At 51.5% G+C, this 115,343-nt stretch carries 108 protein-coding genes (2 of these 108 only partly in view); 84 read left to right on the forward strand and 24 right to left on the reverse strand.

The window, feature by feature from the left end:
* The 14 genes from EYB31_RS07600 to EYB31_RS07665 form a co-directional block, all read left to right on the forward strand.
* Positions 1-28, forward strand: the end of a protein-coding gene (locus EYB31_RS07600) for a response regulator (RefSeq protein WP_131012687.1). The gene continues 1,517 nt to the left of window position 1, outside the view; the window shows 28 of its 1,545 coding nt (coding positions 1,518-1,545); the start codon falls outside the window, past its left edge; it ends in the stop codon at positions 26-28.
* Between the two features lie 79 nt (positions 29-107).
* Positions 108-530, forward strand: coding sequence for an HIT family protein (locus EYB31_RS07605; protein WP_131012688.1), 423 nt, complete (start codon positions 108-110; stop codon positions 528-530).
* Positions 531-640: 110 nt separating this feature from the next.
* Positions 641-2,980 (forward strand): helix-turn-helix domain-containing protein, encoded by a 2,340-nt coding sequence (locus EYB31_RS07610; RefSeq protein WP_165452289.1) that lies wholly within the window; start codon positions 641-643, stop codon positions 2,978-2,980.
* Positions 2,981-3,078: 98 nt separating this feature from the next.
* Positions 3,079-4,056 (forward strand): ABC transporter permease, encoded by a 978-nt coding sequence (locus tag EYB31_RS07615; protein WP_131012690.1) that lies wholly within the window; start codon positions 3,079-3,081, stop codon positions 4,054-4,056.
* Between the two features lie 58 nt (positions 4,057-4,114).
* Complete coding sequence (locus EYB31_RS07620) at positions 4,115-5,011, forward strand: carbohydrate ABC transporter permease (protein ID WP_131012691.1); 897 nt, start codon at positions 4,115-4,117, stop codon at positions 5,009-5,011.
* A gap of 39 nt (positions 5,012-5,050) precedes the next feature.
* On the forward strand, positions 5,051-6,610 hold the full coding sequence (locus EYB31_RS07625; protein WP_131012692.1) for an extracellular solute-binding protein: 1,560 nt from the start codon (positions 5,051-5,053) through the stop codon (positions 6,608-6,610).
* Between the two features lie 84 nt (positions 6,611-6,694).
* Positions 6,695-8,470: a hypothetical protein gene (locus EYB31_RS07630; protein ID WP_131012693.1), complete on the forward strand. Its 1,776-nt coding sequence runs from the start codon at positions 6,695-6,697 to the stop codon at positions 8,468-8,470.
* Positions 8,471-8,488: 18 nt separating this feature from the next.
* Positions 8,489-9,604: an oligogalacturonate lyase family protein gene (locus EYB31_RS07635; protein WP_131012694.1), complete on the forward strand. Its 1,116-nt coding sequence runs from the start codon at positions 8,489-8,491 to the stop codon at positions 9,602-9,604.
* A 207-nt stretch (positions 9,605-9,811) separates the two neighbouring features.
* The gene (locus tag EYB31_RS07640; RefSeq protein WP_240762187.1) at positions 9,812-11,287 is read left to right on the forward strand and encodes a spore germination protein; all 1,476 of its coding nucleotides are present in this window, start codon (positions 9,812-9,814) and stop codon (positions 11,285-11,287) included.
* Between the two features lie 28 nt (positions 11,288-11,315).
* Positions 11,316-12,431 (forward strand): GerAB/ArcD/ProY family transporter, encoded by a 1,116-nt coding sequence (locus EYB31_RS07645; RefSeq protein WP_131012696.1) that lies wholly within the window; start codon positions 11,316-11,318, stop codon positions 12,429-12,431.
* A gap of 22 nt (positions 12,432-12,453) precedes the next feature.
* Positions 12,454-13,557, forward strand: a complete 1,104-nt coding sequence (locus tag EYB31_RS07650) for a GerAB/ArcD/ProY family transporter (RefSeq protein WP_165452290.1) — start codon at positions 12,454-12,456, stop codon at positions 13,555-13,557.
* Entirely contained in the window at positions 13,554-14,774 is a 1,221-nt protein-coding gene (locus EYB31_RS07655) for a Ger(x)C family spore germination protein (RefSeq protein WP_131012698.1), read from the forward strand. The genes EYB31_RS07650 and EYB31_RS07655 overlap by 4 nt, the downstream gene beginning before the upstream one ends.
* Positions 14,771-14,995, forward strand: a complete 225-nt coding sequence (locus EYB31_RS07660) for a hypothetical protein (protein WP_131012699.1) — start codon at positions 14,771-14,773, stop codon at positions 14,993-14,995. Before EYB31_RS07655 ends, EYB31_RS07660 begins: the two co-directional genes overlap by 4 nt.
* A 224-nt stretch (positions 14,996-15,219) precedes the next feature.
* Positions 15,220-16,599 (forward strand): MATE family efflux transporter, encoded by a 1,380-nt coding sequence (locus EYB31_RS07665; protein WP_131012700.1) that lies wholly within the window; start codon positions 15,220-15,222, stop codon positions 16,597-16,599.
* A 70-nt stretch (positions 16,600-16,669) separates the two neighbouring features.
* Here EYB31_RS07665 and EYB31_RS07670 read toward each other — a convergent pair whose 3' ends face one another.
* Positions 16,670-17,563: a ketopantoate reductase family protein gene (locus tag EYB31_RS07670; RefSeq protein ID WP_131012701.1), complete on the reverse strand. Its 894-nt coding sequence runs from the start codon at positions 17,561-17,563 to the stop codon at positions 16,670-16,672.
* Positions 17,564-17,724: 161 nt separating this feature from the next.
* On the opposite strand from EYB31_RS07670, the gene EYB31_RS07675 reads away from it, so the two are divergent.
* The 7 genes from EYB31_RS07675 (at position 17,725) to EYB31_RS07705 (ending at position 26,786) form a co-directional block, all read left to right on the forward strand.
* Complete coding sequence (locus EYB31_RS07675) at positions 17,725-18,309, forward strand: TetR/AcrR family transcriptional regulator (protein WP_131012702.1); 585 nt, start codon at positions 17,725-17,727, stop codon at positions 18,307-18,309.
* Positions 18,310-18,469: 160 nt separating this feature from the next.
* On the forward strand, positions 18,470-19,192 hold the full coding sequence (locus tag EYB31_RS07680; RefSeq protein WP_131012703.1) for an ABC transporter ATP-binding protein: 723 nt from the start codon (positions 18,470-18,472) through the stop codon (positions 19,190-19,192).
* The gene (locus EYB31_RS07685) at positions 19,182-20,219 is read left to right on the forward strand and encodes an efflux RND transporter periplasmic adaptor subunit (protein ID WP_131012704.1); all 1,038 of its coding nucleotides are present in this window, start codon (positions 19,182-19,184) and stop codon (positions 20,217-20,219) included. The genes EYB31_RS07680 and EYB31_RS07685 overlap by 11 nt, the downstream gene beginning before the upstream one ends.
* A 15-nt stretch (positions 20,220-20,234) precedes the next feature.
* On the forward strand, positions 20,235-23,135 hold the full coding sequence (locus tag EYB31_RS07690) for an ABC transporter permease (RefSeq protein WP_131012705.1): 2,901 nt from the start codon (positions 20,235-20,237) through the stop codon (positions 23,133-23,135).
* 3 nt (positions 23,136-23,138) lie between these two features.
* Positions 23,139-24,023, forward strand: a complete 885-nt coding sequence (locus EYB31_RS07695; RefSeq protein WP_131012706.1) for an ABC transporter ATP-binding protein — start codon at positions 23,139-23,141, stop codon at positions 24,021-24,023.
* Between the two features lie 18 nt (positions 24,024-24,041).
* The gene (locus EYB31_RS07700; RefSeq protein ID WP_131012707.1) at positions 24,042-26,156 is read left to right on the forward strand and encodes a hypothetical protein; all 2,115 of its coding nucleotides are present in this window, start codon (positions 24,042-24,044) and stop codon (positions 26,154-26,156) included.
* Between the two features lie 126 nt (positions 26,157-26,282).
* Positions 26,283-26,786 carry a DinB family protein gene (locus tag EYB31_RS07705; RefSeq protein WP_131012708.1) on the forward strand — a complete coding sequence of 168 codons (504 nt, stop codon included), beginning with the start codon at positions 26,283-26,285 and terminating at the stop codon, positions 26,784-26,786.
* Here EYB31_RS07705 and clpP read toward each other — a convergent pair.
* A complete protein-coding gene (gene clpP, locus EYB31_RS07710) occupies positions 26,774-27,358 on the reverse strand; it encodes an ATP-dependent Clp endopeptidase proteolytic subunit ClpP (RefSeq protein WP_131012709.1) in 585 nt (194 codons plus the stop codon). The two genes, EYB31_RS07705 and clpP, sit on opposite strands and share 13 nt — an antisense overlap.
* A gap of 374 nt (positions 27,359-27,732) precedes the next feature.
* On the opposite strand from clpP, the gene EYB31_RS07715 reads away from it, so the two are divergent.
* The 19 genes from EYB31_RS07715 (at position 27,733) to EYB31_RS07805 (ending at position 42,799) form a co-directional block, all read left to right on the forward strand.
* A complete protein-coding gene (locus EYB31_RS07715) occupies positions 27,733-28,506 on the forward strand; it encodes an RNA polymerase sigma factor (RefSeq protein WP_131012710.1) in 774 nt (257 codons plus the stop codon).
* Positions 28,507-28,646: 140 nt separating this feature from the next.
* Entirely contained in the window at positions 28,647-29,153 is a 507-nt protein-coding gene (locus tag EYB31_RS07720; protein WP_131012711.1) for a metallophosphoesterase family protein, read from the forward strand.
* Positions 29,154-29,282: 129 nt separating this feature from the next.
* Complete coding sequence (gene ytxJ / locus EYB31_RS07725) at positions 29,283-29,624, forward strand: bacillithiol system redox-active protein YtxJ (protein ID WP_131012712.1); 342 nt, start codon at positions 29,283-29,285, stop codon at positions 29,622-29,624.
* Between the two features lie 15 nt (positions 29,625-29,639).
* The gene (locus EYB31_RS07730) at positions 29,640-30,440 is read left to right on the forward strand and encodes an alpha/beta hydrolase (RefSeq protein WP_131012713.1); all 801 of its coding nucleotides are present in this window, start codon (positions 29,640-29,642) and stop codon (positions 30,438-30,440) included.
* Positions 30,441-30,623: 183 nt separating this feature from the next.
* Entirely contained in the window at positions 30,624-31,574 is a 951-nt protein-coding gene (locus EYB31_RS07735) for an NADH-quinone oxidoreductase subunit B family protein (RefSeq protein ID WP_131012714.1), read from the forward strand.
* A 1-nt stretch (position 31,575) separates the two neighbouring features.
* A complete protein-coding gene (locus EYB31_RS07740; protein ID WP_131012715.1) occupies positions 31,576-33,126 on the forward strand; it encodes a nickel-dependent hydrogenase large subunit in 1,551 nt (516 codons plus the stop codon).
* Positions 33,127-33,128: 2 nt separating this feature from the next.
* Positions 33,129-33,638, forward strand: a complete 510-nt coding sequence (locus EYB31_RS07745; RefSeq protein ID WP_131012716.1) for a hydrogenase maturation protease — start codon at positions 33,129-33,131, stop codon at positions 33,636-33,638.
* Positions 33,639-33,642: 4 nt separating this feature from the next.
* Positions 33,643-33,885, forward strand: a complete 243-nt coding sequence (locus EYB31_RS07750; RefSeq protein ID WP_131012717.1) for a hydrogenase maturation nickel metallochaperone HypA/HybF — start codon at positions 33,643-33,645, stop codon at positions 33,883-33,885.
* Between the two features lie 7 nt (positions 33,886-33,892).
* Positions 33,893-34,558, forward strand: a complete 666-nt coding sequence (gene hypB, locus EYB31_RS07755) for a hydrogenase nickel incorporation protein HypB (RefSeq protein WP_131012718.1) — start codon at positions 33,893-33,895, stop codon at positions 34,556-34,558.
* Entirely contained in the window at positions 34,510-36,900 is a 2,391-nt protein-coding gene (gene hypF, locus EYB31_RS07760) for a carbamoyltransferase HypF (RefSeq protein ID WP_131012719.1), read from the forward strand. The genes hypB and hypF overlap by 49 nt, the downstream gene beginning before the upstream one ends.
* Positions 36,893-37,090, forward strand: coding sequence for a HypC/HybG/HupF family hydrogenase formation chaperone (locus EYB31_RS07765; protein WP_240762189.1), 198 nt, complete (start codon positions 36,893-36,895; stop codon positions 37,088-37,090). Before hypF ends, EYB31_RS07765 begins: the two co-directional genes overlap by 8 nt.
* A gap of 26 nt (positions 37,091-37,116) precedes the next feature.
* A complete protein-coding gene (gene hypD, locus EYB31_RS07770) occupies positions 37,117-38,214 on the forward strand; it encodes a hydrogenase formation protein HypD (protein WP_240762191.1) in 1,098 nt (365 codons plus the stop codon).
* A gap of 16 nt (positions 38,215-38,230) precedes the next feature.
* The gene (gene hypE, locus EYB31_RS07775; protein ID WP_131012722.1) at positions 38,231-39,229 is read left to right on the forward strand and encodes a hydrogenase expression/formation protein HypE; all 999 of its coding nucleotides are present in this window, start codon (positions 38,231-38,233) and stop codon (positions 39,227-39,229) included.
* 39 nt (positions 39,230-39,268) lie between these two features.
* Entirely contained in the window at positions 39,269-39,535 is a 267-nt protein-coding gene (locus EYB31_RS07780; RefSeq protein WP_131012723.1) for a hypothetical protein, read from the forward strand.
* Positions 39,536-39,816: 281 nt separating this feature from the next.
* Entirely contained in the window at positions 39,817-40,233 is a 417-nt protein-coding gene (locus EYB31_RS07785; RefSeq protein ID WP_131012724.1) for an NUDIX hydrolase, read from the forward strand.
* A gap of 87 nt (positions 40,234-40,320) precedes the next feature.
* Positions 40,321-40,818: a VOC family protein gene (locus tag EYB31_RS07790; protein ID WP_131012725.1), complete on the forward strand. Its 498-nt coding sequence runs from the start codon at positions 40,321-40,323 to the stop codon at positions 40,816-40,818.
* A 34-nt stretch (positions 40,819-40,852) separates the two neighbouring features.
* Positions 40,853-41,425 carry a GNAT family N-acetyltransferase gene (locus EYB31_RS07795; RefSeq protein WP_131012726.1) on the forward strand — a complete coding sequence of 191 codons (573 nt, stop codon included), beginning with the start codon at positions 40,853-40,855 and terminating at the stop codon, positions 41,423-41,425.
* 160 nt (positions 41,426-41,585) lie between these two features.
* Positions 41,586-42,488 carry a TIGR01777 family oxidoreductase gene (locus EYB31_RS07800; RefSeq protein WP_131012727.1) on the forward strand — a complete coding sequence of 301 codons (903 nt, stop codon included), beginning with the start codon at positions 41,586-41,588 and terminating at the stop codon, positions 42,486-42,488.
* A 2-nt stretch (positions 42,489-42,490) separates the two neighbouring features.
* On the forward strand, positions 42,491-42,799 hold the full coding sequence (locus EYB31_RS07805) for a hypothetical protein (protein WP_131012728.1): 309 nt from the start codon (positions 42,491-42,493) through the stop codon (positions 42,797-42,799).
* Positions 42,800-43,241: 442 nt separating this feature from the next.
* Here EYB31_RS07805 and EYB31_RS07810 read toward each other — a convergent pair whose 3' ends face one another.
* Positions 43,242-44,084: a helix-turn-helix transcriptional regulator gene (locus EYB31_RS07810; protein ID WP_131012729.1), complete on the reverse strand. Its 843-nt coding sequence runs from the start codon at positions 44,082-44,084 to the stop codon at positions 43,242-43,244.
* A 122-nt stretch (positions 44,085-44,206) separates the two neighbouring features.
* Here EYB31_RS07810 and EYB31_RS07815 point away from each other — a divergent pair, with 122 nt between their 5' ends.
* The 6 genes from EYB31_RS07815 (at position 44,207) to EYB31_RS07840 (ending at position 49,305) form a co-directional block, all read left to right on the forward strand.
* Entirely contained in the window at positions 44,207-45,208 is a 1,002-nt protein-coding gene (locus EYB31_RS07815) for a Gfo/Idh/MocA family protein (RefSeq protein ID WP_131012730.1), read from the forward strand.
* Positions 45,209-45,265: 57 nt separating this feature from the next.
* A complete protein-coding gene (locus EYB31_RS07820; RefSeq protein ID WP_131012731.1) occupies positions 45,266-46,210 on the forward strand; it encodes an aldo/keto reductase in 945 nt (314 codons plus the stop codon).
* A gap of 225 nt (positions 46,211-46,435) precedes the next feature.
* Complete coding sequence (locus EYB31_RS07825) at positions 46,436-47,077, forward strand: class I SAM-dependent methyltransferase (RefSeq protein WP_240762193.1); 642 nt, start codon at positions 46,436-46,438, stop codon at positions 47,075-47,077.
* Positions 47,074-47,931 (forward strand): carbon-nitrogen hydrolase family protein, encoded by an 858-nt coding sequence (locus EYB31_RS07830; protein WP_131012732.1) that lies wholly within the window; start codon positions 47,074-47,076, stop codon positions 47,929-47,931. The genes EYB31_RS07825 and EYB31_RS07830 overlap by 4 nt, the downstream gene beginning before the upstream one ends.
* 24 nt (positions 47,932-47,955) lie before the next feature.
* Entirely contained in the window at positions 47,956-48,624 is a 669-nt protein-coding gene (locus EYB31_RS07835; protein ID WP_131012733.1) for a GNAT family N-acetyltransferase, read from the forward strand.
* 69 nt (positions 48,625-48,693) lie between these two features.
* A complete protein-coding gene (locus EYB31_RS07840) occupies positions 48,694-49,305 on the forward strand; it encodes a superoxide dismutase family protein (protein ID WP_131012734.1) in 612 nt (203 codons plus the stop codon).
* Between the two features lie 123 nt (positions 49,306-49,428).
* On the opposite strand, the gene EYB31_RS07845 is transcribed toward EYB31_RS07840, so the two are convergent.
* Positions 49,429-49,881 (reverse strand): DUF441 domain-containing protein, encoded by a 453-nt coding sequence (locus EYB31_RS07845; protein ID WP_131012735.1) that lies wholly within the window; start codon positions 49,879-49,881, stop codon positions 49,429-49,431.
* 162 nt (positions 49,882-50,043) lie between these two features.
* Between EYB31_RS07845 and EYB31_RS07850 the strand changes: the two genes are divergently transcribed.
* Entirely contained in the window at positions 50,044-51,129 is a 1,086-nt protein-coding gene (locus tag EYB31_RS07850; protein WP_131012736.1) for a DUF3900 domain-containing protein, read from the forward strand.
* A gap of 11 nt (positions 51,130-51,140) precedes the next feature.
* Positions 51,141-51,395, forward strand: a complete 255-nt coding sequence (locus EYB31_RS07855) for a hypothetical protein (protein ID WP_131012737.1) — start codon at positions 51,141-51,143, stop codon at positions 51,393-51,395.
* A gap of 1,166 nt (positions 51,396-52,561) precedes the next feature.
* Here EYB31_RS07855 and EYB31_RS07860 read toward each other — a convergent pair.
* A complete protein-coding gene (locus EYB31_RS07860; protein WP_131012738.1) occupies positions 52,562-54,268 on the reverse strand; it encodes a vWA domain-containing protein in 1,707 nt (568 codons plus the stop codon).
* A gap of 17 nt (positions 54,269-54,285) precedes the next feature.
* The gene (locus EYB31_RS07865; protein ID WP_131012739.1) at positions 54,286-55,584 is read right to left on the reverse strand and encodes an AAA family ATPase; all 1,299 of its coding nucleotides are present in this window, start codon (positions 55,582-55,584) and stop codon (positions 54,286-54,288) included.
* 230 nt (positions 55,585-55,814) lie between these two features.
* Between EYB31_RS07865 and EYB31_RS07870 the strand changes: the two genes are divergently transcribed.
* From EYB31_RS07870 to EYB31_RS07885, 4 genes are all read left to right on the forward strand, one after another.
* The gene (locus EYB31_RS07870; protein WP_131012740.1) at positions 55,815-56,207 is read left to right on the forward strand and encodes a hypothetical protein; all 393 of its coding nucleotides are present in this window, start codon (positions 55,815-55,817) and stop codon (positions 56,205-56,207) included.
* Between the two features lie 136 nt (positions 56,208-56,343).
* Positions 56,344-57,180, forward strand: a complete 837-nt coding sequence (gene larE / locus EYB31_RS07875; protein WP_131012741.1) for an ATP-dependent sacrificial sulfur transferase LarE — start codon at positions 56,344-56,346, stop codon at positions 57,178-57,180.
* A complete protein-coding gene (locus EYB31_RS07880; protein WP_131012742.1) occupies positions 57,177-58,154 on the forward strand; it encodes a 2-hydroxyacid dehydrogenase in 978 nt (325 codons plus the stop codon). The genes larE and EYB31_RS07880 overlap by 4 nt, the downstream gene beginning before the upstream one ends.
* A 153-nt stretch (positions 58,155-58,307) precedes the next feature.
* Positions 58,308-59,537: a Gfo/Idh/MocA family protein gene (locus EYB31_RS07885; RefSeq protein WP_131012743.1), complete on the forward strand. Its 1,230-nt coding sequence runs from the start codon at positions 58,308-58,310 to the stop codon at positions 59,535-59,537.
* A gap of 91 nt (positions 59,538-59,628) precedes the next feature.
* Here EYB31_RS07885 and EYB31_RS07890 read toward each other — a convergent pair whose 3' ends face one another.
* Positions 59,629-61,812: a HelD family protein gene (locus EYB31_RS07890; RefSeq protein ID WP_131012744.1), complete on the reverse strand. Its 2,184-nt coding sequence runs from the start codon at positions 61,810-61,812 to the stop codon at positions 59,629-59,631.
* Positions 61,813-62,202: 390 nt separating this feature from the next.
* Here EYB31_RS07890 and queD point away from each other — a divergent pair, with 390 nt between their 5' ends.
* The 4 genes from queD (at position 62,203) to EYB31_RS07910 (ending at position 67,011) form a co-directional block, all read left to right on the forward strand.
* Positions 62,203-62,622, forward strand: coding sequence for a 6-carboxytetrahydropterin synthase QueD (queD, locus tag EYB31_RS07895; protein WP_131012745.1), 420 nt, complete (start codon positions 62,203-62,205; stop codon positions 62,620-62,622).
* A gap of 149 nt (positions 62,623-62,771) precedes the next feature.
* Positions 62,772-63,278 carry a DinB family protein gene (locus EYB31_RS07900; RefSeq protein WP_240762195.1) on the forward strand — a complete coding sequence of 169 codons (507 nt, stop codon included), beginning with the start codon at positions 62,772-62,774 and terminating at the stop codon, positions 63,276-63,278.
* 106 nt (positions 63,279-63,384) lie between these two features.
* A complete protein-coding gene (locus EYB31_RS07905) occupies positions 63,385-65,763 on the forward strand; it encodes a type IA DNA topoisomerase (protein WP_131012746.1) in 2,379 nt (792 codons plus the stop codon).
* Positions 65,764-65,970: 207 nt separating this feature from the next.
* A complete protein-coding gene (locus EYB31_RS07910) occupies positions 65,971-67,011 on the forward strand; it encodes an MBL fold metallo-hydrolase (RefSeq protein ID WP_165452292.1) in 1,041 nt (346 codons plus the stop codon).
* A 104-nt stretch (positions 67,012-67,115) separates the two neighbouring features.
* Here EYB31_RS07910 and EYB31_RS07915 read toward each other — a convergent pair whose 3' ends face one another.
* Together EYB31_RS07915 and EYB31_RS07920 are read right to left on the reverse strand one after the other, a co-directional pair.
* The gene (locus EYB31_RS07915) at positions 67,116-68,417 is read right to left on the reverse strand and encodes a stalk domain-containing protein (RefSeq protein ID WP_131012748.1); all 1,302 of its coding nucleotides are present in this window, start codon (positions 68,415-68,417) and stop codon (positions 67,116-67,118) included.
* A gap of 179 nt (positions 68,418-68,596) precedes the next feature.
* On the reverse strand, positions 68,597-69,937 hold the full coding sequence (locus tag EYB31_RS07920; RefSeq protein WP_131012907.1) for an N-acyl-D-glucosamine 2-epimerase: 1,341 nt from the start codon (positions 69,935-69,937) through the stop codon (positions 68,597-68,599).
* Between the two features lie 215 nt (positions 69,938-70,152).
* On the opposite strand from EYB31_RS07920, the gene EYB31_RS07925 reads away from it, so the two are divergent.
* From EYB31_RS07925 to gdhA, 9 genes are all read left to right on the forward strand, one after another.
* The gene (locus EYB31_RS07925) at positions 70,153-71,355 is read left to right on the forward strand and encodes a CobW family GTP-binding protein (RefSeq protein ID WP_131012749.1); all 1,203 of its coding nucleotides are present in this window, start codon (positions 70,153-70,155) and stop codon (positions 71,353-71,355) included.
* A gap of 67 nt (positions 71,356-71,422) precedes the next feature.
* Entirely contained in the window at positions 71,423-71,881 is a 459-nt protein-coding gene (locus tag EYB31_RS07930; protein ID WP_131012750.1) for a Fur family transcriptional regulator, read from the forward strand.
* 210 nt (positions 71,882-72,091) lie between these two features.
* Entirely contained in the window at positions 72,092-73,201 is a 1,110-nt protein-coding gene (locus EYB31_RS07935; RefSeq protein WP_131012751.1) for a sulfate ABC transporter substrate-binding protein, read from the forward strand.
* Between the two features lie 20 nt (positions 73,202-73,221).
* A complete protein-coding gene (cysT, locus tag EYB31_RS07940; RefSeq protein WP_131012752.1) occupies positions 73,222-74,058 on the forward strand; it encodes a sulfate ABC transporter permease subunit CysT in 837 nt (278 codons plus the stop codon).
* A gap of 13 nt (positions 74,059-74,071) precedes the next feature.
* Positions 74,072-74,953 carry a sulfate ABC transporter permease subunit CysW gene (gene cysW, locus EYB31_RS07945; RefSeq protein ID WP_131012753.1) on the forward strand — a complete coding sequence of 294 codons (882 nt, stop codon included), beginning with the start codon at positions 74,072-74,074 and terminating at the stop codon, positions 74,951-74,953.
* A 4-nt stretch (positions 74,954-74,957) separates the two neighbouring features.
* Positions 74,958-76,022, forward strand: coding sequence for a sulfate/molybdate ABC transporter ATP-binding protein (locus EYB31_RS07950; protein WP_131012754.1), 1,065 nt, complete (start codon positions 74,958-74,960; stop codon positions 76,020-76,022).
* A 297-nt stretch (positions 76,023-76,319) separates the two neighbouring features.
* On the forward strand, positions 76,320-77,150 hold the full coding sequence (locus EYB31_RS07955) for an alpha/beta hydrolase (protein WP_131012755.1): 831 nt from the start codon (positions 76,320-76,322) through the stop codon (positions 77,148-77,150).
* A gap of 14 nt (positions 77,151-77,164) precedes the next feature.
* Complete coding sequence (locus tag EYB31_RS07960) at positions 77,165-77,368, forward strand: YezD family protein (RefSeq protein WP_131012756.1); 204 nt, start codon at positions 77,165-77,167, stop codon at positions 77,366-77,368.
* A gap of 277 nt (positions 77,369-77,645) precedes the next feature.
* Positions 77,646-79,007, forward strand: a complete 1,362-nt coding sequence (gdhA, locus tag EYB31_RS07965) for an NADP-specific glutamate dehydrogenase (protein ID WP_420819428.1) — start codon at positions 77,646-77,648, stop codon at positions 79,005-79,007.
* A 153-nt stretch (positions 79,008-79,160) separates the two neighbouring features.
* Here gdhA and EYB31_RS07970 read toward each other — a convergent pair whose 3' ends face one another.
* From EYB31_RS07970 to EYB31_RS07990, 5 genes are all read right to left on the reverse strand, one after another.
* Positions 79,161-80,087 carry a DMT family transporter gene (locus tag EYB31_RS07970; protein ID WP_240762197.1) on the reverse strand — a complete coding sequence of 309 codons (927 nt, stop codon included), beginning with the start codon at positions 80,085-80,087 and terminating at the stop codon, positions 79,161-79,163.
* 86 nt (positions 80,088-80,173) lie between these two features.
* The gene (locus EYB31_RS07975) at positions 80,174-81,343 is read right to left on the reverse strand and encodes a M20 family metallopeptidase (protein WP_131012758.1); all 1,170 of its coding nucleotides are present in this window, start codon (positions 81,341-81,343) and stop codon (positions 80,174-80,176) included.
* 115 nt (positions 81,344-81,458) lie between these two features.
* The gene (locus EYB31_RS07980) at positions 81,459-81,644 is read right to left on the reverse strand and encodes a hypothetical protein (protein WP_131012759.1); all 186 of its coding nucleotides are present in this window, start codon (positions 81,642-81,644) and stop codon (positions 81,459-81,461) included.
* A 202-nt stretch (positions 81,645-81,846) separates the two neighbouring features.
* Positions 81,847-82,017, reverse strand: a complete 171-nt coding sequence (locus tag EYB31_RS07985; protein ID WP_131012760.1) for an aspartyl-phosphate phosphatase Spo0E family protein — start codon at positions 82,015-82,017, stop codon at positions 81,847-81,849.
* Between the two features lie 113 nt (positions 82,018-82,130).
* Positions 82,131-83,801, reverse strand: coding sequence for a glycoside hydrolase family 26 protein (locus tag EYB31_RS07990; protein WP_240762199.1), 1,671 nt, complete (start codon positions 83,799-83,801; stop codon positions 82,131-82,133).
* Positions 83,802-83,873: 72 nt separating this feature from the next.
* Here EYB31_RS07990 and EYB31_RS40105 point away from each other — a divergent pair, with 72 nt between their 5' ends.
* The 6 genes from EYB31_RS40105 (at position 83,874) to EYB31_RS08015 (ending at position 90,151) form a co-directional block, all read left to right on the forward strand.
* Complete coding sequence (locus tag EYB31_RS40105) at positions 83,874-84,020, forward strand: hypothetical protein (RefSeq protein WP_165452294.1); 147 nt, start codon at positions 83,874-83,876, stop codon at positions 84,018-84,020.
* Positions 84,021-84,166: 146 nt separating this feature from the next.
* Positions 84,167-85,300 carry a glycerate kinase gene (locus EYB31_RS07995; protein ID WP_131012761.1) on the forward strand — a complete coding sequence of 378 codons (1,134 nt, stop codon included), beginning with the start codon at positions 84,167-84,169 and terminating at the stop codon, positions 85,298-85,300.
* 29 nt (positions 85,301-85,329) lie between these two features.
* Positions 85,330-87,108 (forward strand): stalk domain-containing protein, encoded by a 1,779-nt coding sequence (locus EYB31_RS08000; protein ID WP_131012762.1) that lies wholly within the window; start codon positions 85,330-85,332, stop codon positions 87,106-87,108.
* A gap of 45 nt (positions 87,109-87,153) precedes the next feature.
* Complete coding sequence (locus EYB31_RS08005) at positions 87,154-87,843, forward strand: YdeI/OmpD-associated family protein (protein WP_131012763.1); 690 nt, start codon at positions 87,154-87,156, stop codon at positions 87,841-87,843.
* A gap of 103 nt (positions 87,844-87,946) precedes the next feature.
* Positions 87,947-89,836, forward strand: a complete 1,890-nt coding sequence (locus EYB31_RS08010; RefSeq protein WP_165452295.1) for a stalk domain-containing protein — start codon at positions 87,947-87,949, stop codon at positions 89,834-89,836.
* Positions 89,837-89,917: 81 nt separating this feature from the next.
* A complete protein-coding gene (locus tag EYB31_RS08015) occupies positions 89,918-90,151 on the forward strand; it encodes a hypothetical protein (RefSeq protein ID WP_131012765.1) in 234 nt (77 codons plus the stop codon).
* A gap of 91 nt (positions 90,152-90,242) precedes the next feature.
* On the opposite strand, the gene EYB31_RS08020 is transcribed toward EYB31_RS08015, so the two are convergent.
* The 5 genes from EYB31_RS08020 to udk form a co-directional block, all read right to left on the reverse strand.
* Positions 90,243-90,878, reverse strand: coding sequence for a nitroreductase family protein (locus EYB31_RS08020; protein ID WP_131012766.1), 636 nt, complete (start codon positions 90,876-90,878; stop codon positions 90,243-90,245).
* Between the two features lie 109 nt (positions 90,879-90,987).
* On the reverse strand, positions 90,988-92,190 hold the full coding sequence (locus tag EYB31_RS08025; protein ID WP_131012767.1) for an ABC transporter permease: 1,203 nt from the start codon (positions 92,188-92,190) through the stop codon (positions 90,988-90,990).
* Positions 92,187-92,942, reverse strand: a complete 756-nt coding sequence (locus EYB31_RS08030; RefSeq protein WP_131012909.1) for an ABC transporter ATP-binding protein — start codon at positions 92,940-92,942, stop codon at positions 92,187-92,189. The genes EYB31_RS08025 and EYB31_RS08030 overlap by 4 nt, the downstream gene beginning before the upstream one ends.
* 2 nt (positions 92,943-92,944) lie before the next feature.
* Complete coding sequence (gene namA, locus EYB31_RS08035) at positions 92,945-93,961, reverse strand: NADPH dehydrogenase NamA (RefSeq protein WP_131012910.1); 1,017 nt, start codon at positions 93,959-93,961, stop codon at positions 92,945-92,947.
* Positions 93,962-94,130: 169 nt separating this feature from the next.
* Positions 94,131-94,751: a uridine kinase gene (gene udk / locus EYB31_RS08040; protein ID WP_131012768.1), complete on the reverse strand. Its 621-nt coding sequence runs from the start codon at positions 94,749-94,751 to the stop codon at positions 94,131-94,133.
* Between the two features lie 196 nt (positions 94,752-94,947).
* Between udk and EYB31_RS08045 the strand changes: the two genes are divergently transcribed.
* A complete protein-coding gene (locus EYB31_RS08045; protein ID WP_131012769.1) occupies positions 94,948-95,673 on the forward strand; it encodes a phosphonate ABC transporter ATP-binding protein in 726 nt (241 codons plus the stop codon).
* 18 nt (positions 95,674-95,691) lie between these two features.
* On the forward strand, positions 95,692-97,116 hold the full coding sequence (gene aspA / locus EYB31_RS08050) for an aspartate ammonia-lyase (protein ID WP_131012770.1): 1,425 nt from the start codon (positions 95,692-95,694) through the stop codon (positions 97,114-97,116).
* Between the two features lie 238 nt (positions 97,117-97,354).
* Here aspA and EYB31_RS08055 read toward each other — a convergent pair whose 3' ends face one another.
* The gene (locus EYB31_RS08055; RefSeq protein WP_131012771.1) at positions 97,355-98,326 is read right to left on the reverse strand and encodes a YpdA family putative bacillithiol disulfide reductase; all 972 of its coding nucleotides are present in this window, start codon (positions 98,324-98,326) and stop codon (positions 97,355-97,357) included.
* A 193-nt stretch (positions 98,327-98,519) separates the two neighbouring features.
* On the opposite strand from EYB31_RS08055, the gene EYB31_RS08060 reads away from it, so the two are divergent.
* The 4 genes from EYB31_RS08060 to EYB31_RS08075 all read left to right on the forward strand — a co-directional run bounded on the left by EYB31_RS08060 (position 98,520) and on the right by EYB31_RS08075 (position 105,054).
* A complete protein-coding gene (locus EYB31_RS08060; protein ID WP_131012772.1) occupies positions 98,520-98,855 on the forward strand; it encodes a hypothetical protein in 336 nt (111 codons plus the stop codon).
* 74 nt (positions 98,856-98,929) lie between these two features.
* Positions 98,930-102,595, forward strand: coding sequence for an Npt1/Npt2 family nucleotide transporter (locus EYB31_RS08065; RefSeq protein WP_131012773.1), 3,666 nt, complete (start codon positions 98,930-98,932; stop codon positions 102,593-102,595).
* A 149-nt stretch (positions 102,596-102,744) separates the two neighbouring features.
* Positions 102,745-103,569 (forward strand): hypothetical protein, encoded by an 825-nt coding sequence (locus tag EYB31_RS08070; protein ID WP_131012774.1) that lies wholly within the window; start codon positions 102,745-102,747, stop codon positions 103,567-103,569.
* 150 nt (positions 103,570-103,719) lie between these two features.
* Positions 103,720-105,054, forward strand: a complete 1,335-nt coding sequence (locus EYB31_RS08075; protein WP_131012775.1) for an MDR family MFS transporter — start codon at positions 103,720-103,722, stop codon at positions 105,052-105,054.
* 130 nt (positions 105,055-105,184) lie between these two features.
* Here the strand turns inward: EYB31_RS08075 and EYB31_RS08080 are convergent, their stop codons facing one another.
* Together EYB31_RS08080 and uraA are read right to left on the reverse strand one after the other, a co-directional pair.
* The gene (locus tag EYB31_RS08080) at positions 105,185-105,637 is read right to left on the reverse strand and encodes a hypothetical protein (RefSeq protein WP_131012776.1); all 453 of its coding nucleotides are present in this window, start codon (positions 105,635-105,637) and stop codon (positions 105,185-105,187) included.
* Positions 105,638-105,787: 150 nt separating this feature from the next.
* On the reverse strand, positions 105,788-107,059 hold the full coding sequence (gene uraA, locus EYB31_RS08085) for a uracil permease (protein ID WP_131012777.1): 1,272 nt from the start codon (positions 107,057-107,059) through the stop codon (positions 105,788-105,790).
* Positions 107,060-107,246: 187 nt separating this feature from the next.
* On the opposite strand from uraA, the gene EYB31_RS08090 reads away from it, so the two are divergent.
* The 5 genes from EYB31_RS08090 to EYB31_RS08110 all read left to right on the forward strand — a co-directional run bounded on the left by EYB31_RS08090 (position 107,247) and on the right by EYB31_RS08110 (position 111,977).
* Positions 107,247-107,645, forward strand: coding sequence for a hypothetical protein (locus EYB31_RS08090; RefSeq protein ID WP_131012778.1), 399 nt, complete (start codon positions 107,247-107,249; stop codon positions 107,643-107,645).
* A gap of 168 nt (positions 107,646-107,813) precedes the next feature.
* Positions 107,814-108,674 carry a MurR/RpiR family transcriptional regulator gene (locus tag EYB31_RS08095; RefSeq protein ID WP_131012779.1) on the forward strand — a complete coding sequence of 287 codons (861 nt, stop codon included), beginning with the start codon at positions 107,814-107,816 and terminating at the stop codon, positions 108,672-108,674.
* 3 nt (positions 108,675-108,677) lie between these two features.
* Entirely contained in the window at positions 108,678-109,706 is a 1,029-nt protein-coding gene (locus EYB31_RS08100) for a serine hydrolase domain-containing protein (RefSeq protein WP_131012780.1), read from the forward strand.
* 29 nt (positions 109,707-109,735) lie between these two features.
* Positions 109,736-110,776, forward strand: coding sequence for an N-acetylglucosamine kinase (locus tag EYB31_RS08105; protein ID WP_131012781.1), 1,041 nt, complete (start codon positions 109,736-109,738; stop codon positions 110,774-110,776).
* Between the two features lie 220 nt (positions 110,777-110,996).
* Positions 110,997-111,977: an aldo/keto reductase gene (locus EYB31_RS08110; RefSeq protein WP_131012782.1), complete on the forward strand. Its 981-nt coding sequence runs from the start codon at positions 110,997-110,999 to the stop codon at positions 111,975-111,977.
* A gap of 196 nt (positions 111,978-112,173) precedes the next feature.
* On the opposite strand, the gene EYB31_RS08115 is transcribed toward EYB31_RS08110, so the two are convergent.
* Complete coding sequence (locus EYB31_RS08115; protein WP_165452296.1) at positions 112,174-113,151, reverse strand: alpha/beta fold hydrolase; 978 nt, start codon at positions 113,149-113,151, stop codon at positions 112,174-112,176.
* 44 nt (positions 113,152-113,195) lie between these two features.
* On the opposite strand from EYB31_RS08115, the gene EYB31_RS08120 reads away from it, so the two are divergent.
* A complete protein-coding gene (locus EYB31_RS08120) occupies positions 113,196-113,759 on the forward strand; it encodes a TetR/AcrR family transcriptional regulator (RefSeq protein ID WP_131012784.1) in 564 nt (187 codons plus the stop codon).
* Positions 113,760-113,862: 103 nt separating this feature from the next.
* Entirely contained in the window at positions 113,863-114,300 is a 438-nt protein-coding gene (locus tag EYB31_RS08125; RefSeq protein ID WP_165452297.1) for a GNAT family N-acetyltransferase, read from the forward strand.
* Positions 114,301-114,505: 205 nt separating this feature from the next.
* Here the strand turns inward: EYB31_RS08125 and nagA are convergent, their stop codons facing one another.
* Positions 114,506-115,343 carry the 3' portion of an N-acetylglucosamine-6-phosphate deacetylase gene (nagA, locus tag EYB31_RS08130; protein WP_131012786.1) on the reverse strand. Its footprint extends 347 nt past the window's final position, so 838 of the gene's 1,185 nt are visible here — the last part of the coding sequence; its start codon lies off the right edge, out of view — the gene reads right to left on this strand; the stop codon is at positions 114,506-114,508.

Genomic DNA, 115,343 nt, shown 5'->3' on the forward strand with positions numbered 1-115,343 from the left:
CTCGCCCAAAGAATATGAATCGGTGTAAGCGGGCTTAGGATATGCTACAATAAATAACGTGACTATGACCATTCGTATACATATAACTGAGAAGAGGCGAAGAAGAAATGTCTATCAATCCGGAATGCATTTATTGCACGCGTGACGAACGCCAAGCCAACCTGATGATTGAGATTGTCCCATTGCGCGTATCCACCTTGTTTCTTTTTAAGGAGCAGACTTATAAAGGCCGCTGCGTTGTTGCGTTAAACGAACACGAGCGCGAATTTTTTCATCTGTCGCAGGAGAAGCAGGACGCCTACATGCGGGATGTGGCTCAGACGGCAAAGGCCATTGAGCAGGCGTTCTCGCCGGACAAAATCAACTACGGCGCATTCGGCGACACGATGCCCCATGTACACTTCCACGTCGTGCCGAAATATAAAGATGGCGCCGCTTGGGGCAAAATGTTCGAGATGAACCCCGGCGAAGTCATCTTAAGCGAGGCCGAATACGAGCAATTGATCGCACAAATTAAAAAGCACTTATAAACACGGAAATTGACATCAAACTGCTACGGTTTGCATGTCAATTTTTATTTAACGGCATTAATAGTCAAATGGGGGATGGCTCGTGCAGCCTGCACAGAAAGGATACTGCCATGCGATTATTGCAAGGAAACATTTCGACCCGGTTCAAAGTGATATACGGTGTTTTTTTCCTGATTATTATTTCATCTACCGTGTGGCTGTCCTATCTAAGCTCGAAAGGGAGCATGGAGGACCAACTGCGGAGCACCAATACGGCGCTGCTGAATTTGATTCAGCAGAAGATTGAAATGATGCTGAAGGAAATCGATACGAATACGATCAATTTTATCCAAGAGCCGGATGTCGAGTTTTTTTTGAACGGCAAATATGCCAACGACGAACTTCGCCTTAATTACTTCCGCATTCTGAACGCCCGCTTCAAGACGTTGATGTTTACCAACAACAATATTTCTTCGTTTTATTTATACTCGCTTGCCAATAAAAGCCTGCTGACCGACGCCACCTTCTCCGATGAATCCAGCTTCTACGATATGGCTTGGCATGAAGCTTTCGTATCGATGAAGGGGTACCAGCAATGGCTGGATACCCGCAAAGTGATGGAGTTCACTTCAGGGGTGCAAATCGAAAAAAACATGGTGACCCTTGTCCGCTCTTACCCGCTGATCAGCATGCCCCAATTCCGCAAAGGAGCCATCGTGGTGAATGTTGCGGAAAGCACGATTTCCAATTTGATTCAAGACGTCGATCAGCAGCGGGCCGGCCAAACGCTGGTCATCAATGACCAAGGCACCATCATCTCCTCTCAGAACAAAAACCAGTTATTCCACTCGCTGGATACGATCGTAGGCGCGCCAAAGATGAGCGATTTGCAGGATAACGGCTATATCACCCAATATACCAAAAACGGCAGCTACACGACGTTTTATTTGACATCCGCTTATAACGGCTGGAAATACATCAGCATCGTGCCCGACCCGGAAATGAACCGGCCGCTGGAAATTGTTCGCAATCTGCTGCTTGCGGTTACCGGCGGCATGTTTCTGCTCGCCATCGTGCTTGTGTTTGCGGTCAGCAATTGGACGTTTCGTCCGCTGGAGCTGTTCTTCCGTTCGGTTGCCGGCAAAAAGTCGGTTCGTTCCGGCGACCTTACCTATATGGAAACGTTTTTTAAACAGATGATGTCCGATAATGAACTGCTGCAAAAGCAAATGCATGAAAGCTTGCCGGCGTTAAAATGGCGCCTGATTATGAGCCTGCTGATGGGGGATAAAACGAATTATGAACGGATGAGGCCTTATTTTGAAATGCTGGGCATGGATTTGTACGATAATCAGTTTGTCGTCTTTGTGATTGAGCTTGACCGTATGCAGGAAGCCGATTTCACGCCTCGCGACATCTATTTATTCACCTATGCGATCAGCAATGTAGCCGAAGAATTGGTCGGCGGGGTATGCAAAGGGACTTCCGTGGAATTGTCGGATGGCCGGGTCGCCGTCATTATGAGCTTCGAATCGCAGGACGATCAGGGCAATCAGATTCATGCGCTGCAGGTTGCCGATCTGGTGAAGGATTATGTGGCCAATCATTTTAAACAAACCGTGACCGTAGGCGTAGGCAGCCCATATCTGCATTTGGACGGCATTCAGTCGTCGTATCAGGAAGCGCTGAGCGCGCTGAAATACAAGCTGATCATGGGCGATAACACCGTTGTGTCGATCGACGATATTGCAGGCAGCAACCATAACGAGAAATTTTACCGGATTACGGGGCTGATCGATTCGATCGTCAATTTGGTGCGCGACACCGATAAAGCCAAACTGCGGACGCAACTGGATAAAACGTTCCACGAAGTGGTAGCCGGCAATATGCCCCCCGAGCTGATTAAGCAGATGTGCATCCAAATTATTATGAAATCCATCAAAGTCATATCCGAGAAAGGGATGGAGATTAAGGAATTTCTCGATCCGAAGGAAAATATATACAACCGGATCGACAGCTGCGTCAAGGTTGAAGAGCTGAAAAGTTATATGTCCGGTTTTCTTCATCAGCTTATTGTGCGCACCGAGGAAAAACGGCTGTCCAAAGGGCATCACGATACGATTGAGCAGGTGCTGCAATATTTGGAAGAGCACTATATGGACAGCGACCTTTCGCTGAACCTGTTGGCGGCGCAATTTGAGCTGAGCGTCCCTTATTTAAGCAAGTTGTTCAAAGAAACAACGGAGACCAATTTCATGGATTGTCTGATTGGCATCCGGATGGAGAAGTCCAAGGAGCTGCTGCGCGATTCGAAGCTGAAGATCAACACGGTTGCCGAAAGCGTCGGGTACAACAATCCGCAAAGTTTTATCCGGATTTTTAAGAAATATACGGGCTACACACCCGGCGAATTCAGGGAAAATCTTAAAAAAGGCGAAGACATGAAAAATGGAGAATGGGAAAACCGTTAAAAAAAGTACGTCTTTTAAAAAGTGAATATGTTCCAGGTGAATGGCAGGCGTTACCATGTGGTTATGCAGGTCATTCATAAAGAGGGGAGGATAAGACCATGAAATCACAAACCGGCGGAGCGACCACCACGCAAGCAAATGCCGGGCGGAGAGCGCAGCAAACAAAGCTGAGTGTGGCATGGAAATACGTGTCGCGTGACAAATATTTGTATTTGCTGCTGCTGCCCATCTTTGCTTATTATTTTACATTCAAGTATGCGCCGATGTTTGGTGAGATCATTGCTTTTAAAAATTACCGTTTTGCCGACGGGATTTGGGGCAGCGAGTGGGTGGGGCTGAAACATTTCAACAGGTTATTTACAAGCCCCGACTTCTTTAATGTATTAAAAAACACGCTGCTGCTGAATGTGTACAGCATCGTATTTGCCTTTCCGGTGCCCATTGTACTCGCGATCCTGCTTAATGAAGTGCGGTTGGAATGGTATAAGCGGACGATTCAAAATCTGCTTTACATTCCGCATTTTATTTCCTGGGTCGTGCTTGGCGGGATCGTCATCGCGCTGCTGTCGCCGTCTACGGGCATCGTAAACATCGTGTTGGTCAAACTTCTGGGCATTGAGCCGATTTATTTTATGGCAAGCACGTTCTGGTGGCCGATTATGTTTATTTTATCGGGCATCTGGCAAAATGCCGGCTGGGGAACGATTCTTTATTTGGCCGCGATGGCCGGGATCGATCCGCAGCTGTATGAAGCGGCTAAAATCGACGGGGCAAGCAAACTTCGGCGCATCTGGCATGTGACGTTGCCTGGGATCCGCTCCACGATCGCCATTCTGCTGATCCTCCGTGTGGGACAAATGATGGATGTCGGCTTCGAGCATATTTTTGTCCTGCAAAATAAGGCGGTATCCGAAGTAGCGAATGTCATCAGCACCTATGTGTACCATGTCGGTCTGGAAGGCTCGCAATACAGCTATACGACCGCGCTTGGTTTGTTTCAATCGATCATCGGGCTGATTTTGATCGTCAGCGTCAACAAATTGATTAAAGCTCTGGGTGAGAACGGACTATGGTGAATATCCACGCTAGCGAATCCGCTTTTTGCCGCGCCATCACTTGGAGGAGGGATATACCATGTCCGGCAGACAAACATTGGGAGTAAGGCTGGTTTATGGCGTCGTCTACGTCTTGTTGGCGGTTCTGGCGATGATGACGTTGTTCCCGTTCGTTCATGTCCTTTCTACTTCCCTAAGCAGCTCGCGGGCGATCATGTCGGGAGAAGTGTTTCTTTGGCCGAAAGAAATTAGTTTTACCTCCTTTGTTAATTTGATTCAGGACGGACAACTGCTGGTCGCCATGAAAAACACGCTGATCATCACCGTGGTGGGAACCGCGCTGAATATTGCGGCAACCATTATTGCCGCGTATCCCTTAAGCCGAAAGCGGCTTAAAGGGAGGAACGTGCTGTTGATGATCATCACCTTCACCATGCTGTTTGGCGGGGGGCTGATTCCGAACTATATTTTGATCAAAACGCTCGGCATTATGAACACATACTGGGCGTTGTGGCTTCCGGGACTTCTCAGCACCTACAACTTTTTTGTGATGAAGTCGTTTTTCGAAGGGCTTCCCACGGAACTGGAGGAATCGGCGGCAATTGACGGGGCCAACGATTTATTCATTATTTGGAAAATCATACTTCCGCTTTCGATGCCCATTATCGCCGCGCTGACGTTATTTTATGCAGTAAGCTGGTGGAATTCGTATATGAGCGTGCTGATGTACATCACGAATTCGGGCAAGATGTCGCTGATGGTCAAGCTGCTGCAGATGATCGATACGACCAGTCAAAATTTACTGAATACCAACGCGACTAGCGGGGGCGAAGGAGCTAGTATGCAAACGATGGTAACTCCGGAAGGCTTGCGGGCCGCTGCGATCATCATCTCCGTGCTCCCCATTTTATGCGTCTATCCGTTCCTGCAAAAGTATTTTGTCAAAGGTGTTTTAATCGGTTCCATTAAAGGATGAGTTGAGATTCGAATTGATTGCAGGAGGCGAATGAATATAATGATTAAGCAAAAACACGTAGCATTCACGTTGGTGGCTTCCTTGTTTACCATTGCCGCTTGCTCTTCGGGAGGCAGCGGTCCCAGCAGTTCTCCCGGTAAAGATGCCAACTCAGGCAAAAAGCTGGAGGTCAGCGTATCGATTCTGGACCGGGGCCAAGTAGCCAGCGATGAAGGAACTTATGAAAACAACCGGGTGACCAAGTACATCAACGAGAAGTCCGGCATCAATGTGAAATGGGTTCCGGTTCTGCGGACAGAGTCCACGAAGAAGCTGAATACGCTGATTGCCGCCGGAGAAGCGCCGGATCTGATGTGGGAATTCGGACGCGATTACATGGCGACGTTAAAGGAACAAGGAGCTATTCAGCCGATTGACGATTATATCGAGAAATACAGCACGTCGTACAAGGCTTATTTGAAAGCGCATCCAGAATTGAAACCGTATACGATGTTTGACGGCAAAACGTACATTGCCACCAGCGCCCGCGGGATCGATTCGATCGCCAATCACGGTATCTGGATTCGGCAGGACTGGCTCGACAAGCTGGGGCTGAAGATGCCGGCAACGATGGAAGAGCTCGTTAACGTTATGCGTGCGTTTAAGGACAAGGACCCGGACGGAAACGGGAAAAACGATACGCTGGGCGCGGCCTTTAACTTTAACTATACCGGCATCATCCAAGCGATGTATGCCGCGCACAAAGGCGTCTGGTACGTCGAGAACGACAAAATCATCATCGGCGGGCTGACCGACCGGTATGTGGATGTGCTGGCTCAGCTCAAGCAGTTTTTTGATGAAGGGCTGATCGACAAGGAGTACATCACCGACAAAAACTATCAGAAGGAAAGACAGCTGTTTGTTACCGGCAAAGCGGGGGTTTATTTCTCCAGCTGGAATATTTCCCCGGAATACCGTGAATTAAAACAAAACGTGCCAACCGCAAATCTCGTGCCGATGGAACCCGTGTCTACCAAATACGGAAAATTCGGGCTGTACCAAGAGCCGCCGGCCAACCGCCTGATCGTGTTTAACAAAAATATGAAAAATCCCGAAGCCGCCGTCAAGCTGCTTGATTGGTGGATCGACAAAAACTGGTTTGACGTAAGGTTCGGACAGGAAGGCGTGCACTACAAAATGGTAAACGGCGTGCCGCAAGCGATTGATGCGGAGAAAAACAAAAAGGAAATTTTGTACGCTCCCGAATATGCCGTGCTTGATCAATACAGCCCGAAACCGGAAGATTTTACTGTCATGGCGGCGCAGGATGCGATTTCGCAGGAATACGCCAAGAAACAAGGCGAATCGCTTACGGTGGCGATGAAAAACAAGTTCCGGCGCGACATTCCGTTTAACCCGACTTTTGCCGAGCTGAGCGAGCTGTCGACCTCCTTCAGTCCGCTGGCCGAAGATATCGAAACGAAGGTAGTCACCGGCGGCGCCCAATATACGCCGCAATGGGGCATGGAGCAGCTGCGCAAGGAATGGAAACGTCTGGGCGGCGATAATGTAGATAAGCTGGCGCAGGATTGGTATCAAAAAAATGTGAAGGGCAAATAAACGGCCCACATGCTGATCTCGGGCCTCCCGTACCGTCTTGGTCCGGGAGGATTATTTCTTATCCATGAGGAGGATTCCTTACCGATGACGATCGACTCGAAGCAAATGCTGCTCCGGCAGCTTGACAACTGGCATGCGGAATATACGCCTGAACTTCGCATGGTACGCAAGCCGTTTAGCACGCCCGGTTATCACAGCACGTTGAAAAATGTGGAGTTCACTCATCCGACACTTGCGGCTTGTGTGTATGCGCTTGCTTTACTGGATAGCGGCGAATCGGGAAATATCGAAAGGGCGCAGGAGATATTGGAGCAGGTCATCAGCTTGCAAGATCAGAATCGGGACAACGCCACCTTTGGCATCTGGTCTTGGTTTTATGAGGAACCGCTGACGATGATGGCGCCTCCGGATTGGAACTGGGCCGATTTTTGCGGCAAACGGCTGGTGCTTGCGGAGCAGAGACACGGCGAGCTGCTGGACGAAGGGCTGCGCGACCAAATCAAGCATGCTTTGTTTTGCGCATGTGATGCTATTATTAAACGTAATGTCGGCCCCGGTTACACGAATATCGCCATTATGGGCGCTTTTGTTACTTTGCTGACGGGGGAAGTATACGGCGAAGAAAAGTACGTAAGTTACGGCTTGAACCGGTTGAACATTTTCAGCGAATACACCAAACAACTGGGCACATTCCAAGAATATAACAGCCCGACCTATACCATTGTAGCGATCCAGGAGTTATCCAGCATTTTTACCGCGACCAAACTCGAAGAGGCCAGGCGGCTCAGCAGCGAACTGCTGGACGTTGCATGGCGGATGGTCGCCGACCATTTCCATGCTCCGAGCAGACAGTGGTCGGGACCGCACAGCCGCTGCTATAGTACAGTGATGACACCGGAAGTGTTATCCTTTTTGCAGATAGCCAGCTTCGGAGAGCTGCGTTTCTTGCCGGACGATCAGCTGAAATACAGTTTGGACTGGTACGGTAACGATATTCGGTGTCCTGAGCGGTATTTGCCTGCATTCAGACATACGGATACGGCGCTTATTGTGCAGCCGATCAGCAGGGATGAGTCGGGTGCGGTACTGAATCAAGCAACGACGTATATGGAAGGTCCCGTAAGCGTCGGGACATTCAGTAAAGACGTGATGTGGAATCAGCGGCGTAATTTGCTCGCTTATGTACGCAACGGCGAATCGTTCAGTTATATTCATCTGCGTCTGCTAAACGACTTGTACGATTATTCGTCCGGTGTATACACAAGTACACAGGAAGGCAAGGATGTGCTGTTTGGCGTAGGTTTCTGCACGAATGGCGGCAATACGCATATCGGGCTTGATCCGATCGACGGCGTCATCGAGTCGGCCGACCTGCGGCTGCGTTTCGAAATCGGCGGTTCTCTTGACGGGGTGAGCGCCGATGCGGTGTCGCGGGATGCGGAGACAGCTTCCGTGCGGATCGCGGATCAGACGATGCGGGTGAAGAGGTTGTATGCCGCGTTTGACGGCGAGCGGCCGGGTTGGGAGCTCGGAGGTTCTGCGGATAAGCTGTTTCTTGATTACGTCATTTATTCGGGCGAGCGCAAACGGTTTGATTTCCGCAGCATACGCGAGGCGCTGCTTCTGTTTGCATGGCGCTTGGACGGCACAGCGGCAGCTGATCTCGATGCGGAAGCGTCCGATGCGGGCGCGGCGGCAGAAGCGGAGACAGCCGCAGCGGCTCAAGCGGGCTCAAGCGCTGCCGCAGCCGAGACACAGGTGCGGGCGGAATTCCGTGCTCCCGGACGCAGCACGCTTCATCTCACGCTGCCGGTCAAACCCGCAGAGAAACAAACCATGATGCGGCCCAGCGCGGAATAGAAAGAGGAGGGATGACGGATGGCTAAAGGGACGATCGTTCATAACGAATTTTACCGGTTCGACGATCCATACACGGGCCGCTCATTAACCCGCTTAACGGCACCGGAGCAAGTAAATCATCACCCTTATTTTTATTATAAAATGGTAACAAACGACAATCGTTATCTGATATATGCCAGCGATCGTGAAGACGGACGCCAGCTTTACCGCATGGATTTGCAGGACGGCACAGCCGTGCAGCTCACGGACGGTGAGGGCATTCACGATTTCAACAGCAGCTTGACGAGCGACGACCGATATTTGATCTACTGCCGTGGCCAGCAGATTGCGAGAATGGACATGAGTTCGCTGGAGGAGGAGGTTCTGTATGAATCTCCTGCAGGCTGGCGTTCGAATGCCAATCCGGGGCTTGGCTCTGACGACAGATTCCTCGTACTTGTGGAGATGAACGAAAAAGACGTTGTTCCGAGCAAAGGCGATTGGTCCGTATTCGAACCCCAATGGGCGGCGAAACCGCATTGCCGGATCGTCTATCTCGATATGCAGCAGCGTACCAGTTGTATCGTACACGAAGAGCTTAACTGCTGGCTGGGTCATCCGCAAATCCGGCCGGGCGATCCCGATACGATTTTGTTCTGTCATGAAGGACCGGGGCATTTGATCGACGCCAGGTTGTGGCTTGTGCAAAAGGACGGTTCCCGGCTGCGCTGCGCCAAACCCCAAACACATGATGAACTGATCACCCATGAATATTGGCTCGCCGACGGATCCCGGTTTGCTTACGTATACAGGCATAAGGACGATCTGCATCACGAAAGCATCCGCCTGATGGACCCCGAGACGCTGGAGGAAGAGGTGTGGATGAATTGCTCCAAGTACTGCCATTTTATTTCGAATAGCGAACATACGCGCATCGTCGGCGACGGCCAGCTGCCGGAGCAGCATTTCATTTACCTTGTCGATGTACAGGCGCGGCGGGAAGAAAAGCTGGTTTCCCACGGCACAAGTTGGAAAACATACGGCAATAACCAAGACGCGCACCCGCATCCGGCTTTTGCCCCCGACGGCTCGTTTATCATTTTTACTTCGGATATGGAAGGCATTCCGTGCATATATAAAGTGGACTTGGAGTAGCTGATCATTAATCAGCTGTCTTATCCGACCGTTGAATCGATCGATTCAACGGTCTTTTTTTGCGGACGCCATGCCATAACGGACGGTTAAAAAGTCACAATATAGGCGAAGCTGGATAAAAAAATGGACGAAAGAGGAAACTCCGTGGCCTTCTTTAAAATGTTAACGAAAATGCTGTTCAAATCCGCGCAGCATCGGCCATCTTTCATGGAACTGCCGGGATCCGGCGAACGGCCGATTTCAGGTCGTCTACAAGAAAATGATGAGGTTTTAAAAACCATTTACAAGGATTGCTCGGACGTTGTGTTCAGACATTTTCAGATTGGCGGGACAACGGAAGCATTTCTTATTTACATAGAGCAAATGTGCGATACGCATTTGTTGGATATGCAAGTCTTGACACCGCTCATGACGAATCAGGAGTTGTCCGCTCAAAATGCCGCGGACATTATGAGACATATTCCGGTTTCTCATACAAAAACCATTCTTACTTTTGCCGAAGTGATCGAGCATATTTCAAACGGCAATCCCGTTATATTTGTCGATCAATTACATTACGCCATATTTGTGGGGTTGGCCAAGTGGGAACAGCGTTCGATTGAGGAGCCCGTGGCGGAGTCCGTTGTACGCGGTCCTCGGCAAGGCTTCACGGAAACACTGGGGGTCAACACATCGTTGTTGCGACGGATTTTAAAAACTCCTCAGCTTAAGATGAAGTCGATGCAAATCGGACGTTATTCAAAGACGCAGGTCATCGTTACGTATGTGGAAGGGCTTGCCGAGCAGCAATTAATCAACGAAATATGCACCCGTCTCCAGCGAATCAATATTGACGGCGTGATGGATAGCGCCTATATCGAAGAAATGATCGGAGATAATCAGTGGACGCCTTTTCCCCAGCTCCTCTCGACAGAACGTCCCGATGTAGTCAGCGCCAATCTGCTAGAAGGGCGGGCTGCCATTCTTGTAGAAAACAGTCCTTTTGCATTGGTTGCGCCAATCACTTTGTTTTCGTTGATGCAGTCGCCGGAAGATTATTACCAGACGTATTGGGCCGGTTCGTTGGTTCGCTGGCTGCGCTACTTTTTCTTTCTCATTGCGCTTACCATTCCGTCTGCATACGTTGCCATTTTAACGTATCATCAGGAGATGATTCCGACAACGCTGCTGCTCAGCATAGCCAAATCGCGGGAGGAAATTCCTTTTCCCGCACTCATCGAAGCTCTTCTGATGGAAGTTACCTTTGAGGCGCTGCGTGAAGCCGGCGTGCGGCTTCCCAAACAGGTCGGCCCCGCTGTCAGTATCGTCGGTGCGCTTGTGATCGGGCAAGCGGCCATTTCCGCGGGGCTTGTTTCTTCACCGATGGTTATGGTCGTCGCTTTTACAGGCATCGCTTCCTTTACCTTTCCGCGTTATACGTTGGGGGTTGCCGTAAGGCTGCTCAGGTTTCCCCTTATGTTTCTGGCCGGCCTTTTGGGACTGCTCGGGTTAATGCTTGGGGTCATCTTGATTGTCGTTCATTTATGTTCGCTGAGTTCTTTTGGAGTTCCGTATCTTGCTTCCTTGGCGCCGTTAAGAAAACAGACTCTGAAGGACGTTCTGATCAGAGCTCCCTTGCAGATTGAAGATGCGCGGCCGTCTTCCAACAGCAATTACAACCCGTCAGGAAGTCACCGGGATTAACGCCATAGCTGCTCAGGAGGTGATAGGGTTGCTGAATAACGGGAAAATCACTTCATTCCAAATGGGGATACTAATGTATCCAACGATATTGGCTACAGCCATATTAATCGTTCCGGCCATTACGATGAAATATGCACACCGGGATGCATGGATTTCCCCGATGTGGGCCTCGCTTACCGGCTTATTGCTTATTTATGCAGTGATCAGGCTGAACAAGCTGTACCCCAATCACACGATTATAGAAGCGAGCGAACCGATATTGGGACGAACGCTTGGCAAAACGTTTGGTTTCGTTTTCTTTTTCTCTTATGCGCAGGATACAGGGTTTGTGATAAGACAATACGGCGATTTCGTAATCGGAAACTTTCTTCCAAGAACGCCCCTTATAGTGGTTATGGGGTGTATGATTTTTGTTTGTGCGATATCGGTACGCTGCGGGATCGAAGCGTTGGCCAGATGCGCTCAATTGTTCGTTCCGCTCATTTTGTTTTTCCTGCTGCTTGTCGTGTTATTGCTTACACCGGATCTACATATTAATCACGTGCTCCCGGTCATGGAGAGCGGAATATACGCTTCTATAAAAGGCGCTTATACGCCGGCGGGGTGGTTTGTCGACTTCTTGTTTCTTTCATTTTTTTTGCCGAGTTTGTCCGATCAGGAAAAAGCGGTTAAATGGGCGGTCCGCTCAATGTTAGCCATTATGCTGACCATGGTAGTCACCAATATAGTCATCATATTGCTGTTCGGAACTGTCGCACCGAAGCTTACTTACCCGGTGATGGTTGCGGCTCGCTACATCAGTTTGGCGGATTTTTTAACCCATATGGAGGCGCTGGTTATGGCAGTATGGGTAATGGCTATTTTTTTGAAGATATGCGTGTATTATTACGCTTTTGTTCTTATATTTGGTCAATGGCTAAAATTGGCGGATTATCGGACTGCCGTGTTTCCGCTAGGATTGCTGCTGGTACCTTACAGCCTATGGGTGGCGCCGAACATTCAATACATGGCTGAATTTTTCGATAAATCCGGCGTTACTTTTTTTATGACGATTAAATTGCTGCTGCCGTTGCTGCTGCTTGCTGTGGCCATCGTCCGAAATAAACGATCTCATAGTCCGCAAAATGAATCCGGGCACAGTTGAACAATGGGGGAGAAGGCAGATTATGCTCGATAAAGGTAAAATTTCCGCGTTCCAAATGGGGATCATGATGTATCCGACGGTAGTCGTAACGGGCATACTGCTGCTTCCCTCGCTGCTCGCCCAAGCAGTGGGAAGGGACTTTTGGCTGTCGCCGGTATGGGGGGCGGCAGGCGGCTATTTTATCGTATGGATTTGCTGCTGGCTGTATAAACGGTATCCGAATCAATCCATCGTGCAATACAGCGAACGGATTATCGGGAAAATTCCGGGGAAATTGGCGGGTCTGCTAATCATCTGGTTTTATTTGCAGTTAAACGGTTATGTCGTCAGGGAATACGGCGAATTGCTTGTAGGGGCGTTTTTCCCGCGGACTCCGATCCTTCTTGTTATGGGCAGCTTGCTGCTGGTTTCGGCGTGTGCGGTGAGAGGCGGCGTTGAAGTGTTGGGAAGGAGTGCACAATTGTTCGTCCCCGTTGTTTGCTTATTGTTTGTCCTTGTCGTCCTGCTGTTGATTAAGGAATTGGATCTAAGGAATATAATTCCTATTATGGAAGATGGGATGATGCCTTCGTTGCTCGGGTCGTTGGTGCCGTTTGGCGGTTGGTACGGCGAATTTTTAATCATTTCGTTTCTGCTGCCTTCGCTTACAGACAGCAATAAGGGAATGAAGTGGGCGATGGTGTCCAATTCGCTCATTATGTTTACGATGGTGGTGACCAATCTGGTTGTCCTGACTTTGTTCGGAAACGCCGCGCCAAGGACGATCTATCCGATGTTGGAGGCGGCAAGATATATTGAATACGGCGATTTTCTGGAGCACGTTGAAGCTGTAGTGATGGCGATCTGGATATTGGGCGTTTTCGTAAAAATTTCAATGTTTTATTATGTGGTCGTCATAGGAGCCTCCCAGTGGCTGAAGCTTGCCGATTTCCGGATGCTTATATTTCCCGTCGGTTTGCTTGTGCTCATACTCACTGTTTGGGGAGCGGCAAGTTTACAGGAACTCGCTCACACCATCGGTACGGCGGGACCTTTTTATTATGCTACCATCCAGTACTTGCTTCCCGTCATTCTTGCGGCCACCGCATGGGTCAGAAAGCAGGCACAATCGGGGGATTTAAGATGAAAACCGGAATTTCCCGCATCACCCGTCATATTCTGATCGTTATTTCCTTTTGCGTGATGGGCCCGCTGCTGGCAGGCTGCTGGGATCGGACGGAGGTTAACGATCTGGCTTTGATCATGGCGGCAGGTCTGGATAAAAAAAGCGACAATACCATCGAGCTTGCTGTCGAAGTGTTTGTTCCCAAAGGAGCAAGTTCGGGAGGCATGCAAGGTGGCGGCGGAGCCGGAAGCACAAGCGGAGCCGGGCAGACATTAGTCCGATCGGCATACGGAATTACACTCGCCGATGCCATGGCCAAGCTGCAGGAGGAATTCCCGCGGCGTATTTTTTGGGGACATTGCGAGGTGTTTATTTTCGGGGAAAAACTGGCGAAAGATGGCATGCGCGACCATATGGATTTTATTATGCGCGAGCCCGGTCCCCGGGAACGTGCCAATGTTTTTATCAGCAAAGGGAATGCGAGAGACATACTGCAGCTAATTCCGCCGCTCGAGCGCAGCTCGGCCGAGGTGCTGCGGGAAATGGCCAAGCTGCAAACCGGAATGAAAGTGACGGTAAAAGATTTTTCCGAAATGCTGATCGGCGACTCCAAGGCGGCCGCTTTGCCGTGGGTGGAGATGGTTCCTGCCGAACCGTTCAAAAAACCAAACGAGACGGTGGGTTTCATTAACGGGACGGCCATTATTAAGGGAGACCGTATGGTTGGCTTGCTGAACGATAAATTGACCAGGGGTCTGCTCTGGTTAAGGGACGAGATTAAAACGTCCATCGTCACAATTACCCCTAAGGAAACGAAGGGGCACGTGTCGATGAAGCTTCTCAAAAGCCAAACGAATTTAATTCCTTCTATTAACGGGGATAAGTGGAGCGTTACCGTCAAGATCGAAACGGAAGACGACGTCATGCAAAATACGACGAACCTGGATTTAACGAATCCGAAACTGTCTGACAGTTTGGAGAAGCAATTGGCCGAAGATATTGAGCGGCGGATTAAAGATGCGCTAGTCCAGCCGCAAAAAGAATTAAATGCGGATATTTTCGATTTTGCCGAAGCGTTTCACCGTAAATACCCGAAGGAATGGAGGAAGGCCAAAGCCAGATGGGATGAGCTGTTTCCCAAAGTGGAAGTGAAGATTGAAGCGAAAGCCAAAATAATGAGAACCGGTATGGCAACGGTAGGCGCTAGCCTGCCGGATAGCGAGGTGAAGAAGAAATGAACTGGGCAGCGCTTGCTGTAATCACCGTTATTGTTATCTTGATGATCCTTTACGAGTGGCCAAGGCTGAGGCAGCATACGGTAAAAGAGAAAAGTGTATTTGTCATCATGACGACCGCCGGGTGGATCCTCGCCTTGCTGCTTGTTTTGTTTCCCGAGCTGCCGGGACCGACGCAGCTAGTTGACGCCATCTACAAACCGCTCGGCAAGCTGTTCGAATAATGGGACATGGCTCGTCTCAACGATTTCGACCGTATTTTTATACGGTCTTGTTTGCATTCTTCAGAGTAATCAAGTACTCGAAAGTGTTTGTGACCGACACAAGCTGCAAGCAAATGCAAAATACAAATTGACACATACCAAAAATTTCTATATCATACAGTAAATATTGTTCCGTTAAACCGGTTTAATGATTTGTTTGAAAAGATGACAGAAAGGGTGTTCGCATGAGCGCTATTGAAACGAAACGTATAACCAGAAGCGTAATTGGCAGAGGATGGCCTATTCTATTGGAAAGCGTCCTCTTTAACATAAATACGTTCCTCGACATCGTGATGGTTGGGAGCTTGGGTGCTTACGCGGTTTCAGCCGTCGGAATTACCGACCAGCCGTTATTGATCGTAAACTTTATTTTAATGTCGATGACCACTGTTATTATGACGAAAATCTCAGTCCTCAAAGGCCAAAATGACGCGAAGCAAATTAAGGTCTACCTGGTCAATTTAATCGTGCTTGCGGTTTGCATCGCTTTTATATTTACGTTAATAGGGCAAATCTATGCCAAAGAGATTATGCTGCTCATGGGGGCTCAGCCGGACATTGCGGATATATCGGCAAGTTTTTTTCGATTTGTTATGGCGGGTATCTGCATCAGAGCTGTATCAAGCGCAATTACTGCGGGACTCAGGGGAATCGGCGAGACGAAAACATCCATGGCGATTATTTTAATATCGAACGCCTCCAACATCCTGTTTAATTATTTGTTCATATTCGGCCATTTTGGATTTCCCCGGATGGGGGTGGATGGAGCAGGGCTGGCTACTTGTCTTAGCTTTGTCGTAGGCTTCATCTTATGTATGGTGCGGCTGTTTTTTGTTAAGAAGGGGAGTTTGCTCGACTTTGAATTTCGTGAGATTTTTTGTCTAAGGTACGGACTTATGAAAGAAATTTTTTCAACCTCGCTGCCTCTTATTTGGGAGCGGGTATCTGTGCGACTAGGCGTATTAATTACAGCGAAATTCACCATTTCCATTGGCACGCTGGCGTATGCGGCGCATACGATTATCGGGAATCTTACGGGGTTTTCCATATTCCTTGGCATGGCGTTATCTACGACGATCAGCACCTTTGTCGGCGAATGTGTGGGGCGAAACGATTATGCACTGGCTAAAAAATATATCAACGCTACGGTGAAAATAGGTATCGCCGCATCCAGCTTGTTTACCGTCGCTTTCTTCTTTTTCGCGAAGCCATTAGCGCAAATTTATACGACTGAACCTGCTGTGATCGAGAATTGCATCATTGTACTCGGACTGACGGCTTTTGTGCTTCCGTTTCAATGTACGGCCAATGTATTGTTCGGAGCGTTCAGAGGGCTAGGAGACTTCAAGTCGCCCGCCAAAATAACGGCCATCGGCATTGCGGTGATCCGCCCGATTCTGACCTTTGTGCTCGTTAGTGTGTTTCATTTCAATTTGCTGGGCGCATGGATAGCCATTAATGCCGATGAATTGTTCCGCTTTGCCGTCGTTTTGGTGAAATATTACAAGTATCATTTTGAAAATAAAAAGCTGCCGGAGCAAGCGAAGCCGGTGGCAGCAGGCTAAACGGCAAGCTTATTAGCGATGGAAGCGGCGCTCGTATATTGGGCGCCGTTTGTTTTTGTGAACTCAACTTTCATCGCCGGGCGGATATCATTTTATGAAACATCACGTCCAATAACATTATTTCTGCTTTTTGGCTGACGGCATGGTTTCCAAGCTTTACATCAATAATAAAATCATTGCTCAGCATCTGGCGGTAACGGGAAATAATATCGTTTTCGGGCAATTCCCCCATTGCCTTCGTTTCGGGTGGGATTACCGGAATTCCGGCTTGCTCTACCAAGTTAATGTTTTGTTTAATATCCGCAGCGATCTTGCTTAGAGTGCTTACACTCCTTGCTGACTCGATATCCATCATTCCGTCATTCGTATAAAAATGCTTGTTAACGATAGCTAATGCAGTATGTGATATATGGAATGCCTGAATGTCTTTTTGGATTTCATAATGCAAACCCACCGATTCAAATATTTGGGCAAGCTCTTTCACTCTTTCGGTCGTCAGTCCATTTATTTCACCAAAAATGGTTCCTTGATGTTTTTCGGAACCGAATTGGGCGTATAGAACATCTTCTTTGATGTCTCCACCGGCGCCCGGGAATCCCGGAAGTAAGCGATCGCCCACGATTTCAAGCCAAGATTCATATCCAGTAGTGTTGGTAAAAGTGACGATGGTTTTGCTCCGATTATGCTTGATCGCAGACAGGGCAGATTCGGCCTGATCATATCGTACTGGAACAAAGATAAAATCATAAATGTCGTCGTTATCCAGCTTTTCTATCGTGTTGATCGAGATTTGCTTTATCGATCCATTTTCGTTGTATTTCAGGCCGTCCCTTTTCAGCGCCGCCAGTCTCTTTCCTCGTGCCAGTACAGTGACGTCCAGTCCCGACTGTGCTAAACGGAGTGCATATACACTGCCAATCACGCCGGCGCCAAATATCAAAAGTCTATGTGGTTTGGTGTTCAATTATGATCCTTCCTTTCATAGAATTAGTCACAGATTGTTTAAGCAACACCTGTTTGATAAGATAATAATATCGCATGCGTATGATTTCAACCGACAAAGTTAGATGAAAGTTGCATAGGCAACACATTATGATAATTGATGTTTAACAAGGAGGTATAGAAATGGTAAATCAGGAAGATCCGAGGGTGTTGCGCACTCGACAGTTAATTAGAGCAGCGTTCAGAGATTTGTTGCGGAGAAAAGGATTTGATGCAATCACCATCAGAGATATCGCTCAGCAAGCAACCATTAACCGCGCCACCTTTTATGCCCATTTTGAAGATAAATATGCTTTGCTTGACGAAGTCACAGAACAGGCTTTTCATGAAATGATTCCTGAGCAAGTGGCGAATGCACAGGAGTTTACGAATGAAATATGTGACCAGTTGATCTTGCTGACGCACCAATACATCGTGGATTTTTATCGGATCTGCAGAATGGACTCCCATTCGATGGCTACGCTTGTCGATGAAAAAATAAAGAAAATGTTGCTGCAAACCATAGAGAGCATTTTTCTGAAAGGGGATACCCACCATGGAGTGGACATACATCATATAAAAACCATGGCGGCCATGACAGGTTCAGCGATCTATGGCGCTGCGCATTATTGGTTAAATGTCGAGAGAAAAGATCGAACCGATGTGCTTATCGACATGGTTCGTCCCTATGTAATGAACGGTCTGGGGCTGTATCGCAATGGCCAATAGTTTGATTCAACGCCTATATCCTCTTCCTGAAAGCCAAGAACCCCTCCGAGCACAAAGTACCTCCGAACAATTTCACACCTTTTTCTAACAAAAACCACCTATTCTGAATTTATGAAAAGGTTTACATTTGAAGTATTCGACAAAAAAAGGCGGGGTTTGCATGAATGAACCAAATGATGGACCAAATGGTCCGCCGTCACCGTCAGAGCCGATGATCCAAGCGGTCGGGGTGACGCGAACTTTCGGCCGCGGAACTGCCGCCGTACATGCACTGCGCGGAGCCAACCTGTCGATTGCGCCGGGAAGGCTGGTAGCGCTGCGCGGCCGATCCGGCTCGGGAAAGACGACGCTGCTGAACATATTGGGAGCCCTTGACCGCCCGACGGAAGGAGCGGTTTATGTGAAAGGCCGGGAAATATCCGGCTTATCCGAAAAAAAACGCAATGAGCTGCGCCGTACGCAAATCGGTCTTATTTTTCAATCGTTTGCGCTTGTGCCGTTAATGTCCGCCTACGAAAATGTCGAGTTTGGGCTGCGTATCGCCGGCGTACCGGCGGCCCGCCACCGTGAATATGCGGAAGCCGCGCTGGATTTCGTCGGATTGAAAACACGGATGAAACATCGGCCGTTCGAAATGTCCGGCGGTGAGCAGCAGCGGGTAGCGATCGCCAGAGCGGTTGCGCACCGGCCTTCGCTGCTGCTGGCGGACGAACCGACAGCCGAACTGGACAGCAAGATGGGGCTGCAGGTCATGCGGGTGTTTAAAGAGCTCGTGGAACGTGAAGGAATGACGATCATCTTGACGACACACGATCCGGCGATTATGGAAATCGTTGACCATGTTTACGCATTGGAGGATGGGCACATTGTGGATGAAGGATAACAAGCGCTGCCTGAAAGTGTTGCAGACCGTCTTGGCGGGATGCTTGACGACGGCGCTCGCCGGCTGCTCGCTGCTGCCGAAAGAGGAGGAACCGCTTAAGCCGCCGCTTGTGAAACCGGTGAAAGAGAATTTTGAACTGTATGAAGTGAAGCGCGCCAATATTGCCAAGCAGGTGACCGGGATAGGCACATTTGCTTCCGATAAGATGGATTATTTGTATTTTAACGAATCCGGGGGCCGGCTGGCGTCGATTGACGTTGCACTCGGCAGCAATGTGGGCATTGGCGACGTGCTTGCCGAGCTCGATAAAGGTGACATCGAAGGCCGCATCAAGCAGCAGCAGATTGTCGTGGAGAAAGCAAAAATCGCCGTGGAACAAACAAAAGAGGAGAAGCGGGGCGATGTCCAAGCGCTGCGGCTGAAAATGCTCGATGTGCAGAAAGAACAGGTGCAGCTGGATATGCTGCAAAAACAGCTGGATAAAACCAAGCTGGCCTCCACCATTGAAGGCATCGTAACGTACATCGACGTCATCAAGCCGGGGGATGCCGTGACCGCCTATAAGTCGATTTTCACGATATCCGACCCGAAGTCGCTAAAGCTGGTTTATGAATTTACCAATATCAACGATTTGACCAATATTCAGATCGGTATGCCGGCCGAAGTGAAAATCAAAGGCAAGCCGTATCAAGGCACCGTTGTGCAAATCCCGTCAACCACCCCGATTAGCGACAACAAGGCGATTGCCGATAAAAACGCTAAATCGGTCATGCTTGTCGTGCAAGATCTGCCGCCCGAGGTGGAAATCGGCAGTAGCGCCGACATTTCCATCGTGACGGAGCAGCGGGAGAATGTGCTGGTCATTCCGCGTGTTGGTTTGCGTTCGTATTTGGGCCGCGACTACGTTCAGGTCATGGAAGGCGAAAGCCGCAAAGAAATCGACGTGGAGAAGGGTATCGTTTCCACAACCGAAGTGGAAATCCGCAAAGGCTTGAAGGAAGGGCAGAAAGTGATTTTAAACAATTGAGGTGGCGATCGTTGCGTGGCCTTATTCGTCATGATTTTGCGAAAAATGATCAAAAACAAATGGCTGGAGCTGAGCCTGCTGGTCGGGCTGATCCTCTCCGTCGGATTGGCGAGCAGCATGCCTTTGTATACGGCGGCGATTCTGCAGCGGATGCTTGTCAAAGATTTGGATCTGCTGCAAGCGACCACGTTCCAGTATTCCGGGAATTATTGGGCTTCAATTTATTTAACCGGCTCGACGCCCAAGGAGGACATCGCCGATTTACTGCACCAAACCGACGACTATTTTACCTCCAATGCGCACCGCTGGTTTAATCTGCCGATAAAGGAGTTTGCCATCGAGCGGGCAACCGACAGGTACCCGATGGAGCCGCTTGATCCGACCCGGATTGATCCGGCCAAGACAAGAACCGCCGATGTGACGGCGATCAAGGGGATGGAGAATCATATCCGCGTCGTGGACGGGCGTCTTCCGGAGCCGCCGCAGGCCGACGGTGTATATGAGGCGGTTGTCGTTGAGAACGCGTTGTCCAGCTTGAAATTGGTGGTAGGCAACGAGTTTATTTTGAAAAATGAAGACGGAACGGATGCGATCCGTGTCAAAATCGTCGGCGTGATCGATCAGAAGTCATATGACGATGTGTTCTGGTTCAACAAAATGACCACCTACTCATCCAGCCTCATCGTTCCGTTCGACTTGTTCGAGAACGATTTTACCAAGGGGCAAAAGCTGCAGGTGCGTGCAAGTTATTGGCAGACTGCGCTGGATTACAGCAAAATGACATTGCCGCATATTGAAAGGTACATCGGGACACACAATGCGGTTGACCAATTTTTGTCCGAGCACTACGAGAATTATTCGATCAAACCGCAGGCCATGCCCACATTAACCTCTTATTACGACAAAGAAGATAAGCTGCGCATGATGCTTTGGTCGCTTAACGTGCCGGTTATGATGATGTTGGCCTTCTATTTGTTCATGGTATCGAATCTGATTACTGAACGGCAAAAGACGGAAATCGCCGTGCTGCGGAGCCGCGGAGCAAGCCGGCTGCAAATATTGTGCGGTTATCTCATCGAAGGGCTGCTGCTTGGAGGCATCGCGTTTGCCGTCGGTCCGCATTTTGGGCTGCTGCTGACCAAGGTGCTTGGCGCTTCCAACGGATTTCTCGAGTTTGTGCAGCGGGCTGCGCTGGACGTGCGGATGAATGACGAGGCGTACCAATACGGCGCAATTGCCGTCGCCTGTTCGCTTGTGATGACGCTGATTCCGGCCTTCCTGGCCACACGTGCGACCATCGTCGGGCATAAACAGCAAATGGCGCGCCAGCAGAAGAAATCGTTTTGGCATACGTTTTTTATCGATATCATTCTGGTTGCCGTGTCGGTGTACGGTCTGCAAACATTCCGCCGGCGTATGGCCGATATGGTCGCTTTGGGGCTTGACTCGAGCGATTTGAAAATCGACCCGCTGCTGTTTGTTGTCCCGGCTTTATTTATATTAGGTTCGGGTCTGGTGATATTGCGCATATATCCGTGGTTTGTCCGGCTGATTTATTGGCTTGGCAAAAGGTGGTGGCCGCCTTCACTGTACTCCACCTTAATTCAGGTGGGACGGTCCACAACGCAGTACCAATTTATTATGGTGTTTCTTATCATTACGCTGGCCACCGGTCTGTTCAGCTCCAGCGCCGCACGAACAATCAATATCAATGCCGCGGAAAAAATAAGCTACAGCTACGGTACCGATATCGCGATGCAGGTAAACTGGGAGAACGACGCTCCGCCGCCCGGCATGGAGACAGAACCGGTAGATAGCGGGGAAATGTTTGCGCTGCCGTTGACTCTGTCGGGAAATACCAAGGTGCAGTACTCCGAACCGCCGTTTTTGCCGATGACCCAGCTTTCCGGAGTTGAACATGCGGCCAAAGTGTTTAAGAAGCAGGTCGCCAATATTACGGTAGGAAAAGAAAGAGCGGATACGCTGCTTATGGGCATCGATACCGACGATTTCGGACAAGTGGCGTGGCTCCGCAACGGGCTGCTCGATCACCACTTTAACGAATATTTGAACCTGATGGCGTCGGACCCCGCTGCGGTGCTGATCTCCCGATCGGTCGCCGAGCATTTTAAGCTGAAAGAGGGGGACCGGCTTTATGCCGGATGGCCGGGAGTGGAGAATACGCAGTTCAAAATATTCGGCATCATCGATTATTGGCCTTCCTGGAACCCGCGAGTTGGTCCGGGATCGCCGGGAGCTGCAACGGCCGCGAAAAATAAAAAAGCCGTGCCGCCGATGCTCGTCGTCGGGCACTTATCGTACATTCAGAACAATATGGCGCTTGAACCTTACGAGGTCTGGCTTAAGCTGAAAGATGGAGCTTCGAGTCAGGAGCTGTATGCAGCGCTGGAGGACAAAAACATTCCGGTCGAGCATTTAAGCGATGCGAAACAGGAACTCATCAAGCTGAAAAACGATCCGTTCCAGCTGGCCATTAACGGCGTGATGACGCTTGGTTTTATGATATCCGTGATGATCAGCTTTTTCGGATTCCTGCTGTACTGGGTGTTATCGTTGTCAGGTCGCATATTGCAGTTCGGCATCCTGCGGGCCATGGGCATTTCGTTCAGCCAGCTGATCTTTATGCTGATCGGCGAGCAGCTGCTCACATCGGGAGCGGCGGTGGGAATCGGCTTGTCGATCGGGACACTGACCGGTCTGCTGTATGTGCCGATGTTCCAGCTGGCATTTAACGCCTCCACACAGGTGCCGCCGTTTCTCGTCACCTTCGATTCGCACGATCAGGTCCGCTTGTATGTGATCGTATCGGCGATGATTTCGTTTGGATTAATCATTCTCGGTTATATGCTGTCCCGTATCAAAATTCATCAGGCCGTCAAGCTGGGGGAGGATTAAGCGATGATTCACTGCGACAACCTGGTGAAAATTTACAAGGTGGCGGATTTGGAAGTCGTTGCGCTGCAAGGCCTCGACTTGCACGTCGACTCCGGCGAGCTGATGGCGATTATCGGCAACAGCGGCAGCGGCAAATCGACGCTGCTGAACATGCTTGGCGGCTTGGACCGCCCGTCTGCCGGCAATTTGGTCGTGGACGGCAAAGATCTGCTGAAATTTACGGAAAAAGATTTAATGAAATACAAACGGGAGACGGTTGGTTTCGTCTGGCAGAACAATGCGCGCAACTTGATCCCGTATTTGACCGCGCAGGAAAACGTCGAGCTGCCGCTGCTGCTGCGCGGACGGCGCAAACGGGACAGGGCGCTGGAGCTGCTTGAGGCGGTTGGCTTAAGTCATCGCCGGAAAAACCGGCTGAACCAGCTGTCCGGCGGCGAGCAGCAGCGGGTGGCGATTGCAATCGCGCTTGCCAACAGCCCAAAGCTGCTGCTGGCCGACGAGCCGACCGGTTCGGTCGATACGAAAATGGCCAACCAAATACTCGATTTATTCCGGCAGCTGAACCGGCAGCTCGGCTTAACTGTCGTCATCGTCACCCACGATCCGCTGCTGGCCAAGAAGGTGGACCGGGTCGTCGCTATCCGGGACGGCAAAACGTCGTCGGAAATGATCCGGCGCCGCTCCTATGACGAAGAACTGGCCGAGCTGGAGCAGGGCGCTGCGGCCAAGGACGATTCTCATGTCGAATACGCCGTATTGGACAAGGTAGGCCGTTTGCAAATTCCCGCCGGATACCTCGATTCAATCGGCGTGAAAAACACAAATAAAATAAAGGTTCAGCTGGAGGACGGCAAAATAGTGCTGCTGCCTCCCGAAGAGTCCGAATAACAAAGGAGGGGAACCGACGTGCAACAAATGAGATTACATCGGCTGCTGCTGACTTTCTTAGTGGCCGGAGCAGCTGCGTTCGGACAGCCTGCCGCAATAAGCGCCGAAGGCGGGCATTACGCCAAAGACGATGTAGCCGTTACCCAAGCGCTTCCCGCCGTACCGCTCGGAGGCGGCAGTTATATGGAGCTTAAGCGTGCCGCTATTTTGCCGGGGGATGCGGGAAAAACACTCGTATTTACGCTAACGGCCGTCAACGGGGGAGATAGAGACATTGCTTTGGCCGATTATTGGGTACGCCCTTATTCCGCCTCAGGCGCACAGTTTAAGGCGGAGCTGCTGCCGCAGGACAAGGACAAAAACATGGTTCCCGAAGGCAACAGTACGGATCTTACGTTTTACGCCATAGTTAACGAGATGACAGAGCTTTCGGACGTAAACCTGCGCGTTGTCCAGTGGGATTACAGCTTGGCCGATTTGGAACGGAAGATCGGCGACATCCGCTTGCAAACGGATGATCTGTCTTATTTGCATCCCGCTGGAACAGCCAGAACGATGCAGTTGGGCAATGTGCCGCTTAAAGGCGAAGTTACACGTGTCTCGGTCAAGAAAAACGAGAAATATTACGCCCCCCAGCTTGCGCTGCAACTTGTGAATGAGGGAGCGACAAGCCTAACTCCGCCGCAGCTTCAGTATTCGATCCGTACCGCCGATGGATCGATGTACCCGCTGGAGCTGGTCAACACGGAGAAAATCATCCTTCAGCCGAAAGTTATGAAAGAACTTCAGCTGAAGTCTTCGACCATTCCGTTGTCTGCCGGTTCGGAGGCGTGGGAGCTTGTCGTGACACAAACGCTGCCGGCGAGCGGCGACACCAAAATCAACGTTCCGCTCGGATTTATGCCGATACCGGAGACGGACACCGGCCCGCTCACCCAAGGAATCGCTTACGATTATGCCAATGCCACGGGATTATACAGCTTTAAGCTGGAGCAGCTCGAGCGTCTTCCGTGGGACGAGCAAGACTTGTTGACCGCTCAGCTGGCGATCGCCAACCGTGATGAAAGCGGGCTGCCGATTCCCGATTTTCGCGCTTATTTTCTGCTTGACGACGGGGTGAAGATCGAAGCGAAAGCCGTCAAAGCGGACAAACAAATCGGCATACCGAAGGGCCAGGAAGCAAGGTTCAAGCTGATCGGCAAAATCCCTTATACGTATCAATATGGAGAAGCGAAGCTGCTGATCGAAGATAAAACGGCTGAGGGCGTGTATCCGGTCGTCGGGGAATTTCAGCTTCCCGCACAAATCAGCGGGCTGCCGGCCGTTGCGTTCGGCGTCAAACGTTCGCCCGGAGGGCGCAGCCTGCAATATTCGCCGCGGGCGGTCAACAGCTACGCCGACCGCAGCTCCAAGCTGTACGAGGTGCAGGTGGAGGTAGCCAATGCCGATCAGCGCGGTGCGAATATTCCGAAATTGGCGGCGTATTTGCAGACGCCAGCAAACGCGTTGTACCCGATGAAGATGCGCGAGGTAAAAACAAAGCTGAATCCGGACGGCAGAGCGCTTGTATCGTTCTGGACCAAGCTGCCCAAAGAGATGGACAGCAGTGGTTTGAAGCTCCTCCTCGGCGACGCGGTAACGGACAACCATGCGACGGCCGACGGCGAAAAGCCGGATGCTTTTATGGACGCGGCCGTGTACGATTTGCCGAATGAAAACGTAAATGTAGCCGGCGACCTGCGCGATATCGATATGTACCCTTACAGCTTGTCCATTTGGCATATCAGCACATGGCTTGACGCCAAAGAAATACGCATCAATTTCCAATATGACTTAAGCAAGGATTCTTATTACGAAACGAATACGGAAGGCGAGAAAATCGTCCTTCAGCTGGAAGATCTGAAAGGGAACATTACACAAACGCAAAAGATTTTTTTTGAAAAAGGCATCGAGGATGACGACGTCTATTTCCAGCTTGGCGAGCACAGCTACAAATGGAAAACCGCCGACCAGGACCTGATTTTTAAAACGGAGACGCTGAAGCAATACAAGCTTTCCGTATACCATGAGTTTCAAGGCCAACGCAAGCTGCTTGCCAGCAAAACGATCGATTGGTTTACAACAACGGATTAGCGGGAAAGCGACACACTCTTAGTGGAAAACCCGCGGCAAACGATCAATTTTCGTTATGCCGCGGGTTTTGTTCGGTTACGTTGGAAGCTCGAAGATGGAAAATATGTGTAAGGAGATGTGAGATTAATGGATAGCACAGCGCTTTTGATCGATTTTCTCTTGAAGAAATATCGCGCCGAAAAACATGGGACGTTGAGCATCATTAAACGATTATCCGACGAAGACATCGTATGGGCGTCTACGCCGGAAAGCAACAGTATCGCCAATCTGGCCGCTCATATATGGGGAACGGTGCATCAGCGCATCGAGACGGTATTGTTTCATGTTCCGGATACAAGAAATAGAGAGCAGGAGTTCGAGCATGGCCTGCAATTATCAAAAGATCAGGCGCTGGAGCTTATTGCCAAATCTTTCGACTGTATTATTGAAGTTTTGGAGAAGGTTCAAGAGAACCCGGAAATGCTGCTGGAGCAGCCTTATTTAAATTTACCGCCGCTGCAAAATAGCGGGGTCGACAATCAAGCTACCGTGCTCGAGATGCTGCTGCACCAATTCAGACATTTGCCGGGCCATACCGGACAAATTGTATATATCGCCAAAATGAGGCTTGGGCCGTCTTATTTCCTGTAAATCACCTGATCGATAATGCCGTATTCGACAGCTTCCTGGGGAGTCATAAAATAATCGCGGTCCATGTCCCGTTCCACCTTCTCCAGCGGCTGACCCGTACATTCGGCGGTAATCCGGTTGGTTCTGTCGCGGATTTGCAAAATCCGTTTGGCGCTGATGGCGATGTCGCTGGCCTGCCCTTGCGTGCCGCCGTGCGGCTGATGAATCATGATCTCGCTGTTCGGCAGCGAAAACCGTTTTCCTTTGGCGCCTGCGAGCAGCAGGATCGCTGCGAAGGAAGCGGCGAATCCGGTGCAGATCGTATGCACAGGCGGTTTTACGAACTGCATCGTATCGTAGATGGCGAATCCCGCCGTGGTGGAGCCGCCGGGACTGTTGATGTATAAATAAATTTCTTTCTCCGGATCCTCCGCCGCCAGAAATAACAGCTGTGCCGTTATGCTGTTGGCCACTTGGTCGTTGATCTCCGAGCCAAGAAAGACGATCCGGTCCTTCAGCAGACGGGAATAAATATCGTAGGATCTTTCACCGCGGGCCGACTGTTCAATTACATAAGGGATATAACCATTCATCGGAAAACCTCCATACAGTTGGATTGAATTTGTGTCTTACGCCAAGTAAACGAATGAATGCCGCCAAAAGATACGCTTGCGGGTTTGAATTGGCGCAGGGGCCAAAGCAATCGCATTAGAATGGCGGCAACGCTTCAACATTCCAACATTCATATCGCTTTACGTGGAGGGGCGAGCATGATGGGACATTTGATCTTCCAAGCTTCGCTTTTCCGGATTCAAATGTCCCCTTTCGCTTTCTACGCCCCTGGGCGCGGGGCTTGCGACGATGGCAATTCATTTCTTTTTGCTATACAATTTTGAAGAAGGCGTATCTTTTTTCGTGTCTTATTCGTTTACTACTTAAGGATATTGGTCAAAAGGAGAAATGCCGGATGAATATAACTGAATCGGTCGAACAGGGTAAGCTCAGTCAGAGGGTGGATGAACCGGAGCGCTTTACATTCGAAATCGGCGATTTGAACCGGCTTCAGATCGTTTTAAACCGTTATTGCTTGTCTATCACCGGCTCCCGGCAGGATGCGGAGGATTTGGCGCAGGACACGTGGCTTAAATCCTTAATGACATTAAATATTTCCGGTCATGCGAATCCTGAAGCGCTGCTGCTGCGGACGGCCAAACATATATGGATCGACAAGACACGCAGAAAAGCGGCGCTGGCAAATATTTTGCGGCGAGAGCGGTTTGAGACTGCCGCTGAAACGGTTGACGAAGTTGCGTTTGAGCTGGAGGCGGTGTTTCAGATGATTTGCAAACATTTATCGTCCTTGCAGAGAACCGTCTTTCTTTTAAAAGACGTCTTTGGTTACTCGCTTGCCGAAACGGCCGATATATTGGGCACGACAGAAGGAGCGGTAAAGTCGGCGCTGCACCGGGCGCGGCAGTCATTGCTGCTTGTCAGAGACGAAATTGAGCGAAACGTCATGCCATCTCCCAAAGACGAAGGCATGAAAGCTTACCTGCAAGCGCTGGTAGCAGCTTACCGGCTCGGCGACGCAACCGCATTGGTAGAGCTCGCTGGACGCGACGAAGTGGAACCGGCCGTTGCGGTGGGTATCGTCCGTTACCGGATCTCCGGCAAATCGTTTGCCGGACAGCAGGCCGGAGCGCGAAAAGGCACCGGCTCAACCGTTCAAATGGCGGCTTAATCGCGGCTGAAATACTTTAACATCACCATACGGGCGTAACTGCCTGATCTTGTCTTTATAAGCGCCTCAGGGCGCTTTTTCCTTGGGGCGGAATTGTGGTAAGATGAAGACAGTCAATTTGAATGGAATCAGGTGAGTAGATGCGCATTGGAGTCATTAGCGATACCCACATGCCTTCCCGTTCGAAGCAGCTGCCGCAGGCTCTTGTAACCGGCCTCAGCGGCGTTGATCTGTTGCTGCATGCGGGCGATTGGACGAGTCCGGATGTGATCGGTTTGCTGGAGGCGATTGCGCCGGTGGATGGCGTTGCCGGCAATAATGACGGATACGACATCATAGACCGGTTTGGCCATAAAAAATTGCTGACGCTTGCGGGAAGGCGGATCGGTATCGTTCATGGACATATCGGCAGCCGTCCGACGATGGAGAATGCGCTTATGGCGTTCGTCGGCGAAGAAACCGCGCCGGACGTCATTATTTTCGGTCACTCCCATATCCCGCACAGCGAATTGGTAAAAGGCATTCTTATGTTTAACCCGGGTTCGCCGACCGATAAGCGGTTTCAGCCGCGGTACTCCTACGGGATTATCGACATCAGTTCCAGCGGCGTACACGCCGAGCATTATTTTTTCGATTCAAAGCAATAATGAAGCCCATTTTTGCTTCACAAAAACACAAAGCGGATGCTTACGAAGCAAGTTTTGCTTCGCAAAACTCAAAGCCGATGCTTACGAAGCAAGTTTTTGCTTCACAAAAACTTTTAGGAGGGTAACAACATGACCAATTGGAAAGAGATTACAACAGTAGACGAATGGAACAGTTTGTTAGAGGGATCCGGAGAGAAGCCTTTTGTCATTTTGAAGCACAGCACCAGATGCCCTGTCAGCACAAACGCTCTGGAAGAATACGAGCAATATTTGGGCAAGGAACCAAACGGCGGCGTGGATTATTACATGGTGAAGGTAATCGAGTCCCGTCCCGTATCCAATCAGATCGCGGAAGACACCAAAGTGACTCACGCCTCCCCGCAAATGCTGTACATTAAGGATAAAGCGCCATATTGGAATACCTCCCATTGGTCGGTAACCGCAAAACATATGGCCGCGGTACTGGACTAAGACGGGAGAAGTCTTATGACCGTACAATATGCCGCATTTTTCTCAGGCGCGTTGTTCAGCCGCAAAGTATGTTGCGTATACATTCCGCCCGGATACGAAACATCCGATCAATCTTATCCGGTCGTGTATTTGCTGCATGGGCTGTACGGCTGCCAGCTGGATTGGACGCAAAAGGGCAGTGCCGCCCAGACGCTCGACCGGCTGATTCAGAGCGGCGAGCTGCGTGAGTGCATTGTCGTGATGCCAAGCGACGGCGAAGCGGGGCACGGCACCTTTTATATGGATTGGTACGATGGAACAGGCAATTTCGAGCAATATTTCGTCTATGATCTTGTGCCGTACATCGACCGCCATTACCGGACGGTGGCGGACCGGAATCATCGCGTGATTGCCGGCCTTTCCATGGGCGGCTTTGGCTCCTGTTATTTGGCGCTCCGCCATCCGGAGCTGTTTGGGGCGGCAGCCAGCTTATCCGGCGCGTTGGGATCCGTTTCCGGCATGGAAGAGAAGATGTTCGACCGCTCGCAGTTTCCGCGCATGACCGGCCCGGCTGCTGGTCCGTATGCCCGTGAACGGGATTTGCATCAGCTCGCCTCCAACGAAGCGGCGAACCCGCAGCGGCCGTCGATTTATTTTAACTGCGGTACGGAAGATTATTTGTTTGCGATGAATACGAGCTTTAAACAACATCTCGATTCGATTGGTTATGCCTACGAATACGAATCATTTCCCGGTGAGCACAACTGGGACTACTGGACCGAGCATTTGCCGGATGCGCTGCGATTCCTTGAATCGTGGTTGGCCAAACAAATCTAACAATATAGTTGACACCCATAGCGACAGCCCTGATGCACAATTGCACATGGCGGCTGATATGGGTTTTTTGTGCTTTATTTCCACATAGTGACATTTGTCACAGCTTAATCGCTATGTTTGGACTATGGTTTAAAAGGGGTTTTATGTTAAAAACACTATAATATAGCTCGGGAGGGAAAAAGATTGGCGAATTTGCTTTGGTTGGAAGGTTCGGCTTGCAGCGGCAATACGATGTCGTTTCTGACGGCGGAACAGCCGGACGTCATCGATTTGCTGACTCAATATGGCATTAAGTTAAGCTGGCATCCTTCGTTAAGTTTGGAAAGCGGGCATGCGGTGAGCAAGCTGCTGAACGAGTTTATCGAGGGCCGCAATACGCTCGATATCCTGGTCATTGAAGGCGCTATCGCTCAAGGTCCGCATGGCACAGGCAAATACGATGTCTTTTGTGAAAGGCCTTTCAAAGATTGGGTCAGCGATTTGTCCAAAGTTGCGCACATCGTCGTTGCGGTCGGCGACTGCGCTTGTTTCGGCGGAGTTCCCGCAGCCGATCCGAATCCGACGGATGCCACCGGATTGCAGTTCCACAAAACGCAAAAAGGCGGATTCCTCGGAGCATCCTACGTGTCACGCAGCGGATTTCCGGTCATTAACGTATCCGGTTGCCCGGCGCATCCCGACTGGATTACGCAGACGCTGATCGGCGCAGTGACGCGCCCAAACGATTTACTGCTGGATGAATACCATCGCCCGCGCGATTTATACTCCACGACCACCCACACAGGCTGCACCCGTAACGAATACTTCGAATATAAAATCGGTTCCGAAACATTAGGCTGCAAGGAAGGCTGCTTGTCGGTCAACTTCGGCTGCCAAGGGCATTATACGCATTCGTCCTGCAACCGGATCCTTTGGAACGGTCATTCCAGCAAAACAAGAGCCGGTGTCCCTTGCTTCGGCTGCACCGAACCGGAATTTCCGACCTTTAACTATTTTAAAACCGCCAAACGTATGGGTATCCCTAAGAAAGCTCCGCTTGGCGTGCCGCAGCTTCCTTATATCGCCGCAGCGGGCGTGTCAAAATTGGCGGCGCCCGAGCGCCTAAAAGGCAAACTGATCAAAGGGAGACCGTAACATGGCGAATGAATTAACAACCGTCAAGCTGAATGTCAGTCCGCTCAACCGGGTGGAAGGCGATCTCGAAATCAAAGCGCACTTGGAGCAAAACAAAGTGGTACAAGCCGAGGCGATGGCTACGATGTTCCGCGGCATCGAAGTGATTCTGCGCGGCAAAAGCCCGCTTGACCCGCTGGTTATTACACCGCGGATTTGCGGCATTTGCGGCCAAGCCCATTTACGGGCGGCGGTGAACGCGCTGGAAAATGCGTACCGCGTCGCCCCTACGCCCAACGCCACGTTGATCCGCAATATTTGCCAAGCGACCGAAAACGTGCAGAGCCATGCGACATGGTTTTACGCGTTGTTTGCGGTCGACTTTGTGAATGAGAAATACGCCAAGTCGCCTTTTTACGAAGAGGTGAAGAAACGGTTTGCGCCTTTTACCGGCACATCGTATACACAAGCGGTCAAAATCCGCAAAAGACTGCTGAACGTTAATGCGATTTTTTCCGGACAATGGCCGCACAGCAGCTATATGGTGCCGGGCGGAGTCACCTGCTCGCCGTATTTGACCGATATTACGAAAACGTTTGCAATTCTCAAGGAGTTTCAGCAATATGTGGAAACGGTCATATTGGGCTGCTCGCTTGAGCGCTGGCTGAAGATCAGAGGCAAACACGAGCTGGAGCTGTGGCTGAAAGAAAGCGAAGCCCACCGCAACAGCGACCTCGGTCTGTTTATCCAATTCGGGCTTGATGTCGGTCTCGACCGCTTAGGAGTGGGCCCGGGCAAATTCCTTTCCAGCGGGGTATATGAGGATTTCGACAACCCGCGCAATTACAACGTGGAGGAACGGTCGTGCTGGCTGCCGGCGGGATATTACGACGGCGGGAAAACACATGCCTTCGACCATCTGAAGGTGGAGGAATTTATCGCCCATTCGTTTTATAAAGGGTATGAAGGCGGCCGCCATCCATGGGAGGGTGTAACCGACCCGAATTATACGGAAAACGATAAGGAAAAATACAGCTTCGCCAAATCGCCGCGTTATGACGGGCAAGTGGTGGAGGTCGGGCCGCTGGCGAGAATGGTCGTCGATCATGATCCGCTTATTTTGGACTTGCTGGAAACCTTTGGTCCGGGGGTATTTATCCGAGCGATCGCCCGGTTTCAGGAAACGGCCAGAACGATTCCGAAAATGTTCGAATGGCTGCAAACCGTCGATCTTAAGCAGCCGTTTTACTCGAAACCGCAGGCGGAGCCGGAGCAAGCCCGGGGTGTCGGGTTAACCGAAGCGGCCCGGGGTTCGCTGATGCATTGGAACGTGCTCGAAACCGGCAAAATCGCCAACTACCAAGTCATCACGCCAACCGCATGGAATGTGTCGCCGCGCGACAGCATGAACCAGCCGGGAGCCATAGAGCAGGCGCTGCTGGGCACTGAAGTGGCGAACATGGAAAATCCGACCGAGCTTGGCAGCATTGTGCGCTCTTTTGACGCCTGCCTTGTTTGTACCGTGCATTCGATTCATCAAAGCCATGTGCACAAAATCAGATTGGGGATATAACGATGAGTGAACAAGAGGGCATCCTCGTCTTAGGCCTCGGGAACAGCTTACACGGAGACGACGGCTTCGGCCCCCGCATCATCATGGAGCTGCAAAAGCGGTATGAAATGCCCGCAGCGGTTGAACTGGCAGATGGAGGGATATTGGGGCTTTCGATTCTTCCGATCGTGGAACGCCATCATCACATGATCGTGGTGGATACAGTCGCATTAGGCAACGAGCCGGGGACGATGTATCGCTTCCCATTGTCCGAGCTTAAAGTCCCGGAAGCTCCGCCGCATCATATTCATTTGATGGGGGTGGCGGAGGTGCTGCGAATTTTAAAAAACGACGGTTACGAAGTCGAAGGTACGGTCATCGGCATCGAGCCGGCTGCCATTACACCTTGGGTGATGGGGCTCTCTCCGACGATTGAAGCGAAAATTGCAGAAGCAGTCGAACTGGTTGCAGGCGAGCTGAAGCGCCGGGGATATCCGGCAGCTGCGGCTGTTGAGGGAAAAGACGGAGGATGAGGAAATGCATGAAGTCAGTCTCATATCGGAAGTAATCGCCATCGTTTCCCAGGCTGCCGCCGAGCGGGAGCTGGAAAGCATCCATAAAGTAAAATTGGTCGTCGGAGAACATACCGCCGCGATGCCCGATTCGCTGCAGTTCGCATTTGAACTGCTGAAGGATAAACCGCTTGCCGACACCGCCGTGCTGGAAATCGAACGCGGGCAAGGCGAAGAATTTTTTATCGAGTATATGGAAGGGGAATAAGTTCTGCATGGCGGAGCGGATACATCTGGAGCAGCATGTTCTCCAAGGCAATAAACTTATCGCCGGGCAAAACCGCGATCGCTTTCAGCGCCATCATGTTTTGGCGGTTAACGTGCTGAGCTCGCCGGGAGCCGGCAAAACGACGCTGCTGGAACGTCTGGCGGAGCAGCTTAAGACCAAGCTGCGCATGGCCGTAATCGAAGGGGACATTGCCACAACGCTGGATTCCGAACGGATAGCAGCCCATGGCGTGCAGGCGGTGCAAATCAATACACACGGAGCTTGCCATCTGGACGCCCGCATGGTGATGCAAGCGCTTGAATACGTGGAGCTTGCCGATATCGACCTGCTGATTATCGAAAATGTCGGCAACCTCGTATGTCCAGCCGAGTTCGATTTGGGCGAAGAGCTGGATATCGTCGTCTTAAGTGCCACCGAAGGGGAAGACAAAGTGGCGAAATACCCGTTTGTGTTTAAGAAGGCGGATGCCGTCATTTTGAATAAAACCGATTTGCTGCCGTATATTCCGTTTGATGTGGAGCGGTTTGAAGCAGAAGTGCGCCTGCTTAACGTCGCTGCGCCGATTTTTCAAGTCTCCGCCTTAAAACGGGATGGGCTGGACGAATGGATCGGCTGGTTGTGCGGGAAATTGGAAGCCGCAGATCCGCAATGAAGCAGCGCTATCGGATTGAAGTTGCCGGCGTCGTGCAAGGAGTAGGTTTTCGGCCGCTCGTATACCGTCTTGCCGTTACACATCGTCTGGCCGGCAGCGTATCGAACCGGAACGGCCATGTCGTTATCGCGATTGAGGGACTGCCTGACAATTTGCGGGCTTTTGTTCATGAGCTGGAACGTCATACGAGTCCGCCGATGAGGATTGATTCGTTAACGGTCACGCAAACGGAACCTGTCGAAGAGCGCAGCTTTCGTATCGAACCTAGCGATAGCTCGGGAGAATCACGTTATTCGGTCATTCCTGCCGATTTGGCGGTTTGCGAATTATGCTCGCGCGAAACGATGACTCCGGGGAACCGGTTTTATATGTATCCGTTTACCGGCTGCACGGACTGCGGTCCGCGGTACACGATCATACACGAGCTGCCGTACGACCGGGAGCGGACATCGATGTCGGATTTCACGATGTGCGATAAGTGCCGGAAAGATTACAACGACCCGCAAAACCGGCGTTTTCATGCTCAAAATATCGCATGCCCGGATTGCGGTCCGCAGATCCAGCTGATGTACCCGAAGCTCGGTGAATTATTGGGAGATTGGCGAACGGAAACGCATAGGCTGCTGGAGAATGGCGGCATCATTGCCGTCAAAGGGGTGGGTGGCTTTCATCTTATTTGCGACGCTCAAAACGAGATGGCCGTGGCCGAATTGCGGCGCCGCAAACATAGGCCGCGCAAACCGCTTGCGGTTATGGCGCCCGGCTTGTCGGAAGCGGAGCGCTGTTTTGAGCTGTCGCTTGAAGAGAAGGATGCGCTGGCATCCCCGCAAGCGCCGATTGTGCTGGTAAAACCAAAAGCGGAGGCGAAGCTGAAGCTGCCGTTGAAGGTACTGGCCCCGGGGCTTGATCGCTTGGGTGTCATGCTTGCTTATACACCGCTGCATCATCTGTTGTTCGGGAGTACATGCCCGCTGCTTGTCGTGACAAGCGGCAATGCCAGCGGCAAACCGATCGCTTGTACAAACGAAGAAGCATTCCGCGATCTAAGTCGCATTGCCGATGGCTTCCTGCTTCATGATCGCCTGATCGTGAGCCGTGCTGACGATTCGGTCGGACAAGTGGCGGACGGGGCCTTTTGCTTGACCCGCCGTTCCCGCGGGTATGTGCCGGAGTCGCTGCCGGTTCCATTGCCTGAAGGCGACTTTACATGGCCCATCGCTTTGGGGACGGGCGCGGAAACGAAAAATACATTTTGCATTGTGCATAACGGCATCGCGTGGTTAAGTCATCACATCGGCGAGACGGATCACGTGGATGGTTTGCGGTATTACCGCGACGCTGTGCAGCGTGCCTGCCGGATGCTGGGAGTGGAACCGGAGATCGCCGGTTATGATCCGCATCCCGGCAGCGCCGCTGCCGCCGAAGTGCGTAAACAGGGCGTAGGGAAGCTCATCCCCGTCTACCATCATCATGCCCATATGGCTTCCTGCATGGCCGAGCACCAACTGAGAGAACCGGTCATCGGCTGTGTGTTGGACGGGACGGGCTACGGCGTGGACGGCAGTTTATGGGGGTTCGACATTTTGGCCGGCGATTATGCCGGCTTCCAGCGAATCCACTCCCTACAGCCGTTAAAACTGCCCGGCGGGGAAGCCGCGATCCGTTATCCGTGGATGATGGCAGTTTCGTGTTTATATGAGACGTATGGTCCGGGCAGCACTTTTGAACACATGATCACACAGCGGTTTCCGGAATATGCCGACAAGCTGCCGATCGTAACGGCTCAGCTTGATGGGCGTATAGCCGTCCCTCAGGCATGCGGTGCCGGAAGATTGTTTGATGCGGTATCCGCTTTGCTTGGCTTATGCGTGAAAAGCGGTTATGACGGCGAGGCGGCGATGATGCTTGGCAGTTTGGCGAGCTTGGCGGCGGAAGAAATTCCGGACCCTTCGGCGAATTCCTGCTATCCCATCGTTAGCCGGCAGGACAAGTGGCTTGTACAACCGCTGTTTCTTGCCCTTGTCGACGATTTACGGCATGGCCTGCCGGCACATTTAATTTCACAACGTTTTCACCGGACCGTAGGGGAGATGGTGGTGGACGGAGCGATGCGGGCCGCAGTCCGATGGGGATTGCGAACCGTCGTCTTAAGCGGCGGCGTGTGGGACAACCGGTATTTGCTCTCCTATACGAAAGCCAGGTTAGTAGAAGAAGGTTTTACCGTATATTCTCATCAAAAAATACCGGCCGGAGACGGCGGCATCGCTTTCGGGCAAGCTGTCGCGGCTTTATGGAGGTGGCATCGGGAACATGTGTCTTTCCGTTCCGGCGAAGGTGATTGAAATATATGCCGACGAGTGGCGGGCCAAGGTGGACTATTTGGGCAGCGCCAAAACGGTAGGCATCGGCATGCTCGATGAGGTGAGGCCGGATCAATACGTGCTGGTGCATGCGGGCGAAGCGATCCAAATTATCGATGAGCAAAGCGCGCTGGAAAGTCTGCATTACTGGAAAGAGGTGCTGGAACTGTGAGTTTGCCGGATTTTCGGGATACGGGGATGAGCAAAAAGTTGCTTAACAAACTGGTTCCCGAGCTTGAACAAGCGCGTGAAAAGATGGGCAGAAAGCTGCGGTTTATGGAAGTATGCGGCACTCATACGGTAGCTATTTCAAAGTCGGGCGTACGCTCCCTCTTGGCGCCTTATGTCGATCTGATCAGCGGCCCCGGATGCCCGGTATGCGTAACCGACCAATCGGACATCGATCATATGATCGCTTTTGCCGGCAGCGAAGATGTGATCGTGACGACGTTTGGAGATATGATGAAGGTGCCCGGCTCCACGTCCAATTTGTTTCAAGAAAGAGCAAACGGGGCGGATGTGCGTGTGGTTTATTCCGCCTCAGAAAGCGTCGATATTGCGATAAAACATCCGGATAAACGGGTCGTGTTTCTCGGGGTAGGTTTTGAGACGACTTCTCCCGGCGTGGCGCTTGCCATTTTATGGGCGGAAAAACAAAAGATCGGCAATTTTTTCGTTTACTCGGCAAATAAATTGACACCGCCGGCGGTTAATGTGCTGCTTCAAGACCCTGATCACCGGATTGACGGTTTTCTACTGCCGGGCAATGTGTCGGTTGTCGTTGGCAGAGAAGGCTGGATGGATGTGGAAAAAGCCAACATGCCCGCCGTGATCGGCGGTTTCGAACCGGTCGACCTACTGTCTTCGTTATATTTACTAACCGAGGAAATGAGCAAGGGCCGCAGACAGGTCGTTAACAACTATAAGCGGGTCGTCAAAGAAGAGGGGAATACAAAAGCGGCGGCTCTGCTCGGCGAAGTATTTTCCCCGTGCGAGATGGCATGGCGTGGGATCGGCGCATTTCCGGAAAGCGGGCTGCGCATCCATCATCGTTATGAGCGGTATGACGCCGCGCTGCAAATTCCGGTCGATAAGCCGGTTACCAAGCTGCCCCGCGGCTGTCAATGCGGCGAAATTATTAAGGGGAAGGCGACGCCTTTTGAATGCAAGCTGTTCGGGCGGGCCTGCACGCCGCAGAACCCGATCGGTCCTTGTATGGTTTCGGGAGAAGGCTCCTGCTCCACCTTTTACACATATGAACGGCATCAACATAAACAACAACCGCTGAGTGTATAGGGAAGGGGAGACAAGCATGAAAATACTGCTTTCACATGGCGATGGCGGGTTGCTGACACATGATCTTATCGACGGGGTGTTCCGGGAGGCATTTAACGATGCTGCACTTCAAGAGCAGAACGATGCTGCGGTTATGCCCGTACAGGCGGGGTATATGGCAATCACGACAGACAGCTTTGTCATCCACCCGCTGGAGTTTCCGGGAGGGGACATCGGCAAGCTGGCCGTCGCCGGCACGGTGAACGATCTTGCGGTAAGCGGAGCCGTTCCTGCTTATATGAGCGTCGGATTCATATTGGAGGAAGGGCTTGATATCGCGCTGTTGAAGAAAATCACAGCTTCTTTGGCGGCGACTGCCCGCGAGGCCGGCGTAAGGATCGTAGCTGGAGATACGAAGGTCGTGGAAAAGGGCAAATGCGACGGGATGTACATCAATACTACGGGAATCGGTTTTATCGAACGGCCGGAACGGCTCGGATACAACCGGATTCAGCCAGGAGACCGGATCATCATCAACGGCGGGATAGCCGAGCACGGCGTTGCCGTGTTGGGGGAAAGGGCGGGCATCACGTTTGACCCTCCGCTGCCAAGCGATTGTCGGCCGCTTAACCGGCTGATTGTGCCGCTGTTGGAACAGTTTCCTTCCATTCGGTTCATGCGTGATCCCACCCGCGGCGGTGTCGCTACTACCTTGAAGGAAATAGCGGTTAGCGCGGGTGTTCGTATGGTGCTGGACGAAGAACTTCTACCTATTCAGCCGCATGTCCGTGGCGCATTGGAGCTGTTGGGGATGGACCCGCTTTATTTGGCCAATGAAGGCAAGGTGCTGATGATCGTAGCGGAAGAGGAGGCGGCGGGTGTGGTGGATCACATGAGAAAACACCCGGATTACCGGCTCGCTGCCGTGATCGGAAAAGTGGAAGCGGGGCACGGCGAAGTGATCCTGCAGACGGCGCTGGGCGGGGCCAGAGAACTGCAGATGCTCTCCGGAACGCCGCTGCCGCGGATTTGTTAAACGTTTTGCAGCAAAACATGGAGAAAGGGGCCGATAACGATGTGCAGAAACACAGTCAACGTATCCGAAGTTCAGCTTGCTTTACGCCAGCTGGAGGATCTCGTCAAAAATGTCAACGCCTATATCATGTCGTGGGGAATTGTCGTGGCGACCGGCAGAGCGGATGCAGAACTTCAGCAAGATTTTAGCGAAACGGCAATTTTAGCGGACCAATTAAGAAAAAAAATCCACCAGCTGCAGCATAAGCTGGACGAAGCGCAGGAATTGGAAGCAAGGCCGATCACAATCACCCATCTGCATAAATAATGCAGCCGGACATGGCCGGATCACCGCACGCCGCTGCGGCGGGTTTTCACTGAATCAACATGTGCATACAAACCATTCTTGAATCACGCTGTAATAAGGAAGCCGATCAAGAAGTTTTTCGTATGATGAGGTCAGCCGGAATGTTCTGGTTGGCCTTTTTCGTTAGGTATTTTGTGCTTTGCCTGCATATTTTTGCCCGAAACAAAACTGCAAGCAGGGGAAATGGGCCGTTTAATCGAATATTTGCAATACACCCATGTTTGAAATGAAGGAGATTGCTCATGCAAGGATATAATGTCATTATGATTTACAATCAGGATATGAGCCGGCTGCTCATGTGCAAACGGTTAAAGGACCCGTATCTGGGCTTGCGAAATCTGGTCGGCGGTAAAATCGAAAGCGGCGAGACGGGAATGGAAGCCGCGTACAGAGAACTGCGGGAAGAAACCGGCATTTCCAAAGAAGACGTCGTTTTGCATCATATCATGGATTTTACTTATTATTTGCAGCACTGTTATGTAGAAGTATATGCAGGCCGCTTGATCCGGGACGTGACCGTCTCGGGGGATGAAAACGAGCTGTTTTGGTCGGGATTGGACGAGAACTTTTTTGACATGAGCTTGTATGCAGGTGAAGGCAATATCGGGCATATGATGGAACAAGTGAAGATGAGCAGACAGCTGTTGTTAACGGACTGAAGATTGAGTGACAACACCCGGTCAATATAAGCATCGTGATGGAAATAAGTAAGGGTTATGTGATCTGAAGGGGAAGAGAGGATCCTTATGAAAATAACGTCCCAAGGCGTGTCGGAGGTCGTATTGGAAGTCCGCGATATGGAACGCGCCATCGGTTTTTGGTCGGGTAAGCTGGGGTTTCCAATCGTTCAGCAATGGGGTTATGAAGGCGGACAATTTACGGAAGAAACAAAGTCCATATGGGCAACCTGGCTGTATGTCGGCGGTCCGACTAGATTAGGATTGTGGCTGCCCCGCAATTTCAACAACCTCGAGCGATTGGAGAAGGAATCTGCGATTTCCCAGTGGAACGGGCTATTTGACGAAGGCGGTATCCATGTGCATATGGCGTTGTTTATTGAAGGCGCTGCTATTGAACAGGCGATTCAAGTGCTGAAGGAAAACGACATAGATCATAAAATCATTGTAAGAGGCATTCATAAGAGAGTGTATTTTAAAGACACGGAGGACAACATAATCGAGTTCTATACTTTAAGTATGGAGGAAGATTATGTCATGAGGCGCAATCAAGGAACGCTTAAATAGACCAGACCCAAGATTTTGAAAGTGGTGAGCAGCATTGGCAACGGACGCATTGGAATACCGCATCACAGACAAATGGGACGATGAGCTTTGGGCCGCGGCGGAGCGAATCTATGAAGAAGCATTTCCGCTGGATGGCAAAAAAAGCCGCGACATCATCCGCCGTATGTTTGAGAGAAACATGTGCGAGCTGCACACAATGACGCAAGGTCCGGAAGTCGTAGGCATGGCATTAACCGGCAGCGATCGGCAAGCCGGCGCGCTGCTTATCGATTATTTGGCGGTTCGCCAACATCTTCGCGGAAACGGATACGGCCGGTTGCTGTTGGACCGCATCAAACAATGGGCGCACTCGGTTACGGGCTGCAAAGGCATTATCGTCGAAGTGGAGGCCGATCCGACAGAGGAGAACGAACAGCGCATCCGTTTTTGGGAAACATGCGGCTTCCGGATTACCGGTTATGTTCATCAATACATTTGGGTGCCTGAGCCATATCGGGCGATGTATTTGAACTTCGACGAGACAGACCCGCTGCCGGAGGATGGAGAAACGCTGTTTGGCAGCATTACCCGTTTTCATGAAAAGGCGTACCGCGCAAGTAAAAAATAGAAATCGATCCGGATTGTGCCGTAAGGGGAACGCATAAGATATTGGTAAACGAAGGTGAACCGGCAGCGAGTGGAAACGACGGCCCCGTTTGTATTACAATAAGGGGAGCTGGATAATCACACCAGCTAACGTTGCAGCAGGCTGCGAAGGAGGCGACCTCTTGAAAGTGGCAATAGCCGGAGGAACCGGCTTTATCGGCAGGCATTTGGTCAAATATTTCGTACATAATAACGATACCGTTTTATTAATAAGCAGGCGGCAGACCGTTTCGGATAGCCCTTCGGTTTCGAATGTGACCTGGTCCGAGCTGGAAGCCAATCCTTCCAAATTGGAAGGAATTGATGCCGTCATCAATTTGGCCGGGGAATCGATCAACCAGCGCTGGACCGAGGAGGCCAAGCAGCGTATTTTGCATTCCCGCCTGGATACGGTCGGACGTTTGGCGCGTTTGCTGGAGCAGATTGAAGATAAACCACATGTAATTGTGAACGCTTCCGGCATGTCGATCTACGGCACATCGGAAACGGAAGTTTTTGATGAAACAAGTCCGAAGCGGCTGACCGACTTTCTGGCCCATACCGTTGAGCAATGGGAAGAAGCGGTGGACCGTATTCAAGGCATTCGTGTAGTCAAAATCAGAGTTGGCCTCGTGTTAGGCCACGACGGCGGTGCGTTTCCGAAGATGGCGCTGCCATATAAGCTGTGGGTCGGAGGAAAAATCGGCAGCGGCCGGCAAGTATTGTCCTGGGTACATATTGAAGACATGATCCGTTTGATCGATTATTGCATTGAACACGAGGACATATCGGGAGCGGTTAACGCAACGGCCCCGAACCCGGTGACAAACGACGAATTCGGGCGGGCTTTAGGACGTGTTTTACGGAGACCGCATTTTTTTCCGGTACCCGCGTGGCTGTTTAAGCTGCTGTTTGGCGAGCTGTCGGTACTGCTCTTAGAGGGTCAACGCGTTATTCCGCGTGTGCTGCTTGACCACGGGTTCGAATTTAAGTTTACGGCGATTGAGCAGGCTTTGGCGCAAATTACATCAGGGGGAAGCAAATAGCGATGTTAAAATATGGATCACCGGATACGACGGAATTAAAATTCAAGCGGTTTATTGCGGAAGTCGAGCCCAGAGACGAGCAATGGATCGATATTGTGCTGCGTTTTGAGCTGGAAGAGGAAAACGCCATACCGCTTGATGTAACGGATTTAACGGCACTGGTCATCTGTACGCGCGGGGGAGAGATATTTCAAATGGTGCCTCAGGATGAGGGCTGCGATTGTGAATATCAGTTCACCCCTGGTGAGAAGGAACAAATTCGCGATTATGTGGAACGCGAGCGGCTGGCGGCTGAGGCGGCCAAGATGTAGCGGGGATGATGCAATTTTTGAATTGATAGTTAATGACGTTAATCAAAGACTCTCGAATCAATCCGTCACCGTACGATGATTTTAAGTTTTAATCGGACATTTGTTTAATTACATTAATTAATTTAAACAAGCGATACCCATACATAACAAGAGGCCATTCCATATGGAGGCCGCTGAAAAAGTAGCGAATTGAGCGAAATCATGCTGGAGAAGCGCCAGTATTCGCTTATGTCCCCGAATTTCACCTGACATCAGCGGGTACAATTCAAGAAATCGCGGGGACAATTGGTGATCGTAAGAAAGATTCGCTCATGCTGCATTCACTTTTTCAGTGGCTTCTTCCATAAGGATGGCTTTTTTGCATTTGATGTTGTTAGCCCCACATTGTGAGTTCTTACATACATAACCCGGTCCTGACAACACAGTCCGCCAGAACGTGGGATTAACTTTGCTTTTCATACAATTTACGGTATTCGGAAGGTGTCATGCCTTCGTGCTCGTAAAATCGTTTATTAAAATAGCTCACGCTTGGATATCCGGCGTCGATCGCAATTTCGCGAATGGTCGATGTTTTGCGTTCCAGCAGCCATTGTTTGGAAACTTGCAGCCTGCATAAGGTCACAAAATCCATCGGTTTCATCTGCACCGCTTTGCGAAACAGCTTGCAAAAATAATACGGGCTGACTCCTGCCCGGGCCGACCACTCCTCGAGGATAAACGGCTTGCATGCTTCGCTTTGAATGAGCGGCAGCAGGCCAAGCACCCGTTCCGTCGCATCGCTGCTTCTGGCCGCCGTCAGCGGCACGGCTTGGCTGATGAATTCGGCCAGCACGGCATACGTCAGCACGGAAAGCGCCGCCTTATGCAGCAGCTTGTGCGCCGACGCTTTATCCAGCAGCGCAAGATGCGCCTGCTCGAATGCGGCGCCTTGCCGCAGCGTCCACAGCTGGGACTTGTGGAACCCTCGCTCGATCAAATACTCATTGATTTTGCTCCCGTAAAAATGCAGCCAACGCACATCCCATGGATCTTCGGTGCAGGAGAAATATCTTTGGCGTTGGAGCGGGAAATATAACACCGCATCGCCTTTTTGCAGTTTATAGACACGGCCCTCCGATTCGACATAGCCTGTTCCGGACGCCACGTAATGAATATTAAAGTTGTTGAGCGTCCCCACCTCGCGGGTTACATCGTGATCAAGCTCTTGCCAATACGTTCCCACCGATTCCGGGAAACAAAAAAACGGCTGATCGGCTAACGTCGGCAGCAAAACCTGTCGTTTCATCAAGTTGCTCCTTCATGACAATATAATGTTATCCCAAGTCAAAATGTTATTATATTCATTTTAATTACGCTGTCCTATAATGGCAATATAATCTTAATATATGAATAGGAGCTGCGAAACCGATGAGTGAGAGAAAACTTCGATTCGGCGTGCTGGGCTGTGCAGGAATTGCCAAACGCGCTGTAATCCCAGGCATTCAACAATCCGAATTGTGCGAGGCGGCGGCGATTGCCAGCCGTGATGAAGAGAAGGCGAAGCTGACCGCCGAGCAGGTCGGGATACCCGTTGCTTACGGCAGCTATGAGGCGTTGCTTGCCGACGAAACAATTGACGCCGTATATATTCCATTGCCCAACCATCTGCACAAGGAATGGACAATCAAAGCCGCAGAGGCCGGCAAACATGTGCTTTGCGAGAAACCGGCCGCGCTGGATGCCGCCGAAACCGAGGAAATGGTAGCGGCGTGCGCCAAAGCGGGAGTCACATATGCCGAAGCGTTTATGTACCGGCATCATCCGCGTTACGCGATGATCCGCGAAATCATCGATTCCGGCGAAATCGGACAAATCCGCGGCATCCACGGCGCATTTACGTTTAACGGCGCGGCGAATCAAGGCAATGTGCGGTTCGCTCAATGGATGGGGGGCGGCTCCATCTATGACGTAGGGGTATATCCGCTTAGCGCGGCGCGGTTGATTCTGGGCAGAGAGCCTGAGGCGGTAACGGTCAATGCGTTTTTCTCGCCGGAGCACGATCATGTCGATATGATGGCTTCCGGGCTGGTGGAATTTTCCGATTCGGTGGCCCTTACATTCGACTGCGGCATGTGGGCGGCAGGCCGCAATACGCTGGAGATTTTGGGAACGGACGGCATTATTGAAGTTCCGTCGGCTTATGTCAGCCCGCTGAACGCAAGCTCCAACTTTTTTGTCACGGTAAAAGGCGAGCGGAGAGAAGTTGAGGTGCCGCAGGTGAATCAATATGCGCTGCAGGCCGACGACTTTGCCAGAAGTGTATTTTACGGCGAACCGCAAAAATTTGATCCGCAGGACTCGATCAAAAATATGCGTGTTGTTGACGCATGCTTGAAGTCCGCCCGCGAACGGGTTAGAGTAATTATTTAATGCCATAAACTATTTCGTAACCGCCATTACATTTGATCTTTGGAGGAGAGCGACACGATGGAATACATATCGATTAAAGGAACAGATAAACCGATATCCAGGCTTATTAAAGGGACCGACTACTTCCGCAACGATAATTATGAGAAAGTTCGGGAGAATTTGGACGCGTTTATCGCTATTGGCGGAACAACGCTGGATACCGCTCACGTATATTGTGGCGGCGAAAGCGAAGTACAGATCGGCAGGTACATTCAGGAACGGGGAAACCGCGACAAACTTGTGATTCTGACTAAAGGTGCCCATCACGACAAAAACGGTCCGCGCGTGAGCCCGCAAGCGATTGCCAGCGATCTTGCGACCAGTCTGGAACGGCTGCAAACCGACCATGTCGAGTTGTATGCGCTGCACCGCGACGATACCGCGATTCCGGTACAAGTGATTATCGATGCGCTGAATGAGCATATTGCGGCAGGCCGCATCGGAGCGATCGGCGCTTCGAACTGGTCGTGGCAGCGGCTGCAGGAAGCCAACGAGTATGCTGCGGCAAACGGTCTGGCCGGCTTCACCTTCAGCAGTCCGAATCTCAGCCTCGCCAAAGCAAACGAACCGTTCTGGGCCGGCTGCGTTTCGGCGGATTTTGAAACTTGCGCATGGCATGAGAAACATCAGCTTCCGCTGTTATCATGGTCGTCGCAGGCTCGCGGCTTCTTTACCGGACGGTTTACTCCGGAGGTTCGCGATAATGCCGATATGGTTCGCGTCTTCTATAGCGATGCAAACTGGGAACGGTTGAAGCGGGCGCAGGAGCTGGCCGGGCAGAAAAATGTGACGATGATCCAAATCGCTCTTGCGTATGTGCTGAACCAGCCATTCCCGACTTGCGCGCTTGTCGGCGCTCAGAACATCGAGGAGCTGCGTTCATGCGAGGAAGGCGCTACCTTGAGATTGACGCGCGAAGAGCTGGAGTGGCTTGATTTAAGCCGCGAGAGCTTAAAGGCTTGATTTTGCGAAGCCGCGCCGGTCTTATAAACGTATAATACAAAGCCTTTATCCAGCCACGGGGCCGTTTCCCGTGCGCCGGATGAGGCTTTTTTTGCGCGATAACCCGATATCTCGGCAGCAGGTTGCATAACAGTCATCTTTCCGTCCGCAGCGGTTGAAAATTGTGGTAGCATAAATTAGAAAGAGGCGGGCCCAAGATGATATAATGGTCGTGGAAGGGTTGATATGATGGATCTTCGCGAGCAGTTTGGGGAAATCGATATTTATTTGTTCGATCAGCTGTTAAAAGGCCGGTTCACGCCGGACATGACGCTGCTTGACGCCGGCTGCGGCAATGGGCGCAATATGGTCTATTTTTTGCGGAACGGTTACGATGTATATGGTGTGGACCGCAGCGAGACGGCGGTACAAGCTGTGCGCAGTTTGGCGGCCGAGCTTGCTCCGGAGCTTCCGCAGGATCGCTTTGAGATGCAAGCCGTCGAGAAGCTTAGTTATACAAATGACACCTTCGACGTAGTCATATGCAACGCGGTGCTGCATTTTGCCGAACATGAAGATCATTTTCAGACGATGGTTTCGGAGCTGTGGCGTGTGATCAAACCCGGGGGCATGTTGTTTGCGAGACTTGCTTCCAGCATCGGCATCGAACAGCAGATCGAACCGATCGGCGGAGGGCGGTATAAACTGCCCGACGGGTCCGAGCGTTACCTTGTGAGCGAAGAGCAACTGCTGCGTTTGACCGAGAAGCTATATGGCACTTGGCTGGAGCCGCTCAAAACCGTGAATGTCCAAGGACTGAGATGTATGAGCACGTGGTGCATCAAGAAACCGCATATTGTATTTTTTGAACAGGAGCGAGCAAGATGAAGCTAAGAGTATCTGCAGTACAATATCATTTAAAAACGATCGGCGCTTTTGCCGAGTTTGCCGCACAGGTGACGCATTATGTGAAAACAGCCGCCGAATTCGACTCCGAATTCGTGTTGTTTCCCGAATTGTTTACGACACAGCTGATGTCGATCGGCGATGCGTCCGGCGTAGCTTTATCAATTAACGAACTGCCGGATTTTACGGAGCAATATATCGAGTTGTTCAGCGGCTTGGCCAAGACGACGGGCATGCACCTGATCGGCGGCACGCATATTATCGAAGAGGGCGGCAGGCTGTATAACACCGCATTTTTATTTTATCCGGACGGCACCATCGGGCAGCAGCGCAAGCTGCACATTACACCAAGCGAAGTCAAAGAATGGCATATGGCTGCGGGAGACAAGCTCCATGTATTTGACACGGCCAAAGGCCGCATCGCCATGCTCATCTGTTACGACATCGAATTCCCGGAAATTGTGCGTATGGCCAAAGCCCAAGGCGTGGACGTCATTTTTTGCCCGTCGTGCACCGACGATAAACATGGTTTCCATCGTGTCCGGTATACGTGCCACGCGCGGACGATCGAAAATCAGGTGTATGTTGTCACGACGGGAACGGTAGGGTCGCTGCCGACCGTTGACTTTATGCGGGGCAATTACGGACAAGCGGCTGTCATCACGCCTAACGACGTGCCATTTCCGCCGGGCGGCATCTTGGCGCAAGGTGAGATCAACGGCGATATGGTGATTACGGCCGATCTCGATCTAGATCTGCTGTACGAAGTGAGGGAGAAGGGCTCCGTTACGACATGGCGCGACCGCAGGACGGATCTGTATACAGATTGGAGCTAACGGCCGTAAGGAGTGTTGTGACCGATGTATCGAAAAGAACTTTATCTGTTCGCAGATCAACGCCCGGTCAAAGCGCTGATCCGCAATTATACGCGTGAGGATTTCCCTGGACTGATCCGCATTCAGAAGCTGAGCTTCCCGCCGCCGTTTCCTTCCGAATTATGGTGGAATGAAGAGCAGCTGACCCAGCATGTGAACCTGTTCCCGGAAGGGGCTTTATGCGTTGAAATCGACGGCGAACTGGTCGCTTCCATGACCGGGCTGATTGTGCGCTTCGACCCCGAGCACCCGGAGCACACATGGGAAGAAATCACTGATTCCGGCTACATCCGCAATCATGAGCCTGCGGGCGATACGTTGTATATCGTCGATATATGCGCGCTGCCGACCCATCGCAAGCTTGGTCTGGGCAAATGGCTGATGCAGTCGATGTATGAGGTTGTCGTTCGCCTCGGTTTGACACGCCTCCTTGGCGGAGGACGCATGCCCGGCTATCACAAGGTGGCGGAGCAAATGAGCGCGGAGCAGTATGTGCAGGCCGTCGTCGAAGGTGAAATCAAGGATCCGGTGATTACTTTTTTGCTGCGCTGCGGACGTACGCCGTTGAAACTGATTTCCGGATATTTGGAAGACGAGGAATCGCTGAATCACGCTTTGCTGATGGAATGGAAAAATCCGTTTGTTGGAAAATAAACAGGTTTATATGCCTCCCCGATGGAAACAATGGGTTAGAGTAAGCCCAACATCAAGGGAGGTTTTTCTATGCGCAAAAATTGGATGATCTGCGGCGCACTCGTCTTAACGGGAGCGGCGCTCTCCGGCTGCTTTGACAAATCGCAGCAGGCGGTTCCCGCATCGGCACCGCAGCACGAGCAGCACCAAATGACGGCGGCACCGGCCGCGGACAAGGCTTCCTCCGAGGCTGCCGGAACGATGGTTGACATTGTGAACGGCAAAGGCGAAAAAATCGGTATGGCCAGCTTAAAACCGCAGGATGGCGGCGTTAGAGTCAGTGTATCGGCTGCAAGTCTGTCTCCGGGGGAACATGGAATCCATTTCCACGAAACCGGGAAATGCGAAGCTCCTGATTTTAAGACAGCCGGCTCGCACTTGAATCCCGCTTCCAAAAAACACGGCTTCCTCACGCCGGAAGGACCTCATGCCGGGGATCTGCCTAACCTGATCGTCGGCGCCGACGGCACCGGCAAAGCCGAGTTCACCACCAAGCTGGTGACACTCGATAAGGGCAAGCCGAATTCTCTGCTGAAAGCAGGCGGAACCGCCTTGGTTATTCATGATAAAGCCGACGACTACATTACCGATCCGGCAGGCAACTCCGGCGACCGTATCGCCTGCGGCGTAATTAAAGGTTAACAGTTAGCAATGACCGGCTGCTTGCAGCTAGAAGCATGTAATGTCGGTAAAACAAAAACCGCAAGTATCATCCTGTGTGGAATGATGCTTGCGGTTATTTGCTTTGTTCGGACAAGATGCGCCTCATGACTTGCCGAGGAATAAGGACAAGATGCCTGCGGCGATCAGCGGACCGACCGGTACTCCGCGTAAAAAAGCGACGCCTAATATGGTGCCGATGAGCAGTCCGGTTACCACCGTCGGCTGACTTGTCATGAGCTGAGCGCCCCGGCCGCCAAGAAAAGCGACAAGTAAACCGATGACGATGGCAAGCAGCGATTGCCAATGAAACAACGTGTGGGATAACGTTTCAATTGTAATTTTGCCGCTTGCCAGCGGAGCCATAATTCCGATCGTCAGGACGATAATGCCTACCGTTAATCCGTATTTCTCGATAAACGGAAATGCCTGATGCAGCTGAGTGACTCTCAGCAGAAGCAGCACAACCACGGCAATGGTGATCGACGAATTGTTGCTTAATATGCCAAGCGCCGCAAAAAGCAATAAAATCAAAGAAGTGATATCGATCTGGGCCATTTCAGCGGTTCTCCTTATGAATTTGGCGGCAATTTCCGTGATTGAGGATCGCCTTACGGTATATTGTAGCATAATTTGACATGATCTTATGTAAAAAAGGAAAATTCGCTGCAGCAGCGAATATGTAATGTCTGACTTGATGAGCAAAAAGGGAGCTGCAGCATGAATTTTCATATTGAATATTTGTCATTTTTCGTGATACAAGCAGACGGCGAAGGAGAATCCGGCAGCAAAAACTATAAGCATTACCAAACATTGGACGAATCGAGCTACGAAGAAAGCGAGCTTAGCGGATTTTTGGACGGGGAACTGGGCAAAATTGCTAAACGCAAGGCGGAACGCAACCCGCGGGCCGAGCAGGTGCCGACGAAAATCGGCAGATTTATTGTGGAGCCCGGTTACGGAGCGGACAGCAATCCGAACTTCAACCAGTTCGACCGGCTGCGCGGAGCCGAATCGGCGGAGCAATTTTTAGGTTTTGCCGACGATATGCTGCGGGCTTACATGGATGCAAGCGCGATTCGCGGCGGAGTGCTGCTGATTGCCAGGGCGAAGCTGCCGAAGCATACGGATGAACGGTTCGTTTTTGTCATGAAATGCGACTTTGAACAAAAAATCGCCCGTATCACCGACGAGCGCAGTTTGCTGAATAAAGTGGAAATGGCGATCAGCGCTAAAAACATGAAATCGATTCTGTACCCGCATATGCCGGAACCCGGCATGATCGAGCCGTGGGAGCTAAAAATACACCAAGCTTCCCATGCTAAATACTTCGAAGATTTTCTGAAATTTGTAGAATACGAAAAATCGGTGCCGGAGATCATGAACGAACGTGTTGTCCAAATGGCGCAGCAGTATATCGAGGACAACTACGAGGAGATGAGCCCGCAGCGTGAGCAGGAGGAGAAGGAGCTTGAGTTGTGGGCCTACGGCGACCAGCGGGAATTGCAGGAGAAATGGACGCCGCAGCAGGTAGTGGAAGCCGCCGCGCCTTTGATCGAGGAAAAGCCGGATTTGGAGCTGAAGCTGAAGCTTGGGCATATTACGGTGCGTGGGCTGCTGGCCGATTACGGAGACCGGGTGCATATCGCCAAGGAGGGGGGAAGGTACGTCATATTAATCGAAGGCGACGAACTTCTGTTTGACCGCGCCGTATCCCCGGTGGAATTGGCCCGTCCGGAAACGCTGGAGGCGACCGTGCGCCGTATCCGCGAGAAAGTGGAAGAAGAATCCAGCGTTCCGTATTAATCTGCCGCTTCATGCGTAAATATACGTTCGAAAAAAGTTCACAAATTGGCATGCATACCGCCGATCGTTCATACGATGTAACAAACGGATACGAGAGGCGGATGCATATGGCTGGAGAGCTTTTATTCGGCATCATTGTGCTGGCAATATTGGCGGGGCTGGTGTGTACAGGCCTTTGGAAGCTGGTTACCCTGGATACGACACATTACGATTTGGAGTATTTGTGGAACAATAAGTTTACCCGGGAACAGCTGGAGCTGGAGTGACGTGATATGTCGTCCTTCGGAAAAAGAAAAATCGCCGCTGCGCCAAGCCGCATCTTTCAACAATGAAGAGCGGGCTGGCTGAAGCGGCGATTTTTTTGGTTAGCACATAGTAGAACAAAGGGATGAGTAGGACGGGCAGCGCCCAATGTTGTCAGGATAAGAAGCCAATGGATCAAAGTATCGTCACAGGAATGATCAAGCTTCTTTTATGCACGGCGGCGCCCCGTTCTGGACATAGAACCATTCGGATGGATCACGGACTGAGTGAGACTGTCGATTCATTATGCATCATCCAACCGTTGAGCAATCCAACCGTTGTGTACCCCCAATGTTGGAGAAGTGCCCTTTCTAAACGGACATCAGCGCAGCTATGTAAACCAAATCTGAGGTTTTGCTCAATGGGACGGACATCAGCGCTCTTATTCGGCCTACCATCGGGGTTTCCCCGGCTTTTTTGGGCCAATAAAGTCGCGGGTGTCCGTTAAAAATGATAACCTCGGTTTTTGTGCCACATAGAGACGCTCAGGTCCGTTGGCGTTGGAGCGTGCCGTTTGCATGTATAAGGCCAACCATAACGACGAGGCTACCCGTTACGGACAGCCAGCCAAAGATCAACATTCAGCAAGTTGTATCGATTGCGCTAATGCAACCAATACGCGATCCGAATATCAGTCATTTATCGCTAACCTGACAACATTAGGGCAGCGCTCCACATCACCACGCCGGAGTAAAGCACGGTGGGCCGAAGCCAAGCGAAGCGATGGCAAGGCGCACCAAGGTGCGAGCCCGAGGCAGCCCGCCGCGCCCCGCATCACCGCGCCGCAGTAAAGCACGGTGGGCCAATGCCAAGCGAAGTGATGGCAAGGCGCACCAAGGTGCGAGCCCGAGGCAGTCCGCCGCGCCCCACATCACCGCGCCGCAGTAAAGCACGGTGGGCCAATGCCAAGCGAAGCAATGGCAAGGCGCACCAAGGTACGAGCCCGAGGCAGTCCGCCGCGCCCCGCATCACCGCGCCGCAGTAAAGCACGGTGGGCCAATGCCAAGCGAAGCGCTGGCAAGGCGCACCAAGGTGCGAGCCCGAGGCACAAAAGCCGCTCCACCGCAGGCGGGTCCAGGGCGCAGCGCATGGAGTCCCCCAGAGGGGGGATTGAGGGGGGCACACTACCTCATTTACGGAAAACGTCTAACAGCAGCTCGCCGGTTTCCATGTTCTGCGTCTCCCAGGTGGAGGCAAAGCGGACATGATGCGAAACGCCAAGAATATCGTATTTCTGCGCGAGATGCTGACGTGCGCTGCCGACGATCAGTGAATGCAGCCGCACGTGCTTGCGTGCGCCGAGCTCGGCAAGCAGCTCCCGTACAGGCGGCGATATATGGCCGATGCCGTCGGTCACCATGACAAAATCGGCGTTGCGGAAGGCGCTGCCGGCGTTTACGATGTCGATGCCGCGTTTGATCGGGGCGTCGAAGTGGGTGCCGCCGCCGAAAGCGAGCTGCGCCAAGCTGTAAAACGACGGCCAATCCGGCTTTTTAACGTGCAACGTACGTTCGATCAGCTCGCCTTTGGCGCCGAACAGCAGCAGCACAAAATCGCGTTTTTCCAGCAGCGAATAGGAGGCGAAGGTGCCGACAAACAGCTGCGCCAGCTTCAGCTTGCTGCCGCGCATCGAATGGGACGTATCCAGCATGCAGATGACCGGCCCTTTGAGCGGTTCCTCCATTCGTCCGGTGACATTGTAGGTCAACAGCTTCCGCTCCAGCCACTTTACGGTAAAATACAATTCGTAGTCGGGATCGGCGAGCAGGCTGGCTTCGCTCGGCAGCATCCGGCTGATGTCCGCCGATTGACGCAGATCGTCATACGCTTCCGGCATATGGCGTGAACGGTGGCGCCGCTTTTTGACCCGAAGCTGCTGCACATTACGGCCGACTTCCTTTAGGAAGGCGATCAGCTCGGGATGACGTTTCAGCTTCTCGACCCACTGCATAAACCGCTCGTGTTCCTGGCGGTGCAACTTCCCGAGATCGCTGCCCCAGCGCCGGTTGGCAAGCTGCTGGCTGGCCTGCAGCAGTTCATAAACGTGCAGGCTCTCCAAGTCTTCCTGTCCCAGCGTTATTTTCAACGACCGGCCGAGCCATTCGCCAAGCTGCTCCTCAAGCTCCTTCATGGCCGCGCTGTCGCGCTGATCCATCCGCTCCAGCCGTTTCTCCAGCTGCTCCCGTTCGGCCTCCGCTTTTTTCAGCTTCTGCCGCAATTTATCCCGTTTCATAAAATCGGTGCGCATCTCGTCCTGAAGCGAAACGATACGTTCCTTGAGCGCTTCGATTTCGGCGGCCACAAGCGGTCTGCTGTCGAGAGCGGCTTGCTTTTCCTCCGCATGTTTTTTGCCCATCTGCAGCGTATAACCGACCAATTTCAGCTTTTCAATCTGTTTGTCCGACAGATGCTCATTGATTTGCGGGCTTTCTTGGCCTTGCTGTTCTTTCTGGCTGGCTAGCCCGATCGTGAGCAGCCGTTCTTCCTTATTGCGTTTCTTCACTTCTTGAGCGAAACTTTCGGTCAGCCACATCAATGCTTTCAGCGATGTTTTAAAGGCGGGACTTACTTGACCGATAGTGCGGGGGTGAATCGACTGGTAAAAAAACTGCTTCCTCAAGGAACGCACGAGCCAGCGATGGAAGGGGGTGGCTTCCTCCGCGGCGTCGATTTCCGGATTGGCGATATAAAAACACATAAAAAAATCGGCAAACAGGTCGACGGAAAACCACTCGGTTTTGGCTTTGGCCTCACGGATCCATTCCTGGGCGACCCGCGACGAGTGTACAAAGCCGTCGAATACGTAACGGTCGATACGCGCACAACGAACAATCATGCCGGTCAGCACCGCCTCTACAACGTATAGTCGTAATGCAAGCCGGGAATATCCCGGTCGAACAACGTCCGGTAGAGCCCCTGCAGCGTCTGTAAAATGCGTTCCCCTTCGATGCGCAGATGCGTATATTTCACCGCATATTGTTCGGCGTGCAGCACCAGAAAGTTCTGATTGCGGATATATCCCGGGAGATCCGTTTCGCGCTGCTGCCAGATGACCAGCTTGCCGCGCAGTTTGCGTGCGGTTTCCTCCAGCTCTTCCCGGCACTCCTCGGTGAGCCGCTTCATTTGTTCGATCGCTTCCGGATTTAATTTGCCGCCGACTTCCTTTTTAAATTGAAAGGCGTGAAGTTCGTCTTCTTTTTCCAGCCACTTGGCTGCAACCAGATTGTATGCGCCGAGAGGGAGCTCTCGTTGGGCTTCTTTTTTCAGCGCGTCCTGGAACACTGTATTAAACAGCTCCTTCATCGTTCCCAGGTCCTCCGGATAATCCCACAGCATATGCGGCGTAAACACCGTATCCCAGACGTTGACGGCATCTCTTCCGTTCATCGCGGCGGAAATGCGCCACATATCCCCGATTTTTTTCAATCTGCGGTCGGAGCAGGCATAATCTTTGGCCTCCAAGGCCGTTTTTAACTGAAACAGCATATACACCATGCCTTCATGCAACATCACACGGGATGCCGCTTCGCGGATGTTCTCCATATCGGAAACGGCGAGCAGGGGAGATAAAGCGCCTTCGGGCAGCTGGAACAACTTCTCATAACTGGACATATGACGCAGATAACCAACTTCGTATCGCAGCAGAAACCGGTCATAAAGCGCCTCCAACTGCTCGTTTTCCTCGGGCAATTCATTAGAGGCGGCCATTAAAAAAGCAAGCGGCACCGGTTGTTTGTCCCGGCCGTTATAAAATACCCGTTCGTTTAATATCGACAGCAGCGCATTCAGGATCGCGCTGTTTGCTTTAAAAATTTCATCCAGAAAAGCAAAGCTGGCCCCCGGCAAAAATCCGTCCGTCTGCCTGACATAATGATCCTGCTTCAGTTGCTGCAAGGAAACCGGCCCGAACAGTTCTTCGGGCGTCGTAAAGCGGGTCAGTAAGTATTCGAACCAGTGGCCGCCGAACAACTGGGCGACCGTCCGCGCCAGCTGGGATTTGGCGGTTCCCGGAGGGCCGACAAGCAGCACATTTTCTCCTGCGGCGGCGCCAAGCATGATCAGACGGATCAATTCCTCCCGTTCGAGAAACCGTTCTTCCAGCAATTGTACGGAACGGACAATTTTATCTTGAATGGCATGGTAGTTGTTCATGGCAGCTCCTTTATCACGGTACATTTCCTATAGTTTTTGCATCGTAACAGCACATTACTCCAATCCTACCATGTTTGCCCAACGTCAACAAATCGACAATTATTTTGGTACACTAATTGTTTTCAGAAAATTAACAAAAATCGCAAAATAATATATTGTGATAAATGTTTCCATGTAATATAATACCAATGAAACTAAATATACTAATTTTGGTGGGGGAATCTAGCAGTATGAAAATGATTAAGAGATTGGCCATCGGTACATTACTTTGCGCTTCCTTGCTCGGAACTTCCGCAGTTGCTTTGGCAGACGCAGAAATGGATTTTGAAGTAACTGCTGTTAAATATGATGAGAACGGCAAGCTGCTGGCAACCGGCACATTCAAGAATCTTGGCGACAAAAATATCGAAACCGTTACAAAAGTTGACTTGAAATTGTCGCTTGGCAACGATGCCGGTGACTTCAAGCAAGTAGCCGACGTGTATTTCGAGAATATCGCAGTTCATATCGCTCCAGGCGAAACAACGGAAGTGACTCTTGAGTTCCCTGGCGTTGAGTATTATGAAGATGCTACCAAATTCTCCTCTGAAGAGGGAGACTGGGAATTTACTTACTTCGAATAAGAAATGCTGGAATCACTCTCCTAACCAGGGGAGTGATTTTTTTGTTGGCTGTTAAATCCATATTTCCTCTTTAATGATTAGACAAAAGGGTCTATAATAATTACTGTTTAACGATAGCGGTAAGGAGGTATGGCTAATGGATCCTATAGAACAAAAATATGAAAGGCTAGGCGAGCTGCTTCAGTCGCTGGGCAAAGTTGTGGTGGCGTTCTCGGGCGGCGTGGACAGCGCCTTTTTATTAAAAGCTGCCCTTGATTTCTTGGGCGAAGACAAGGTTCTAGCGATCACGGCAGACTCCGAAACGTACCCGGTGCGCGAAAGAGAAGAGGCGATTGCGCTGGCTAAGGAGCTGGGCGCTCCGCATGAGGTGATTCATACGAGCGAGTTGGCGATCCCCGGTTATGCGGAAAATCCGACCAACCGCTGTTATTTTTGCAAAAACTCACTGTTTGAGCACTTGATTCCGATTGCTCATGAACGCGGGTTCGATTGTGTCGTATTTGGCGCCATCGCCGACGATTTAGGGGATCACCGGCCAGGATTGACAGCCGCCCATGAAAAAGGAGTCCGTGCGCCGCTGCTTGAGGCCGGCATCAAGAAGTCGGAAATTCGCCATTTGTCGCGCAAATTTAATTTGCGCACTTGGGATAAGCCGTCGTTTGCTTGCTTATCGTCGCGGATCCCTTACGGGGAGCTCATTACGGCGCATAAGCTGTCGATGATCGACCAAGCGGAAGATTTCCTCATTCAGCTCGGTTTCCGTCAAGTGCGCGTACGCCAGCATGAAAATCTGGCCCGTATCGAGGTTCCGCCGGCTGAACTAGCGGAAGTCGTGGCAGTTGCCGAGACGATTCACCAGAAGCTGAAGGAGATCGGTTACGCCTACGTGACGATGGATTTGCAAGGTTACCGTTCCGGCAGCCTGAACGAAGTATTGAACAAAAATGAACTGAAAGTAGGAGCATCTCAATGACAAGTCCGAAAGTGCTGATTTCCCGTAAACTTCCTGAAGAAGTCATTGCATACCTTTCCGAGCACTGTGAAGTGGTCCGCTGGTCGCAGGACGGATTTATGCCCAGAGAACAGGCGCTTGCCATGCTTGAAGATATAGATGCGGTATTAACTACAAGTTTAAACATCGACGACGAATTTCTTCGCCACGCGCCTAAACTAAAGATTGTCAGCAATATTTCCGTCGGCTACAACAACTTTGATACGGCGGCAATGAAGGCCAGGGGCGTGTATGGAACCAATACGCCGTCGGTGCTGGACGATTCGGTCGCTGATGTTGCGCTTGCGCTGATGCTTGCTTCGGCACGCCGGGTTACGGAGCTGGACCAGTTGGTGAAACAGGGGGGCTGGCAGCGCGGCAAGCTGAAGGAAGAAGATTTATTTGGCCTGGATGTGCATCATGCCACCGTCGGCATTATCGGGATGGGCCGGATCGGCGAAGCCATCGCCCAAAGAACGAAATTCGGTTTTAACATGAACGTGTTGTATTACAACCGCAATCGTAAACCGGACGCGGAAGAAAAGCTTGGCGTACAATACCGGACGCTGGAAGAGCTGCTGCGGGAATCCGACTTTGTTGTCATGATGACACCGCTTACCAGTGAAACGACACATATGATTCGCAAGGAACATTTTGCGATGATGAAACAAAGCGCTTTTTTCATCAACATCTCACGTGGTCAGACGATTGACGAGCAAGCGCTGATCGAAGCGCTTCAAGAGGGAGTTATCCGCGGCGCTGGACTCGATGTGTACACGCAAGAGCCGGTCGATCCGAACAACCCGCTGCTGTCGATGCCGAATGTCGTTACGCTTCCCCACATCGGCTCGGCTACCGCCAAAACGCGGTTTGATATGGCCATGACGGCTGCCAGAAATGTGCTAACTGCGCTGCAGGGGCAAACGCCGCCCGATCTGGTTAACGAGCTGAAATAAGACCAACTTCATATCGACTTCATGACGGTGATAACTAACATGCATGCACCTATTTTTCTGCCTCAAACAGAACGATAGGTGCTTTTTGCCATTTTTAGCTGTTGCGGGACCATTACATGGCTAACACGAATCTATGGATGAGGTGAATGGAAGATGGGGAACGAGCAAGTCAGCATCCTGCTGGTCGGCGCCGGCGGATACGGCAACAATTTTGTACGTGAGCTGCTGGCCGACCGGGATAGCGGCACATTTTTGTTAGCGGGGATCGTCGAGTTGTATCCGGAGAACTGCAAATATTATGAACAATTGCTTGCCATGAATGTGCCTTTTTACAGCGATATGGAAAGCTTCTACAAAGAACATCATGCCGACTTGGCAATCGTCACAACACCCATTCAGTATCACTGCGCTCATACGTGCACGGCGCTTCGCCATGGCAGCAATGTGCTGTGCGAAAAACCGATCGCCGCAACGGAGCGGGAAGTCCGCCTGATGATGGAGGAGAGCGCCCGGGCCGGAAAGTTTGTGGCAATCGGGTACAACTGGTCTTATTACGAGCAGTTTCTGGAGCTCAAGCAGGATATCGTTTCCGGCCGCTTCGGCAAGCCGAAACGGCTGAAGTCGCTGGTGCTGTGGCCCAGGGCGGAAACCTATTATGAGAGCGGCTGGAAGGGACGGAGAAAAAGCCAGCAAGGCGAGTGGATTCTCGATAGCATCGCGCATAATGCCACATCGCACCATCTTCACAACATGCTGTACATGCTCGGCGCATCGATTGAGACGTCGGGGCGAATCGATCGAGTGGAAGCGGAGCTGTACAAAGCGAATCCGATTGAAACGTTTGATACATGCGCTGCCAGGATCTGGGTGAACGGGGATGTGGAGGTGTTGTATTACGCCGCGCATGCGGTGCCTCAATCTGTAGAACCGCGCTTTTGTTTTGAGTTTGAAAACGCTTTAATCACCTTTGTCACCGGAGAGCAGAACAACCGTATTGTGGCGCACATGTCCGACGGGACGGTTGTTTCTTATGAACCGCGCGAAGGCAAAAACGGTTGGGTCGACGGGACCAAGTTATGGACATGCATCGAAGCGGTCAGAAACGGCGGCGCCAACATTCCTTGCGGTTTGGAAGCATCGCTGCCGCAAGTGCAATGCATGAGCGGCATGCTGGAATCGGCGGGAGAGGCCAGCACGTTCCCTGAGGAACTGATGCGAAAAGACCAAGAACGCCGTTTGTTATGGGTGGACGGGTTGGACAAGACGCTGCTTGCCTGTTATGAGAACGGGGTGCTGCCAAGCGAAGCGGGGGCGTTGTGGGCCGTTAAAGGAAACCTCGTGCATATCACCGACAACATGGAATACCGGCATTTGCATGAATAGTTCAATAACGTAATGTACTGGCGAAAGAAAATAAAACCCGCGGTTTTCCGTTGAGGAAAACCGCGGGCTTTTTGCGTGCAGAGGCATCACATCAAGATGAAGCCGTTACGGCTTCCGTTTCGACAAAATCGCCTGTTACGCCGGCAATCAGCGGCGAAGGTTCACCGGAGTAAAATATATGCAGCGCATGCAAGGCACGGGTGCATCCGACATACAACAGCTTCGCATCCTGCGGCGTTAATTCGTAGTGTGCGGCATCGCAATCGACAATCAGCACGGCATCGAATTCCAGCCCTTTGGAGAGGAATGCAGGCACAACCGACAAGCCGCCTTTGTAGCTTTGCTGACCGGCTTCGATCAAATGCGGCTCCAAGCCGGCTGAGGTCAAGGCGCGATGCAGCTTGGCGCATTGCGCTTCGGTTCTGCCGATCACCGCAATGGTCGATATCGCTTGTGATGAATCCGACGTATGGCGTAAATCGGATATCGCGCTCATGATGGCGGCAGATGCGCCGGCAGGCGTAGTCTGAACCAGCTTGACCCGCTCGCCGCTGCGGAATACCGGTACAGCCAGGGGTGTCTCCGCTTCCGAGCGCTTGAGCACTTCATTCGCGAAATAAATAATTTCCATCGTCGAGCGATAACTGCGTTCCAGCTGAAAATAAGCCCGGCTATCCTCGGCGAACAAATCGGAAAACTCATGCCACGATTCAATCCCTTGATAGGAATGAATGCCTTGCGCCAAGTCGCCAAGTATCGTAAACGAGCTGTTGCGCGTGTGCAGGTTCAGAAGAGCGACTTGAAACGGTGAGAAGTCCTGCGCTTCATCAATCACCGTATGGTCAAACAGCAATTCCGATTCAATCCCGCTCAGCCTGCTGCGGATGTAGAGAAGCGGCGCGAGATCTTCGGGATCGATTTGCTTTTTGCGGAAGCTGTTGTCCGCTTCTTGCATCGTCACAGGCAGGTCCTTCAGCAAATCTTCGGTAAGCCAGGAAGGACGCTCGGCGGGAGTGAGCAAGATCCGGTACAACGAAAACGGACTGTATTCGGTCCATTGTTTGGTATAGTCACGCAGTTTCGCCGACGATTTTTTCTTCAGCTCTTTTTTCTGCGATGCTTCCCATACTTTATTCAGCTCCATCTCCAGCCACCGCTTGATGCGGGCCAGCACCCGTTCACGCCGCTTGGCGGGCGGGTAATGGCGGTTTTCAACCTCATACCAGCCGCGAATCGTCTCCGCTGCCAGCACCTTTCCTTCCCATGGTGAAAATGAAGCTTTCGGAAGATAGCTGCCGTCGAACAGATCCATGCACCTCTCCAGCCAGTTCATAAACCGGGTGGAGCCTTTATACTTAATTGGCGTATCGGGCAGCGCGGCCGGCCGTTCGGGTCCGACGGCAAACCATGTCTTTAAGCGTGCTGCGGGCTCCGCCAGCTTGACCTCGTGGTCCAGCAGCTCCAGCGCCCAATCGGCGTAGGTCGTCTGCTGAATGTGCCCGACGCCGAGTTCTGGAAGAACTCCGGATATATAATCGAGAAACATGCGGTTTGGCGCAAAAATGATCATTTTCTCCGCGCGGATTTGTTCCCTGTATTGATAAAGCAAAAAAGCCAGACGGTGCAAAGCGACAGTCGTTTTTCCGCTGCCCGCCACACCTTGAATGATAAGCGAAGTGTTTTTTGCGGCGCGAATGATTTTATCTTGTTCAGCCTGAATCGTGCTGACAATATCGCGCAGCTTGTTGTCCTTGTTTTCCCCCAGCCGGTACAAAAGAAATTCGTCGGTAACGGCGAGCGAATCTCCTTGCCTGTTGTAGGTGTCGACCACGCGCTGCAAAATTTGCTGGCGAATGACGATGTTCCGTTTTAAATACACCAGACCTTCAATTAATCCTTCGGGACTGTCGTATTCCGCCTTGTCCATGCCCCCGGTGAAGGAATAAAATAAGCTGGCCACCGGCGCGCGCCAATCGATTACAAGCAGTTCCCCGTTATCTTCGCGATCGACTCCGACTTTGCCGATGTACAGCGGCGACGGATTCGGTTTGCCGGCTTCCTGGAAGTCCAATCTTCCAAAATACGGCTCTCCCGTTGCGGCCCCCAATTGCTGCCGCTTCGTTTCGCGAATCGATTCCAGTACCTGCTCCGTATGCTCGTGCCCGTGATAAACCGGTGTGGAGCGAAGCAGTTTAAGCTGCGTGTCGATTTCCCGCATCACTTGCTCAAGACGTTCTGATTCCTCGGCGTACGCTTCTTGAATCGTCGGTTCCAATGATCGGTACCTCCATCTTTTTCCTATAATCGCAAAAAGCAAGGAAAACAATATATCATACATTACTCCAAGAAGCAAGGCTCTGATGATTTGCTGCCTGCCGCGCGATTCAGCCTCTTGTCATCGTATTGTCATGAAATGCTCACAAAAATGTCCGTACCTCCGGGTGCCGTGTTACCTGCAAAGCGGTACAATAAGATAAACTGACATCTCTGGAGTGGAGAACGTGCCATGAAACAATTTAACCGTCAGGAAAAAAAGCTGATTATCGCTTGTGTCGTCGTTACGGGTTTTATGTTGGCGTCGCTTGCGAGACTATTATTTCCATAACCAAACCGTTCATGGTATTGTAATGATAGCAGGAAGATCGATAATAGATGGAGGGTTTGTGTGCTTTATCAATACTATCCGCAGGTCGTGCACCATTATGTGTACGAGTTAAATAAAGATTTTCACATGTCGGCCGCTCACTTTATTCCGTCCGAGCTGGCAGGGAAGTGCCAGCACACGCACGGTCATACGTATACGGTGAATGTGACCATCGCCGGGGACGAGCTTGACGAAATCGGGTTTCTGATCGATTTCAAAATGATTAAGCAGGCGGTACATGATCGGTATGACCACACGTTATTAAACGATCACGCGGAATATCGCAGCCAGTTTCCAACGACCGAAGTGGTGGCAAAAGAAATATGCAACACGATCCAGTCTTTGCTGGATTCGAAACCGAATCGGCCGCAGTGCTTGCAGGTGATCGTTCGCGAAACGCCCACCAGTTACGTCGTTTACCGTCCGAAGAGAGATCTTTAGAATAGAAAGGGCAGGCCGAATTCCCGGCTTGCTTTTTTTGTTCACATCGTGTTGCCGGGATCCCGCTGCATGATAAGATAAAAGGAGATTCGGCGGGTAAAATGGGAATCGGCTGCTCCGCAGTCGTTTAAGGGAGAGGGGAGTTTCGCTTGAGGTATGACATGCTGATTGATTCGTATCAAAACCGCTTGCGTCATTATTCGCTGGAGCAGCTGCGGTTTAGCGCGGCCCAAGGAGTGTGGTCTCTCTGTCAGCTGTACGACCACTTAATTCTCGCGGCTCTGGACTACATGGATAAGGTCGCAGCATGCGCCACTGCTCAAGAAGATCAACCTCTTGGCAAAACGGAAGCCGGCGAGGCGCTGTTTGAACAGGGCGGGTTTCCGCCGATCAAAATAAAACTGCCGGACGGGCCTGAGAACAATCCCAGCAATACCGAAAGCGTAGAAGCTCTTATGCAACGGCTTGAACAAGTCCGGCATAACATGAGTGAATGGGAGGTGCGCCTGCACGCCATCAATCCAAACTGCAAAGTGCTGCATGACGGATTTGGCTGGCTGAATGCGCAGGAATGGTTTGAGCTGGCGGGTATGCACTTTCGCCATCATCTGCGTCAAAAGGACGAATTGGAACGGTATGCTAGGGTGAAAGATTGAGGTGCGCTGCGATTGAATTAGGAATGGGGAGGCAGTGCAGCCTGTTTTCTTTTATGTTATGCTTAAGCCAATTATTGAAAAAGGACAGGCAAGGAGCGATATTTGGTTGAAAACACTCATTATTGCGGAAAAACCGGATATGGGTCGCAATATTGCAGCGGCAATTGATCCCAAAGCAAAAAATCACCGTTCGTTTATCGAAGGCGAGCAATATATCATCACATGGGCGATCGGGCATCTGATCGGTCTTGCGGAACCGGATGCTTACGATGTGAAATATAAGAAATGGAATATCAACGACCTTCCGATCATTCCCGAGCAGTTCAAGCTGGTTCCGAACAGCAAAACAAAAGACCAGCTTAAAGTGATTTCGGAGCTGGCCAAACGCAGCAGTCAGCTGATCAACGCCTGCGACGCGGGGCGGGAAGGGCAGCATATTTTTTCGCTGATCCAGAGGCACCTAAAGTTGCGTCAGCCGGTGAAGCGGCTGTGGATCTCGGACCTCACCCCGGAAACGATCCGCAAGGGCTTTGTGGAGCTGAGGGAAGGCGCCGAATACGAGAATTTGACCAAAGCGGCGAAAGCCCGCAGCGAAGCGGACTGGCTGATCGGCATGAACGGCTCCAGGGCGTTTACAACGAAACACAACGTGCTGCTGTCGGTCGGCAGGGTGCAGACGCCGGTGCTGGCGCTGCTGTATGACCGGCAAAAGGAGATCGAAGCGTTCAGCTCGGCGAAGTTTTATGAGGTGGAAGCGCGGTTCACCCAGCAAACGACGGAATATAAGGGCATGTGGCAAGGAGAGAAGCTGACGGACCCGGACAAAGCCGCAGCCATCGCCGCGAAAGTAAAAGGCAAGCAAGGTTCCATCGCCAGCTACGAGGTCAAAGAGACGAAGGAATACCCGTTTAAATTGTACGATTTGACATTGCTGCAGCGCGAGGCTAACGCCAAGTATTCATTTTCCGCGAAAAAGACGCTGGACCTAGCGCAGGCGTTATATGAGAAGCACAAAGTGATCAGTTATCCGCGTACGACGTCCAATTACGTGACCGAACAGAACATCCCGGAGATGCATAAGGCGCTTGACCAGCTGCGCGGCACTTCGTACGACGCCTTGGCGGAAAAAGCGGAAAAGCGGTTTGTCCATAAAAACAACAAGGCGGTTTGCAACCCGTCCAAGGTCGAAGATCACCATGCGATATTGCCGACGAAAAAAGTCGCCAAAGGTTTGTCACCGGACGAAGCGAAAATTTACGATTTGATTGTCCGGCGTTTTTTGTCGCATTTTTATCCGGCAGCGGAATATAAAGTGCATACGATCCTCACGGAAGTGGAGAAGGAGACGTTCAAAAGCACGATTAAGCAGCTGTTGTCCATCGGCTGGAAGGAAATCTACGCCGACCAGCGCAAGGACAAGGAAAGAAGCGGAGCCCGCGGCAAAACGGATCAAGACGACGACGAGCCGAAGGCGTTTGAGGAGGAGACCAGCACGCCGTTTGTGCTGGACAGCTCGCTTGGCGTGCACTGCGCCGACAGCGCGGCCAAGGAGCGCGAAACGAAACCTCCGAAAGCTTATACCGAAGGCACGCTGCTGAAGGCGATGGAGAGCGCCGGCAAGCAGATCGAAGACGAAGAGCTGCGCGATGCGATGAAGGATTCCGGGCTTGGCACCCCGGCCACGCGGGCGGCGATCATTGAGCGGCTGAAGCAGGTCGGTTATGTGGACATGCAAGGCAAGCGTATCGCGATTACCCAAAAAGGCCGCATGGCGGTGGAAGTGATCCGCGGCGCCGGCATCGAGTTGCTGACTTCGCCGGAGATGACCGGGCAATGGGAGCGGAGGCTGAACGAAATCGCCAGAGGCATCGCTTCCGACGATACGTTTATGACCAATGTGAAAAAATTCGCCACGATGATTGTCGGCAAAGTCAAGGACCAGCAGCGGGTTGCGAGGCAAGCGTTTGAGGAGCTGCCGAAAGAATCCGGCAAAAGCTCCGGCAAAGCGCCGGCCAAAGGCAAACGCGCGTCCAAAAGCAGCATCGCGCAAGCTTCGGGGCCGGAAGGGCCGGCGCCGAAGCGAACGTCCGCTGCGCAAGGCGCATCAGCCGTTGCTGCGGCAACGTCCGCCAAGCCGCGGAAAACCGCTGCGGCCGTCCCCAAAGCGGCGCCTGCTGCCGCAGCGGCTGCGGCAGCTCAGGCACACGAGGACGGGACGATCGCAGCATGCCCGTGCGAAGGCTGCGGCGGCCGCATCGTAATGGGCCGAAAAGGCTACGGCTGCGCCAGCTACAAAGCGGGCTGCCGTTTTGTCATTTGGAAAGATCAGTTTGGCGTATCGCTGTCGGATACGGATATCGTTTCTTTGATCCGCAAAGGAAATACAAAGCTGATGATGCTGACCGATGAACAAGGCCGTAGACAAAAAGGCCGTCTTACGTTAAAGGACCGGGTAACGGGCGAAATTGGCCCGGTGTTTGAATAAGTGAATAACATGGAAAGCGGAGATCCTTGGGGACTCCGTTTTTTGTTTTTTTGCGTGAAACCGACAGAATAAACTTTTATTTGCCGTGTATCGACCTGAACGTACGAACAAAATTTTATGTTTTGCCAGATGTTAGCAAGGGATTTTATGGCGGATGTAGAATGTTCTCACACAGCAAGAAAAATTGATATAGGGAGGATATTCAAGATGAAGGTAAACGTTTCCATTTTGCTTGTACTGCTTTTGTGTTTCACAGGCGCAGGTGCATTATTTGCGGCCGATCAGGCGGCAGGCGCGCCTAAAGTCCAGGTGGACGGCCGGGATATCGTGTTTCCGGACGCCAAGCCGTATACGGTCGGGGAGAGCGTTTATATTCCCGTACGGAGCGCCGCTGAGAATATGGGCATTCTCGTGACATGGGATGCCAAAAACAAGTCGGTTCAAATCGGGGAAGGCGCTTCAGCTGTCACATTTAAGCCGGAAAATGCGGCGGGCGGCGGCAAGCCGTTTTTGAAGGATGGCAGAGTGTATGTCGATCCGGCCTTTATCCAAGACAAGCTTGGGGCCGAAGCGGTTTGGAATCAACAGAAGTCGGCGGTTTCCATTACAACCAAGTCGAAAAACTTGTTAAAAGGGGTTCAATTGTTCAAGCAATCGATGGTGAAGCTGACCGGAGAGAAAGTGATTTATGTCGATCCATATAAGGTGGACGGCGAGCCGAAAGACGGCGACATTATTTTCATTACGCACACGCATGGCGATCACTTTAGTCTCAACGAAATTGCGAAAGTAGCGAAAAAAGACGCAACTATCGTTTTCCCTGCGGGCGAGCTGGATAAATTGGCCGATACAGCGTTCGAGAAGGTCGGCTCGGCTCCCAATCAAGAAGGTACGGTGAAGGGCATCTCCTACAAGGCGGTGCCGGCGTATAATACCAAAACAAACAATCATCCGAAAGAAAAGGCGTGGGTAGGGTACATCATTAAGGTAAATGGAGCGTCGTATTACATGGCAGGGGATACGGACCTTATTCCGGAGATGAAAGATATCCATGCCGATGTGGCTTTCCTGCCGATGGGCGGCACCTATACGATGGCTTATGAAGAAGCGGCTCAAGCGGCCAATCTGATTCATCCGCATATCGTCGTGCCATATCATTACGCCGATGTAGTCGGCACCAGGGAAGATGCGCTGAAGTTTATCGATGCGATCGAACCGGGCATTACGTCCATCCTGATGAAGGAATAAACGTTATACCCCGATATGCAAAAGTAAGGCGGCCGATGAGGAATCGGCCGCCTTTGTTCTACTCTTATATGCCAACACGTTACCGCACAGGTTCCGGGTTGCTTCTAATCCACGTTTGCAGTGGAAAACACGCCGTAAGTCGGCCAATTGAAAAAGTCGTGGCCAAGCACAAAATTCATTTTGGTGCGGACGGCGGGATCCGTAAGCAGCGACTTCATCAGCTTATCGGTGATGATCAGTTCGTTTTCCCGCTCATCATGCTGCAAGAACAACCGGACCCGGTAATTTTGCCCGCCATCGGTTTCTTTGATCAGCTCGCTGAATGAGGCGGTTTGCTGTGCCGGCGGAGTGCTTCCGTAATTGAGGATGCGATCTTCATGATAAACGACTTGGCCATCGTTAACCCGGTCCACGATCAGATCATGCCCTCCGGTATTGGAAGAGAGCTTCATGGTCAGCACCGGCCGTTCCAGCGGATCAATCGGCCTGATGTCTTTCATTTGCGCGAGCTTCATGTCCTTGATCCAATTGACCTTAAGCCCGAGTTTTTCCGCGGTATCGCGCAGCGGCACATAAACGACGCCGTCGTATTTGAACGGCTGGTTTTCCGGCGCATAGATCCGCCCGTCGACTTTAACCGTAACATCGGAATACGTGACCGGGGCTGTAAACGGTTCGGAGCTCGCAGGAACACCGATGGAGCTGCCATTAAATTGCGACTGCGCAGGATCTCCTTTGGCCGCGATGCCGGCCCAATCGGATTTAAGCAATATGTCGTATCTGCCCGTTTCAGAGTTCCATACAGTTACGTAACCTAAAACGTCGCGGAAAAGCGTGGTTGGCACATAAAGCGAATTTTCAAAATATACCGGCGCCGGGCTTACCGGAAGAATGCTGCCGTTTAAGGCCACCGACACGTCGGTACCCGGATAAAGCGTGATGTATTGCTCGCCCGCAGGAGGTGTCGGCACCATGTTCATGTTTTCCAGCCACGCGATTCGCTCTTTGATTTCATCGCCTTGCAGCACATCGAATTCCGATACCGCCGGATGTCCCAGCCGATTGTTGGCATAAACCAAATAATTATGCCCCATCTCAAAAGTTACGCCGCATTGGGTGCTGTCCGGCGCGGTTAATACCGTATGGACAAAATCGCCTTTAAACGATTTATCCGATACGAAGGTCGCCATACGATATGGTTTTCCGTCAAAATACACATCGTCGACTTTTGTCACCGTACCGTAAAATACGTTGCTTGCGACCATATAATCGTATTCCGGCGTAGTCGCTTCTTTTGTGCAGAGGCCTGAGGCATACGTCTTTTGCGGGACGGCCGTAAATCCGGCCGGAATAGCGGCCAATCCGATCATGGCGGCGGTTAAACAGGTGATCATCGTTTTTTTCATTGTAACACTCCTCTGTGGGCTCGCTCTGGCCCAACTTTCTATACTTCTTTCTCGCTATTAGATATTCGTAGCGCTTTCCGGCTTTGCGGGTGTCGGGCCCGTATTTGGCAATAACCAATTTCAACCAGTTGTCCGCATAAGGGTGTACAAACGGGTGGGCTGGCTGTATTCAAAGTTAATTAGTGCCGGTATGGCGGGACTGTCACCGAACAGTTTCTCGGTACCTTATTGGCTTTAGCTTGTTGAAACAGCCAAAGCGACGGCGTGTCTTGAATGCCCGATAAAGTAAGCTCGAATGGTTCTTGTGGAAAAAGCGCGGACCACAGCAGGATCCGGTTGCCGTCCGCTTCGGCTTTAAGATCTTGGATTTTAAGCTCAGCGCCGCGCAGGCTCATTTGGTAGTGCTGCGGATTTTCCGCCGAGCTTTCATCGACGCGCTTATTAAATAACAGCAGCACGATATTCCGGCCTACGCGCTTTGCTTGGAGAGGAAGCGGAGGTTCTTCGTACATATAACGGCCAAGGTGATATTCATAGGCGGTCCAAGTCGCATAGTTCAGTTTGCCGGCCGTTTCTCTAAACTGCCTCAGCCAGCCGGTGCTTCGCCTCATATTGCGTTTGGACCCGATATCCGCTTGAATGCCCAGCGGAAGCTGCGGATGCGCCATGCGAATTTGCCGGGTAAACGGCTCATAAGCTGTAACATAATTGGCTTTAAGCGAGGGCCGCATCCAATCCGGCCAATGGGTTTGAATGAAATGAACGTCCGGTTTAACTGCGGAAATCATCGAAGGCGCATCAATGCCTTGGAATTCGCGGATCAGCTCAACCGAATCGGGGCCATGATCCACCGCGACCGACCACGTCGCGATTTGAATGCCGGGTCTTGCGTGTTTGACTCCGCCGGCGCCGTGAATCATTTCCGCTAAAAACCGGTTGACGCTGTCGACGCGAAACTGCACCCAATCGGCATACAGCGACGTGTTGCGCTTGTAATAATTAGCGGAAGAAGCATATTTGAAATCCGGGATGTCCGAGCCGTACTTTTTTCTGAATGCCAACCGGGCAAGCGGTCCGACATCCCCGTACACGCCGCTGGAAAGGCCGTTCCATTCGGGAAAATACGGCTCGGCGATTTCCAGGCCGTCAAAAGGATAGTTGCGGACCATTTGCGCCAGCGCATTTTTTTTCCAAGCGGTATAACTTTGGCTGTACGGCGAAAAACGGTAAAATCCGTCCTCGACCGGTTTCAGCAGCGTCATTTGCCATCTTGGCCATTCTTTTGGCAGGTGGCCGGTTGTGTACACGCCGTTCCCAAGCGTCATCGCCCAGACGAAGATGCCGCGTTTTTGTAACGCTTCAAGCAGTTTTCCATGAATGCGTTTTTCTTCGGTGACAAAATACCGTACCGTTCGATAACCGGCAAGTTCGATTTCATCGACGATGCTCTCCGCCGAACGGTTTGCATAATAAGGAAAAGCAGGGTCAATCTGAATGGATGGCCCAAGCGGATTTGGCATCGCAATCCCTCCTTTCATGGCATGCTCCCTTACAAGTTGTATACTTTTTGGATCGATTTAAGACCTATTCCAGGTTGCTTGGCCCGGAATTGCTTTACTTTTTTTCAAAATGGATGGAAGGGGTGGGATGCCGTTTGACAATGTGCAGCATGAGGGGTAAAATACCGGGAGTTATTCTGCCGTTTTTATGCCGAATGTACAGGGGGAACCACCATATGACATCCACTATTCCAGTTCATATATTGGCCGGATTTTTGGGAAGCGGGAAAACAACGTTGCTGACGCAAGCGATCGATTATTATACGGCGCTGGGGAAAAAACCGGCTGTGTTGATGAATGAAATCGGCGAGGTTAACTTGGACGGCATGCTGGTCTCAAATCAGGTCCCGATGACGGAAATGCTCAGCGGCTGCATCTGCTGCACGATTCGCGGCGATTTGGGGATGGAGCTGCTGCAGTTGGAGCGGGAGCACAAACCTGACGTGATATTCATTGAATCAACCGGTATTGCCAATCCGATCGAAATATTGGATGGGGTCACCGATGCTTCGCTGATGGCCCGCATCGAGCTGAAATCGGTCGTGACGGTTGTCGACGCCGCCCATTTGGCGGGACAGATCGAACGGGGCGGGGGGAAAACGTACCGCTTGATGCAGGACCAGATCCGCTGCGCTACAACGATATTGCTGAATAAAACCGATCTTGTCAGCCCGCAGCAGCTGCAGGCGCTGGAAAAGCAGCTGCGCGAATGGAATGAATATGCCCCGATCGAAGGCACCGTGATGTGCCGGACCGATGCGAGCATGTTCGATCGGCTTGAGCGCAAAGCTGAACCTCCGACGGCGACGGTGTTTCAGCTGCTTAACGATGCGGGAGCTGCCGGTTTTTGCGAAGGCGATGCATGCGGGTTTGACGGGTGGAGCGGCTCCGCAAGCGCAGAGCACACGCATCATGCCGCTGCGGACCAGCCGGAGGCCGGGCAGGGGGACGGCCATGTCGGCCGCGCTAAAGCGCAGGAGACAGATCACAGCGATCATGAACATGACTCGGAACACGCTGGTCACGATCATGAACATGACTCGGATCATACCTACCACGATCACAAACATGATCATGCTGCCGGTCATGCTCACCATTCGCACGACCATGTCATGGTGTATACGCATTATTTTGAGCGGCCGGTCGATTCCGAGCGTTTTGAGGAGCTGCTGGCGCGTTTGCCGCAGGAAGTATACCGGGCCAAAGGAATCGTGCATTTTACGGATACGGCCAGCCGGTTTATGTTTCAATTCGCATACCGTGAAGCGGATTTTATGAAAATCAACCCGCAAGGCGACGTCCCGGACGTAGCCGTGTTTATCGGCGAGCACTTCTCCAAAGAGGATTTGCGGCGCCGGCTGCTCGAGCTCGAGTCTTAAACGGTTGACTCCCTTCGCGATATAAGGCAAAATGATGAATAATGACGTAATTTGTAAGGAGCGGCATATGGGAGACCATGACAGGCAAGAAACGATGCAGGAAATCGTTGCGGCAATGTCCAGCAAAGGCTGGCGGATTACAGACCAGCGCAGAAGCCTGGCGGCGCTGTTTGCGGAAGCGAAGGGGTACTTGTCCCCGAAGGACGTATATGAGCATATGAGGCTGAAATACCCGGGTGTGAGCTTCGATACCGTCTACCGCAATTTGCGGCTGCTCAGCGAGATGGGGGTGCTGGAGCAGTTTTACTTCAACGAAGGGCTGAAATTTCGCGCCCGCTGCCAATCCCATCATCATCACCATCTGATTTGTATGAAATGCGAAAAAACGGTATCGTTCGAATTTTGCCCGATGAAGCAGATTCCGAATCTGCCGGAGCAGTTTGATATCGTCAGCCATCGTTTTGAAATTTTCGGTTACTGCAGCGACTGTTCGCCCAACCTCAAAGAAACTTCAAAAAACGCTTGAAAAACCCGACTTTTCACCAAGTTGGGTTTTTCTTTTTTTTGCCCAAAAACAATTGACACTTATGCCCAGACGGTAATATACTGGCAACATCAAATCATAGTAAGCGCATAGGAATTATTATAAACGACCGGATAACCGGAGAGGGTAGCAGTCGGTGCGGATCAATGGCCAACTAAATCATAGGTTATTTGTAGAGAGGGGTTCATTTCGATGTCTATTCAATCCACCGTTAAAAAATCCGCATGGGGAAAATTTTCAGCATTAGCTTTATTATCGATCTCATTATTCAGCCTTGCAGCTTGCGGAGGCAAAACGGACAACAGCGCAGCGGCACCTCAAGCCGCTAAGCCCGCAGAGGCGGCCAAACCGGCTGCGGCAGCCGCCAAACCAGTTGAGCTGCTGAACGTTTCCTATGACCCGACGCGTGAATTGTACCAGGATTACAACAAAGCCTTCACCACGTATTGGAAAAATAAAACCGGCCAGACAGTCACCTTCAAGCAGTCGCATGGCGGCTCGGGCAGCCAAGGCCGTTCGGTTAGCGACGGATTGGAAGCCGATGTCGTCACGCTCGCATTGGCCTACGATATCGACGCCATCTCGAAGGCGGGGCTGATTAAGCCCGACTGGCAAAAGAATTTGAAAAGCAACAGTTCGCCATACACCTCCACTATTGTATTTTTGGTGAAAAAGGGAAATCCGAAAGGAATCAAGGACTGGGACGATCTGATTAAGCCGGGCGTACAGGTTATTACACCCAATCCGAAGACATCTGGCGGCGCTCGTTGGAACTATGTCGCTGCTTGGGGATATGCCTATAAGAAATACGGCAACGATGAGGCCAAAGCGCAGGATTTCGTGCAAAAGCTGCTGAAAAACGCGCCTGTTCTTGACAGCGGCGCACGTGACGCGACCAATACGTTCGTGCAAAAAGGCATCGGTGACGTGCTGCTGGCATGGGAGAACGAAGCGTTCCTGTCGATCAAGGAGTTCGGCGCAGATAAATACGAAATCATCGTTCCTTCCATCAGCGTACTGGCCGAACCGCCTGTCGCCGTCGTCGATAAAGTCGTCGACAAAAAAGGAACCCGCGACATAGCGCAGGCTTACCTGGAATATTTGTACACCGAAGAAGGCCAAGAAATCGCCGCAAGAAACTTTTACCGTCCGCGCAACGAAACGGTTGCCAAAAAATATGAGAAGCAATTCCCGCAGATCAACCTGTTTACGATCGACGATGAGCCGTTTGGCGGCTGGCAAAAAACGCAAGCGAAGCATTTTGCGGACAACGGTATTTTCGATAAAATTTACAAGCCATAAGACTTGAGGGGAAATCAGCAATGGCAAAAACATGGAAAGAGCGGAGCATACTTCCCGGATTCGGGTTGTCGATGGGCTACACGGTTCTGTATTTAAGTCTGATCGTTCTTGTGCCGCTCTCCGGCATTTTCTTTAAAACGGCAACGGCATCATGGGAGCAATTCTGGCGTACGGTGACCGACCCGCGGGTCATCGCCTCTTACAAATTAAGTTTTGGCGCGTCGATTGGCGCGGCGTTAATCAATACGGTGTTCGGATTTATCGTGGCCTGGGTGCTTGTGCGCTACCGCTTCCCGGGAAAAAAGATCATGGATGCGCTGGTCGATCTGCCGTTTGCGCTGCCGACGGCGGTTGCGGGTATCGCTCTGACGACAATTTACTCCAAAAACGGCTGGATCGGCAGTTTGCTTGAACCGCATGGCATCAAAATCGCATTTACGCCTTTTGGCGTGATGCTGGCGCTGACCTTTATCGGGATTCCGTTTGTCGTGCGCACGCTGCAGCCGGTCATTGAAGAGCTGGAGAAGGAGCTGGAGGAAGCTGCGGTCAGCCTTGGCGCTTACCGCCTCCGCACCTTTTTTAAAGTGATCCTTCCGCCGCTGTTGCCGGCGCTGCTCACCGGATTTACGCTGGCATTCGCCAGAGCGGTGGGCGAATATGGTTCGGTCGTTTTCATATCCGGCAATATGCCGATGAAAACGGAGATTGCCCCGCTGCTGATTATGACGAAGCTGGAGCAATACGATTATGCCGGAGCGACCGCCATTGCGCTTGTGATGCTTGTTTTCTCGTTTGTCATGCTGCTTGTGATTAACTACTTGCAGTGGCGCACCAGCCGCCGTATGGCATCGGCATAAGAGGGGGATCTGTATGGCAGGTTATGTTGCGGTAAGAACGTCCGGCCTCGCGCTGGACCGGCCCAAGCATATTAATGAAACCAAAGTTGTGCAGTGGGTCCTTATTTCGATTGCGGTGCTGTTCCTGGGACTGCTGCTGATTCTCCCGCTTGCCGTTGTATTCGCCGAAGCGTTCCGCAAGGGAGCGGAAGTGTATTTCGCCGCCTTACAGGAACCTGATGCCGCCGCGGCGATTCAGCTAACCTTAACGGTCGCCGCCATTGCGGTGCCGCTTAATTTTATATTTGGCATCGCGGCAGCTTGGGCCATCACTAAGTTTAAATTTATCGGCAAAAACTTGCTTGTGACGCTGATCGATTTGCCGTTTGCTATATCTCCGGTTATATCGGGACTCATATTTATATTGCTTTTCGGGGCAAGAGGTTTTCTGGGACCTTGGTTGTCCGACCACGATATTAAAATCGTTTTTGCGCTTCCCGGCATCGTGCTCGCCACCGTTTTTGTTACATTTCCTTTCATTGCAAGGGAGCTTATTCCGTTGATGCAGTCACAGGGGGTGCAGGAAGAGGAAGCGGCTGTGACACTGGGGGCGAAGGGCTGGCGGGTTTTCTGGAAAGTCACGCTGCCTAACATCAAATGGGCGCTTCTGTATGGGGTCATCCTCTGCAACGCCCGGGCGATGGGCGAGTTTGGGGCGGTTTCCGTCGTCTCCGGGCACATTCGGGGAACGACTAACACGATGCCGCTGCACATTCAAATTTTGTATAACGAGTACAATTTCGCCGGTTCTTTTGCCATCGCTTCGTTGCTTTTGCTGCTGGCGGTCGTGACGCTGGTCGTCAAAAGCGTCATCGAATGGAAATACCGGCAGCAGACCAACGCGAAAGAAGAGTGAGCTTATGCATATTGTCGCCAAACACTTGACCAAAAGCTTTGGCAGCTTCCAGGCTACCAAAGATGTCAGCTTTGAAATCGAAAAGGGAAGCCTGATTGGACTGCTCGGTCCGAGCGGAGGAGGCAAAACGACGATATTGCGGATGCTCGCAGGACTCGAGGAGCCGGATTCCGGCGAGATTTTGTTCCACGGTCAGAAAGTGAACCAGTTTCCGCCGCAGAAACGCGGGATCGGATTTGTTTTTCAAAACTATGCGTTGTTCCGGCATATGAGCGTATTTGACAATATTGCATTCGGATTGACCGTCAAAAAAGCAAGCAAGCAGGAGATCAAGAAGCGAGTAGGCGAGCTGATCGAGCTGACTGGGCTGCAGGGCCTGGAGAAACGGCTGCCGCACCAGCTTTCCGGGGGGCAGCGGCAGCGTGTCGCTTTCGCCCGCGCGCTTGCACCCGAACCGCAGCTGCTGCTGCTTGATGAGCCGTTTGCGGCCATCGACGCCAAGGTGCGCAAGGAGCTGCGGACTTGGCTGAAGGAAATGATCGCGCATGTCGGCGTCACGAGCATTTTTGTCACCCATGACCAAGAGGAAGCGATTGAAGTAGCCGACGAGATCATGATTATTAATCAAGGGAGACTCGAGCAGAAGGGGGCTCCAATCCATATATACAACAGTCCGGAAACTCCGTTTGTTGCCGGTTTTATCGGAGAATCGAACCGGTTTGAGGGCGATGTCGCTGATTTGAGAGGTTTTGAGCATATTGGAGTGGACAGCGGGAAAGCAATTATTCGTCCCGAATTTATCGAAATCGGCCACAAACCCGAGGTATCTTTTCCATCGGCAGCCGAAAACGGGGTTGTCAAAAATGTATATTTCCGGGGCTCCAGCTGGCAGATCGAAGCGGAAGTCGGCGACCGTAAACTATTCGCCTACCGTTCAATGCAGCTGCCGGCGTTATCGCCAGGCGACAATGTGCTTGTGCTGATTCACAAATTGTACATTTTCAACGAAAATCAGCAAACCGTTGTCGAGAACAGGCTGAAAACCGATCCGCTGCCCGTGTATATATAGAAAAACGATTGTGCCCGACGATTTTATTTTTGTGAATATTTATTCTTGCGGTTGTGGAGGGTAAGGGAATGACATGGAAAGCTTATGCTTCCGAAGCCAGTTTTCCTATGGAAAACTCTCAAGTTCACGTCCGCCTTGAAAACCGTGTTTTTACCGATAAATCATTTCAATAAAAACACGGTTTTCATGAGCGGTGGAGTACCATCATTTTACCGTAATGACCGCAACTATGAATTTAAACTCACGATCTGCATCGTTCGTCCGGACACAATCTAACCAAAGGAGGAGAGTTGTCTCATGGAGCATCATATTACGATTACTAGCGGCACATTGGAACTTGCGGCAACTCTTCATTATCCCGTGCAAGTTGAGCAGACTTCCCGGCGTTCATTGGATAAGCTGCCGATTATTATTATCGCCCACGGCTTCATCGGCAATCGCATCGGGGTTGACCGGCTGTTTGTAAAGGCCGCCCGCGATTTTGGCCAAAACGGCTTTATGACACTCCGCTTCGATTACGGCGGATGTGGGGAAAGCACCGGGGAATACGGCGCCGGAGGTCTCGATGCACTGATCGAGCAGACGCGTCACGTGGTCGATTACGCGTTGTCCATCGATTGCGTTGACCCGCAGCGTGTCACATTGCTTGGACACAGCCTCGGTGGAGCTGTCGCTTTGCTTGCGGCCGCCAAAGACAAGCGGATCAAGACGCTTATCTTATGGTCCGCCGTAGCGCACCCGTTTAACGATATTGTGAAAATAACCGGCAAATCGGTTTACGAAGATGCGGTACAACAAGGCGAATCCGACTATTTGGGTTATACCTTTACGCCAGGTTTTTTCAATTCGCTTGCCAATCACCACCCTTTTGAACAAATTCGCAAGTTCAACGGCGATGTGCTTCTGGTGCATGGAACGGATGATGAGGTCATCCCGGCGGACTACTGCTTTTTATATCAGAAGATCTTTTGGCTTCGCTCGCAAGGGCAATGCGATAAGGAAGTTGTGTTTCAGGCCAATCATACGTATTCGTCGGCTGATGCCGCGCGGCAAGCGATCGAGAAAACCCGCAACTGGCTTATTTATTTAGAGAAACGCAGAGAAGAATGGTACGATTGGACCATATAAAGGGAGGGACTACCATGGCAAAACCGCTGGAAATTGATGAGATTTGGTTGAATCGGATTGCAAGCAGCGTAAACGGCATGGAGTACGGCAATGTGCAAATCATCGTTCACGACGGAAGGATTGTGCAAATTGAAAGAACCGAAAGAAAACGGTTTGACGCCGAGACCGCACTTGCGGCGCGCGGAACTTCCGCTCCGCTGTCCAAAAGCAATAAGTAATGCCATTAAAATTATACATGGTTAAAAGCAGCGTTCCCGGATGGGATAACGCTGCTTTTTGGCTTCACTTCCAGTGTTAGTTTGCTTTACTTTTGGTGTCAATATTTAAAAATATGTTACAAAAAGATGGGGATGTCAGGTTTTTTAAAACAAATTATGAAGTTTTTCTTGTCGAATGGCATAGTTTTATGTAAAACTAGAATAGTCGTTTTAATTGAGATGATAAAACCACATTAAAGCAAAGGCGGTTGTACCTCAAATGAGCATTCTAGAAACTATGGATCGTGAATCAACAAGCGCAAAAGACTATGTTCATGCCGTATACGAAGCCGTGGTCGCACGGAATCCGCATGAAACAGAATTTCACCAAGCGGTGAAAGAAATTCTCGAATCGTTGATTCCCGTGATCAGCAAGCATCCAAAGTATATGAAACACGGTATCTTGGAAAGAATGGTTGAACCGGAACGGCTGATCACCTTCAGAGTGCCATGGGTCGACGATCAAGGCAATGTTCGCGTAAACCGCGGCTTCCGCGTCCAATTTAACAGCGCGATCGGACCGTACAAGGGCGGCTTAAGATTCCACCCATCCGTTAATGCCTCCATCATCAAGTTCCTCGGCTTTGAGCAGACGTTCAAAAACTCTCTGACCGGCCAACCGATCGGCGGCGGCAAAGGCGGATCCGACTTTGATCCAAAAGGAAAATCGGACAGTGAAGTAATGCGCTTTACTCAAAGCTTCATGACTGAGCTTTCCAAATACATCGGGCAAGACACTGACGTTCCAGCGGGCGATATCGGCGTTGGCGGCAGAGAAATCGGCTTTATGTTCGGGCAATACAAAAGACTGCACGGCGGCCATGAAGCGGGCGTCTTGACAGGCAAAGGCATCGGTTACGGCGGAAGCTTGGCGCGTACGGAAGCTACGGGTTATGGCGCTGTTTACTTCGTAAACGAAATGTTGAACGGAAAAGGATTGAGCTTCGAAGGCAGCACGGTTGTTGTTTCCGGTTCCGGCAACGTGGCGATCTACGCGATCCAAAAAGCTCATCAATTAGGCGCAAAAGTTGTTGCGTGCAGCGATTCCAACGGTTATATCTACGACAAAGACGGAATTAACCTCGAAACGGTACAAAGATTAAAAGAAGTGGAAAGAAAACGGATCAGCGAATACGTGAAGGAACATCCGGGCGCTATTTACTCGGAAGGCTGCCATAACATTTGGTCGATTCCTTGCGATATCGCATTGCCTTGCGCAACGCAAAACGAAATTGACGAAGCTTCAGCTAAACTGCTTGTTGCCAACGGCGTTAAAGCGGTAGGCGAAGGTGCGAACATGCCTTCCACATTGGATGCGATCGATATCTTCTTGAATGCAGGCGTCCTGTTCGGACCGGCCAAAGCGGCCAATGCAGGCGGCGTAGCCGTTTCCGCGCTGGAAATGTCCCAAAACAGCATGAGATACTCCTGGCACTTCCACGAAGTGGATGATAAGCTTCATGCCATTATGAAAAATATTTATCGCAACTCCGTACAAGCGGCCGAAGAATATGGCCATCCGGGCAACATGGTAGTAGGCGCCAACATCGCCGGATTCCTTAAAGTAGCCGATGCTATGCTGGCTCATGGCGTAGTTTAATCATAACGTCATGTAAGGTTGATGTAATATAAAAAAACAGCTCATTCGATCACGCGGTCGGATGAGCTGTTTTTTTACGCCGGAATAGGGCGCAGAGCAGAAAAAGCATGGTTGCTGCCGTCAACCCCGTTCCCAAGCGGAGCGGTTATTTACTTATTTGACCGAAGGGGACAGCGATTGCGCGGCAGGGTCGGGAATTTCCACGCGGTGGCTTCCCGAGCGGATAAACAGCCATACGCCGGCAATCAGGACGATGCCCGAAACGATCTGAAACGGCTGGACCGTTTCGCCAAGCAGCCAATAAGCCAGCAGTGCGGCGCCGATCGGTTCGCCCAGCACGGACATCGACACGGAGGCGGCTTTGACATACTGCAGCAGCCAATTAAACAGGACATGCCCAAACACGGTAGGCACAATCGCAAGCAGCATAAATATGCCCCATTCCCGAGCGGAATAAGGGTAAAAGGAAATGCCGCAAACGGCGTTGTAGACGGCAAACACGGCCGCAGCCGCGATGAATACGGAGATGCTGTATACAAACGACGAGATAGACTGGCGCAGCTTTTGCCCGATAATCATATGTACGGCCACGGCGGCCGCGCCAAGCAAGGAAAGCAGATCTCCCTGGAGCGCCTGCAGCGACAGCCCCATATCGCCCCAAGAAGTCATCATCGCGCCAAAAACGGCAAGTGCCATGCCGATCGCTGCTTTGAGCGTCGATTTATGCTTGTAGACGATATAAGCGCCCAGCATCACCAGCACAGGTTCTATCGAGAGCAGCACGGTCGAGCTGGCCACCGAGGTGTAACGCAACGAGCCCATCCAGAACAGAAAATGCATGCCAAGCGCAGCGCCGGAAGCAAACAGCATCAGCCACTCTTTTTTCGTAATCAAACGAATCTGGGGCATATATTTGCCGGCAAACGGCAGCATGATAGCCGCGGTCAGCAACAGACGATACATGCCGATGACCGATACGGGCGCGTCAGACCACTTGACGAAAATGGCCGAGAAAGATATAGCGATAATACCTACCGCATAAGCGATAGAAAGGGTCCAAGTGCCCGGCTGGTATTTCAATTTGGCAACCTCCAACTAAGATGTATACACGAAGATGCGGGTAGGGTTCGAGAAAAAGCAATTATACCGCAATCTGCGTCCATACGCTAATTCCGTAATGCCATAGCGAACTCGGCTTTGATCGATTCCAATAATTCGGGATTAGCAATCACGTCGCAGGCCGTTGCGGCGAGTGTTTTGGCGCCGACAATCATGCCGTCCATAGCGCGTTCCGTCATCGCGAGATCGCGGAATTCCGGCGTGTGCAGCAAATGTTTTTCGTCGACGACTTTGACGAACGGATGGATAGCGGGGCAGCGCCGCGACACATTGCCCAAATCCAATGAACCGTGGTCGTTGCCGTGTGCGATTTCGTTAAGCTGAATTCCAAGCAGTTCCAGATTGCGGTTGAACGCCGCGGATAACGTTTCGTTTGTGATCAGCTCGTCATACGAAAACTCATAATTGGATACTTTCACCGTGCAGCCGGTCTGCAGCGCCGCTCCTTCCGCACAGCGGCGCAGTTTGGCGGCAAGTTCGTCGGTATAGGGGCGATGGGCCGATCTGACGTAAAATTGCGCGGCTGCATAATCTGGTATGATGTTCGGCGCTTTGCCGCCTTCGGATACGATCCCGTGGATCCGGGCGTGGCTTTCCGTTTGCTGGCGCAGCGCATTGACGGCGCCAAACAACATCAGCACCGCGTCGAGCGCATTGACGCCTTCGTGCGGGCTGGCCGCCGCGTGGGCGGCTTTTCCGAAAAATTCAAATTGCAGCGCATCCATGGCAAGCGATTGTCCGGATCTTTCGAACTGATAATAAGGATGGGCCATTAACGCTGCATCAACATCGTCAAACAATCCCGCGTCAGCCATCGTCACTTTAGCGCCTTTTGTTTCTTCGGCGGGAGTACCGTAGACGCGGATCGTACCGCCAATATCGTCCAGGACGCTTTTTAGGCCGATTGCGGCGGCCAGCCCCATGGCGGCAATCAGATGATGTCCGCAGGCATGGCCAAGCTCGGGCAAGGCGTCGTATTCGCATAAGAAAGCAATGATGGGCCCCGGTTTGGCGGAAGCGTAAGTTGCGATAAACGCCGTTTGTAGTCCGAGCACCGGCATGTCGACGGAAAACCCGTGTTCTCTAAGCATTTCCGTTAACCGGGCGGAGGCCAGAAATTCTTCATGTCCGAGCTCGGGATGCTCGCCGATAAACCGCGATAACGTCTTCACGCCGGGGGCGAGCCGGTCGATCGTTTCTAAAACGCGCTGCTTCATTATGAACAGACTCCTTTTGGTTCAGCAAAGTGTAAACAGGGAAACACGATATGAATATCATTATACAAAAAGACCTCCGCAGCCGAAAGTCGGCGCGGAGGTCCGAATAACCAGGTTATTGCAAGTGGGCTTGTTCGGGGAGCAGCTTATGCTCCAACATACGTTTAATCTTCTGCAATGCGTCGACTTCCAACTGATGGTTCTGATTGAAACGGACTCCCGTCAATGCAAGCGCTTCATTAATTGTCAATTCGACGGAAATGGTTTCTTTACCTATCTGATTATGCTGTTCCGAATTCATGCTCATCGCTCCTTACAAGAATGTGAAAGTAGGCAAGGCAGCTTAATTTGAGAGTTCGATTGGAGACGGCTGGTTTAAGAAAAACCTTGATTTACCTTGGTTTTAATATAACATATCATGTTAACTATTTCAAGAGGGCAAATAAAAAATGTGCGATTTTTTTAAAAGCCGGAATGAAAAAGAGCCGTCCTCCGGAGGCGGCTCAATTTGTAGTTTTGGCGTGTCGCAAACGTTGAATTTGAATAATTAAGCGATCGATCATTTGGCTGAGTTCCACAACTTCAGGAGCGACGAAACTACCCTCGGATTCGACCAGTTTGTACAGCTTGCTTTTCATTTGTTCGATTTGTTTCGTCAGCTCGTCTTCATCCATGACATATACTCCTATCAGTTGTCATCTTTCAGGGGGCACCGAGCCATTATAATATATAATTCAAGTGAAGCATGTAAATTCGTGTCGACACAAATGTAAATATTTTGTGACAATTATTGCCGGGTCATAGTGCTTTGGAAGGGGATGTCGGATTCGGCCATTTTCTCCATTTTTCCGCTGTAGGCCGTTATTTTAAGCGGGATTTTCGGGTCGAGCCCGGAAAGATCAATGTCGATTTCCCACGGTATTTCGTAGCTCGAAGCGACCATTTTGTCGTTTTGTGTATAGGTGACAAAGACCGGTTGCCTGCCGTCCTGAAGTTTGATATAAGCAAACAGCTTGCGTTTGCCTGGAAGTCCTGCGGGCAGTTCGCCGATCTTCGAATAAGTGCTGTCTTCAGCGGAACTGGGGCGCCGATTGCCTTCATCCATAGTCCCCAGGTAATAATCGCTTTGGATGAGCCTCTGGTACAAATGGTCCATCAGCGGATTTTCTCCCAAGTCGTATACATGCTCCATCCCGGTTTGAGCCGCTCTTTGTTTGCTGAAGTTGAAGTAAGTGATCGCTTTGATCTGCGGGAACATTCTTGGCAAAAAGCCGTACATATTGCCGATCTGTCCTTCGCCCCACTTGGCAAAATCCGTTCCTGTTTTCAAATGATAATGCGAGACGGCCCCTTCCGAAATCATGATCGGTTTATGGGCATATTTATCGTAAAGCGGACGAAAATAATCGATCTGATTGGTCGTCAAATCCAGTTTCTCCATCGCATAAGGCGTAGCATACAACGAGAAACCGACCCAATCGACATATTCGTCGCCGGGGTAATAATCGTCAAGCGAATCGGCCGGCAAAAAGTTAGGGGACCATACCATCGCCACATTAGGCGCTTCTTCCTTCATGATGTCATGGATGAGGCGAAATTTCTCCACATATTGTTGGGGATCGCCGTGCCACGGCACCCAGGCGCCGTTCATTTCCGAAGCATAACGGAGGAACACGGGGATGCCGGAAGCTTTGGCTTCGCGCGCAAAACGGCGCACGTATTCGTCATCCTGCACGTCTTCGAGCCCGTATCTCGGCTCCCAGCCGATCTGCAGGGATGCGCCTAGCTCCTTAGCCCGCTGCGCATTGCGGATGGGGAAATAGGAGTCGGTGTCAGTCTGGTATTTGCGCCAGCCGACATAAGCAAGATACATCGCATGTTTGCGTCCGTAAACGGACTCCACCTTGGAGAAGTCGAAAGCCACGCGGCGGTCCGCGCCCAGTATGCCCAAATAGACGCCGGATGATGGCTCGAATTTCGCCGGCGGACGGCTTGCGAGAGGGGTGATGCCGCTGGCATACAGCTCAATCTCGGCGGAACCGCCGGCGATCGGCGCATCCGCTTGCCAAGGCGGCTCAGCCTCTGAGCCGCTCTCTCTCCAAAGCGATTCGCTCTGCGCGTACAGCTGCGAGGCTTCGTCATTGTTGCCGACGCTTTTGTCATAAGCGGCTTTCCGGTATGTGTAGTCTGCCGCGATATCCTTGCGGTTCATCTCTAATGCGAGAGTAAGCTGCTGTTCCCACCATGCCAGTACAGAGGGGCGTTCATCCTGCTTTGGGGCGGTGGCTTCCATAACGAGCGGTTGCGGGGCGCTCATCCCGCCCAGCCATAAATAACATGCGAACATCGCTGCTGCGGCGCCAATCGCGGCTGTCAGCGGGAACAACTTTCTTGGCTTGCGGTGATAACGTTCGGGTTGGATAATAAACACCTCGTTTACAATTGCAATCGTCTTCATTTCACTTAACTATACCGCGGAATAAAATCGTGCGTCCACCAAAATACTAAAGACGGTCGGAGGTGAGAACATTTGGGCAGCGGAAAAGCAAACCGGAGCAACAATCCGAACTTTAAGGAAAATAAGTTTACCGAAGATGAGGCGGCGATGCACGCCGAGAAGGCAGCAAAACGTCCCGCCAGTTTAAACGAAGTTCCCAAACAAACAAATCCTCAGTAATTGGTTTGGCATTACGTAATACGAAAAAAGCGGCGGCATGGTTTGATGCGGGCCGCTTTTTTCCGTTCACTCAAATTGCCGCTTGTGCTATCATAAAAAGGGTTACATAAAAACATAGTTTACTATATTAAGAGGAGAATTCTCATATGAAAATTGTACTGGCTCCAGACTCATATAAGGGCAGCCTCACGGCTAAACAAGCATGTGACGCGATGGAAGAGGGCATTCTCCGCGCCGCGCCGCACGCCGAAATCGCGAAAGTGCCGATGGCTGACGGCGGTGAAGGCACCGTGCAAAGCCTGATCGACGCTACCGGCGGCAAATTGCTGACCGTCGAAGTTACCGGACCGCTCGGCGATAAAGTGAAAGCTTCATACGGCATATTGGGCGATGGAGAAACTGCCGTGATCGAGATGGCCGAAGCGTCGGGATTGTACTTAATTGCAGCGGAAAACCGAAACCCTCTCGCTACTACTACGTATGGAACGGGGGAACTGATTCGTGCGGCGCTTGATCAAGGCTGCCGCAAATTTATTATGGGCCTTGGGGGCAGCGCTACAAATGACGGCGGAGCCGGCATGGCGCAGGCTCTTGGCGTACGGCTGCTTGACGCCGAAGGCGCAGAGCTTACGCCGGGTGGCGGCGCGTTAAGCCGGCTCGAGCGCATCGATGCAAGCGGGCTGGACCCGCGCATCGCAGAATGCGCCTTTACGGTCGCCTGCGACGTCGACAACCCGCTGCTTGGGCCTGCCGGAGCCAGCGCGGTGTTTGGCCCGCAAAAAGGGGCGACGCCGGCGATGGTGGCTGAGCTCGATGCGGCCCTCGGCCATTACGCCGCAGCGCTGCGCCGCGATCTTGGCGCTGACGTCGCCGAGCTTGCGGGCGCGGGCGCGGCCGGTGGTCTGGGCGCCGGCGTGGTCGCTTTCTTGAACGCCGAGCTGCGCCGCGGCGTCGACATCGTGATTGCGGCGTCGAACTTGGAGAAGCATTTGACCGGAGCAACGCTTGTTTTCTCAGGCGAAGGGCAATGCGACTTCCAGACCGAGCGCGGAAAAACACCGTATGGCGTCGCCATAACGGCCCAGAAGCAAGGAGTGCCTTGCTTCCTGATCGCCGGTGCAGTCGGACAAGGCATTGAGGTTTTGTATAAAAGCGGCGTAGCCAGCGTTTTCTCCATGGTGGACAAGCCGATGGCGCTGGAAGACGCAATGTCGTCGGCCCACAGATTGCTCGCCGATGCCGCCGAGCGCATTATGCGCGTATATTTGACAGCACGATAAGAACGAATACATACGAAGGAGTATGCAGCATGAAATGGAGCAGTAAAACCGCAGCCGCGGCGATTATGGGCGTATGGATGGCGACCGTCTCCGTACAGCCGGCGGCTGCCGTATCGGTAACTTCAACGTATATTCAGCTGTTCCCCAATCTGGAGAACGCTAATGTAAACGGTGTGAAGCAGCCCATTGACGTGCCGGTGGAGGGGACGGGAGAAAATACTTTTGTGCCCCTTCATTGGCTGGGCGAGCGGCTTGGCCAGCCCGTAGTGTGGAACGAAAAGACGAAAAAAGCGCAGATGATTACGCCTAAGGCGTACATTGAGTTTGATTTGGCGGCACAGCAGGTCACGGTGAACGGACAAGCTGCGGATTTCGGCCAGAAGGTAAAGCTGAGCGGCGACCGTCTGATGGTGAAGGTGAGCTGGCTTGCCGCTTACGCCGGGTTCACGACCTCGTATAACGCCGCGGAGCAAAGAACCGATGTCGTGTATGTGCCGTCACCGTCTACCGGGTACAACGAAACCGGATACGGCCAAGACGATATGCCTAATTCCAAGCCGGTCGCTAAATTTATGCTGGGCAAAGAAAGTTACCGGATGGGAGAACCTGTCGATTATATCGATTTAAGTTATGACCCGGATGCCGAAGGGCTGCCGGGTTACGAGTGGACCGGCAAGCAGGACGTATTTTTCAAGCCGGGCGAATACAAGGTGTCGCTGAAGGTAAAAGACCCGAAGGGCAATGTCAGCGACGAATATTCGCGGTTGATTCAAGTAAAAAACGAGATGTACTGGAACCGGTTTGATTACGGGTTGCGTTACGACCCGATCGGCACCCTGCTGAAGCCGGATTGGGGTCAAAACGATGCCGATCTGCTGCGTCTGCCCCAGCTTCCTTCTGCGACTAAAGACGCAAGCGGCAGCGGTATGATCGGCAATCCCGGGCGAAAGCTGATCAGTGCCGATTTATCGGCGGCTCAGCACAAAGGCATCATCTCATCGGCATCCATCAACGGCAAAGCGAGAATTTCGGTCCGTTTCATCAACAATTTATCCGAATCAGCGCAGCTCGCTGTCGTGATGCGCAAAACGGGCGGCGACACGCCGGCGACAATCGTCACGACACGCAAGGGCGAGACGGCGCCGACGATTTATACGCAGGATATCGACAGCCGGGCTGCAGCGCAATTCATGCTGAATCATAGCGATGGCTCCAAGCTGGAAGTGACCGCCGAGCAGCCGAAATTGTACAAGGTGACTTCCGAGATGCGTCCGGGACAAGGTATTACCGCCCATTACGATATACAAACGGACGATGATGTCACCGTTTATTTTATTGTGATGGCTCCCGGCGAATCGGAGAAAGACTTGAGCAAGTATACAGCCACCGCTAGCGGCATGAAATCGTTGCCGGCGCTGTCTTCCGGACTTTCTTGGGAAGCGGACGCTACGGGAAGAAAGGAAGCCGGAAGACTGACTTTCGGTGAGCAGCCGGTTGGCGTGCAATCGGGCCAGTTGACGGCAAAACCTGCGGTACTCGGAGAGTCTTATTCGGTGCGCATTATTCGCCCGCGTAAAGCCGCTTTATTGATGTATCCGCGGGGCGGCTATTTCCACGGGCCGATTAAAATAAACGATACCGTTGTGATGGTCCCGGAAAAGGGCGGGCTCACTACGATGGACGGTGCGGATTTGCTTTTGCGCACGAATGGCACCGAGCCATGGATCGACTTGGAGTGGATGCCGTCCGACGGCACGCAGCTGCCTGTTGATTTTGTGCTTTATCCATTGGAGGAAAAGACGGAATAAACCGGTCAGCGCTAGCGGCGAATCCTAAACGGAAGGAGCGAGCTGATGAACGAAGATTTGGTTAAGAAGCTGCGCTTGCGCGCGGACGGGATTAACGTCGTGATTAATCCGCCGAAAGGCTATATGGAGCAGATGGATCTGCCTGGAAGCGCTGCGAATGTGCTGATCTTTCCCGAGCATCAACCGCGTCTGGCCGATATGAAGCGCAGCTGCGATTACATTCAGTGGTTTGTTGTCGACAGCGAAGACGTGGAGACCGGTTTGTCTTCCGTCATCCAAGCGGTCAAAGAAGACGGGATGCTCTGGATTTGTTATCCGAAGGGCGGATCAAAGGTAAAAACAAACCTGGACCGCGACCTTTTGTATAGACTGGTTGTTTCTTACGGTTTGGAAGGCGTAGCGATGGTTTCGGTGGATGCTGTCTGGTCGGCGATGCGCTTCCGCTCCGCCGATCAAGTGAAGAACAAGCGTCGCGAGAAAACCGCGGCAACGGATGGTTCCCAGCGGCCCGCTCCGAAAGAGCGGATTATTGAAGTGCCTGAAGATGTGCGGGAGCTGTTGAACCAACATCCGGCAGCGTCCGAAATGTTTGAGAAGCTGTCTTATACCCATAAGAAAGAATATGTCATGTGGATTACCGGCGCCAAGAAAGCGGAAACGCGTCTTAACCGGAAACATAAAATGATCGTCATGCTGGAGAAGGGATTAAAAAATCCTTCCGCCAAAGAGGTATGACATTTTCATAGTGATAGTTAGTCGCTAAATGAATGCAGCTGGAAAGTCCCTTATGAGGAGAAACGGGAGAGCAGCATGGTGAAAGATGAGGGGAACAAATGGCATGAAAAAAGCAGTGAAGTTATGTAAAACGGCTTTAGCCGCATGTCTGATTGGCACCGCCGGATTGACGGCGGTTGTGGAACCGGCGTTTGCCGCGCCGTCCGCAGAAAATGCATCTGCGGCTCCGCTGACAAGTACGGCTGATAAGCAGATAACGGCCGCAACGATGGCTCCAGAAAACAATACAAATGCAACTTCAGCACCGCAAGCTTCTAAAGAAACGGTGTACATGTTATTTTATCCGGGCCAGACTCAAGCATTTGTCAACGGCAGCCGATCGACGCTGGACATACCGGTCGAAGCGGCGGATAAAACGGCTTACGTACCAGCCAAGTGGCTGGGTGAGGCGCTTGGTTTCCCGGTGAAATGGAATGAGTCGACAAATACGGTTCAGATGATTACGCCTAAGGCGTTTGTAGAATTCGACTCGGCCGGCGGCACGGTTTCCATCAACGGCAAATCCGAACCATTCAGCGGTGCTGGAGTGATTCGGGACGGTCGACTGCTGGTGCGATTGGACTGGCTGTCCGCCTACATCGGGTATAAAGCCACCTACAACGCCGAGATGAAACGGTACGAGCTGCTTTATGTGAAAGCGGGCAGCGGCCAGAGCGGCTTCTACAATGATACGCTGCCGAATGCGCGTCCGGTTGCATTGTTCGATACGAACAAAGATACATACCGGATCGGAGAGCCGGTGCGTTATACCGATGTCAGCTACGATCCCGACATGGACCCGATCAGCCGTGAATGGAGCAACAGATTGGATGCGTTTTTCGAGCCGGGAGCTTATGCAATCAGCTTGACCGTAACCGACAGCAAGGGCAACGAAAGCGAAACATATAAGAAGGTGGTTACGATCACCAACGAGATTTATTTGTCCCCGTTTGATTACAAGGTCTACAACGAACCTGTCGGCACTTTTGTCAAAGATGAGGAAGCGACGCTGCGTAAATATTTGCGCGACATTCCGCAGCTGCCTAATGTGGTCAAGCATCCAGCGGACCGGCCGCTGATCGTCAGCGACAGCCCGGAGACGTTCTACAAGAAAGGTTTTCTTTATCAGGAAAGCGTCAACGGCAAAGCCAGACTGTACGCCGACCACGTGAACGGCATGAATGAGAAGGTGCAGTTTGCAATTATCGTCCGCAATCCCGACCCGGAGAAAACCGTGGTTGTCAAAACGACAAACCAAGGGGAAGTATATCCTTCGATTTATGCGAATCTGATCGGCAACGAAGCTTCCTTGGAGTTTCTGCAGGGGGAAAGGAAACCGGAGTCTCTTGCGGTGGGACCGGGTCAAACGGTGTTCTACAAGAAGATGCCGGACTTCTACCCGGGGCAAGGCATGAATGTGATCTATGACGTGGAAACCGACGGCGAAGTGTACTTCTCGTTTGTTGCGATGGATGCAGGCGCGGATTTGTCGAGTGTCGGCAATCTTAGCCAGCTGGAGTACACCGGCAATGTGCGCGGCACGTTCGATTGGTCGGAGGTGCAGTGGACTGTCGATGCCAGAGGTTTCGACAAGCCGTCCAGCTTGACCATCGGAGACGGGACCAGCGATCTGTTTGTGACCGGCGCGGACTTCTATACCAAGAAGGAATCGCTTAATTTGGGCAACTACGGCGTCGTCTATAAAATTCATATCCCGGAGCCGCGTAAAATGTCCGTCCTGCTGCTGCCGCGCGGCGGCGTGTTTAAAAGTCCGTTTAAAGTGAACGGCAAAATCGTGCAGGTCCCTGCATCCGGAGTAATGATGGATTATCAAGGTTACACGATTATTGCACGGACGACGGGAACGGAAAAATCGCTGGATCTTGAATTTACACCCGCGGCGGGTTCAGCTTTCCCGGTGGACGTCATATTTTATCCTTTGGACGCAAAATAATGGATCGCTAAATAACGGATGACAATTTCTGAAGCGGGGAACCCTAACCCATACTTCCTGTTGAAAGAGGGGGAATTGCGTTTGGAACGAAATGAACAGCTGGAGCAGCAACTGGCGCAAGAGCTGATGAACGGCGAAAGCGGCGAAGTAGACGCACAGCGGCTGGCAAGCGGCAGGCTGGCCCACAAATATGAAGTACGGGTCCAGGCAACCGTTGACCCGATCGTTGAGGAGACCCGGATTGTGCGTAATTACGTACGCGAAGTAGACGATCGTTACGATGAATACTTGTCGAGAACGGATCAAACCGACTAGACACATAAAAGCGCCTGACAGCGGAGCTCCGTTGTCAGGCGTTTTGTGTGTGTTTTGGAAACATTTCGCATAAAGAGGCATGACGCCCCATTTACCAAAATGCATTACGTACGATGACTTTATCCAGCTCCATACGAGTCGAACGGTAAGCCGGCTCGCTGGCATAACCGATCGCAATCAGCAAAGAAGGCGCGTAACGGCTGGGGATATGAAGCGTATCAACCAGCTTCTGCTGGTCGAATCCGCCCATCGGACAGCTGTCGAGACCGTAACCTTTAGCGGCTAACATCAGCTGCATGGCGGCGAACGAGGAATTTTTGTAACCCTCGATTAGACCTACATTTGGCCGCTCATACGCATTGTTAACTTGGCTTTTGAGCGTTTGCTTTACCTCTTCGCTCATCAATCCTTGTTTTACCGCATCCGAATAAATTTCTTCGGCATTCAGATTTGCCTCAAGGTCGGCCAACACGACAATCAGAGCGGAGCAGTCGCTTACCTGCGATTGATGAAACGCAATCGGCAATACATTATCTTTAACCGATTGATCCTCAATGACGATAAACTTCCAGTGCTGCAAATTCCACGACGATGGCGCCGTATGGGCAAGCTGCAAAAGGCCGGTTAACGTGGATTCGGGAATTTGGCGTCCTTTTTCAAATTTCTTTACGCTATGCCGTTCCGTCATGGCTTCGGCAACGGTGCTTGTTGCGGTTGTTGGGAGCATCGGTTTCCCCTCGCTTTATATAGAGATACGGTGTTAATATCTCCATTCCCGGGGCCGCAGCCATAATAGATGACTAGTAAAATGAATCCTGGAAAGGAACCATTTGCGTTTATTTCCGCCTGAATCTAGGCACAGCCAAGGAAACCGCCACAACAAGCGCCGCTGCCAGCACACCGGCAAGCGGATTGGCAGCCGTTACAAGCAGCGGCAACGCCAAAAGGATGTTAACCAGCAAGTGGGTGATGGCGACCACTTGATTGGCCGATTGCACACGCAGCCTCGGGTCGAGCGGGTAGATGTGCACCCATTCGCTGTAGCGGTGATATTGGTTCAGCGCGGACAGCTGTACGCCGCATATAAATGCAAACAAGACGTAAAGTCCTATTTTTAATAAGTCTCCTTCGGTGATCGAGATGACGACAATCCCGACAATCGTTAACCGTACCGCAATGCCAAACAGCTCGGATCTGGCCCATGTTGCCGCGTACAGCAGGAAAAATGCGCGATTTTGCTTAAACGGAATGTTTGCTGTGATGTAACGCGCCAAACGGTTATTGTATACTTCCGCGTGTTCGCGCGGCACATCGGTGAACGCTCCGATAAACGAGAAGTATTTGGCCCGGTGCTTTTGTTCAAGCCGGATCAAATGCTCCCAATGATAAGGAAAACTTGTGAACCGCTGTACCCATAGCAATAAAACGATAAATCCGATGCCTGTAAGCAGCAGCGCCCAAGCCGGATGAAGCGAAACGACCGCATAAGCGAGCCCGGCTGTGAGGACAACCCGGATAGAGGCGTATGTCCGTCTCCATGCTCGCTCGCGCAGTTGATTGATACGCCAGCCGGCGTAGACGTTTAAGCATTTTAAGATCAGGCATTGAATTCCCACAATCCAGAAGAAAGCGGAGCTTACGCCGGTACCCAGCTTGTACATCGGCCAAAGCAGCGCCCATATGAACAAGACGATAAGGCACTGAACGATGGAAGAGGCAACGACGGATTTGCGGAAATAGGCGGTCATCCCGCTTTCGACAGGCAGTAGAAATACGATGTCCGCTTGCTTCAAGTACGTTCTAACCGGACTTATGGCGAAGCAAATCAGCAGCACGGCGGCGGCGACGGGACGAACAGGGAAATCGGAGGGCATCGTTTTGAGGAATTCGGTATACCCGTATATGCCCAGCATAACTGCAAGCGAAAAGGCAAGCGAGCCGCTGGCAGCGACATAACGGAAATACGGGATAAGTTCTTTCCAGAAACGTGCCGAGCGCTCCGACCGTAAAGGTTCCGTTTGAAAGATGACTGGCTTCATACGCCGTTTCCTTTGGTCAGCTCGTAAAAAACGTCGTCCAGCGAGGCTCCCGGCATACCGGCCGTTTCCTGCAGCGATGCAACGTCTCCGAAAGCGAGCACACGCCCGTTGTGAAGCAGCACAAACCGGTCGCAATATCGCTCGATTGTGGACAATATATGCGAGCTGATCAGGATGGCGGCGCCATTTTGCTTGCGTTCGACCATTAAGTCCAGGAGCGACCGGATGCCCAGCGGATCAAGCCCCAAGAACGGCTCGTCAATCAAGTACAGATCGGGCTGTACAAGAAAAGAGCTCAAAATCATCACTTTTTGGCGCATGCCTTTGGATAGATGGGCGGGAAGACGGTTCAGCTTATCGGCCATTTGAAATTGCTCGGCCAACGAGTTAAGCCTCGCTTCGTAAACGGACTGCTCCAGCCCGTAGGCCATAGCGGCCATTCTGACATGTTCTTCAACCGTCATCTCGTCGTATAGCAAGGGCGATTCCGGAACATACGTATAGGCAAGCCGAAACTTCTCGATGTCGTCCTGCAGCGTACTGCCTTTGACCCGAATCGCTCCTTTGTGCTGCCGCAAAATGCCGAGAATCGTTTTCAAAGTCGTGCTTTTTCCAGCGCCGTTCAGACCGATCAGACCGACCATTTCTCCGGGGCCGACATGAAAGGAAACGTCGTGAAGCACCGGTTTCGCCTGGCTGTAACCTCCGGTTATATGATCGACCTGCAATACGCGGGATTCATCTGCATTCATCGTCATAACCAGCCGCGCTCGTATTGCTTCGGCGGTTTCAGCTCGTGCTTCAATTCTTTGGCGGCGCGACGCGGCCAGTACGGATCGCGAAGCAGCTCTCTGGCCAGGAAGACGAGATCGGCCCGGCCGCCGGCGATGACTTCTTCTGCATGCGCCGGTTCGGTTATCAGCCCTACTGCGCCGGTCAGCAAACCTGCGCCGCTGCGGATTGCTTCCGACAGCGGAATTTGATATCCCGGATAGATGTTGATCGGGTAGGGGACGACACTGCCCGAGCTGCAATCGATCAGGTCGGCACCTTGCTGTTTCATGTATTCGGCATATTGCACATATTGCCTTATATCGTTGCCTTCCGGATGGTATTCGTTAGCCGAAACCCTTACAAATAACGGCCCCTCCCAAACGGCCCGCACACCGTCCAGTACCTCTTTCAGAAAACGGTACCTGCGCTCCGCGTCGCCGCCGTATTCGTCCGTCCGTTTGTTGGCAAGCGGCGAAAGAAATTGGTTAATCAAGTAGCCATGCGCCGCGTGAATTTCGATCACGTCGAAGCCGGCTGCGGCCGCGCGTTTGGCTGCGGCGATAAAAGCGCCGATCGTTTCATGGATTTGCTCAAGCGTCATTTCTTCGGGCAGCTTATATTTGGAGTCGAATGCAATCGCCGAAGGGGCGACGATCGGACCGCTAACTGTCGATTTTCGCCCGGCATGGGCGATTTGAATGCCTATTTTGGCGCCTTGCCCGTGTACAAGCCGGACCAGCTCGGTCAGTCCGGGAATATGCTCATCGCTCCATATCCCGAGGTCCTGCTCGGAAATTCTGCCTTGCGGGGTCACGGCGCTTGCTTCAACGATAATCAGTCCGACTTGTCCTACAGCTCTTGTCGTATAATGCGTTTTATGCCAATCGTTCACAGTTCCGTCTTTATCCGGACAAGAATACATGCACATCGGAGACATGACAATACGGTTATGTAACGTAACATTGCGGATCGTAAGTGGTGCAAACAGCTGCGCCATCGGTATCCCATCCTTTTTATTCATTTTCGCATACATAACATATGTTACCATATGCCGGGGAAGATAAACAAAACAAGGCCCGCATGGTTGGACTGATACCGGCTGCCTCCGAATAACAAAAAAGGATGGGCGCCGTGTGAAGGGCGGTCCCATCCTTGATTATCCGCTCTCAGCCCAGAGCGCGGGTTACATATTTCTCCGTCCAAATGGTTAGCAGGCTGATGCCCACCTCGTTGTGAGCCCCTTCGGGAATGATGATGTCGGCATATTTTTTGGAAGGTTCAATAAAGGCGTCATGCATCGGCTTGACCGTTGACAAATACTGGTCGTGCACCGATTGAATCGAACGTCCGCGTTCATTGATATCTCTGAGCACTCTACGCAAAATGCGCACATCGGGATCGGTGTCGACAAATACTTTCATATCGAGCACTTCGCGCAGCGCCTGGTCTGATAACACATGGAGCCCTTCGATGATGACGATTGGCTTGATATTGATCTCCACTGTCTGCGACGACCGGCCGTGGTTGCTGAAATCGTAAACGGGGGACAACACCTTGCGGCCTTGTTTTAATTGTAAAAGATGCTGCAGCAGCAGCTCGTTATCAAACGCGAGAGGGTGATCGTAATTGATCCGTTCCCGTTCCGCAAAAGGAAGATGGGAATGGTCGAGATAATAATTGTCCTGGGAGATCAGATTGACTTTGTCCGCTCCCAAATGATCGATGACCGATCTGGCCACCGATGTTTTGCCGGACCCGGTTCCTCCGGCGATACCAATAATAAGCATACGTAAAAAAAGCCTCCCGCTGGTGAGATGAGCCATGCAAAATTGCAGGTTATGTCGATTTATGTATTTTACCATAAAACGCTGATCTGTAGTAACCGCAGTCCAATTTATGTCGAAATCTATGAATTTCCAATCCGTTTGTATATAATGGAACTGTTGAATGAAGGGGAACGTAAGCCAAAGGAGAGCTTATTCGATGATCATTGTTCGTAACTTGACCAAAACTTTCCCGGCTACCGGCCAAGAAGTTTTATCGCGTATCAGCTTTCAGGTCGACCAGGGGGAGCTTGTCGGCTTGGTTGGTTCAAGCGGCACAGGAAAAACGACGCTGCTGCGCTGTCTTTCTTTGAAAGAATCGTGGACAAGCGGGCAGTATATTTATGACAGCAAGGACATCACGCAAATCGGACTGTTGGAGAAATGGAAGCAGCAGCGCCATTGGGCTTATCTCGAGGAAAAACCGGCGCTTAACCGCAACCAGTCCGCGTACAAAAACGTGCTGCCGTCGTATGTGCCTTATTGGAGGGCCATGCTGGGACTTGTCTCTACGGATGAGCGGGTGACGGTGATGGACTACTTGGAGAGAGTAGGGCTGCTTGACCAAGCGCTGGAGAAAGCGGAAAAGCTGAGCGGCGGAGAACAGCAGCGGGTAGCTGTTGCCAAGGCGCTGCTGCGCGGGGCCAAGGTCATTTTTGCGGACGAGCCCGTTTCCGGATTGGACCCGGAAGCTGCCGAAAACGTGATGAAAGATTTAAAACATATTTGCGTCAAGGAAAAAGTGACGATTATTTGTATTATGCATCAGCTTGAGCTGGCCGAAAAATATGCATCGCGCATATGGGGGCTTAATGAGGGCAGGATGGTTGTCGATATCGCCGGCCGGCGGCTCACGCAACGGGAAAAAAATCTGATATTTTCTTAATCAACTGGAGGGACAGGCATGACGACACCGGAAGTAAGATCAGAGCATGACTTTCTAGGTACCAAATCGGTTCCGATCGATGCGTATTATGGCATCCAGACATTACGTGCCGTAGAAAATTTCCCGATCACCGGTTACACCATTCATCCTGAATTGATTCGTGCTATGGCGATTGTCAAGAAAGCCGCCGCACTTGCCAACATGGAGGTCAATCTGCTGCCGGCGCGAATCGGCAATGCCATCGTACAAGCCGCCGATGAAGTGATTGAAGGAAAGCTCCATGACCAGTTTATCGTTGATCCGATACAAGGCGGGGCAGGGACTTCGATTAATATGAATGCCAATGAGGTCATCGCCAACCGGGCGTTGGAGCTTCTGGGATTGCCCAAGGGGGATTATGTCAGTCTCAGTCCGAATTCACATGTAAATAAGTCGCAATCGACCAACGACGCTTTCCCGACCGCCGTGCACATCTCCGTGCTGTCGATGCAGCACAAGCTGCTGGCGACTATGGAGCAGCTGCATAAGACAATGAGCGAGAAGGCCGTCCAATTCGATCATGTGCTCAAAATGGGCCGGACGCATCTTCAGGACGCCGTGCCGATCCGTCTCGGGCAGCAGTTCGAATCGTACAGCCGGGTGTTGGCCCGGGATATCAAACGGATCGAGCAAGCGAAAGCGCACCTGTATGAGGTCAACATGGGGGCGACAGCCGTCGGTACAGGACTTAACGCGGATCCCCGGTATATCCAACGAGTCGTTGAGCTGCTTGCGGAAATCAGCGGTTTTCCGCTGCTCCATGCCGAACACCTGATCGATGCGACGCAAAATACGGATGCTTACACTGAGGTTTCCGCGGCGCTTAAGGTATGTATGATGAATATGTCCAAAATCGCCAACGATCTGCGGTTTATGGCTTCGGGACCGCGAGCGGGCATTAGCGAGATCAGCTTGCCGGCGCGCCAGCCCGGGTCTTCCATCATGCCGGGCAAAGTTAACCCGGTCATGTGCGAAGTCGTCAACCAGGTCGCCTTCCAAGTCATCGGCAACGATCATACGATCTGCCTTGCTTCCGAAGCCGGCCAGCTTGAACTGAATGTGATGGAGCCGGTGCTTGTATTTAATTTGCTTCAATCGCTTGGCATGATGAACAATGTGTTCACGGTGTTCCGCAGCTATTGTCTGGAAGGTATCGAAGCTAATGAGGCGCAATGCCGGGAATATGTGGAGCGCAGCGTTGGCATTATAACCGCGCTGAATCCGCATCTCGGCTACGAAACGGCCGCCCGGATCGCACGCGAGGCGATTACTACCGGCAAGTCGGTCCGCGACTTGTGCCTGCTGCACAATGTGCTTACCGAAGAAGAGCTGGATCTCATTCTTGATCCATACGAGATGACCAAACCCGGCATCGCCGGAGCTTCCTTATTGGAGCGCGAGTAAACTATTCAAATAGCAGACCACCGGTATACGCAAGGCCACTGAAAAAGTGAACGCTGCATGTGCGAATCATTCTTCCGATCGCTGATTGTCCCCGAATTTCTTGGATTGTACCCACTTATGGCGGGTGAAATTCGGGGACAAAGGCGAACGCTGGCGCTTCTCCAGAATGATTTCGCACACTTAAGCTACTTTTTCAGTGGCCTCGTATGATCCGGTCGGTCTGCTTTTTTAATGTTCATCAGGCATTGGATGCGATATGTTCAGCGATGGCGACCCCGTGATATCTTCCGGTTTCGATAAATACCTCATTGGCGTCCATGCCCGAAGCGATTACGCCGGCGATGTACAAACCCGGCACATTGGTTTCCATAGTCGTGTCGTCAAAGACCGGCAGCCCGTATTCTCCTTGAAATGCCACTCCCGCCCCGGAAAGCAGGTTGCGATCCGGCTTAAAGCCGGTTAACGCAAGCACAAAATCGTTGTCGATGTGCATTTCGGCGCCGCCGGTCGACACGACGATCTGCCGCTGACCGATGGCTTCCACGCGGCTGTTGAACAACATGCGGATTTTTCCTTTTGTCACCATGCTTTCAAAAATCGGCCTGACCCATGGCTTGATGCTTGGGGAATATCCTTCGCCCCGGTAAACGATGGTGACGGAAGCGCCGGCCCGGGTCAGCTCCAACGCCGCGTCGACAGCCGAGTTGTTGCCGCCGATAATGGCGACCTCCGTTCCCGTGTACGGATGCGCTTCGCGGAAATAATGACTGACCTTCGGAAGCTCCTCGCCGGGAATGCCTAGCATGTTCGGATGATCGAAATATCCGGTGGATACGACGACATTTTTGGCGTTATAGTGAATTTGCGATCCCGAACGGTCGGCGGCAATGACCTCAAAGCCGGCGGACGACGGAGCGATGCCGGTGACTTCCTGATAGGCGTGAATGCGCAGCCCGTAATGATGCGCCACCTTCCGGTAATAAGATAACGCCTCCTGGCGGTTCGGTTTCTCATGCGGCGTCGTAAAGGGAATACCTCCGATTTCGAGCAGCTCCGGCGTACTGAAAAATTGCATATAGGTAGGGTATAAATAAATGGAATGCACGATGGCGTGTTTTTCAAGCAGCAACGGCTTAAATCCTCGTTTGTGAAGTTCCGCCGCGGCGGACAAACCGCAAGGACCTGCGCCAACAATAATAACTTCCTCCATGGTTTCCAGACTCCTTTTTATGTCTACTATCCACCATCTTACCTCAAATCGGCCGCGTATCGCTAGAGCTCCGCTCTCTTTGATCATGACGGTCAGCGAAGGCGTCTCGTCCAACCAGTATTTCCCGATTGCCAAAACACGGCGGAACAGGAACAATGGAATAACGGATTCATTGCGGAAAGGAGGACAAAGCATGGAAGACTCAAACGATAGAGAACGGCAGGGCAGAGCTGTCGTTACTTCAAGCGGCATTGTTTTTGCCGGGCGATTATATACATGTTCATTGGCAATAAAAGAGATGTGGTACGAGAAAGCGCGACATAGCGGCGAGTGGGAAGTTCAAGTGGACGTCCGCGGGCCGGAAATGAACGGCATACATATTGTAACACCCGATTTAGAACCTCACGCGGAACACCTGGTGTGCCGGCAAATCGACGGGCCGCCGTCCGTCCATCCCGAATTGTCTGGATACTATGAGCAGCTTCAACAGATCAAAGCGCATCTTGCGGCAAGAAAACACGGAAAATAATTGCGAATGAGCGACTATAGAAAATATAATGATTAGGTAAATCATACTACTTGTTATATTGAGGTGAGGTCGACATGGATAGGAGAGTTTCGTCCGGAACTACGGGCCGGCTGATAGGACGATGGATCCATATGTCGGATCGGGATGAATACAGCAAGGTGATTTTGCTGTTTTGTTATTTGTTTTGCGTATCTTCCGCGTCTACAATCGGAAGAACTGCTGCGGATACGCTTTTTTTGAGCAAATATTCGGCATCCCAATTATCCTACATGTATTTGCCGCAAGCGGCGACGCTCTTATTGGTAGGCTTTTTATTTCAGAAATATTGCGCCAAGCTTAGGATTCATACGCTTTGTGCGGCCGTTATCGTAATCGTATCGGTTTTGTCGTTGGGATCGAGGCTGCTTGTCGGCTTCGGTTTGGACTGGATTCTTCCGGTCATCTATATCGGTTACGATGTGTTTAACTTTTTGATGATCGTTTGCTTCTGGCAATTTGCCACAGCGGTCATGGATCAGCGAAAAGCCAAAAAGCTGATCAATTGGGTCGGCAGCGGAGGCATTGTCGGCGGGATCGCCAGCGGTTTTGGTCTTAAACTAGCCGTAAAGCCGCTTGGCACGGAAAATTTAATATTTGTCTACGCAGGACTTCAACTGTTATGCCTTCTGTTTGTAATCCTTATCATCCGATCGCTGGCGAATCCGCAAACTTCTTTTGCCACGGCTCCGCCGTCTGCGAAGCCGGGACCGGGAAGCGGGGAGAAGAAGAAACAGACGGGCGGTAAAACAGAAAATGCCTTGTTCAGACAAGTGCCCCATTTAAAATATATCGCCATCATCTCGGCTGCGCTCACCATTTCGCTCACCTTAATCGATTATCAATTCAAAACCATTCTCCGGGGTTCTTTGCAAAATGAAGAAATGGCCGGTTTTATGGGCAGTTTTTACGGGTATGCCGGCATATTCGCCTTGCTCATCCAGTTTTTTGTCATCGGCAAAGTGTTTACGAAATTCGGCGTCATTACCGCATTAACCATCTTCCCGTTTATATTATTGACCGGCTCCGTCTCGATATTGTTTGCTCCCGTGCTGGCGCTAGCCGTCATGTTAAAAGGAAGCGACAAGGTGCTGGGGGATACGATTCATTCTTCGGCCCTGCAGTTGGTTATGTTTCCTATTCCCCCTGAATACCGCAGCAAGGCCAAAGGATTTATGGACGGCGTCGTGCGAAACGGCTCCAAGGGAATCGCTTCCATCAGCCTGATTTTGCTGTCTCCGATTTTGACGATCGGCCAGTTTGGTTATATCATCGTTGCCTTGCTCGTCTGCGGGATCTACTCGGTGTTCCGGGTCAAACCTCTTTATTTGCAAATGCTCTTGTCCACTCTGCAAACGAGGAACATTGAACCTCAAGAAGGCGAACTGAACATGCTGGATCCTGCCAGCCAAAGCTTGTTGACAACCGCGCTTCATAGCGGTGAAAAATCGCAAGCGCTTTACGCGATGCGTATTTTACAGAATATCCCGGCTTTTGATCTGAATCCGCATATCCCCGAGCTGCTGAAGCATCCTGCACCGGAAGTGAGGAACGAGGCGCTGCAGTACATCGGACGCAAGCAGCCTGCCGGCTGCGAAAGCGATTTAACAGCCATGTTGGCCTGCGAAGAATCGGCGATGATGCCGCAAGCTTTGATTGCGCTTTCTTCCTACGGCGATGATCAACATCTGGACCTGGTCGGCACCTTTCTGGAAAGCGGCAGGGTAGAGCTGAAGGCGGCGGCTATTGCCGGACTCGTAAAACATTACGGTATAGAAGGCATGTTTCGCGCTGTCGGTACGTTGAAAGAGCTGCTGAAAAGCGAGCGGGAGAGCGAGCGTATCGCCGTAGCTTCCGTCTTCGGGCAAATTGAAATCGCCAGCTTCTATAAGCCGTTGACTTCTTTGTTGGCCGACCCGTCGCACCGGGTCAGAATCGCTGCCTTACAATCCGCCGAGAAACTTACCGTCCCCGAACTGGTGCCGTATATCGTTCCGCTCTTGAAATCGAGCCGAACAAGGCAGAAAGCCATTGAAGCGCTAGGTGCCTATCAGGATAACGTTATTATTCCGACGCTGTTAACTTACTTGCAGCAACATGATATGCTAGCGCAATATATTCCGAGAATATTCGAGCGGATTGGCTCGCAAGTTGCTTTTGACGCACTTCTGGAGCGTTACGGCGAAACAACGTCCGATATTAAAGGATATGTATTGGAAGCGCTCAATCATATGAAAATGGCCAGGCTTCAAGCCGAGCGGAAGACGGTTGAACAGATCATTATTAGCGAAACCGAAAGATATTGGCAGTTTGTTGCCCATACGGAAGGTTTGGACGGTATTGCGCAGTTGAAGACAGTGGAGGAAGCGGCAAAAGACATCCGTTTTCATTATGTAAGCCTTATCTTCCAACTGCTGTCCTTATTATTCGATAACAAGACCATTCAAGCGGTATACAACAACTGGAGGTACGGCGATGCCCGCCGGCAAGCCAATGCGGCGGAAGTTATCGATCAACTGCTGGAAGGAGATTTGCGCACACGCATAACCAAACTCATCGAACCGCTGCCAAGCAAAAACCAGCTTCCGGACGCCGCCGTGGAGAAACATCTGCTGGCGCTGCTCGCCAGTGAATCGGGCTGGCTTAAGCTTTGCATCGCCGAGTCGCTGCTAAGCAGCGAGGCCGCGGACAGATGGCCGCAGGCGGCCGAGAAGGTTCGGCAATCGATGAGCGGCGAAGAGATCGAGCAAATCAGAGAACAGGCGGAAAAAGTCCGCTTATTGCGGCGTGTTTCGATATTCGAAGGCATCTCCGACAAAAATTTATCGTCCATTGCCGAGCTTCTGATGCCGGAGACGGCAGCCCCGGGAGATGCCATTATACGAGAGCGGGAAGCGGGGGATGCGATGTTCCTCATCCAGGAAGGGAAAGCTTCCGTTCACAGAAATCAGGTGTACCTGGCGCAGCTGCAGGAAGGGGAATGTTTCGGCGAGATGTCCGTATTGACCGGCATTCCGCGGACGGCTACCATTATTGCGGAAACCGGCATGAAATTATGGCGGCTTGACTCCTCTTCTTTCTACGATGTGGTGCTTAATGAGACAAGCACGGCCATCGGGCTGATGAAGCTGCTGTCGCGGCGTATTCGCGGGGCCAACAACAAAGCGGTGCAGACTGCCAAAGAAACGGCGTTTCCATATGCTGTCGATGCCGCGGCGGCTTCGGAGACCGTGCCCAAGCCAGTGGAGCGGCAAGCGGACTCGCTGGATGCGCTGCAGTCGTTAAACAGCGAAACGATCCTGCGGAGGGTGTTCCTTCTGCAGAAAATAGAGCTGTTTTCCCAGTTTACGCAGGAGGACTATGTGCGGCTGGCCAAAATGGCTCAGGATGTTGCGCTGCAGCCTGGAGAAACGGTATTTGCCGAAGGCGACGAAGGGGATGCGATGTACGGCATTTTAAGCGGCAGCATCCAGGTGCACAAAGGCGAACAGAAGCTTGCCGAACTAGCCGAAGGCCAGATTTTTGGCGAGATGTCGATCATTGACGGGGAACCGCGTTCCGCCGGTTGCAGGGCTTTGACCCGTACCGAGCTGATTCAAATTACGCAAGAGCAGGTCGCTTATATTTGCTTCCAGAGAATTGAAGTGATGAAAGGCATGCTCCGCGAGCTCGCCAACCGGCTCCATACGGTGCAAAGCCGCTAGAAGAAGCAACGGAATCCCAAGCGCTCGTTGCGGCGCTGCGCGGCGGTCGGCCGACAGCATAAAGGAAGGGCATAGCGGTCATATAAAGGAAATCTATGAATATACTATACTGCGAATCGAATCTTCCATTCCAGATAGGAGAGATTTCCGTGACCGTCTTCCCTTTCCGCGCCGCATCTCATACGGCGCTCAACCGCAAGTTATATGCGCTGCTGCTTTTATTTGCCTTCTTGTTCGGATTCGGCATTGCAGTTAAGCTTCACCTTCACCGCGCACCGGAACCGCCGCCGGTGATCCCGCCGCCTTACCAGTACAGCAAAATGACGGCGTCCAACGGCGTGGTTCTGCACGCCATTCAGACGTCGCCGGATAATATCTCGCTGAAGGCCATAACAACCAATGTCACTCAAACCGGAGAGTTCGGGATCAACGGCGGATTTTTTTACAATGGCGATCTGCTCAGCATTGCGGTTACGGGAGATGTCCCGGCCAAGGGACAGCAGGGGGATTATGGCTCCGGCTGGTATAACACCGACCGCCGAAAAGGCACTCTCGTATGGGACGAAGTAACCCGCCGGTTCTCGGTGCAAATCGCGGAAAGCAGCGACGAACTGCAGGTTGCCGATAGAAATAGGTATTGGGCCCAAGGCGGCGTCAGCATGTCGCTCACGCGTGAGCAGCTATGGCGCGATCAGGCGCTTGCCGAGGACATGCCGGCCTTCGATGAAAAGCGGCTTCGTTCAGCCGTGGTTTATGACAGCGGACAACATGTATGGCTGATCGCTTCGGAAACTAAAGCGACGGTAGAGGAGTTCCGCGAAGCGGTAAAAATGAATGTAGCCAGAGGCACGCTGGTGGACGGCGTTTTTTTGGACGGCGACGGCTCAACCCAATTAAAATGCGAGGAAGCCGAGTTGAAAGGTGATACCCGCGCGGTGTATCAGATGATGGCGTTAACCAAGACACATAGCTAGGATAAGCAGGCTCCTGAGGTGGGTAAAACTTCGGGAGCATTTTTGTTACGCAGCCTAAATATTTATGATATAATCAGGGACGCTGGTAAAAGCTGTTATAGCCGTTGAATGAAAAATGAAGGATTTTATGCTCGGGAGGGGATATTAGCAGTGAACTCAAAAATACCTGTGATGGCCAGTATCGTCTTGGCCATGCTGGTCGCTTCTATGGATACGACAATCATAAATACGACCATGCCGATCATCGCTGCGGAGCTGGGGCATTTCGAATTGTATGCTTGGAGCTTTGCTTCGTATATGATTGTATCGACCGTCGTTTCACCTATAGCGGGAAGGTTGTCCGATCTATTTGGCAGGAAGAAGATTTTTGGGGCGGGTATTCTCATGTTTCTTGTCGGTTCCATGTTGTGCGGATTATCGCAAACGATGCTGCAGCTCGTTGTTTTCCGCGGCATTCAAGGAATTGGGGCAGGGATTATGATGCCGTTCCCGGCCATCATCGCCGGCGATTTGTTTTCCGTTGAGAAGCGGGGGAAAATCCAAGCGTTTTTTACAGGGATGTGGGGCATCTCGGCGATTATGGCTCCGATGCTTGGGGCGATATTCGTCGAATATGCGACGTGGCGTTGGATTTTTTACATCAATGCGCCGATCTGTCTAATTTCCGTGGGACTGCTCGTCTTTTACAAGGAATCGTATGAACCGCGGCGGTCCAAAGTGGATTACGGCGGAGCCGTGTTGTTTGGGGCTGCGATCAGCCTGCTGCTTTGCACAACCGTCGTGGAAAAGTACACTTTTGTATACGGTCTGTTAGGGGTTCTGCTGTTCGCTGTTTTCTTTATGTACGAAAGAAGGCATAAATCTCCGATCGTACCGCTCACCATGCTGAAAAATCGTTCGCTTGCCTGGATGATTATCAATTCATTTCTGGGCTGCGCGGCATTATTCGGCACATCCAGCTTTATTCCGCTGTATTTGCAGAATCAAGGGTATTCGATCCTGGTCAGCGGCGTGGCGCTGCTGGGCATGTCGTTTGGCTGGATGACCATGTCGGTCCCCGCAGGCAAGTGGATTATCAGGTGGGGGTACCGGCCGCTGCTTATTATCGGCAACATCTTTTTGGTATTATCGGGACTTATGCTCAGCATGCTGCAAGAACATACCAGCTACACTTACGTATTTGTCAATATGGTTGTGCAAGGCCTGGCATTCGGTATGCTCAGCACGGTATCCATTATCGGCTCCCAGCAGCTCGTAGAAGCGCATCAGAAGGGCATTTCCACATCGCTGATGATGTTTGCGCGCAATATCGGAACGGCCATCGGAGTCACCATTATGGGCGCGATTGTCAACAAAGCGGCCGATCAGTTTTTTGCCGGCATTCATCATGCATTTATCTATGGATTGATCGTCAGTTTATTCGCTGTATTTGCAAGTTTGTTTGTCACCAAACATAATAAAGAAACGGTCCGATCGGCCGCTTAACGACATACTTATAGCAGGCGGCGCCTTCCTTTCCGGAAGAGCGCCGTTTTTCGGATTCAATACCATACCGGCAACGCGTAAAAAGACCGCCAATGATTCATTGGCGGCCGTTGCTTATATATGTACTGCGTTATACAGCCGCCAAGTAACTGCTGGCTGAAGATGACGTGTGCGCTTGCCATTCCACATCAAAATCCGTTACTTGCAAAAACACATTGCCCCGGCTTGTGGAGAGAGCCAATGTCGGCGTGTCGCTGGGCATCCGCTGGATCATCTTGAAACGGGTTTGAAGGAAAAAGTCATTATCCACTTCCATACATACGTCGAGTTTGATTTTTCCCATCACCTTGTATTGCTGGCAAATATCCGTCTGCTCAGCGTAATACCATTTGATCCCGCGAACTTTGTTCACGTAGACTTTGTTCTCCCGGCCGCTTTCATCCATTAAAATCAGCCGGTACATTTCCACTCCGTGTTCATGGCATCTGTGATTTGCTTCCTCGAGGGCACCCGATTTGCGGCTTGCCTCCACGATTTGCGTTACGGTCAGCTTGATGCATCCATGCGCATAACAATTTGTCATTCGTATTCTTAGCCCCATTCATCTATAGTTTGAATATCTTCTTGAGCTCTTCAAGTATATCGAATGGGCGGTGAGAAGGCTGTCGGATTAGGAAGCGAAATATATCACTAATTATGTCGATCGAAGGTGAATTTAGACCGTATGTAAGGTTTATTCGTTATTCAGCTTCAATACCTCAAGCAATTTGAAGAACAAGCTGAGCAGAATTGCGACAACAGTAGCAAGTGCCATGCCCTTTAGCGACAGCGGTCCGAGGTTGACGGAAGTGCCGCTGATGCCGATAATCAGGACAACGCTGGTCAGGATCAAATTGGATGCCTTCGAGTAATCCACCTTGGCTTCAACCAGCATGCGGATACCGGAAGAAGCGATGACGCCGAACAGCAGCAGCGAAACGCCGCCCATAACGGGGGCCGGGATGGTCGAGATCAGCGCCGCAAGTTTGGCGAAAAACGACAGGATGATCGCCATGATGGCCGCGCCGCCGATAATCCAAACCGAATACACGCGAGTGATCGCCAAAACCCCGATATTTTCGCCGTAAGTCGTATTTGGCGTCGATCCGACAAAACCGGATACGATCGTGGACAAACCGTTGCCGAGCAAGGAGCGGCTGAGTCCCGGATTTTTCGATAAATCGCTGCCAACGATGTTGCTTGTCACAATCAAATGCCCGATGTGTTCGGCGATAACAACAAGCGCTGCGGGGGCGATGATAGCGATGGCGCTCCAGTCAAGCTGCGGCGCGTAAAAGGTCGGGAGCGCAAACATCGGAGCATTGATGACCGCGTCGAACTGCACGATGCCCATCAAGTAAGCGACTACATAACCAACCACGATGCCGACGAGAATCGGAATGATTTTCAAAAATCCGCGAAACATCACATTGCCGACGACCGTAATGAGAAGGGTGATGATCGATACGGTAATCACGGTGCCGTTCGGACTCCAGTCGGCCGGCGCATTCGAACTTGGCTTGATGAACCCGGCCATTTCAGCGGCGACCGGCACGAGTTCCAAACCGATGACGGCTACTATAGCGCCCATGGCTGCAGGCGGGAAAACGACGTTGATCCAATTGGTGCCGACGGCCGAAACGAGCAGCGCCACGGCGGTGAAAATAATGCCCGCGGCGATAAAGCCGCTTAATGCGGAGTTGTAGCTGTGTCCCGCCAGCACCACAAAGACGGGGGAGAGGAACGCAAAACTCGAACCCAGAAATGCCGGAATTTTGCCTTTGCAAAGAATCAGGTAAAACAAAGTGCCGATGCCGTTCATCAGCAGAATCGTCGCCGGATCGACTTTGAATAACACCGGGACAAGCACAGTGGAGCCGAACATCGCAAACAGATGCTGCACGCTCAGAGGCAGGCTTTGCAGCAGAGGCGGACGCTCGTGTACTTGAATAACGCGCTGTTTCATGAAGAAAGGGCTCCTTTCGCATCCTATAAATGCAGAATATGGGCCGAATGGCCGTTTTTTATCGTATCAAATATTGTTTTCCGAGAAAAGAGAATTTTCGCGGCTTGTATAAAAAAATGACGATCAGTGCTAAGATGGTATAAAGCTTGGCCCTGGGACAACACATTCATGAAAAGGAGCGATGGTGATGAACCGCGATTTTATCCAGATCAAAGCGCTTGAAGGCGAACTCAAAATATCCCACAAAAAGTACGATTCCGGCTTGACGGTGTCAACGAAAGAGCTTGTTTGGCAGAAGCCGCATGTCAATTACCACATTCTTCTCGAGCATATTTTCAGCATTGTCCCGTTTGAGCCTCCTGCCGGAAGAGCCATGTCGTTTCATCAAAGTTATTCCGGCAATGAAATTATTTATTCCGGCGCCGCGGGCCTTCCTTTATTTAAAGTTGTGGCCCATAAAGCGACAATTTATAACCGCAGCGGCATGTTTTCATTAGGCTCGACCCAATTTATTATTCCGATTCATCGGGATATGCTCAACGCAATTTCCAAGTACAGCGGAATGGAACGTATCGCAACTGAATAATGATCGGATGATCTTCATAAAAAAGCTTGAGAAATCAAGCTTTTTTATATAGCGGCAATGATTGGCTTTTAGTAATAATATTTCAAAAATATATTTACAAAATGAAATAATATTTTATAATGAATGTATTATCGTGCATAAACGATTAAATATAAAGGATGAGCACACATGTTGAACGGCGGACTGGTCAGTATTAAAGAAGCTTTAAACTCCTTAAAGCCGACGGAACAAAAAGTGGCGAAATATATACTGGAGCACCCCGAGCAAGTGGTAAATATTTCCGTTCAGAAGCTGGCCGAGCTGGCCGGTGTCAGCGAAGCGACGATTGTTCGTCTTGCCCGTTCGCTCAATTTAAAAGGTTATCAGGAGCTCAAGCTGAGAATCGCGGCGGATCTGGCTACCAAACCGAAATACGATACGTCGTCATACCAGGAAATCCAAATTGACGGATCGATCCGCTCGTTGATCGATTCCATTTCGCATAACAATATGCAGTCCATCCAAGATACGATGACGGTGTTGTCGCAAGCCGATGTAGGCAGGGCGATTGAGGCGTTAAGCGGAGCACGCAAAATTAACGTGTTTGGGGTTGGCGCTTCAGCGGTCATTGCCGAGGATTTTAAGCAAAAGCTGACCCGGATCAACCGTTGGTGCGAAACGGGCTTCGATTTTAACTCCGCGGCTACGCTGGCGGCCAATATGACCGAACAGGATGTTGTCTTTGGAATTTCCTATTCCGGCCAGACGGCTGATATTATCGATGCTCTGCAAATCGCCAAAGCCAACGGGGCCAAAGTGGTCTCGCTGACAAAATTCGGCAGCAATCCGGTTGCAGATGCCGCCCATATCAGGCTGTTTACAAGCTCGCTGGAAAAAAGCATCCGCAGCGGCGCGATGGCTTCAAGAATCGCCCAGCTGAATGTCATCGACATTTTGTATGTAGGCATTGCGAGCAAAGATTACGATGAAAGTATTCAATCACTGGAAAGAACACGTCAAGCGGTCAGCAAAGCGAAAAGGAATGGTTGACATATGGAAACGACACGTAAACTGGTTGAAAGCTGGATCAGCGAAAAGCTGATTCCCGGCGCTGTGCTTGACGTTTCGTTAGGCCGCACGTTCCGGGTTCAGCTCGCCTTTGGATCCTACCATGACGGAACCTCGGAGGCCGGCATCTCGCTCGACACCTTATTCGACGCCGCCTCTCTGACGAAAGTGACGGCTACTTTGCCCGCCGTTCTGACGCTTGCCGCTCAAGGCAAGCTTGATTTTGACGATGCGGCGTATCGTTACGTACCGCAGCTTCGGCACCCGAAGATTACGATTCGGCACCTGCTGCAGCATACATCCGGATTGCCCGCCGACCTGCCTCACGTAGACCGCAGTGTGGCAAGAGACGTAAAAGCGCAGCTGTTCGAGCAGGAGCTGCAATCGGAACCGGGAGAACGAGCCGCTTACAGCGATCTCGGGATGATTCTGCTTGGCATGATCGTAGAGCAGGCATCGGGAGAACCGCTTGAACAATATGTTTCAAGAGCCGTATTTAAGCCGCTTGATATGACGGAGTCGTTATTTAACCCATGGCCCGGCTTAAAGCCGAGAATCGCGGCTACGGAGCCCTATGGCAGCGGTTACGTGCATGGCGAAGTGCATGATGAGAAATGTTTTCAGCTTGGCGGCATATCCGGCAGCGCCGGCTTGTTCACAACGGCGGATAATCTTCAGAAATACGCCGCCTGCTGGCTGAATCCGCAAAAGTACGGATTATGGACGGAGCAGCTTGCCGATAAATGCGTAAAAGATCCGGTGCAAGGCCGCGGATTAGGCTGGGAGGTTTGGAATGGACAGCCGGAAGCGCCTTCCTGCGGCGAGTTATGGACCCATGGCAGCTTTGGGCATACCGGGTTTACCGGAACGAGTTTGTGGATGGATCCGCTGCATCAGCTTTCGGTCGTTTTTTTAACCAATGCGGTTCATTTCGGCAGAAAAACCCCAATTCGCTCATTGCGTAAACTGCTGCACAGTTCAATCTATCGTGAATTATTAGGACATATGGGCTGATTCAGGTTTATGAAGGGAAGGACTGGCTAATGAACGCACAAAATAAAATATATACGGAACACCTCCGTTCAACAGCGCTTGGCCGCAAGCGTTATATTGGCATAGACGGCGGCGGAACAAAGACGTCCTGCGTCATTGGCGATGAGTTTGGTCATGTGCTTGCCAGCTGCGAGGGCGAATCGAGCAATGTCAAGTCCAAGCCGTGGGATGAAGTGCAGCAGGTACTGCGTTCTCTAATTGAAAAGGTGCTTAAGCTGTCGGAAAGTACGGCGGATCAGCTGGAGGGCGTTTTTCTTGGCTTGGCCGGATCGGACCGGGAAGAAGAGAAAGCGCCGGTTATCCGCTTTGTCCGCAGCCTGCTGCCGGAAAAAACGGCGGTTACGGTCCATAACGATGCCGTAACTGCGTTGGCCGCAGGAACATGGGGTGAGGCCGGGATCGTGCTGATTTCCGGGACCGGCTCGATCGCTTGCGGTTTTGTGCCGGAAACGGGTAAATATGTACGTGTCGGCGGATGGGGTTATTTGCTGGGGGACGAAGGAAGCGGCTTCGATATCGGACGGCAGGCGCTTGTCGCCGTGATGCGCGGCTTTGACGGACGAGGCGATGAAACCGCATTAACCTCGATGGTGCTGGAGCATTTCGGCGTGGCCGATCCGAATAAACTGATTACTTGCGTATATGGCAAACCGAATGTTCGGGCTGCCATTGCAGACGTTTCCAAGCTCGTTTTCACCGCGGCGAAGCAAGGCGACGGGATCGCCCTGCAGATCGTCACGGAAGCGGCGGCGCAGCTGGCGGAGCTCGTCAGCACCGCCAAAAACGCGATGTATCCGCCCGGGGCCGCCGCTGCACCGGCCGCATTGCCGCTTGTTTTAAGCGGAGGGGTGCTGTCGGACGAATGGTTCACGAGCCGCTTGCAAGCCGCTCAAGCGCTGCGAGCCGGCGGTTTCGAGCTGCGGCCGCTAAAGATCGCTCCCGTAATCGGCTGCTACATTATGGCGCTGAAGCAGGCAGGCGCAGATATTACCGGACAAGTGAAAGAGCAGTTGTCCAAGAAACTCAATTAAACTCGGCGTTCAAGTCCGGCCTCCATGATGGCCGGGCTTTTTATGTTTAAAGGGAGGATAAATAACGGAAAATTCCGGTAAGTGGTTTGCCTACTAACCAATCCGTAACTAAGTATCCCCAGTATAATTAGGTGAAAAAATAGTGCGTACTTCTAAAACCGCAGCAAGGACGATATGATGAATATGGTTCGTCCATTTACAAATCCAGGGAGGTTATAAGATGGAGTACACCTATTTGGGAAAATCAGGTTTGAAGGTAAGCAGATTATGTCTCGGCACGATGAATTTCGGTGTCGATACCGAGGAACAAGAAGCTTTCCGGATTATGGACGCGGCGCTTGATGCCGGGGTCACATTTTTCGATACGGCCAATGTATACGGCGGCGTAGGCTCGCGCGGCAGGACGGAGGAGATCATCGGACGCTGGTTTGCGCAAGGCGGCGGACGGAGAGAGAAGGTCGTGCTTGCCACCAAAGTGTTCGGCGATATGGAAGACCCGCAGGACGGGCCTAATGCAGCCAGAGGATTGTCGGCGTACAAAATCCGCCGCCATCTGGAAGCTTCGCTGAAGCGGCTGCAAACCGACCATATCGAGCTGTACCAAATGCACCATGTGGATCGCAACGTATCTTGGGAAGAGCTGTGGGAGGCCTTCCGGGTTCATGTATATCAAGGTAAAATCGGCTACGTCGGCGCCAGCAATTTTGCCGGCCGCGATTTGGTGAAAGCGCAATACGAAGCGAAAGCGAAAGGTATTCTCGGGCTGGTCTCCGAGCAGCATAAGTACAGCTTGCTGTGCAGACTGCCGGAGCTTGAGGTGCTGCCTGCGGCAGAGGATCAAGGTATCGGCGTTATCGCCTGGAGTCCGCTTGACGGCGGCCTGCTCGGCGGCAATGCGCTGAATCCGGCGCAAGGCTCGCGCAGCGCCCGCAATCAAGGCAGGGTGGAGAAGCATCGCAGCCAGCTGGAGTCGTTCAGCAAGCTGTGCAAAGAACTCGGCGAAAGCGAAGCGAACGTAGCGCTGGCCTGGACATTGGTTCATCCGGCGATGACGGCTCCGATTATCGGGCCGCGCACGCTGGAGCAATTCCAGAACACGCTGCGAGTAGTTGATATTAAGCTGGATGAAAGCACGCTGGCCCGGCTGGATGAAATTTTCCCGGGTCCCGGGGGCGACGCTCCGAAGGCATACGCTTGGTAAAAGCCGAAATGAATATTGAAGTATCGAGGCTAGACATTATAGTGGGTGCTTGAGTTATACGCATTTGACACATGTGTAGGCTCTGAGTACTTTTAGCAGGAAACTTAGCTCTACTGGGAGTGCATATCTTTAGCAGTGATGAGGTTAGGAGTTCGATCCTCCTAACCTCTACCATTCAGAGGATGCGCATGACATTCTATTCCTCATTTTTATCGTACAAGAAAAAACGTTTTACCTGTCGGGCAATCGCTAACGGCTCATACTGGTTTTCCGGTGACAAATGATGCAAGCGGGGGATCTCAAGCATTTGTGCATGAGGAATGGTTTGATGCAGCATTCGGATCATTTCTGCAACAGCCTCCGGACTTTTCCCTCCGTATGCAAGCAGCATCTTTGAGCGAATAGTTTCGTATAGCGGATAAGTACCCTCCAATCGTCGCACTTCTTTATGTTCCAATAAATTCTGTTTTAGCAGCACTTCCTTCTCTCTCCAGTGCTCTCCTCGTATGAAAAGCCGCAGCATGAATTTGGCGTACCATAAGGGCAGCTTTGTTAAAGGGGAATGACCCGCTCCTTGTACGAAGCAAGCGAACGCTCCCCGGGTATCGTTCTTCCTGAGTGCCTCTTCATAAAAGGGCAACCAGTCCCAAGTGTTAGGCTTGGAGTGGATAGATACTCCCGGCTCGTACACAGCGATTTTACGAAACAATCCTAGTGTACGCGCTACTTCCATCGCAACAAGTCCGCCATAGCTGTGCCCAAAAACATACTCGGCTCCGGTTTCTTGCTGCACGGCAGCAACGTCCTCGCATTCCTTTTCCATACAATAATCCTTCCCCTGTGAGCCGCTGTTTCGCCGCCCACGCCGGTCCATCACATGTACCCGAATTGAATCGGCCAGCTCCTCTGCAAGCTTGGTAAAATGCTCAGAAGTGCTCAACGCCCCATGAATAACAAGCAGGCCGGGTCCTACTCCGATGCTCTGATAACCGATGCGGGTCCCATCTTTCGAAATGACCGTTCCTGCCAGAAATGATGAATTCTTTGGATTTGTCATAAATGATATCCTTTCTTTATATTGATTGAAATTTAATTCAATAATAAATCTGAAAATAACTAAAGTCAACAATTTGAATACGAAGTTGAATGTATTTATAATTGAAAATAAATTCAATAAGGAGCTTATACGTGCCTAGAAATAAAGATCAATTTGATGAGATGCGGCTGCAAACGATAAATAAACTGAAGCAGGCCGGGTTAAAGCTGTTTGCCAAAAAAGGACTGGCAGCTACGAATATTAAAGAAATTGCAAGGGAGGCTCAAGTCAGTCTAGGGCTTATTTATCATTATTATCCATCGAAAGAAGATCTGTATTTGTCTTTGGCTAACGAAGCGATGGAAAAGTCGCAGGGTGTTGCGGATCAACTAAATCGACTTGAAAGCAGCATAAGGGATAAAATTTGTTTATTTATCGATGCATTTCTGCATGGTGTTCAAAAAGAAGACGGAATCTATTATTTTATCATTATTTCTCAGTCCTTTGAAACAGGAAAGCGGGATGAAGATCAGCAATTGCTGGAGAAGAAGCTCCAGTCGATTAGAAACCTCGCTGCACTCGTACAACAGGGACAAGAAAGAGGTGAGTGCGCTGAAGGCGATCCCTTCCAATTGGCGTCCACCTTTATCTCGGCAACCCAAGGAATTGCTTCATTCAAGCTGATGTTCGGCGAGCAGTTCACGCTGCCCGATAAGGAAATTCTGATTCGCATTCTGTTGAAATAATTGAAAAGTTCAAATGGTCCATTTTTAAGTCCGTCAAAGATATGGTTAATATCGCAATATTATGCACTCAAGTCACGCGGAGATGTCAGGAGGGTGGTCAATCATGCTGATTCGAAAAGCTGTTACAACGGATATACCACAGCTAATTAAATTTCGTAAGATATTGCTGTGTCATGAGGACAACAGTAGTATGGATGAAATATTCAGAAACTACTTTGATTCCTCATTATCAGACAAGTCACTCGTTGTATGGGTTGCTGATGATGAAGGAGTAGTTGTATCAACAGTATGTTTTTGCATATGTCGATTTGCACCGCGATTCGAAAATCCTTCTGGGTTGGTTGCATACACGACTAATGTTTTCACAATTCCAGATTACCGTCGCCAAGGTATAGTATCCAAACTTGTTAGTGAAGCAATAGACGATTTGAAGACACAAGGGATTGGGAAAATCTTATTGCATTCCTCCGATATGGCTAAATCGATGTATGAAAATCTTGGTTTTGTCGAAGGAAAGAACTATATGTCTATAAATATTTGATTGCTGATAAAGAGTTTGAGGATAATCCAAATCCTAATAACTTGCCGTTACAGCTAGCCCGTTGAAGCACTTATCCTTTTAAAATAAATAAACCCCTGGCTACAGCACGGGAACAGGTTCGCGATATTACGAACTTGTCCGGTTTGCTGCAGCCAGGGGATTTTTTAGCCGATATGTTAAGACTGATGGGAGGAAACAGGCGTTTTTAGCCGAGTTTGCGGCCGTGCACCCATACTTGCTTAAGTTCAAGCTGGCGGTCAAGCAGGAGGACGTCCGCTTGTTTGCCGGCGGTCAGAGAGCCCGTCACATCGTCGATTCCGATGACACGTGCCGGATTGCCGCTGGCCATTCGGCTGGCCTGTTCCAGCGGGATGCCGACCCGTCTAACGGCGAATTGCAGAGCGCCGATCATCGTCAGCGTACTTCCCGCTAGACTGGAGCCGTCGGCAAGACGGGCGACGCCGTCTTGTACGATGACGGCCAGGCCGCCCAGCTCATAAGGGCCGTCTCCGAGACCGACGGCCGAGATGGCATCGGTAATCAGCACGGTGTTCGCTGCGCCTTTCATCTTGGCAATCAAGCCGATGCCAACCGGATGCACATGATGCCCGTCAGCGATCACTTCAGCCGTAATCCGGTCATCGGTCAGTACGCCTCCGACAGTTCCCGGCTCCCGATGATGGAGCGGGCGCATCGCATTAAACGTATGCACGGCATGGCTAAGCCCTTGTTCCACGGCAGCTTCGAGCTGCTCGTACAAAGCGTCGGTATGTCCGCAAGCAGCGACGATGCCGTTTGCTTTTAGCGCGGCGATATAAGGCAAGGCGCCGTCCGTTTCAGGGGCCAGCGTTTGCATTTTAATCAGTCCCGGATATTTGTTGACCCATTCGTCAAGCCAATCGAGATTCGGAGCGGAAATATGCGAAGAATTTTGCGCTCCCGGCCATTTGGCGCTAATAAACGGGCCTTCGAGATGGACGCCGGCCAGTTGGGCGTAAGGCATCGGTTCGCTTCTGTACCGCGATACGCGTTCCAGCACGTTG

This window comes from Paenibacillus thalictri, from assembly GCF_004307995.1.
Lineage (GTDB): Bacteria > Bacillota > Bacilli > Paenibacillales > NBRC-103111 > Paenibacillus_AF > Paenibacillus_AF thalictri.

Bases quoted from the DNA above. Each gene is read 5' to 3' on its own strand.
- EYB31_RS07605 (WP_131012688.1), top strand. From the start codon at position 108: ATGTCTATCAATCCGGAATGCATTTATTGCACGCGTGACGAACGCCAA.
- EYB31_RS07610 (WP_165452289.1), top strand. From the start codon at position 641: ATGCGATTATTGCAAGGAAACATTTCGACCCGGTTCAAAGTGATATAC.
- EYB31_RS07615 (WP_131012690.1), top strand. From the start codon at position 3,079: ATGAAATCACAAACCGGCGGAGCGACCACCACGCAAGCAAATGCCGGG.
- EYB31_RS07620 (WP_131012691.1), top strand. From the start codon at position 4,115: ATGTCCGGCAGACAAACATTGGGAGTAAGGCTGGTTTATGGCGTCGTC.
- EYB31_RS07625 (WP_131012692.1), top strand. From the start codon at position 5,051: ATGATTAAGCAAAAACACGTAGCATTCACGTTGGTGGCTTCCTTGTTT.
- EYB31_RS07630 (WP_131012693.1), top strand. From the start codon at position 6,695: ATGACGATCGACTCGAAGCAAATGCTGCTCCGGCAGCTTGACAACTGG.
- EYB31_RS07635 (WP_131012694.1), top strand. From the start codon at position 8,489: ATGGCTAAAGGGACGATCGTTCATAACGAATTTTACCGGTTCGACGAT.
- EYB31_RS07640 (WP_240762187.1), top strand. From the start codon at position 9,812: ATGGAACTGCCGGGATCCGGCGAACGGCCGATTTCAGGTCGTCTACAA.
- EYB31_RS07650 (WP_165452290.1), top strand. From the start codon at position 12,454: ATGCTCGATAAAGGTAAAATTTCCGCGTTCCAAATGGGGATCATGATG.
- EYB31_RS07655 (WP_131012698.1), top strand. From the start codon at position 13,554: ATGAAAACCGGAATTTCCCGCATCACCCGTCATATTCTGATCGTTATT.
- EYB31_RS07660 (WP_131012699.1), top strand. From the start codon at position 14,771: ATGAACTGGGCAGCGCTTGCTGTAATCACCGTTATTGTTATCTTGATG.
- EYB31_RS07665 (WP_131012700.1), top strand. From the start codon at position 15,220: ATGAGCGCTATTGAAACGAAACGTATAACCAGAAGCGTAATTGGCAGA.
- EYB31_RS07675 (WP_131012702.1), top strand. From the start codon at position 17,725: ATGGTAAATCAGGAAGATCCGAGGGTGTTGCGCACTCGACAGTTAATT.
- EYB31_RS07680 (WP_131012703.1), top strand. From the start codon at position 18,470: ATGAATGAACCAAATGATGGACCAAATGGTCCGCCGTCACCGTCAGAG.
- EYB31_RS07685 (WP_131012704.1), top strand. From the start codon at position 19,182: ATGAAGGATAACAAGCGCTGCCTGAAAGTGTTGCAGACCGTCTTGGCG.
- EYB31_RS07695 (WP_131012706.1), top strand. From the start codon at position 23,139: ATGATTCACTGCGACAACCTGGTGAAAATTTACAAGGTGGCGGATTTG.
- EYB31_RS07705 (WP_131012708.1), top strand. From the start codon at position 26,283: ATGGATAGCACAGCGCTTTTGATCGATTTTCTCTTGAAGAAATATCGC.
- clpP (WP_131012709.1), bottom strand. From the start codon at position 27,358: ATGAATGGTTATATCCCTTATGTAATTGAACAGTCGGCCCGCGGTGAA.
- EYB31_RS07715 (WP_131012710.1), top strand. From the start codon at position 27,733: ATGAATATAACTGAATCGGTCGAACAGGGTAAGCTCAGTCAGAGGGTG.
- EYB31_RS07720 (WP_131012711.1), top strand. From the start codon at position 28,647: ATGCGCATTGGAGTCATTAGCGATACCCACATGCCTTCCCGTTCGAAG.
- ytxJ (WP_131012712.1), top strand. From the start codon at position 29,283: ATGACCAATTGGAAAGAGATTACAACAGTAGACGAATGGAACAGTTTG.
- EYB31_RS07730 (WP_131012713.1), top strand. From the start codon at position 29,640: ATGACCGTACAATATGCCGCATTTTTCTCAGGCGCGTTGTTCAGCCGC.
- EYB31_RS07740 (WP_131012715.1), top strand. From the start codon at position 31,576: ATGGCGAATGAATTAACAACCGTCAAGCTGAATGTCAGTCCGCTCAAC.
- EYB31_RS07745 (WP_131012716.1), top strand. From the start codon at position 33,129: ATGAGTGAACAAGAGGGCATCCTCGTCTTAGGCCTCGGGAACAGCTTA.
- EYB31_RS07750 (WP_131012717.1), top strand. From the start codon at position 33,643: ATGCATGAAGTCAGTCTCATATCGGAAGTAATCGCCATCGTTTCCCAG.
- hypB (WP_131012718.1), top strand. From the start codon at position 33,893: ATGGCGGAGCGGATACATCTGGAGCAGCATGTTCTCCAAGGCAATAAA.
- hypF (WP_131012719.1), top strand. From the start codon at position 34,510: ATGGATCGGCTGGTTGTGCGGGAAATTGGAAGCCGCAGATCCGCAATG.
- hypD (WP_240762191.1), top strand. From the start codon at position 37,117: ATGAGCAAAAAGTTGCTTAACAAACTGGTTCCCGAGCTTGAACAAGCG.
- hypE (WP_131012722.1), top strand. From the start codon at position 38,231: ATGAAAATACTGCTTTCACATGGCGATGGCGGGTTGCTGACACATGAT.
- EYB31_RS07780 (WP_131012723.1), top strand. From the start codon at position 39,269: ATGTGCAGAAACACAGTCAACGTATCCGAAGTTCAGCTTGCTTTACGC.
- EYB31_RS07785 (WP_131012724.1), top strand. From the start codon at position 39,817: ATGCAAGGATATAATGTCATTATGATTTACAATCAGGATATGAGCCGG.
- EYB31_RS07790 (WP_131012725.1), top strand. From the start codon at position 40,321: ATGAAAATAACGTCCCAAGGCGTGTCGGAGGTCGTATTGGAAGTCCGC.
- EYB31_RS07805 (WP_131012728.1), top strand. From the start codon at position 42,491: ATGTTAAAATATGGATCACCGGATACGACGGAATTAAAATTCAAGCGG.
- EYB31_RS07810 (WP_131012729.1), bottom strand. From the start codon at position 44,084: ATGAAACGACAGGTTTTGCTGCCGACGTTAGCCGATCAGCCGTTTTTT.
- EYB31_RS07815 (WP_131012730.1), top strand. From the start codon at position 44,207: ATGAGTGAGAGAAAACTTCGATTCGGCGTGCTGGGCTGTGCAGGAATT.
- EYB31_RS07820 (WP_131012731.1), top strand. From the start codon at position 45,266: ATGGAATACATATCGATTAAAGGAACAGATAAACCGATATCCAGGCTT.
- EYB31_RS07825 (WP_240762193.1), top strand. From the start codon at position 46,436: ATGATGGATCTTCGCGAGCAGTTTGGGGAAATCGATATTTATTTGTTC.
- EYB31_RS07830 (WP_131012732.1), top strand. From the start codon at position 47,074: ATGAAGCTAAGAGTATCTGCAGTACAATATCATTTAAAAACGATCGGC.
- EYB31_RS07835 (WP_131012733.1), top strand. From the start codon at position 47,956: ATGTATCGAAAAGAACTTTATCTGTTCGCAGATCAACGCCCGGTCAAA.
- EYB31_RS07840 (WP_131012734.1), top strand. From the start codon at position 48,694: ATGCGCAAAAATTGGATGATCTGCGGCGCACTCGTCTTAACGGGAGCG.
- EYB31_RS07845 (WP_131012735.1), bottom strand. From the start codon at position 49,881: ATGGCCCAGATCGATATCACTTCTTTGATTTTATTGCTTTTTGCGGCG.
- EYB31_RS07850 (WP_131012736.1), top strand. From the start codon at position 50,044: ATGAATTTTCATATTGAATATTTGTCATTTTTCGTGATACAAGCAGAC.
- EYB31_RS07855 (WP_131012737.1), top strand. From the start codon at position 51,141: ATGCGTAAATATACGTTCGAAAAAAGTTCACAAATTGGCATGCATACC.
- EYB31_RS07860 (WP_131012738.1), bottom strand. From the start codon at position 54,268: ATGATTGTTCGTTGTGCGCGTATCGACCGTTACGTATTCGACGGCTTT.
- EYB31_RS07865 (WP_131012739.1), bottom strand. From the start codon at position 55,584: ATGAACAACTACCATGCCATTCAAGATAAAATTGTCCGTTCCGTACAA.
- EYB31_RS07870 (WP_131012740.1), top strand. From the start codon at position 55,815: ATGAAAATGATTAAGAGATTGGCCATCGGTACATTACTTTGCGCTTCC.
- larE (WP_131012741.1), top strand. From the start codon at position 56,344: ATGGATCCTATAGAACAAAAATATGAAAGGCTAGGCGAGCTGCTTCAG.
- EYB31_RS07880 (WP_131012742.1), top strand. From the start codon at position 57,177: ATGACAAGTCCGAAAGTGCTGATTTCCCGTAAACTTCCTGAAGAAGTC.
- EYB31_RS07885 (WP_131012743.1), top strand. From the start codon at position 58,308: ATGGGGAACGAGCAAGTCAGCATCCTGCTGGTCGGCGCCGGCGGATAC.
- EYB31_RS07910 (WP_165452292.1), top strand. From the start codon at position 65,971: ATGAAGGTAAACGTTTCCATTTTGCTTGTACTGCTTTTGTGTTTCACA.
- EYB31_RS07915 (WP_131012748.1), bottom strand. From the start codon at position 68,417: ATGAAAAAAACGATGATCACCTGTTTAACCGCCGCCATGATCGGATTG.
- EYB31_RS07920 (WP_131012907.1), bottom strand. From the start codon at position 69,937: ATGCCAAATCCGCTTGGGCCATCCATTCAGATTGACCCTGCTTTTCCT.
- EYB31_RS07925 (WP_131012749.1), top strand. From the start codon at position 70,153: ATGACATCCACTATTCCAGTTCATATATTGGCCGGATTTTTGGGAAGC.
- EYB31_RS07930 (WP_131012750.1), top strand. From the start codon at position 71,423: ATGGGAGACCATGACAGGCAAGAAACGATGCAGGAAATCGTTGCGGCA.
- EYB31_RS07935 (WP_131012751.1), top strand. From the start codon at position 72,092: ATGTCTATTCAATCCACCGTTAAAAAATCCGCATGGGGAAAATTTTCA.
- cysT (WP_131012752.1), top strand. From the start codon at position 73,222: ATGGCAAAAACATGGAAAGAGCGGAGCATACTTCCCGGATTCGGGTTG.
- cysW (WP_131012753.1), top strand. From the start codon at position 74,072: ATGGCAGGTTATGTTGCGGTAAGAACGTCCGGCCTCGCGCTGGACCGG.
- EYB31_RS07950 (WP_131012754.1), top strand. From the start codon at position 74,958: ATGCATATTGTCGCCAAACACTTGACCAAAAGCTTTGGCAGCTTCCAG.
- EYB31_RS07955 (WP_131012755.1), top strand. From the start codon at position 76,320: ATGGAGCATCATATTACGATTACTAGCGGCACATTGGAACTTGCGGCA.
- EYB31_RS07960 (WP_131012756.1), top strand. From the start codon at position 77,165: ATGGCAAAACCGCTGGAAATTGATGAGATTTGGTTGAATCGGATTGCA.
- gdhA (WP_420819428.1), top strand. From the start codon at position 77,646: ATGGATCGTGAATCAACAAGCGCAAAAGACTATGTTCATGCCGTATAC.
- EYB31_RS07975 (WP_131012758.1), bottom strand. From the start codon at position 81,343: ATGAAGCAGCGCGTTTTAGAAACGATCGACCGGCTCGCCCCCGGCGTG.
- EYB31_RS07980 (WP_131012759.1), bottom strand. From the start codon at position 81,644: ATGAATTCGGAACAGCATAATCAGATAGGTAAAGAAACCATTTCCGTC.
- EYB31_RS07985 (WP_131012760.1), bottom strand. From the start codon at position 82,017: ATGGATGAAGACGAGCTGACGAAACAAATCGAACAAATGAAAAGCAAG.
- EYB31_RS07990 (WP_240762199.1), bottom strand. From the start codon at position 83,801: ATGAAGACGATTGCAATTGTAAACGAGGTGTTTATTATCCAACCCGAA.
- EYB31_RS07995 (WP_131012761.1), top strand. From the start codon at position 84,167: ATGAAAATTGTACTGGCTCCAGACTCATATAAGGGCAGCCTCACGGCT.
- EYB31_RS08000 (WP_131012762.1), top strand. From the start codon at position 85,330: ATGAAATGGAGCAGTAAAACCGCAGCCGCGGCGATTATGGGCGTATGG.
- EYB31_RS08005 (WP_131012763.1), top strand. From the start codon at position 87,154: ATGAACGAAGATTTGGTTAAGAAGCTGCGCTTGCGCGCGGACGGGATT.
- EYB31_RS08010 (WP_165452295.1), top strand. From the start codon at position 87,947: ATGAAAAAAGCAGTGAAGTTATGTAAAACGGCTTTAGCCGCATGTCTG.
- EYB31_RS08020 (WP_131012766.1), bottom strand. From the start codon at position 90,878: ATGCTCCCAACAACCGCAACAAGCACCGTTGCCGAAGCCATGACGGAA.
- EYB31_RS08025 (WP_131012767.1), bottom strand. From the start codon at position 92,190: ATGAAGCCAGTCATCTTTCAAACGGAACCTTTACGGTCGGAGCGCTCG.
- EYB31_RS08030 (WP_131012909.1), bottom strand. From the start codon at position 92,942: ATGAATGCAGATGAATCCCGCGTATTGCAGGTCGATCATATAACCGGA.
- namA (WP_131012910.1), bottom strand. From the start codon at position 93,961: ATGGCGCAGCTGTTTGCACCACTTACGATCCGCAATGTTACGTTACAT.
- udk (WP_131012768.1), bottom strand. From the start codon at position 94,751: ATGCTTATTATTGGTATCGCCGGAGGAACCGGGTCCGGCAAAACATCG.
- EYB31_RS08045 (WP_131012769.1), top strand. From the start codon at position 94,948: ATGATCATTGTTCGTAACTTGACCAAAACTTTCCCGGCTACCGGCCAA.
- aspA (WP_131012770.1), top strand. From the start codon at position 95,692: ATGACGACACCGGAAGTAAGATCAGAGCATGACTTTCTAGGTACCAAA.
- EYB31_RS08055 (WP_131012771.1), bottom strand. From the start codon at position 98,326: ATGGAGGAAGTTATTATTGTTGGCGCAGGTCCTTGCGGTTTGTCCGCC.
- EYB31_RS08060 (WP_131012772.1), top strand. From the start codon at position 98,520: ATGGAAGACTCAAACGATAGAGAACGGCAGGGCAGAGCTGTCGTTACT.
- EYB31_RS08065 (WP_131012773.1), top strand. From the start codon at position 98,930: ATGGATAGGAGAGTTTCGTCCGGAACTACGGGCCGGCTGATAGGACGA.
- EYB31_RS08080 (WP_131012776.1), bottom strand. From the start codon at position 105,637: ATGACAAATTGTTATGCGCATGGATGCATCAAGCTGACCGTAACGCAA.
- uraA (WP_131012777.1), bottom strand. From the start codon at position 107,059: ATGAAACAGCGCGTTATTCAAGTACACGAGCGTCCGCCTCTGCTGCAA.
- EYB31_RS08090 (WP_131012778.1), top strand. From the start codon at position 107,247: ATGAACCGCGATTTTATCCAGATCAAAGCGCTTGAAGGCGAACTCAAA.
- EYB31_RS08095 (WP_131012779.1), top strand. From the start codon at position 107,814: ATGTTGAACGGCGGACTGGTCAGTATTAAAGAAGCTTTAAACTCCTTA.
- EYB31_RS08100 (WP_131012780.1), top strand. From the start codon at position 108,678: ATGGAAACGACACGTAAACTGGTTGAAAGCTGGATCAGCGAAAAGCTG.
- EYB31_RS08105 (WP_131012781.1), top strand. From the start codon at position 109,736: ATGAACGCACAAAATAAAATATATACGGAACACCTCCGTTCAACAGCG.
- EYB31_RS08110 (WP_131012782.1), top strand. From the start codon at position 110,997: ATGGAGTACACCTATTTGGGAAAATCAGGTTTGAAGGTAAGCAGATTA.
- EYB31_RS08120 (WP_131012784.1), top strand. From the start codon at position 113,196: ATGCGGCTGCAAACGATAAATAAACTGAAGCAGGCCGGGTTAAAGCTG.
- EYB31_RS08125 (WP_165452297.1), top strand. From the start codon at position 113,863: ATGCTGATTCGAAAAGCTGTTACAACGGATATACCACAGCTAATTAAA.